Consider the following 115,343-nt stretch of genomic DNA (forward strand, 5'->3'; position numbering starts at 1 on the left):
TATTTGCCAATTAATAAGTCAATTTGGACTTCAAGTTATGTGGTGATGAGCACGGGATGGGGCCTAGTTTGTTTAGGCGTGTTGACATACATTGTCGATATTAAAAAATTCAAATATTGGACAGCGCCATTTGTTATATTTGGTGCCAACGCCATTGCATTTTATATGTTCTCAGCGATAGTCGCGCGGTTACTTATAATGATTCCTGTTGCAGACACGACATTGCACGGTTGGCTTTTTCAAAAACTATTCCAACCCTTATTTGGGAATTATCTCGGTTCGTTGATGTTTGCTATTGCATTTTGCCTTGGCAGTTTTTTAGTTATGAAATGGCTCTACCAAAAGAAGATATTTTTTAAGGTTTAAGCAAATAGTAAGCATAAAATAGGCCTCAATTGAAATGAGGCCTATTTAGTAAATATTCTATATCTATTGGCATTACGCTATTGAACACCCAAAGGAGTTATGGCGTCGCTAAATCATCATTAATCCCAACACAACATAACCGATAATCGATAGTGCACCACCAAATAGAGCATATGGGAGTTGTGTTTTAACGTGCTCTAATAAGTCACAACCAGACGCCACAGAGCTCACAGCGGTTGTATCTGAAATAGGGGAGCAGTGATCGCCAAATATGCCGCCACCTAAAATAGCCGCTAGAATTAGTGGTGCAGGAAGACCGATTTCGATTACAAGTGGCATTCCAATGGGGATTAATATTGCGAACGTTCCCCAGGATGTACCCGTCGAAAATGACATTAAACCGCCAGCAATAAATAACATGGCTGGGACTAGAAATAGCGGTAAGTTATCTGCGACCAAATTAGCAATAAAAGCACCCGTACCTAATTCTTTAAGGCTAGCGCCAAGTGCCAGTGAAAATAATACAATTGTCACTAAAGGAAGAAGGTCTGACATGCCTCGGAAGCCTAATGCAGTAGCCTCTTTATGATTAAACTTTTTAGAGCCAATTAACATAAAATACGCTGTTAAGCAGGCAAGAGATGTCGCATATAATACAGACTTAGAACCCGAACCGTCGGTAAAATTACCATTTCCTGTTAAAAACATAAAACCGACCATAGACACTGACATAACGGCTAACGGTATTAACATAAAGGCTGGATGACTAGAGTGACTGGTTATTTCCGACTCTTGTTCGTTTAAGCTTGTATTTTGTTCCGCGACTTTCATCGGCCCGTGGGTCTTATCGGCAATGATGGTATAGAGCACGATAAGCAAAGTGATAATTGGGTATAAATTAAAAGGGATTGTCTGCAATAAAATGCTCACCGTCGATTGTTCTAATTCATAAGCTCCCATTAGTCCTAATATGTAGGCTCCCCAGCCGTTAAGTAAAATGAGGATACATATTGGTGCTGAGGTGCTATCGATAATATAAGCCAAGCGCGCTCGGCTCATTTTGAACTTATCAAACAGACCACGGGAGATAATACCTGCCATTAAAACACTTAAATTTGATTCGATGAAAATTGCCACACCGGTGAAAAAGGCTAGGAAACGAGCACGTCGAGGCGTACCGCTTAAACCTTTCTTAATCAAATAGTTGACCGTTGCCGTTACACCGCCAGATTTACGCATAAATATGAGTAAGGCGCCGACTAACATCGAAAATATTAAGATCCTGGTATTTCCCGGAGAACTAAAAACCGCCACAATACGGTCGATACCGGCCAATAAAAAATGACTAATTGCGGGGTCGTCTTGTTGTTTAAACATGAGCAGCAATTCTGAGCTAAACATCGCCAATAGCAACGCTAGAACAACTTCTTTTTGCCACAATACAACTATTATGGCGATAATTGGGGGAAGAACGGTTAACCACTCAGACACAAAAACTCCTCATTCGGACACTTAGCAATTGTCTTTTTACTATTGCAGTAATGTTAACTGGTTCAAATAAAAAAGATAGTTAGATTCGTTAGACATCTGGAACAAAAGCGATAAAGCGTATTGTGAGCGACAACGTGCGGTGAATTTACCGAAAAGCGCTAAACATCCGCTAAAAGATGCAATCACGCGCGAATAAACTAACTAAGGAGTTTTTAAAGCTCTTTGTGTCAAAGTTTTATTGGTTCACGAGTGCGAGTTGATTGGCAAAGACTTGATCTCGGCCACCGTGCTTAGCACCATAAAGAGCGTCATCGGCAAGCTGAATGAGATCTTCAAGTCTTACGGCTTTGACATTTTTACCATTAATATGAGAATCATGAGTACCAGCAACGCCGATGCTTGCGGTGACATATAAAGTCTCGCCACCATAATAAATGGCGCTAGAACTCACTGCGACTCGAAGTTTTTCTGCCAGTAGAATACCTTCTTTTTGATTTGTATCAGGCAGCAATAATATAAACTCTTCCCCCCCCCAACGAGCCAAAATATCGCCACGGCGGGCTGTTCTATCTAGAACTTTCGCTATGTGACTCAAAACCAAATCTCCAGTTGCATGTCCGTACTTGTCATTTAGCGACTTAAATTTATCAATGTCGAGCAATACAGCTGTGACGTCTTTTTTCTCGTGCCGCAATCGCTGCCAAAGTGGTGCAATAGCCTCTCTGAATCCTCGACGATTGTTTAGTGAGGTTAGTTCGTCAGTACGAGCATTTTCTTCGGCGATAATTTTATCTCGCTGTGCCGTCCTAAATCGTTCAGCAAGTAAAATGGCCAATAATATACCCTCTAACGCCATACCGACTTCAATCGCTTTAAAAGTAAAGTCGTTGTAAGGCAAGATGCCAGCGACAGCAGAAGTGCTGATCCCAATGCATGAGGCAGCCGTTACAGATGCGAAGAAAAACAAGTTTGCCGAAGCTATGTTATTTTTTACTGCTTTGAAGCCCATAATAATAAATAAAAAGGCAAATGATGAATTAAGTGCAAATGCCAGTATCATCGAAATTTGGAGATTATTAAACAACGCCCCAATTAACATTCCAATAGGTATACTGCTTGCTACCCAAACCACAAATTTATTTAGTTTTGGCGCATACATTTTGGTTTTTAACGTTGTCCTCGCAAAGTGCAACCCAAATACACTGTAAGTAATCATCAAGGAGATATCCATCCAGTCTTGATATAACGGACCCAAATTAGGTGTGAATATGGTATGCAGTTGTCCTGTATAGGACAAGCTGTTAAAGACAAATCCAGTTAGATACAGTGCATATAACCCAAATTCATTTTGCCTAATTTTGATAAATAAAATGAAATTATATGCAGCGAGAGCAAACATCAATCCATAAATTAGACCATATTCATATGCCGTACTAATGTCACGTTGAATCGCTTGTTGAACCTCATCAAGCCTGATTGGAATAACCATAGGGCCTTTAGATTCAACTCTGATAAAAATCTCAGAATAACCAACTTCAAATCCAGTCTCAAACGCAAATACTCGATATTGCATCGGTCTTTCTTCATAAGGAATGCCGTCGCCCCCACTAACCGCACTTAAGGTTTTGCTGTTGTGGACAATATACGTGTCAACGTAGTCCAACCAAGGTGTTTCGATAGCCAGGCGGTAATTTAAATCTAAATGAGCGGGGCGATATATCCTTGTTTTCAACCATACTGTTGGTACCCCTAGACCAAAGGTGAGGGAGCTCCCAGTACTTTTTTTTACATTGCCTTGGGTAAAACGCAATTTCGCTTGTTCAAGGGTTAATCGTTGCCCGTCTATTTCTTGGAAATAGCTGACATATTTGCCAATGGCGCCTGAATTAAAACGGTCGAGGTGAATTGTTTCTTCGGAAGTTGCTGAAAAACTAATGAGAATTAAAAGTAGCACTAGGATAGCATTCGATATTTGTTGAAAAACAAACATAATGTTTACTGCCTCGAATGTCGGTACTAATTTAAATGGGTGTGTAAATTTTAGAATAAAAAACTGTAATATGCAGTAATAAATCAACATTTAACCTTACTTCATAACACTTCGACGGGGTTACAAAGTCTATTCTGTTTAATGTTTGAGGCTTTATAATGTTAAGTTTTTGATTATGTGTATTATTTCTCGTGCATTTTTAAGGCGTCAATTATCTTGTTGGCGTTGGCAATGTACTTTTCATTCTGCGCATTTTTATAACATACCATAGCTTCATCCGCTTCGTAGATAGGCTGCTCTTTATCGTAGTAAGGAAGGTGTCTTTCCCCTATTTTGTGCTGCGCTGCAATAAGGTCAGGAAGGTATGCCACGATTGCATCAACACGTTCTCTTTTAAGCATTTTCAGCACAAGTTCGTCTGTGTTAAGTTCAACGTAATTTGCAAAAATTCGGTTCCGAATATTACCAAAACCTAGGCCGCGCTTTAACGCAATATTTTTGTCGGCTAAAGATTGGTTTAGTAACGCTTTATTTTTAACAAATATGTACGCATATATAGTCTTCAGTGGCTTACTCTGGATGAACCTTTCCTTATTACGCATCTGGGCGGTACTGGCTGGAAAAATACAATCTACAAGTTTACGCTCAAACATTCGGTCTGCCCGAGCCATAGGTACAAAATCCAATGTTGAATCTTCTAGTTGTCGGATAAAGTTCATATAGTCGTTTGATAATTTTGAATTTACGTCAATAGCGCCGGGAATAATTCCAATGGTAACTTTTGTGACTGCATAGGATTTGAAAGACAGCAAAACCGCGCACATCAATGTGCACACGAGGAAAATTAAGTCCGTTTTGTTTAGCCGCGTCATTATTACCACTCTTGAAGCTCTGAATTCTTATTCAAGCAAATTGGGGATTAATATGCCAATTTAAAAAACTATAACTTATTAAATATTTGTTTGTCGCTATATTTTAGCTCTGTAAAATAAATTTATCTATGTAGATAATTTGTAACCTAAATTTCAATTGTTTGCTAAAATTTTCAATTATAAGTGCATTAAGGTGTTAAGAAAGCGTTAAAAATCAGTTAGTCTTAATTACTTAAAAAGGTAATGTTATGGTCAAACCAAGTTCAATGCATTATTAATGCTTTGCTTCTTTAAGTAACATTAATAGAATTGCTCAAAGGTAATAACCATTTACAAAAGGATTGTATGTCAAGTTCTTCCACAGCGTCTTTTGACCGAGTTGTTGCATTAGTTTCGGTTGTTATTTTAGCCGTTTTAATGTGGTTTTCTGCGTCTTTATATTTTGAAAATGATATTAAAAGGAAGTTAGTAAGAGAAGCCCAATCGGGCATTGAAAAGTTAGACATCATTATTTCAGAAGTCGCCGATACTCTGCATCAGTTAAACAACATACCCGAACAAAATTGCAGCAAAGATTTACTAATTCAAATGCGTCGAGAGTTGTTTAAATCTAACTTTATAAATGACATTGGATTTATACGCAATGGCAAGTTGGTTTGCACAACAGGCTTAGGCGTCTTAGACAACCCGATAGATGCCGCTGATTCTGACTATGTGAGTTTAAACGGTTTTGAAGTTTCAGTTAACCATAATATTGCGCTATTTGATAACCTATATTTAGCCAGTATCGCCCGCTTAAAATCTTATAACGCAGTTATTAGAGATGAGTCTTTAAATGGCTTAGTGGACAACCAATTTCATTGGCAGTTGGTATATCAAGATAATGGAAAAAACATTCACATTGTCGGTGAAAAAGGCATATTTCAGCCTGATAATTTGTCCACCTATTCTAATTTTGGTTGCAGTAAAAAAGCACCTTATTGTATAGGCTTGTTAAGTGACAAAGGTCAGCTATATAAACATTATCATCAAAGTCTTAATTTAACCTACCTACTTATTATTTGCTTATCGTTAATTTTTTACGTGTTAATTAGAAAACAATTACGTAAATATCGCTCAATAAAATCAAGAATTAGGCGTGGATTTGGCAATGATGCATTTTATTGCCTTTACCAACCAATAGTTGAATTACGCTCAGGCAAGATTGTTGGGTGTGAAGTTTTGGCTCGATATAAAGATATTCAGGGGCATGTGTATCCTGATGAATTTATACCGCTAATTAACAAATTGGAGCTTACCTGGTCATTTACTGAAAAAGTTATTTTAGAAACGCTTAGAGATGTAGAGTTGATTGCCCCAGAATTGAAAGGGTTTAAATTTAACATCAACTTTTTTGCTAAAGATATATCTAGTTCACAAGTGTTGGAAATCCTTAAATTACCCGAATTGTTAGAGTCAAAGGTGCAGCTCGTTATTGAGATCACAGAAGATGAAAAATTGTCGACTCGAAGCAGTGCTAAAGCGCTTAAAAAACTTTCTGATAAAGGCTTTTTAATTGCCGTAGATGACTTTGGTACTGGCTATTCAAACCTTAAGCAATTACGAGACATTAGCTGCGATACACTGAAAATAGACCGCAGTTTTATCAGTGAAATGGAAGATGGTTCAATCCGTTCAACATTAATACCTCATATTGTGGATATTGCAAAACAGCTGAACTTAAAAATCGTCGCCGAGGGCGTTGAAAATGAAATGCAACGTTCAGCATTACTAGATGAAGGTGTGGAGTTTGCCCAGGGCTGGTTATTTGGTAAAGCGATGCCAATGGCAGAGTTGTTGGCATTAATAAAAAAGCAAGAGCAAGAGCAAGCTTAGGTTGTAGCCTTAATTAGAATATTCGGATGACGCTTAGACATAAAAAAACCAGATATAAGTTTTTATATCTGGTTTTTATTTACGGTCTGAATACAAGACAATGTATGTTATCAGTCGTTTTTATGAACGTGAACATCCATTTGTGGGTAAGGGATGCCGATTTCAGCTTCATCTAGAGCGATTTTAATTTGTTCAGTAAGATCGAATTTTACTGTCCAAAAATCAGCTGTATTTGTCCAAGGCCTAACAACGAAGTTAACAGAAGAATCTGCAAGTTCAGCGACAGCAATTGTTGGAGCTGGGTCAGCTAATACTTTCTCATGACTTGTTACGATATCAGTTAGAAGCTTTTTAGTAACTTTAAGATCAGCGTCATAGCTTACGCCAATTACCATATCTACACGACGGGTAGCTTCACGTGAATAGTTAACAATTGCGCCGCCTGTGATTGTAGAGTTAGGGACGATAACAACTTTGTTGTCACCGGTTTTAAATATAGTTGAAAATATTTCAATTTTTACAATGCTACCAGCTACGCCAGCCGCTTCGACAAAGTCACCCGCTTTAAATGGTTTTAAAATGATGATAAGAACACCAGATGCGAAGTTTGACAACGAGTCTTTTAGCGCTAAACCAATGGCTAAACCAGCCGCACCTAAGATAGCGATAAAGGACGTTGTTTGTACACCAATTTGCGACAGCGCCATTAGCACAACCGCCACTAAGACGAGTGCATAAACCAAGCTACCTAAAAAGCCACTTACAGCTTTATCTACATTCTTTTTCTTTAACGCTTTTTCTAGCAAACCACTAATTGCACGAGCAATCATTTTACCAACGATAAAAATCGCTATGGCATAAGCTAGCTGAATACCAGATTCAACTATTTGATCTGAGTTATTTGAAAACCAATTAACTACTTGTTCCATGAAACTTCCTCTTAAAAATTAAACTTAATAATATGATTTGAATATGACAACGCTATGGCATTGATCCATAGGTCGTAAACTTTAGTACGGCTTCCGCTACTTTATTCGTATTTATCGCGTTTTCAAAGACGTGGGTATTAAATTGACTGTTTTTCGTCAATTTTGCACTCTCCTTTAGATTTACATCGCGAATTGTCGAAGTATTGTCGGTAATTACTGGCTTGTCACTTTTTATTTGTGTGCCTAGTATTTTTTGTTGCTCAGGTTTATTTGATCTTGATTTTCTAACTAAACCTCGTGTTTTCCTCGCAACCTGTGAAAACGAGCCGTTAATGAGGTAATAAGTCCCATCAAATTGCGTAGTTGGCAGCTTGTCGTCTGGGTAGTCGAGTGTGCCGAACGCTTGAATCGATTCACTGCCATAGGGGGCTGTCACGTCAAACTGACCGATATCAACCCAACGGTTAATTTGTTCAACTCCGAGGTAGTGAATGAATTTCTGATTATCGCTACTGTCATTTAAATCCACTAAATATGATTGTGACTTTTGACTATTCTGACTGTGACCTACGAGATAAAAATAGCCAGGATGCGAAAGCTTTACCAGTAACTTAACGGTTTGGCCTTTTTCAAATAGCAAATCTCGGGAACCTTTATTTGTTTTAATCTGGATCTTGAAGTCATTGCCAATTATATGTTCTTTAATGAGTTGTTGGTCAAACTCTAATGATTTAGGTAGGTAATCTAAATTGGCAATTGCGCCTAATGTCAATTGCTGGCTATTGGCATGGACAATTTGTTTGTTTTTTTCTTTAACTAGGGCAATTAAGTTGTTTTGAATGTTGATGTGCTTTTCATTATACGAATAGTTTCCTGTTAGCTCGTAAAAAGCATAGTCTCGGTCAGAAATAACATCTAGATGCGAAATTATTTTTGCCCTGAGTGTTCTAGAAAATGGCGTAACTTCTAACGATTCAATTGGGGTGAATGGTTTCACAAATATACGACGGTATTGTTTTAACGGAGTTGCAATCGCAATAGCGAGTTCGTCAATATTGGAAGGTCTACTTTGAATATTAGCCAAAGCGCTATTAATTTGTGGCTCACTCACAATAGGGCTGTCAATGGGGGTATTTGGAGCGAGTAGTTCATAAACGACAACGATTGTTTTGAGCTGTTCATGCAGCAATAACAGCTGCTGTAATTGTGCAAACTTGTCGTTACCTAATGACTTTTTAGTCAGTTCCCAGAGTTCATCAATTTGACGAATCAGCCGAGTTATTTTGGCCGCATATAGTTCAGCCTGTGCTTCGCCAAGCTCTACGGTGCAGTGATGTTCGTTATTAACCTGTAAACAATCGTTTTGAGTCCCCATAATCTGCAGTTGCGACGACAATTTGCTGGTTAGTCGATAGTAATTTGCTGTTTGAGTGCCTCGCTCAACGTGCGTTTTAGTTTCAACGTAGACGTACAGATTTTGCTGTAAATCAGATAAAGCGAGCTGTTTTGCCTGCGCCAAAGATTTGTCGACCCCGAGCCCCATATAAGACATTGCCATTAATGATTGACAAAAAAACGACAATAACAGGGTCGCTAATATAGAAATGTTTTTTGACATTTAAATGCCCTCATTAAATTTTGTTGCTTTTTATCAACCGTTTATACCATCGACTTGCGTTTGTAAATCGACCTAAGCTCGTTCGATGTTAGCGTATTAGTGTAAACACTGTATTGCAAACTTTAGGCCTAATTTACATCGGCATAAAGATTGCTTTTGTACTTAATTAATAATTTGTACTTAATTAATAATTTGTACTTAATTAATAATTTGTACTTAATTAATAAATTGATTGGTCATAAAACCAATAGGCTCATTTCGATAGTCGACAAACTTTAAAATTAAGTTGGCTGGTACAGTAATAAGTGATGGAGATTGCGTGGGAAATAAAATGATTAACCAGTTAGCTATCTTTATTTTTGCTTGTTTGTTGATGCAAACGGATTGTCTTGCTGGATCAAAAATAGAAAAAATCGCGTTGGTGATTGGCAATGCGAATTACGACGACTCTGATTTGAAATTAGACAATCCGATAAATGACAGTGTGGCAATGAGTCGCAAGCTTACCGATCTTGGTTTCCAAACTCATCTAATCCACAACACGAATAAAGGGGCGTTTGAATCAAAGTTTGCAGAGTTTATCGCTGATATTAATGTTTTGAAGGCGAAAAACGACAACGTTGTAGTAACTGTGTTTTATGCGGGTCATGGTGTTCAGCTAAACAGAGTGAATTATTTAGTGCCCGTTGATACGCAATTGATGCAAAAAGAAGAATTGAATAACCGTGATATCGAACAGCAATTTATCTCAATGCAATGGGTGACCGAACAGCTTGAACAACAAAATAACTTATTGAATATTGTGATCTTAGATGCCTGCCGGGATTTACCCTTCACCTCACTAAATAGCAAAGTGGGCGGTTGGACTGAAATTGTGAAACCGAACTTTTTTGTGGCTTTTGGAACCGGTCCTGGGGAGCAATCTCTTGACGGAAAACGAAATGAAAATAGCGTTTATGTATCTGCTATTTTGTCCCATATCGACTCCCCGGGCATAAATTTATCACAGTTGTTTCAACGGGTTAGGCTGGACGTAATGGAGGAAACTGAGGGGTTTCAAGTGCCTCAAGAATCAAATCGGTCGGTTTATGATTTTAGCTTCAGTCAAACCCAATCTAGCAGTAGCCAGCTTTACATTGCCTTTTTAATTGCCATTGTCGGTGTTTTGGCGTTGGGGCTATTGCTCTTATGTAAACTAAAGGTATTTTCTGAATTTAATCCTTTGCAAACATCTAAATATAGATTGGCCAGTGTCGCTGTATTTACCTTGGTGGTTGGTGGTTTTACATTAACTCAATTTATCGATTCATCAGGAACAATTGAGCAGTATTTCAAAAAGTTAGCGGTGTCACTTAATACCAAAAGTGATGGGGAAAATGGGGCTATAAATGGATCTGAAATTGACGCAGGAACTTTTGATAAAAAAAGAGCAAACAAAACCACTGAGCAGATGAGCGCTGCACAAACGCCTGCTGAATATACTGTTATTGAATCAAATGAAATGGCAATCAATGCAGACCGAGGGTTGAAAAGAGTTGCACCAAAAAGCGTCGCATTCGGTAATAAACCTAGCGTGTTAGATGAATTTGAAGCTAACAGGACAGAACAAACCAACAAACAAATTGTAGAATCAATGTTAAGGGCAATGGTTCGGTTTGAAGGCGGTTCATTAGAACTCGGGTCTAATCAATTTGGCAAAGAATCAAAGCCTGTCATTGTCACCTCAGTTGAGGCTTTTTCGATAATGTCCCATGAAGTAACAAATGAAATGTATCTACTTTGTGTAGACAGTGAGTCATGTGTCTTAGACTCAGTGAAACGTTCGTCACTTGATGCTCTGCGTCCTGTCGAGTCAGTCAGTTATGAACAAATAACAAAACAATTTATACCTTGGCTTAATGGCCTATCTGATATCAAATTTCGATTACCTACAGAATTAGAGTGGGAATATGCTGCCAAGTTTGGTGTGGATGACCCATTTAATGAAAAATTACTTTTAGGTGAAATAGAAGCCAATTGTGCCGATTGTTTTGGTAAAAGCTTCGGACGTAGAACCGCGCCGGTTATGAGTTATTCATCTTCAATATCAGGGGTATTTGACTTACTTGGAAATGTCAGTGAGTGGACAGCAAGTTGCTGGACCCCGAATTACCAGCAGCAATATTATGGCGACCCCTGGCCGAACATCAACAATTGCTCAAATGTCGTGATCAGGGGGGGCGCTTGGCACCAAAAAATGAAAAACATCTCTAGTACGGGCCGTGAGAAAATGGCCAAGAGCAGAAAAAGCGGCACCATTGGTTTTCGCTTGGCATTGTCGTTTTAGTTCTCTTTAACATTGCGTTTCAAAGTCTAAAGTTGAAGGTATTTAGCTAATAAAAAATAGTCGGATTGGTTTTTGTCTCGTTACCTGCCAAAATAGTGACATACGTTTAATCGATATAACTGTATAGAGCGATTGAAATTAATGCTTAAATTTGTGTTGCAGATAATGTCAGCTTTTACTTTGTTAATTGTTAGTTCAGTTGCTTATAGTCAAAACTCGCCTTCTGTTGACGATGATAAAGTGGTCGTTGTTGGCTCTATTGACGCCTTAGAAATTGAGCAGATGCCAGCAAAGTTTGCTGACTTTTCCGCCATGATTAGCTATATCGATTCACAGCAGGACGAAAGGCCAAAGCGTGTATTGCAGTCAATAATCCGGTTTTTGAAGGAGAGTTCGTCACTTTCCCCAGAACAAAAAAAGGTGCTACTGACACATAAAGCCCAGCTTCAAAAACATTTAGCTATGCCTCACAAAGCCATAGCAACTATGGTTGAAATACATCAATTAGAGCCCAACTTAGACAATACCGAAAAACAACAATATGCAAGTGAACTCGCTGAATTATATCAACAGGTAGGGAATTATTATCACGCCATTGAATATACTCAGGCGGCTTTTAACTTTGCGATCTCAAATCAAAATGTGCGTGATGCGGTTATGTTCGGTCAGAGGTTAGCCAGCTATTTTTTATTCTTAAATGACCTAGACCAGGCACAATCTTGGGTCGCCAAGGCAGAAAACTTGGCTGTTAAACAGGGAAATAACATAACTAAGATTGTCTTCTATTTAGAAAAGGCTCGTTGGCATAAAGAAAACCGAGAGTACTTTTTAGCAGAAGTCGCCGCCAAAAGTGCAATAAACATTGCATCTCACTTATCTCTGCCAAATATTGCACGCGAAGCGTCTCTTTTGTTAGTTGATGTCTTATTAATCGAGCGTAAATTTTCAACTGTTGAGCCATTGTTACAATCATTATTTGACCAAGCGCATGCCATTCGTGACCGAGCAGCACAATTTGAGGTAGTGATAGCAATTGTCGAATTACAGCTTAAACAGAAGAAAATTGAAGAAGCACAGCACTTTTGGACAATGGCGAAACAATTACAACGATTTGCCTATTCAATGCCAAATGCACAAAAGCTAAATAATCAATTGATAGGGCAACGAGTTCAGATATTAATGGCGCAGGAAAAATGGCAGCAGGCGCAAAGTGAAATTGTCCAAATACCATATCAAAATAATGTTCAATGGTATGCCCGTTACATGTCCATATTATTCAATGTTAACGACAACATAGACATTACCGCAGAGCTTGCGGCGTACGTAGAGTTATCAATAGAACAAGCGAGTCAGGCAAAACTACAAAAAATAGCATACGAATCAAAATTGTTAGCGGTAAGCAAAGAAAATTTACAACAGCAGTTGGCGTTAACCCAAGTTAACGCCGACAATACCCTTGACAAACTTCGTCGTTTAATCGATGCGAAGTCAAATTTAGTCACCGCCTTGTTTGTCATCCTTATCGTTTGTTTAATAACGATTTATATTAGGCATTTTAAGCCTACAAACTTACTCATTGCCGATAGTTTAACTGGCCTGCCCACCATTAATGGGTTGCCTGATATTACTGAACCATTACTTTTGCAACAAACGCCATTTTCGTTTTTGTTATTCGACCTAGATAATTTTGCGCAGCTCAATGAAAGCCAAGGGTTATCAGGTGGAGATCAAGTTTTACAACAAATGGTCGCGGCTTTAACCTTATTACTGCCGCCAAATTGTATTTTAGGGCGATTACAAGGTGATACTTTTTATGTTGTCGCCACCGATTTTGACCGTCAACAAGCAAAAATATTGGCCGACCGAATTAGATTGCAGTTGCATAAATGTGACGCTTCCATACAATCAAATAAGTTGGGATTAACAGCGTGTGTCGTTGTAGCTGAATCTTGTGAGTTTTCAGATATTAGTCAAATGATAACGGCGACCAAAACACACTTGAAACAAATCCAAGCAACGGCGGTTGATAAGACTGTCGTTTTTGAAAGTAACTGTTAGAATTCTATTCAACTGACTTGCGCTAAACTCGGATATCGCCGAATTATAATAATAAAAGGGTAATACGAATGACCGAAGTGACGACCACCATAAGCAGTGATGGTGTTGAACAACTGCCACTTAGACGCTTTACTGAAGATGCATATTTAAATTATTCCATGTACGTCATCATGGATCGTGCATTACCTCATATTGGTGACGGCTTAAAGCCTGTTCAACGACGCATTATTTATGCAATGAGCGAATTGGGACTGTCGGCTACCGCAAAATATAAAAAGTCTGCTCGTACCGTTGGCGACGTTTTAGGTAAATACCACCCTCACGGCGACAGTGCGTGTTATGAAGCGATGGTATTAATGGCGCAGCCGTTTTCTTACCGTTACCCTTTGGTTGATGGCCAAGGGAACTGGGGTGCTGCAGATGATCCTAAGTCATTTGCTGCAATGCGTTATACCGAAGCTAGGCTTTCACGAGTTAGCGAACTTCTATTATCCGAATTAGGTCAAGGAACCGTTGAATGGCAACCCAATTTTGACGGCACTATGGATGAGCCAAAAACACTTCCTGCACGTCTACCTCACATTCTACTGAATGGTATTACAGGCATTGCGGTTGGTATGGCGACTGATATTCCACCTCACAATATTCGTGAAGTGACCAATGCATGTATTCACTTACTCAAAGACCCTAAAGCCGAGCTATCTGACTTAATGGGTTATGTACTGGGCCCAGATTACCCGACAGAAGCTGAAATTATTACACCATCTTCTGACATTGCGAAAATTTACGAGACGGGCAAGGGCAGCATTAAAATGCGCGCGACGTACGTTGAAGAAAGCGGTGACATTGTTATTAACGCGTTACCGCATCAAGTTTCTGGTGGCAAGGTGTTGGAGCAAATTGCAGCTCAAATGCAGGCGAAAAAGCTACCGATGATCACCGATCTTCGTGATGAATCAGATCATGAAAACCCAACTCGGATCATCATTGTTCCGCGTTCAAATCGCGTTGAAATTGAACCTGTAATGCAGCACTTATTTGCTTCAACAGATCTAGAAAAGAACTATCGCGTTAACTTAAACATGTTAGGACTCGATGGTTTACCTAAAGTTAAAGGTCTTAAACAGATATTAACTGAATGGTTAGAATATCGTCGCGAAACGATTACCCGAAGATTGCAATATCGACTCGATAAAATTTTAGCAAGACTCCACATCTTAGAAGGTTTGTTAACAGCCTTTTTGAATATTGATGAAGTCATCGAGATTATCCGTGGGAACGATAAACCAAAGCCGGTATTAATGGAACGTTTTGCTATCTCGTCGACTCAGGCAGAAGCCATTTTAGAATTAAAATTACGCCAATTAGCCAAATTGGAAGAAATGAAAATTCGTGGTGAGCAGGACGAACTAGCAAAAGAACGTGACACCCTTGAAGCTCTATTAGGCTCTCGCGTTAAGTTAAGTAACCTCATTAAAAAAGAACTTGCTGCAGATGCTGAAAAATATGGTGACGACCGCCGTTCACCAATTGTTGTGCGCAGTGAATCAAAAGCAATATCAGCCAAAGACTTAGTGCCAAGTGAGTCGATTACGGTGGTGGTTTCAGACAAAGGTTGGGCACGTTGTGCTAAAGGGCATGGCATTGATGTTGAAGGGTTAAGTTATAAATCTGGTGATGGATTTAAAGATGCGGCCCAAGGTAAGAGTAATCAGCAAGTCGTGTTTATCGACAGTTCTGGACGCAGTTTCTCGACAGAGGCGCATACCTTACCGTCGGCGAGAAGTCAGGGGGAACCCCTAAGTGGTCGATTTAGTATTGTCGCGGGTGAAGTGATTGAACATGTCATTATGGCCAAAATGGACAAACAATATTTAATCGCATCCGATGCAGGTTACGGGTTCGTTTGTACGTTTGAAGATATGGTGACGCGACAAAAAGCCGGTAAAGCACTTGTTAAATTACCAACAGGGGCAAAATTAAACGCACCTCAACCGGTTTATGATATAGAAACGGATTCGTGTTTAGCGATTTCCAATGAAGGCCGTATGTTGGTTTTCCCTTTAAAAGATTTACCAATACTAAGCAAAGGTAAAGGCAATAAGATCATCAATATTCCTTCGGCACGTTCTGCGAGTCGCGAAGAATATGTTCGTCAACTCGTTGTCGTACCGCAGGGTAGTGCCGTTGTGTTACATGCGGGTAAGCGTAAATTAACATTGAGTGAACGTGATATTGAACATTATCGCGGTGATCGTGGACGCAGAGGAAGTAAACTTCCACGTGGTTTGCAACGAGTCGACAAAATTGAAGTCGAGGAAATTGTGGTGACAGACGTTGAACAAATCGAATCTGATGGCAACGCTGCTATTTAATTTGGCTTTATAGATAGGCATTAGCGCAATATTTAGCTAACGAGTGTACGCTGAGTTTGTTACAATGCCGTCCTATTTTTTATTGGAGCAATCTACGTGTTGAAATTAGTTCGCCTACTCATGTTGGCGGTATTTTTTGTGTTGTCTACCCTATACCTTTTATTGTTTATGGTAGTTAGACCATTTAAGCCAAATAACGTATGGCATGTAGCTCATACCTATGGTTTATTTTTGCCTTTTTTAGGGGTGAAAACCGAGATCCGTGGTGAGCACAATATTCCAGATACACCTGTTGTTTATGTTGGCAATCACCAAAATACGTATGACATTTTTACAGTTGCAAACGCCGTGCAACCAAATACCGTTAGTATTGGTAAAAAGAGCCTTAAGTGGATGCCATTTTTTGGTCAAGTTTATTGGTTGTCAGGCAATATCTTAATTGACCGCAAAAACAAAAATAAAGCCCACGGCACAATTAGCCAGGCGGCGAAAAAAATTAAAGAACAAAACATTTCTGTTTGGCTATTTGCTGAGGGCACTCGTTCGCGAGGTCGTGGTTTATTAAAGCTTAAAGCAGGTGCGTTCCGAACGGCCCATATGGCTGGCGTTCCTGTTGTTCCAGTCGCAATTAGTAATACACATGAATTGATTGATTTGAATCGTTGGAATAATGGCAAAGTTATCATCGAATATTTACCGCCAGTGGCAATTGAACAAGATGATAAAACCTATATTCGCGAACAAGCTGACCACGTACACAATTTAATGGCGGCAAAACTCGAAGAATTAAATACGGAGTTAACGCCAACCAATGCAACTTCTGAAAGAAAGGAAGCATAAGTAATGGAACAAATCGATTGGCAACAATTTACCAATGACATCGTAGAGCAACTACTAGAAGATGGCTCTAATGAAGAAGCTATGTATGTAATAGAGCACCATTTTGTTGCTGACGATGCGACAAAAGCCGATGAAGCTATGCAGCAAGGTTTCCTCAATGGTTGGGACTTATCTGAACTAGAAGTCGCTGAGACTGAAGATGGCGAGCAAGTCTTTTGCTTTGACGTTGAAACTGAATGTCCACTAGATGAAGTTATCATCTTCGAAGAAGTTGAAATCATGGTGGCATTTGCAGAGAAGTCTGGATTGGAATATGACGGATGGGGCACTCACTTCGAGGAATAACCCGTTTGTAAATGAGATAAAAAAGCTACCGATTGGTAGCCTTTTGGGTTTCTAAACTCGACATTAAATTAACTCAACCGCAATTTAACTTACTTTAGCAATTAGAGACAGGTTAGCCTTGTTGTCCAATGACCCGCTTATTCGAGTGAGCACTAACGCAACTAATACTACTACTGCGCCTACCCAAGTTGTATTAATTAAATTAGACTCCGCTACAATAAGTCCGCCACCCCATGCACCTAAAGCAATACCAACATTAAAGGCGGCTATATTGAGACCGGACGCAACATCGACAGCATCAGGTGTGTGCTTTTGGGCCAAAGAAACAACGTAAACTTGCAAACCAGGGACATTGCCAAAAGCAAATGCTCCCCACACTAAAATTGTAAGTATGGCGGCTATAGGGTGGACCGCAGTAAAACTAAAAGTAAATAATATGATCGCTAGACCGCTAAATATAACCGTTAAGGCTTTAATAGGGCCCATTTTATCAGCCATTTTTCCGCCCCAAATATTACCAATGGCGACTGAAACTCCATAAACCAACATCACTAACCCGATAACATTGCTATTCAGTCCTGTAATGTTGTTTAAGATCGGAGCCAAATAAGTAAATGCGACAAATGTCCCGCCATAGCCAATCGCAGTAATGGCATACACCAATAATAATCTTGGATGTGTCAGTACCTTTAATTGCTCTGAAATTTTCGCCGGTTTTGCTTGTTTGAGGTTGTTAGGAATTAACATTGCACTGCCACACATTGCGATTAGCCCTAATGCAGAAACGGCTAAAAAAGTTGCTTCCCAACCAAAATGCTGGCCAATATACGTACCGAGCGGCACACCTGTAACTAAGGCCACTGTTAAACCTGTAAACATAATTGCAATAGCGCTCGCGGCTTTTTCTTTGGGCACCAATCCAGTAGCAATTGTCGACCCAATGGAAAAGAAAACACCGTGGGCAAGTCCTGTAAGAATTCGGGCTACAATAAGTATTTCTAAACTCGGTGCTTGCCATGCAACAAGGTTCCCTATGATAAACAAGCCCATTACTGTGAGAAGAAGGTGTTTTCTATTCCACTTACCCGTCAGTGCGGTAAGTACAGGCGCACCAATGGCAACACCAAGTGCATACAAACTAACCAGTAATCCGGCAGAAGGTATCGTTACATTAAGATCTTGAGCCATAGTAGGTAACAAACCTACGATAACAAATTCTGTGGTGCCTATCGCAAAGGCACTTAGTGCCAAGGCTAGTATTGCTAAGGGCATAATCATCTCCAAATAGTTAAAAGTGTGTAGGTGAGTGCATATCCAAATTAATTGGCTTGTCACTTTGTCGACGCTATTATTAAGCGTTATACTGTTGTGATAAATGTGGTTATTGGCAAATTACTTTTGTTGTTAATGGTGTTAATTGGGGTTGGCTTTGGATTTAAAAACGCGTTCTGATGATTTAGAAGTATTGCTCTGTGTCGTAGATTCAGGTGGTTTTTCTGCGGCAGCAGATGTGCTCGACATACAGGTTGCTCGGGTTTCGAGGGCGGTGAGTAAAATAGAGAAGCAGCTAGGCGTGAGTATTCTCACCCGAACGACCAGGCGAATTGAATTAACAGAAGAAGGCCGTAAGTTTGTAAATACCATTAGGGCCGCATTGCTGTCGATTCAAACTGCAGAAAATGAAATTATTAGTCGTGGCGAACTGCCGGCGGGTAAACTACGTATTAATGCCGCTAGCCCATTTATATTTCATCAATTAATCCCACTAATACACCCTTTCAAATTGGCTTATCCTGATATTGAATTAGAGCTAAGGTCAAACGAAGCATTTATCGACCTTATTGAAAAGAGAACTGATGTTGCAATACGTATCGGTAAACTTGAAGATTCCACATTACACGCTAAAGCATTAGGTAATAGTCCGCTTTATATTGTCGCATCGCCAGAATACATAGCAAAAAGAGGCTTGGCCAAACACCCTAAAGATTTATATCAACATGACATTATTGGTTTTTCCGATATTAAGTCTCTCAATAAGTGGCCTTTGAAGGGAGGAGAGGCAATTGCGCCCACCGTTACAGCAAGTAATGGTGAAACAATACGGCAGCTTGCTTTAACAGGTAATGGCATCGCCTGCTTATCTGGTTTCATGGTTCATGGTGATATAGCGTCTGGGGCACTGATCTCGTTATTAGCGCCATACCGAATACAGAATACGGAAAGAGAACAGATAAATGCTGTATTTTATAAATCATCTGCTGTGGCTAGGCGAATAACTGCTTTTTTAGACTTTATCAAACCCAAACTAACACTAAAATAATGTGATCAAAATTTCAGATTTTCTGTTATTCGCATCTTTCTATGACGGTTAGGTTTTCTGCGGCAATTTCGTCGGGTTCGTCAAAGTACGTTGTCACATGATTAAATACTTGTTCTGTATCGAACTTAGCCCTAGAAGGTTGCTCAATTCGTCTTTGTGCAATTTGTTTTAAACATAACTCATTGCTGGCTTTCAAATAAATAAGCTCATACTTTGCATTCGCCTCCACACATAAACTAACGAACCACTTTCGCTGATTAATTGTATTTGCAGGGAAGTCCATAACCACATTTGCACCGGTCTTTAGGATGTTTTGCACATGTGTTTTTAATAACGGTTTTAATAAACCAGAAAACCGAATGTAATCTTCAAACGTGGTGATTTGATCTGGATAAAGTGACGCCAGCCATTTATCTTCAGAGATTAGGATCCCATTACGTTCATTGTTGATGTTAACTGCAGCTGTCGATTTTCCCGCCCCCATTTTTCCGCAAAATAGTATTAATGTTCCATTTCTTGCCATTGGCTTTCCTAAATTGGGCTATCGTTTGATCGAGTTAATATTTAACTATTATTGCCTATGATTATGGATCTGTGAATTATTTCCTAATTGCAATCACTAACAGGAAATACATTATTGAATCGTTCGGTTCAGATACAAGCGTTAAATCGTTGGGAATTGGCTTTATCTATGAGTAGAGGGAAGAAGGAGCTTTGCCTCCGTGCTGGCGTATTCGGGGGAAATGATGAGTGACTTAAAATAGGGTACTGCGAGCTTGTCCCTCAATACTAATTTTCGTTAAAAACGTTTTCTTATTGGCAAAATAGTAAAGCAAGGACAAACATACACTGCAAAATAATATACAGGGGCGCAGGATGCTGTCCTAGCTTTGCAATTTTAGGATGACATGATTAGTTTAGGACTGTACTTGTCAGTCCATAGCTTAACCAGTAACCAACGGAGTAAGCGACGATTAGGTAGCCAAACATCGACAAATAACTGATGAAATTTAGCTCTTTTACTTTACTCATTGCGATAATGCCAGCTGCAGAACCAATGACTAACATCGAACCCCCGACGCCAGTAGCGTAAGTTAGCGCTAACCAGTTTGCTACGTCCATTTCTATGTCTGCTTTTAACAACGCGGCAGTCAATGGTACGTTATCTAGAATTGCAGATAGCATGCCTAGAATATAGTTTGCGACGCTGTAATCCATAGCCGTATATATTTTTGTTAATTGGTTTAACACGCCAACTTCTTTCAAAATGCCAACGATTAGTAAGACACCTAGGAAAAATAGCAGGGTATCAAATTCAATTTCACGAATGTAATTTAAGACGTTTTTATTTGTTTTTCTAACTAAATACTGCGCGATTAAAAACATGCAACTTAAGCCAAACAAAAACGTCAGGACCGGTGGAATTTGATAAAGCGCATTTAAAAACAAAGTGGAGAAGATAGTGACGAGAAACACCGACGCGATGATTTTGTCATTTCGTTCAATGGGTAATGTTTCCTGCTCAAAGGTCAGCTCGCCACGCATATTTCGTGCAAGTAACAATGCGAGAACTAATACCGCAGTAAAAGATGGAATAATTAACAGCAATAAGTTCGCAATGCTCACTTTGCCTTCTAGGAAAATCATCAGTGTGGTTACATCACCGGTGATGAGTGAAACCCCACCGCTGTTTACTGCGAAAATTATTAATGTTGCATATTTTAATCGTTGACGGGCTGGGATATCGAGAGACGCGATAACAGCAACAGAGACTAAGGTTGCGGTCACGTTGTCGGCAAATGAACTGAACAGAAACGAGAAGCCGCCAATTAATAGCATAAACTTACGTTCGCTCATTTTTTTCGGAAGCAACCGCTGAACGAGATTCGATATAAATCCTTTGCTGTTTAAGTAAGCGACAAATGTCATTGCAGCCATTAGGAACAGCCAAAGCGTTGCAATTTCTAAAATATTTTCGTTTAACTCATTAGTTATCTGCGCTGAGGTAGAACCATGAAGTGGCACAAGGTATGCCAATAACCAACTTAACGTACCAATGAACAAAGTCGACTTTGCTTTATTGACGTGGATGACTTCTTCGAAAATTACCAGTAATAGGGCAATAATCGCCAAGGTACAAATTATTATGGTCATGGGGGCTCTAGGCAGTTAGGTCAAATTTGAAACACATTTTAAAGTATTAACTCTATTATGGAACTGTTTTTATATAATTAAAATTTATTAACCTATACATTTTTAACAAAATTGAACTTAAAACGGCTAGCTAAAACGCCAATCACTGAAATTTGTCACGGCAATTAAAATAATTCGTTTTAATTATTAACGATTTCCCTCTATAACTAACATATAACGTGTTAAACCAAATTGGATTTTATAATGGTAAACCTAAAACAATTAGGGTTAGTGAGTACAATATTTTTTATGGCTTTGTCTTTTTCAATCAAGGCAGAGGAATTGAGTAAAACGGCGACAATCGTTTTTGATCAAGTTGAAGTTGCTTTAAAGCAACTAAAAGCAAATGACGGTTTAAACTCAACCGAATTAAAGGGATTAGTAAATACAGTTGTTTTGCCACATATTGATCACAAGTATTTTACCTTTAAGGTTTTGGGCAAACATTTAGAAAAGTTAACACCTGAGCAACGAGCTGAATTTGTAGAGTTGCTCACGATAGATTTAGTGAGTAACTACGCAGAGTCGTTAAAAAGGTACAACAACGAAAAAATAACGGTTGTTTCCTCGACCTTAGCACCGTCAGGTAAATTAGCTTCTGTTGCAATGAAGTTTACCGGTCAGGATAAGCCAATCAATGCGACCACCAAATGGCGCATGTCGGATAAAGACAGTGAATGGTATATCTACGATTTTGTCGTTGAAGGTGTGAGTCTATTGCAAACCAAACAAAAAGAATTAGGTAGTCAATTATCTAGCACAGGTATTTTGGGTACAATTGATAAGTTAAAGTCAAAAACAGCCAAGGGATAACATTGGAAAATTTATTAACAAGCCAATTTTTTATTAGTGTTTTATTCGTCGTTTTTGCGTGGCTTGGCAAAAACGGCGTCACTCGTTTTATCAAAAAAAAATCATCTAAACCGGTTGCAGACAAACGTTACTTAATAAACAACACAAAAAACGTAATTAACGCGATTTTATTTATTTCGTTGTTTGCCTTATGGAGTGCTGAGTTACAGCGTTTTGCGTTAAGTATTGCGGCGTTTATCGTCGCTATCGTATTAGCAACAAAAGAAATCATTCAATGCGTTGTTGGATTTATTTATATTTCCAGTACGAATCCATTTCGAGTTGGGGATTGGATCCAAACCAAAGATTTTACCGGCGAAGTAACCGCTACCGATTGGGCAAAAGTGACTTTATTAGAGCTTGACCCAAAAGATCATAGCTATACAGGCCGCAGTGTATTTGTTCCTAATAGCCAATTGATCATGTTGCCGATTATTAACCTTAACTATATGCGACGTTATGTTAATCACTCGTTTTCGATTGTACGAGAAGATACCAACTTTAACCCCTTTATTATAAGGGACCTGATGATTGAGAAGGCCAATCAATATTGTGCCGATTTTAGTGACGTGGCCGAGCGATATAATACTTTGATAGAAACTCGCTTAGATATAAAAATATCTGGGCCGCAACCTGCGTTTATTGTGAGTACAACAGATATAGGCAAAATCAAGATAACAATGAGTTTATTTTGCCCAACAAAGCAGTCTAAAAAGATTGAACAACGATTAGTTGAAGACCTTTTGACGTTATGGTCAATTGAACAAAAGAAACATAAACAGTTAGAAGATACGTCAAAAAACGAAGTGTTGGACGCGTAGATGGAAAACCATTCACTTGCAATAGATTTGGAGCCGCTCATCGCGGCGTTGGCAATTGAGCCTATTGAATTGCCTGATGTCTGCCAAACGTTAAATTCATTTCAGTGGGCTGGTGTATTTGAAGGGTTAACAAATGACCAGCGGATAAAATTGTGGGTGTTTATCCCTGTAGAATTGCAAAGTACAGTGCTCGCTGTTATGCGCGAGGATGCAAGAAATCAGTTTATTGCAGTGTTGCCGCAACAGGTAATTGCAGAGGCTATTAGCTCGGCAACCAACGCAGAAGTAATGGGCATACTAGATGTATTGCCTAAACGTACAGCGGCCAAACTGGTTAACAAACTTGACCCCGTAATGCAGAGTGTTCTCGAAACGTCACTGAGCTATTCTTCAAATCAAGTTGGTCGGTATGCCAACGCAAATGTATATACAGTAAATGAAAAAGCGTCTGTTAAAGACCTTATTAATGAAATTAAGTCGAGTGACATAACAAATGATGGGGGCAGTTATTTTGTTGTAGATGATAGTTTGATGTACGTTGGCGAAGTCAAAATTAGTGATATTTTAAACTCCAGTCAAAAAACCGATGTAAAAGAACTGGTCATTCCAAATGAAAAAGTGATTTTAGATCAAGCCAGTTTATTGGAAGCATCAGACTTAGTTCGTGGGTCAAACAAAGCTGCATTGCCAATCGTGACTAAAACCGGTGTATTTTTAGGTCAGTTTTCAATCCATGACGCACTGGATGTTTTTCAAGCGCATTATGAAGAACAACTCGCGCATATGGGGAAGGTGAGTGACGAAGACCTCTTTGCACCGGTTGCAGTGTCTGCAAGACGCAGAGCGGTATGGTTAGGGATAAACCTTGTCACGGCATTTCTAGCATCGTTTGTGATCGGCATTTTCGATGCGGTACTCATTGAAGTTGTGGCACTTGCAGTGCTTATGCCTATTGTGGCAAGTATGGGCGGGATTACGGGTAGTCAAACATTAACATTAACTATTCGAGGGCTAGCCACCGGGCAATTAGGTAAAGGTAATTTTAAAGTATTGCGGAGCAAAGAGTTAAAAGTTGCGGCGATAAATGGGGTTTTGTGGGCTATGTTGGTCACTGTTGTCACTATGTATTGGTTCGACAATCCAGGCTTATCTTCAATTCTCGCACTTGCAATGGTGGTCAATATGACAATTGCGTCTTTTGCCGGAATAATGATCCCAATGATATTAGACAAATTGGGGATTGACCCAGCACTCGCGGGCTCGGTGATATTAACTACAGTAACAGACGTAACGGGATTTTTTGTATTTTTGGGCAGTGCAACATTGCTATTTATTCATTAAATCGCAGGGATTCAACATCCTAAATGACATAGAAAAAGTACGGTTGAATTCATCCTTTTGTTGGTGTTTTTAGGATGAAAATGGAGAGTTAATGCTGTTATTAACTCCCCTATAGAGGCAAGTCTCAGATAGAAAGCAGTTGGGGAAACCGCCTCTTAACTCGCCAAACAACGTATTGTTTTATTTACTTTCGTCGTCTGCAACTTTAGCAAAAGACAAGGCTTGTTCTATCGACGCAAACCCCGTGTATTCATAATATTCTAATTCACTGTTAAGACATTCTAACAAAGATTGTTTATCGATCTCTTCGCTAGTCTGCATGCTTACACAGTAATCATAAGTTTCTTGAACAAATTCTTTATCTGCTGGCTGTGTAACCACGTCACCATCAGCAAACGCCAAAGTGCTAAACATAAAGCTATTTATTAATGCGAACCCAACTAATAGTTTTTTCACGTCTTTTTCTCCTATGGAAAAACTAACGTTAAATTAGTCCCAATTTTGAAAATTGAAAAACGATTAATTTTTGTGGTATCAACAAAAAATATTATTCGACGTTTGAGGCCATTTCTAGAATTGCAGGACGTTGAGGCGATGACTGATCGATAACCTCTACAACTTGCTCAACAATGTCGACATTACGATTATGTTTTTGATAGACGGCGTAGATAGAGCGCTTCATGGCGTGTTTACCTTTTACTCGGTGCAATTCACCACTTTCGATAAAAGGCTCAGCTAGAGCATTAGGAAGGTAGGCGCTGCCACCTTGGGCTAATAAAAAGTCTAACGCGATGCGGCCCGTGGATGTTTTGAGTTTTGGTACAAAATTACGGCCATATTTAGCTTCATGTTCTGACGCAAATTGCGCTCCCCAGTCAACAAAGATATAGCCTTTAGACATGGCTTGTTCGGCACTGACATTAGGTTCACTTGAAACGAGGGACAAATTAATTTGAGCAATTTGTTCACTGCATACTTCGTTAGTCAAGAAGGGGTCAAACATCAGAGCTAAATCTAAGGTGTTATCAATAATAGACGCATGTAATTGACGAATGCCCAACATTTCAGTTTTAAACGCCAATTCATCAAATGCGTTAGCAGCGACGGTCAAATAATTTTGAAAATACGCATCCCACACATTTGGAGTTGCCGCGATAGAAAACGGCATAAGCTTAGCGTCAATTAGCGAAATTTCGGATTTAACTTGCTGCAATGCACGCACCATAGTGGTGGCATAAGGTAATAGTCGCTCGCCGGCGGGGGTCAACGTAATGTTGTTTTTAAGGCGAACAAATAGTGGTGCGTTAACAAACTCTTCGAGCTGTTTTATCCTCGCACTTACCGCAGCTTGGGTAATGTAAAGGTTGTCAGCCGCGCGACCAAAGTGGCGCGTATTGGCAACCTCTAAAAATGTTTTAAATACTTTCACGTCCATGCCAGTAGGATAACTAATCTACTGGGTTAAACAATAGTTTTCTCAATAAGTCAGGGTTTTTGGCCATTAAATATTCGTGGTATTAGATAGATTGTTTTAAATCGCTATCTAATACCACTCATATCCAGACCAGTTAAACGTGTACGCCGCGAATAAGATAATCAATAATGGTGTTTTCTTTGCTTACTTTTAATTCAAAAAGCGGTGCTGATTTTTGTAACATACCACGGGCGATCATCTCAGAAATGACGGGTAAATCGAGTAGACCTGTTTTACCTACCAATAGATCTTCAATAGGTTCTCCATTTTCAGCCATCGTTACAATGTCGATAAATCCACGTAAGTAAAGGTGGTCTTTGGTAAAGCCACCACCACGATAAACTCGAGTGGTTATTGTGAAGGCTTGTTCTTGGCCTAAGTCGTAGTCATTAACTAACGTTTGATAAGTTTTTAGAAAGTTATTTTGTTCTAACATCAAGTGTACGGCGATAACCCGCAGTGCCAATGACTTAAGGCGGTTCAAGGTTAGGTTGCCCGAGCAATATTCGCTGAATATGGCTAATCCTTCCTGAGTATGGGTATTTCCGACAAGACCGAGGGAAAACACTTTAAGCGGTTGAGCACGGGCACTCAACGTCGTAAACATATGAATGCCCAATTCATGGTGCGCAAAAGCACGCAATTCAACGTCGCTGAAGGTCGCGCTTTTATTAATCAACAATTGTTTTTTTGAATTGTTAACCATAGCTTTTGCGACGATTTTGGTCGACGTTTCGATTTTACATTCCATCGCCCAATCTGCCGCCTGCTGCTTAAAGTATGCAACCGCACCATCAGCATCAATACGGGTTGGATTAAGCTCAGACTGGATGTCAGGGGCGTGTAAAAGGAATTTAGCGTTAGCGATATCACGGTGACTTGGCTGACCATAATATTTAAGCGAGTTGTAAAGAAACTCGTCTGTACCTATGGTAGTTAACATGTCGATTTTAGTTGCCAAGTTATCCACCACGTGGCGGTACAATTGCTGAATGCCAGCGTCGTCAATGTCTTCAATTGGTAATTTGTACAATTGTTCACGGAACAAGTACGGACTGATATTCAGTTGTTTGTATTGAAACTCAGGTGTTACGGTTGCTTTGCGACCAAAGAATTTTTTCTTCTCTGCTGCGATGTTCACCGGATTGATGAAGTTCAAGGTTTCGATGTCTTTACACAGAGCGTAGAGCTTTTTGTCGATCTTGATGACTTCTGGGGTAATCGTCGACGACAATACATCGGCTTTAGAAAAAGATTTTTTCTTGCCATAACGACGCATAAAAAAGGCGGTGGTTTCACCAATCGATTCTTTGAATCCAGCTTTGAGCTCTTCTAAAACAAGCGGGTATAGCTCACCTGATACTTCATCCATAAAGACTTTTTTCGCTTCAACAGGTATGACTAAGGTGTTGTCAAAATGCGAATTAATATGGGTGATCAAATAACCTCGTCCCTGGAAGACTTCGTTGCAAGCCGCACGAGTTTCGAGGTTAGGTAATTCGATTTTATTGAGTTCTTTTTCAAAACGCTCAATGACATTGCCCCAGCGTTCAACGTCGATTTGGGCCGTACCAATATTAAATGTTGGTGTATCGGCTTCAATCCGTTGGTAGTTATACGAATGCACGTCAAACACAATCGCGTTGCGGTAAAGCGATTCAATAACTTCAACAAGCGCTTCTAGAATATCGTAAAATGCCTGATGTTTTTCGTGACTCTTTGCTCGTTGACTGGTCGTTAACGGCTTTTCCCAAACTTGTTTATTCCACGCCGTTTTGAAATAAGTAGACAGGGTTTTTGGGCGGTTTAAGTCGTATTCAAAACGCGAATCATTACCGGTAAGTACTATTGGAAACGACGAAACTAAGTCGACGGTATACGGGTCTTCTTCGTACAAACGTTCCGTTTGGCTCAATAAAAACGACTTAGTCAGTTCTTTCCTGAGCTGGTGGCCATTGTGAATTGCAGTACAGATAATTGGCGAATATTCTTCAATTTTAATTGTGAAAGCGCCGTTATCTACGTCAGCATGAAAACATTTCTGTTTTTTAATGAGTGCAATGCACTCTTGTTTAGAAAGCGTTTGCATCTTCAATTACCTGTCTGAATTGAGACTTTCTTGAAACCACTAATTCTTTGGCGTGTACAACACTTTCTACAAAGTCGATCACTTGGGTTTGTAAACGAGTACGATTTAGTTTGTTAATTCTTACGATGCCGCCCGGGCTTAATACATTGACTTCAATTAGTTTTCCGCCAATAACGTCGATGCCGGTAAAATACAAACCGTCGCGCACCAATTTAGGACCGATGTATTTGCAAAGGCGTTTTTCTTGAGCAGTCAATTTATGTTTAACTACAGTGCCACCAGCGTGCACGTTTGAACGGACGTCATCCAACGCAGGAACGCGTTTCATCGCGCCAATTGGCTCGCCATTGAGCATTAATATGCGAACATCACCTTGCTCAGCACCGGGCACATAATCTTGTAAAATAACGTAGTTGCTGCCTTTGCCGTGTTCATCGCCGCCGATGTAAAAGTCCAATAAAGAACGGAAGCTTTGTCGTGCGCTTTTTTCTAATACGATAACCCCACGACCACCAAAACCGTCAAGGGGCTTTAGTATCATTCGGTCACTTTCAGATTCGTCAAAAATACGTTCTAAATAATCACGGTTTTTAGACACGTGAGTCGCTGGAATAAACTCGCTCGCCGTGTCTTGGAATGAGGCGGTATAAATTTTGTTGTTAGCAATTCGCAATCCATCAAGGTCATTCATAATAAAGGTATCGCCTTTAACTGAATCGAGGAAGTTCAGTGCTAATGCATCTAGCGGGGGGTTCGCGCGCATGATAATAGAATCAAATCCAGCTAAGGGCAGGGGCGTACGCTTAAATTTAGCTGATTTGTAAAATGTGACGATGTTTTCAGGACACTTTTGAGCTTTGGTAAATACATCGCAAAATGCACTTGCAACACTGTCGCGAATCGTTAAATTATGAATTGTCGAAATCGCCACCGTGTGACCACGTTTTACACATTCGTGGATTAATCGCAGTGTTGTATCTGTTTCAGGGTCCACGCGATCCCACGGGTACATAATAAAGCAAATTTTCATGGTATTTCTGACTCATATATAAACGGGTAAATTTTTGCGGAGGCTACCGACTTATGGTGGTAATTACCCACAAAATATTTTTATGTTATCAATAGAAATCTTTAATGATTAAATGGATATTTCTTCGGCGGGATTTTTAGGGCCTATAAATTGTGGGGTTTAGAGGTCGAGCCCTTGTGTACTGTAAATTACATCGCTTTTGTTTATCGAGATAATAAAAATTATTTGTTTTTCAAATAGGCTAGTGATCTCTATGTTATTGAAAGCAAAATAACAGAGAGTTAATCCATGATAAATATCGAGCTACGTACCGGCGCTAAGCTATTTTTTGATGATTTACATTTTCCTCGCGGTTTCAATCGAAGTGGCGAATTTACAATAAATGAATCGAAACTTCTAACCGATTATGGCGATACCATGAAGCGGTTAGCAGAAGGCACGTTAGATCCAATTAATGAAGAAGAAAAACGCTTCATTCGATGTGCAAATGGAGAGCAAGAAGCAACAACGGTTATTGAAAAAATCTGGCGTAGATACAAGCAGATCATCGTACCAAAAGTCGTAGTGACATTACATGGTCGCGGTATTCCAAATTTTGATATGGACTCATCTGAATACAGCATGGAACTGTAGTTTTAGATTTTTTGGTAAATGGGGATAATATTTCATTGTCTGTCTATTGGGCATTTAGCCAATAATTCGATGTGAAATAAACGCCCCATTTATTGCGTTATGGGACTGTTCAACGCCCGCCGTGCGCCCACCGAGTTATAATGTTTTGGTTGGCTAAATTTAGACTAAAATCTACTGACTTTACTGTTGTTCGATGGCATCAAAAAATAGCAAGCTTTTGGCGACATGTTCGTGCCAATATTGCCATTGGTGGCCACCATCAAATACTTGGTAACTGTGCAGTACACCAAGTTCATCAAACTGTTGACTTAATGTGTTGTTGCTTGCAAAAAGTGCATCGTCTTTACCACAGTCAAATCTAATTGGCGGTAGTGTCGCTAAATTTTGTTTACTCCAATACAAAATATTGTCTTCATCCGGTAACGCACATTGATAGTCCGCAATGGGGTTGTCAATAAAGGTCTGTAAGTCAGTTAAGTTGGTTACTGAACTGTGGGCAGAAATGCCGGCGAACCGACTCGCAAATTTTGCACCTAATCTAAGTGCGCCATAACCTCCCATCGACAACCCTGTGATGTATATATTACTTTGTGATGATGCCGCTGGAATATGAGTTTGTACAGCGGTGAGTACATCGTCCATTATCCACTGTTCATAATTGCCATGCTCTTGTAAAGGCAGGTATGCTGAACCTTGCCAAAGCCCTCCGTCTGACGGCATTACTAAGATAAATTCATTAAGGCCTTGTTGTCGCAATTTGTCATATACTTGATGCACACCACCTAAATTCATCCATACCCAATTAGAACCGTAAACACCATGCAGCAAAATGACAATAGGTAAATTGTTTTGGCTCGTTGGCTGGCAATAAACATTAACGTCCTGCCGGGCATTTAAATGACTGCTATGAAATGTGAGCATAGTCAGGTTGTCGGCCGTGTATTTGGGTTCAGATATTTCAATTTGCGATATTGTCATGATGTTTTGTCGCTCTTTTTATCGATGAATTGAGGTTATGTCTCGGTATCTATGCATCCATTATTGGTCTTCTGCGATGACAAAAACACCTTTAGCAACACGACCATTTAATAGATCATCAAAACCTGACTCTGCTTGTTCGAGTGTATATGTTTTGGTGACAAGCTCTTCTAACTTCATGGCACCTTGTTCGTATAACGCTAAAATCTTGCCAAAGTCACGTTTAGGATTACACATTCCATAAAGTGGATTGATGTAAATTTTATCCCACTCAAATAACTCACAATCAAAATCTATTCGCTGTTCAATACCGCTAACCTGGACTGCGGTGCCGGCATTTTTGATTAATGCTAATGGTGCTGACCCAAGTGCGGGGATCGCTGTGCATTCAAAGGCGTAATCGGCACCGATGCCGTTGGTTAACTCTCGTACGGCTTGTCGAACGTCAATAAAATCAATGTCTTGATGATGTGCAACAATACCATGCGTCGCGCCAAATTCTTTTGCTTGTTCGATACGTTGTTGATTAATGTCGATAGCAATTATGGTTGTTGCACCAGATTGTTTGGCTGCCTGAATGCAGTTCAACCCAACCCCGCCAGCACCGATGACACAGACACTAGAGCCTACCTCTACTTTCGCGGCATTGACCACTGAACCCCAGCCTGTCATAACCCCACAACCTATAATTGACGCCGCTGGAAACGAAATGCCATTGACTTGACTATTAGCATTTCCATTGGGTGTCATAGCAGTCTGACTGGTATTCACCTTTACCACAGCGGCTGCTTGGACAACGGTATATTCACACATGGTGCCTAAATGAAACGAGCGCTCAATAGGTTGACTTGCTAACGTTGTCGACGCTAAAGCGGCATGGCCAGATAAACCGCAACCGCAAACAGGTGAATTAACCTCGCAAATATGTAAATTACCTGCTTGGCACTGGTGACAGTCACCGCATGGGATCGCCCAATTAAGGATCACTTTATCACCAATGGCCAACCCCACAACATCGTCACCGACGGACTCAATAACACCGGCACCTTCATGACCAACAATAAATGTTTTGTCCCAATTCTGGATTGAATCCCAATCGGTATGGCAAATACCAGAAGCGTATAGTTTTACACGCACCTCACCGCTTTGGGGTAAACCTACTTCAACAGTTTGGAGCGAGTATTTACCACGCCCATCTGAAACAATTGCTTTGGCTTGTTTGATCATGTGTCACCAGAGATAAATTAACTTAGGCTTATTTGACCATCAAAACCAGAGATAAACTGTCATCATTTTTATCTAAAATATAAAATATATGTCCAGTTTTAGTTTAGTAGTAGACGAGAATGGTTTTAAATATCATTATTGTGATGTTGTGAAATGTTGGGTCGTAAAAAATTACGATGTTCAATTTCTGTAAACCCACTTAACTTTTGCGAGAACGTAATGAAACGAGCCTACTGTGAACCGTTTTGCATAGAAAAAGGGTATGCGTTCGAGATCCATAACGTGGCCTATGATATACATCAGCCTTATTCGTGTTTTATGCATTTTCATGAAGTGCACGAATTCATTATATTTGACCAAGTCGACGGAAATTATTTTTATAATCAAGGACAATCAAAATTAGAAAGTAATGATGTCGTTTTTACTCCCGCAATGGAAACGCACGATTTTGAACTTAACGATGGTGCTAAGTCTTGGCACATTATTCAACTTTTGCCTGAGTTTTTTCACCAAGATGACATTGCCCACTATGCGTCCTTCTTTAATCAAGGCATGCATCTACGGATTGATGACGTTAATCAACAGGAACTAAAACAAATAGTTGCTTGGCTGTTGGCGTCTTATCAAGTTGATCCGCAAAGCGCAAAAAGCAAAACCCTATTAAAACTATTGATCATTTGGATTGCAGAACATGCAACGGCAGTAACGGCCCCCAATATTCTGCCTATTACCGCAACTGTAGGTTATGAAAGATTATTGCCCGTCATCAATCGATTTAGACATGACTCCGCTGTGCGCTTTAGTCTTGTCGACGCGGCAAAGATGTGTCATCTGTCACCATCTTATTTTTCTCGATTATTTAAAAAGATTTTCCGTTTTAGCTTTTCGGAATATGTGCTGCGGCATAAACTTTATTCTGCAGCTCGGATATTAAGTATGGCTGACGTATCAATAACTGAGTTGAGCTACGACTTGGACTTTTCCAGCCCGTCGCATTTTATTGCACAATTTAAACGGCAGTTTTCGATGACCCCACTTCAATATCAAAAGTCGGTTATCAAACGCAGCAATATGTAACGAATTCTGCTTACACAGGTGTGAGTTTCATCGGATAACTGCCATTTGCACGCCATTGGCCCACATAAATATTACCTTCATCATCGACACACAGTCCGTGGCAGTGAGTAAATACGCTCCAATCCGTTACTAATGGTTGGAGTTTACCGTCAATATAACTCGGCGGCTCTCCGCCTAAGGTTGCAATCACTTGGTTGTCAGTGTCAAAAATACAAATAAAACCGGAACCATCGACATTTGAGCCGTCGATATGCGACCAGCAAACGGCGGAATACATCAAAGAACCGACGATAACCGGCGCATGGATCCAAGCCCCTGGTGTGGCAATCGTTGCGAGGTATTCACCAGCTAAAGTAAATTGTTTTAAACATTGTTCTGCACGGGAACTGACAATAAGCTTTGGATTAGCTTTGTCGCGATTATCCAGTTCAATACCGTGGGCATTAATGAGATTATGGTCGGGATCTTGATTGTCATGTCCGCCCCATTTTTCTTGGTACTGCCCTTTGCTGTTGTAACGAAGTACATAGTCAGAACCATATCCGTCGGTGATATAGATGTCGCCATTGGCCGCGATTGCTACGTCTGTTGGCCGAAAGGGCATGTCAGGCTGATAAGCGCCAACAGTTTGTGGGTGTCCTATTGTGTAAATCAATTTGCCATCGATTGTTAATTTTGCCACAAAGCCACTTTGAGCGATGACTTTATTGGTTGGCGAGTCCCATTCATCTGTTGAAACACCATCCCAATTACGATTTAAGATCCAACCGCTGTCTACCAAATAAATGTAATCTTGGCCCTGTTCTGAGAGAATTTTGATGCCATGAGCGCCGGGGTATTCACGCCCCCAGACATCAATTAAATTTCCCTCTTTATCGTAAACAACAATGTTATTATCCGGGTGGTCAGTGACCATAAAAATTCGGCCAAGGCTGTCTATTGCAAATGCGTGGCAGTTTTCTACAGCGATTTGTTGTTCGTCAAGTTTGCCCCAGTGAGTATCTATGCTGTATTGATATTTGTCAGTTCCGATAATTTTACCGTGGCAATTGTTGCTCGACTTTGGTATTGCTATTTTTTGCTTCAACATATGTTTTTTTTGATTAGAGAATGATTATTAATATTAGTAACAAATAAATCTAGGGTTGACCATACTTGTTTAAATGTTTATTGTTAACAAAATGATTATTAAAACGGCAGTATTATGGATAAATTTGTAAAGGCCGCGTTTATCTACGCGTCAATTGTAACTATTGGTGGTTTTGTCTTTGGGTTAGACGCTGCGGTTATCTCGGGCACGCTTCGCTATGTTGCGGCAGAGTTTATGTTAGATGATATGCAATTGGGGAATGTAGTAAGTGCGCCTGCGTTAGGTGTTTTACTGGCATTAGTGATCACAGGTGCAGTATGTGAGTCCATTGGCCGTAAAAAAACGCTTATTCTGATTGCCATGTTATATGTTGTATCGGCTATCGCATCTGCGCTCGCACCAAGTTATGAAGCCTTAGTCGCTGCGCGTTTTCTTGGCGGGTTAGCCTTTACTTCTTTGTCTCTCGCCTCTATGTATATAGGTGAAATTGCCCCTGCAAAACAACGTGGCAAACTGGTATCGATGAATCAAATTATGATTGTAGTTGGTTTGACGTTTGCTTATTTTTCTAATTATTGGTTGCTTGGCGCAACTGAAGCAGGCGCAAATTGGATCGTAGAATTTGGCGTTGCTGATAACCTCTGGCGTTGGATGTTAGGTATGGAAATCGTACCGGCCTTAGTTTGGTGTTTATTACTGTTTATTATTCCTGAAAGTCCTCGTTGGTTAGTGTCGAAAGGTAAGTTAGAAGAAGCCAAACAAGCCCTAAGTAAATTAATGCCGGCGGAACAAATTGAAGACGAAATCCAATCGATCGAAGCAAGCTTCAACAATAGCGAAGTACAAGAAGGCGGAATTAAGCAAAAATTTAAGGCGTTATTAGACCCTCGTGTGCGACTCGCTATGATTGTCGGATTAGTGTTTGCCATTGTTCAACCATCCACAGGTGTAAATCCAATATTGTTTTATGCGCCAATGGTATTTGAACAGACTGGCATTGGCACAAATGCAGCGTTTGCACAAACAATTATCATTGGTTTGGTTTCATTTGTATTTACTGCACTGGCCATAGTATTAGTTGATAAAGTCGGGCGTCGACCGCTGGTAAATGGTGGGCTTATTGCTTCTATATTATGTCTATTACTATGTGTAATCGCTTTTAATCAAGCTTCTTACACGCTTGACCAACAGGATGTCTCTAAGCTTGCTGCAGCGCACTCAGAGCTTAATGAAGGTGCTATGCAGTCGCTAGTAGGACAAACATTTAGTGATGACAAGAGTTTTAAAGCTGGTGTTGCTGAAGTGATTGGACTAGATAATGTTCGGGCACTGGAGAGTCAGTTTATTCAAGCGGCAGTGACGATAAATAGCATGTTGGTTTTAGTTGGTATCGTAGGCTTTATCGCCGCGTTTCATATCTCTATTGGACCAATTATGTGGGTGGTCTTTTCGGAGATTGTGCCGACCTCAGTTCGTGGCGTTGCTATCCCAATGTTTGCTTTAGTTTGCAGCACGATAAGTTATTTTATGCAGAAATTTTTCCCTTGGTTACTTAATGCCTTTGGTGCTGCGGATGTGTTTTTATCGTATATGTTGTCAGGCATCGTTGGTCTTGTTTTACTGTATCGCTATTTACCTGAGACAAAAAATAAATCGATTGAGGAAGTTGAAAAACTGGTGGCGGAATACAAGTCGTAGCCTCTGGTCCAATATTAAATTTGTTATTGGGCGGTTAAGTATACTTAACCGCCTTTTTTTGTTCTTAAATAAAGTGTGATGTTGTCGATAAAGGCCGAGACTTGCCTATAATACAAAAGCGGCAACTCTGTTATAAAAAACTGTTTTCAACCATCTAAATCAGCCACCCTATTAAAATTCCCCTTTTGAAAGCTAAGGTGATATCAAGCTCAGCCTTAGATTTACGAGCTAGCACAATGTAAGCGGTTACTTGATTGCGTCGCAGAAGTGTCCCGTTATAGTGACGAGTGGCCGCCTTTTACCCATTTTGTAACATTCCCTGAAATTGACAGTCAACCATAGTTGATTTATACCTAACTCTGACGAGCCCAAATCAGGATCGTAAATATTTCCTTGGGGAGAATAGTGAAGTTACCAATAATTGCATTTTTACTGTCGATTTTTTGTTTTAGTATTAACTTGAAAGCGGAGCGTTATACTTTAGGCATCGCTGTTAGCCCTCATATCCTCGAAGTTTTTAATCAATGGACGTTAAAACAAGATTGTTGGAATGTTGACGAGTTTAAATCTAAACATTCATCACGTGGTGCCATCGAACTCGTTATTATCTGTAAAGCTCTGCATTTAGGCGGGCTAGACGTCAGATTGGATTTTTATCCTTCTCCCAATTATACCCGTAGCTTAGTGCTGGCAAACCAACGTAAAGTTCATATTCCAGGGGAAACGATTTGGAAAAATGAAATAGACGAATCTATTTTTTATGTTTCTAAACCTGTAATTGACGTTGGTGAAATGAAAAAGGGCATCTTTACACTGGGCAACCATCCAATGTTAGATGTTGTTAAAACTAAACAAGATTTACAAAAATACGTTGGCATTTCACCAAATAAGTGGACCCATGACTGGCAAGTTATATCAAAGTTAACGCCGCAATTGTTAAATGCGCCGTCTTCTACAGCTGTGCATAAAATGATTGCTAAAGGGCGCGCAGACTTTACGCTAGGTGAATTTAATAGCGATATGAAAATTGGATTGGAGAATGTTGTTCTAGTGCCAATTCCAAATATGTATGTTTCGTTAGCACAATCTCGTCACTTTATTATTCGTAAGGACGTTCGCAATAGTAAGTTGATATTTTTGGCGCTGGAAAAAGGTTTATCGATCCTAAAAGAGAACAAGTTTATTAGTAAAGCTTATACGGCTTCTGGTTTCACGCCCGCTGAAATCGCCAATTGGCAGGATATAAGTGCCGATTTGGAGTAACTATTTTGCTTCGTTAACCATCAAGCTCTTGTCTTGCTATTCTTAAAAGAAGGATGACCTTTTCGTTTAAGATCATCTAACTTTCTGTTTTTGACTATAGAAATTGTACAGCCGTACTATGATCCCCTAAAGTCGTTTTATCGACGACAAGTCCATTTTTAATGGTTTTAGTTGCGACGACATAGTCTTTTGCATTGTTCACTGCATCCACAGCGAGGAGTTGTGAACCGTTAAAATACCAAAGTGAAAATTTATCTGTATGTTCTTTACGAACGACAACATCCGTAAATCCCTCCGATAAACCTACCATCTGTAATTTAATATCAAATTGATCTGACCAAAACCAAGGTATTGTATTGTATGGCACAGGTTGACCACAAATAGCCTGCGCGACACATTTGGCTTGATCAACTGCATTTTGAACGGATTCAAGTCTAATGAAGCGGCCGTAATGAGGGTTGAAGTGATTGCTACAATCACCAATCGCATAAATGTTTTTGGTCGCGGTAGCGCCAAACTCGTTTACTTTCAGACCATTGTCTATTTCGATATTCGCCATTTTTGCTAGTTCTGTATTGACCCTGACACCCACTCCGACAATGATAATATCAGCTTCGTAAACGGTATCATCATCACAATGGAGTTGATTGATATTGCCTTTAAGAGACAAACCCTCTACATTTTTATTACATAGGATATTAACGTCATTTTGCTCGTGCAAATTGGTAAAATAAGACGACATGGTTGGTGTTGTTACACGAGCTAGTATCCGCTCCTCTCGTTCGAGAACCGTAACATCTGCACCGAGTTTTTTTAGTGAAGCCGCGGTTTCTAAACCAATGTACCCACCACCAATAATAACGACTTTGGGAGCCGCTTTTTGACGCATGGCTTGTTTGATATTATTCACATCTAAAGCGGTGCGCAGTGGAAATAGGTTTACCGCCTGTTGTGAACCAGGGATTGGCGGAATAATAGGACTAGCGCCGGTCGCCAATACCAATTGGCTATAATACATGACCTCTGTTGTTCCATTAGAAGCCGAGTCAAAGGTAATGGTTTGTTTGCCTGCATCTAAGTGAGTTACACGACAACCTAAGTGCAATGATATCGTCGATTTTTCATAGCTCTCTGGTGACTTAAGGGCATTTCTTTCAATGGGGTCATCCGAGATCAAGTAGGCTTTTGATAGCGGTGGGCGATGGTAAGGTAACGTCGGGTCAGCATCTATTAACGCAATCGCACCAACATAACCTGCTTTACGTAATGAAAACGCCAAATTAACTCCAGCGTGACTTGCGCCAACGATAACGCAGGTCGATTGTTCAGGTTGATTTGTCATAAGTGTGACCTTTTAAAAACAATTTTTGATAAATGTCTATTTTAAGAATGGACTTAAAATAATGACTAACGTTTATATAATTTGATTAACCAACGACTTTTAACGTGATCCCGTCAATGTCGTCAGATATGTCAATTTGGCAACATAAGCGGCTATATTCATTCACGTTGTCATCTAGTTCGAGCATGTCAGATTCTATTTCGCTTGCTGTTCCGGTCTTAGCCATGTCTTGTGCTGCAACATGAACGTGACAAGTTGCACATGAACAAACGCCGCCGCAATCGCCATCGATGCCTGGAATATTGTTGTCGACTGCCAGTTCCATAATGCTGCCACTTGTTGCTTCAACTGTAATTGATTGTTCGTCTTGTGTTACAAATGTAATTTTAGCCATGGTGGTTTCCTCTATTTATCTAAATTAGCGCTGTTTAAATTGTACGGTTAAATGATCAAAACCCACTTTTCGTTTAAATTCACCCAATGTTTCAATGTTGTCTTTGCTATCGACGATTGCTATTGAATCGAGCTTATTGATCATCACACTGAGTAAGGTCTGTAATATTTGACGCGCATGTGTCGCGCCTAAACAATTGTGAGTACCAAAACCAAATGCTACGTGAGGATTCAGCTTTCGGTCCAATACCACGTCATTTGGATTTTCAAATACGCGCTCGTCACGATTAGCAGATGCCCAACACAACGAAATACGGGTATCCGCCTTAACGGCATGTTCGCAAATTGAGGCGTCTTCAGTCGCAACTCGTCCCATTTGAGTTAATGGCGAAAAGTACCGTATTAACTCTTCTACGGATTTGTTGATAATACTTGGTTCATCTCGCAAACGATGCAAGTCTTCAGGGTGCTCAGCAAAGTAGCCTATGGTATTGGTCACCATATTTATCACTGTGTCTCGGCCACCTGCGAAGGTCAAGATCATAACGCCTTTGATTTGTTCCTTTGTCATAGGTTTACCCATAACTTTTGACTGCAATAACAAAGAGTATAAGTCGTTTCCTGGAGACTGCTCAGCCCGCTCGATTTGTGCTTCTATATAATCGTAAAGTATTGCAGCTTTGTCGCCATCTAGGGCTGTGGTATCACTTCTAAAAACGTGTGTACCCCAGTTGATCCAAGTTTCAGAGTCTGACATTGGTGTGTTAAGTAACAAGGTTAACGCTCGAGATTGAAGAACAAGCGCGAGTTGCGACACCACTTCGGTTTCAGGCTGTTGTAATACATCGTTAAAAACACCTTCGATAATCGCAGTTAATTGCTCTTGGTAGTCTGCTTCCAATGGTCGTTTAAACCAAGGTTCGATTAAATCCCGGTAAGTTTTATGCTCAGGTGGATCAACTTCAAAAGGGATCTGTCGTGTCTCACGAATGTTCACTTCAGAGGGGATGACGATTCGACCAGGTTTAGCGCCAGACTGGTACGTTTTCCAGTTATGAGCGCATTTACGAACGTCTTTTAATCCCAATACCATAGTTACAGGATCGTTTTGGTCATCCATAAATCCCAATCCAGTTTCAACTCTTGCGGTGGCAAACGGGTCAGATTGTTCACTTTTTTTCATCGAGATACCTTTTGATTATGACGCCTAGTTTGAGCCTAACTCGAGATAATATTGTCTCGGTTAATTCGACCATGTAGCGGTATGTTTATGCTGTAATCTTAATCAAGAAATTGACATTAAAATACAAAGGCTAGAGAATAAAATGTTAAATATATGACCTATTTTTTAGTTGATGTGACAATATTTTATTTAAAAAGACAAAATAATGTTTTTTAGGAATTAGTATTGAGCAGACTAGCTTTGTTTAAAACAAAGCACCAAATGGGAATGTTATTAAGGGGTTCTCTAAGAAAGTAGGGGTCTACTAAATGACGCCTATGAAACTCCCTGGCGTCATTGTTAACCTACATTGTACTAGGAGGTTTTCATCAAGACGGTTTTAGACGCTGAAATGATAACTGGAATAGACTTAGACGTTGGAGTAAAACTGCCATCACCAAAGCTGTCTATTGGTACAAGTGGGTTAGTTTCAGGATAATAGGCTGCTACATTGCCCAGTGGAATGTCATAAAATATCAATTTAAAACCGTCCACCATGCGTGTTTGATTATCGTGCCAAATTGAAGTGAGAGATACCCACGTCCCTTCTTCTAGTTTTAATCGCGAGGCGTCTTTTTTGTTTATAAAGACAACATTCCTTTCGCCAAATACGCCTCGATAGCGGTCATCCATGCCGTATATCGTCGTATTGTATTGGTCGTGAGAACGAAGCGATTGTAAAGTAAATATTGGTGCTTTTTGTTTTTCGATTATTGCAACGACCGCTGCTGGGTAGAGGCTAGTAGGCAATTGGGACGCAGTGAAGTTGGCTTTGCCACTATGAGTCTGCCAATGATAATTAGCCGCTGAGTTAACAAGGTGAAAGCCACCTGGCGTTGCTATTTGTTGGTTAAAGTTATCAAATCCTGGAATCGTTTTTTCAATTAGGTTTCGGATCTGTCCGTAATCCTCCGCCAGCGTTGACCAGTCGACAATATTGTCACCTAATGTTGCGTTTGCAATGGCAGCGACGATTGCGGTTTCTGACTTTAAGTTTGGCCCAACTGGAGTGTTAGCGCCTTTGGACGCATGAACCATACTAAAGGTATCTTCTACCGTTATCGCTTGCTCGCCACTACTTTGTTTATCTATTTCTGTGCGGCCTAAACAGGGCAGAATAATCGCGTCGTTGCCAACACAAAGGTGACTTCGGTTCAGTTTGGTACTAATTTGTACATTGAGCTCAGCTTGTTGTATGGCATCAATAGTAAAGTGCGTATCAGGTGCAGCGGCGGCTAAGTTGCCACCCAAGCAGATAAGGACTTTGCTTTGTTGTGTAGACAAAGCGGTTAACGCTTGGTTGACGTTATGGCCGGGTCGCTTGCTGGTCGAGATACCAAATTCGGCGTCAAGGGCTTGTAAAAATGGCATTGAAGGGTTTTCATTTATCCCCATCGTTCGGTTACCTTGCACATTACTGTGTCCACGCACAGGGCATAGTCCTGCGCCCGGTAGGCCAATTTGCCCAAATAATAAGTGTAAGTTGGTTATCTCTTTAATCGTATCAACAGAGTGTTTATGTTGTGTAATACCCATCGCCCAGGTGGTAATGACACGCTTTCCACTTGCAAACAAATCAGCAGCCTGCTCAATATCTTTCTGGTTTAAGCCTGATTGTTGAGTGATTAATTCCCACGGCGTAGCAGAAACGGCCGTTAGGTAAGCTTCTAATCCATTTGTATGCTGTGCAATAAACTCATCGTTTAATTTTGTATTTATATCGAGGAGATGTTTGACCATGCCACGGACGACAGCAAAATCGCCGCCCAATTTGGGTGTGAAATAACGATGGCTTATGGTCGTTGCCGCTGGAGTAAGTAATTCAATAGGATCTTGAGGGCTGGCAAATTTCTCTAAGGCAACTTCTCTTAGATTATTAAATGAAACAATTTTACATCCCCCTCTTGAGGCTTTGCGCAACGAATTCATCATTCTAGGGTGATTAGTGCCGGGGTTCTGGCCAAAAACAAAGATAACGTCTGCGTGGTCAAAGTCGTCTATCGTGACGGTTCCTTTGCCAACGCCTATAGTGTCTTTTAGAGCAACACCACTAGCTTCATGGCACATATTAGAGCAGTCAGGAAAATTATTGGTGCCTAAAACCCGGCCAAATAATTGATACAAATAGGACGCTTCATTACTTGCTCGTCCCGAAGTATAAAACTCCACTTGGTCTGGCTCTACGTTTCGTATTTTGGTACCGATTATTGAAATTGCCTGTTCCCAGGAAATAGGTTCGTAATGATCGGTGTTTGCATTGTATGACATAGGGTCAGTTAACCGACCTTGATATTCTAACCAGTGGTCACTTTGCTTTTTGAGTTGGCTTACCGAGTACTCACGAAAAAATTCAGGACCTACTTTTTTGTCTGTAGCCTCCCAAGTTACCGCTTTTGCTCCATTTTCACAAAACTGAAAACGGTCATTTGTATTGTCGCCCCACGCACAACCTGGGCAATCAAAACCATCGCTTTGATTTACTTTCAGCAAATTTTTGATATTGTCTTTTGCGCGTTGGCTGCGCATCACTTGTTTGAACGTGGAGGCGACTGATGCGAAACCACCGGCTTTATTAGATTTAACTGTCATAAATTACTCGATACCATAATAGATAGGCTGATCTTTTTTCGGGATCTGGACTAACAAAAGGTTATGTTCTGCAGCTAGATTAACCGCAAACTGGCTTGGTGAGGCAAGGCTAATTAACGTAGGTACGCCGGCCAAAATTGATTTCTGCACTAATTCGACACTGCATCTACTTGTCATTAAAATTGCGCCTTGGCGTCTATCAATACCATTTTTTAAAAGGTAACCAATTAACTTATCAAGCGCATTGTGTCGGCCGATATCTTCACGGCAGGCGACTATCTGACCGTCAGTGTTGAGCCAAAATGCCGCGTGCAAAGCGCCACTATTTTTAGCTAGGGTTTGCCAAGTCGACAGCTTGCGCCGAATGACGCTAAGAGTGGTTTTCAGATTAGGCGATATCGCTGACATCGCAGGCAACGTTGGCAGTGTAGGGAATGCTTGGGTTAACGTTTCAGTACCGCAGAGCCCACAACCCGTGGTGCCTTTTAGTTGCCTTTGTCGTTGTTGCAAGTTAACTAAACATCGGTTAGCAATGGTTACGTTAACGATATAGGCATTGTCCTGCTGGCTGATATTGATATCATGAATATCGCGATTGTGGCTAATAACTAAGTTGGACAACAGAAAGCCGATGACAAATTCTTCTAAGTCATGAGGGCTTGCCAACATGACAGCATAGCTCACCTGATTTATTTCGATAGCAACAGGATGTTCTTCCACTAAATGAGTCGAAAGGGCTTTTAATGGAGTTGCAGAAGTCGGCATAAGGCTTGGGCTAACCTTGTATTAAAATATAAGAATGGCAAATATGTTAATAATTAAACCATATCGCGGATCAAAATGCTGTTACTTGTTGGTTGTAAAATAACAAATATATGATGGATCCGAGAAAGGTTATAAGCCGTATTCTCGCATAAGAAGGATCGCAAAGGCACTTTTTACGACACCGGTGTCTTCTTCTGTAAATTCGACGCCCAGTTGAACTTTTTCTCTTTGTCGAGCATTTTTAACGACACCGCTGATGGAAAAATCCATATCTAAGTCGTCGTTAGCAACAAATTCAACATTGACCTCTTGTCCAGTTAACTCTTCTGACGTTGGGTTCTCTAATACTTCTTCACTAAGTAAGTATTCACACTTTAATCCTGTCATTGAAAAGTCAGAAATTAAAGCAAGATATTGTCGGTCTAACTTTGGATAAGTAATGTTAGCCATTAACTCTACGGAAATCCTAGGGGCGGTTCTCAGTCGCTGACCTTTCACAATTTTAGGGTATTCAACAAGTAAAAGGGGTTCTCGAAGTTTACTGATCCCTAATGAAGATACCTGAAAATTAAGAGCGGTAAGGTATTCTTGAGCTACTACGGTTTGAATTGATAACTGGACTCCGGCTTTCAAGTCGTGGCTGTCATTGGCAGCACTAGTGATATTTTGAAATTTTAGAATTAAATATTCATTTTCAATCAGGCCAACGTAAATCATTTTAAATTTTAGTCGGTTATGCACTTTGTCATATAGGCTGATGTTGACAATAGTACCTGGTTGTAATTCTTTAATTAGATTCAACGTTTACTCCACCAATGAGTTAAATATGACGTTATCACTTGCAATAGGGAAACCAATATTAGTTGTTACTATTCGTTAAAATTATGCGTAATAAAATAATTTGTAAAAAGTCCCAAATAACTCTTTTTAACGAATATTCAATAGTATGGCGGATATTCAGTATGTGACAAAGAACTAATTTTTTAAAGTGGTTAAAGGGAAGATTATTAAAAATAAAACGCCAAGCAATAAAAAACCCGCTAGTGCGGGTTTTCTAAATGTGTTGTAAATTGACTTATTACTCGTCTAAGAAGGTTCTTAACGGTTCTGAACGAGAAGGATGCCTTAATTTACGTAATGCTTTTGCTTCAATCTGACGTATACGTTCACGTGTTACATCAAACTGTTTACCAACTTCTTCCAAAGTGTGATCCGTATTCATGTCGATACCAAAGCGCATACGCAATACTTTAGCTTCACGGGCGGTTAGGCCAGACAATACATCACGGGTTGCATCTTGCAAACCTTCAGAAGTAGTTGTTTCCACTGGTGAAGATATTGTTGTATCTTCGATAAAGTCACCTAAATGTGAATCTTCATCGTCACCAATAGGTGTTTCCATTGAAATAGGCTCTTTTGCGATTTTAAGCACTTTTCTGATCTTGTCTTCAGGCATTAACATGCGCTCAGCAAGTTCTTCTGGTGTAGGCTCGCGACCCATTTCCTGTAACATTTGACGTGAAATACGATTAAGCTTGTTGATCGTTTCAATCATATGTACTGGAATACGAATTGTTCTTGCTTGGTCAGCAATTGAACGCGTAATCGCTTGACGTATCCACCATGTTGCATAAGTAGAGAACTTATAACCACGACGATATTCAAACTTATCTACCGCTTTCATCAAACCGATATTACCTTCTTGGATCAGATCCAAGAATTGTAAACCACGGTTTGTGTATTTTTTAGCGATGGAGATAACCAAACGTAAGTTGGCTTCGACCATTTCTTTTTTCGCACGACGCGCTTTAGCTTCACCAATGGCCATACGGCGGTTGATGTCTTTAATCGCTTCTACATTTAGTCGTGTTTCTTTTTCAATTTCTTTTAACTTTTGGATGCTACGACGAATTTCAATGTCGACTTCTTTAAGTCGATTTGCAACGTCATCGCCGCCCGATTGCAATAACTCTAACCAAGACGTTTTAGTTTCGTTGCCTGGGAAGATCTTAATGAAATCTTTTTTAGGTAATTTAGCGTAACCACAAGTGTGTTTCATGATTAGACGTTCTTGAACGCGAACACGGTCCATCATGTCACGCATATTTCGAACTAATTTATCAAATTGCTTTGGAATCAGTTTGAATAAGCGGAAATGTTCACCAAGAGCCGCAATCTTTTCTTGAGTTTTTGGGTGAGAACGACCAAGTTCATTGATAGAGACTGTTGACTCATCATACAAACGGCGTAACTCTTCAAAATGCTCACGAGCTTCTTCAGGATCTGGGCCTGTATCAACTTCTTCTTCGTCTTCATCATCGTCATCTGAATCGCCGTCTTCATCGGCTAAATCAGTTTCAGACAATTCTGATCCAACATGAGTTGCAGCAGGTGCTACATCTTCTTCGTTTGGATCTAGGAAACCATTAATGATGTCGCTTAAACGAATTTCTTCTGCTTCATATTGGTCCCACTGATCCAACAAGTAGCTGATAGCTTGCGGGTATTCCGCAACTGAAGATTGAACGGTATAAATACCTTCTTCAATTCGTTTTGCTATGACGATTTCGCCTTCGCGAGTCAGTAATTCAACCGTACCCATTTCACGCATATACATGCGAACAGGGTCGGTAGTACGACCTATTTCTTTTTCAACAGTAGCAAGTGCTGCAGCTGCCGCTTCAACGACTTCATCATCGCTGGTTTGTTCTTGCATCAACAATTCATCGGCATCAGGTGGTGTTTCACATACCTTGATACCCATGTCGTTGATCATCTGAATGATGTCTTCGACTTGATCAGCGTCGATCATATCCTGCGGAAGGTGATCGTTCACTTCTGCAAAGGTTAAGTAACCTTGCTCGCGACCTTTAATAATAAGAAGTTTTAGTTGAGACTGAGGAGTTTGCTCCATACAGATTATCTTCCACCTACTAGTTGAACATGAAATACTTGGGAAAGTGCTTATTTATTCACCGTAAAGTGATTTAAAAAGCGAACTACATATTATAACAGCTGTTTTAATTTCTGGCTATGTATTAATCGAATTGAAACAAATCAATGGCAATTAAATCTATTTTGTGAAATATCAATCTACGATGAAGGGGGTTAAGGGTTCTTAGAAGGAGTAATACAGTGCCAAAATCAAACTTCCGTTCGGTATTGTTTTAGGATTTTAAGGCGCTCATTAATGCCACATACTCAATCTGTTCTTGCTTATCGAGTTGACCAGTTTTCCCTTTAATTAATAAGGCCTCAAGGCGTTTCTCCAGATAACTATCTTGCAATGACTTAAATGTCTCGGCAAATTCTTGAATCAAGTTCTCATCGTCAATTTGGTGCTCCCAAGAGAATAAACGGGCCAAAAATGAGTATTCTTTTTGTGAACGAAAACGCTCTAACAAAACCGATTGTTTAATTTCAGGTTCGTCCAAAATTAACTTTTGAATAGCGATGAAGGTGGCAAAACCTGGCATTTCTGCATTAGCTAATGCTGGAATAAATGGGACTTCTTTAGCTAGATTAGGATGTTGTAATAGCAAACCAATGGCCCGGCGCATCGGCGTTATTTGAAACTCAGTCTGTTGACGTTTAACTTCAGCGATAGGTGAGCGATTTGCCAATTTAATTTTATCGGCGTCGCGGCCGATTAAACGAGCTAACTTTGCTAATAATGCTTCTTTATAATAATCACTAGGAACAACTTCTATTAGTGGTTTGGCTTGCGAGAGAAGGGCAGATTTTCCTGCGTCACTGGTAATGTCCAGAGCGTTTACAAAGTGCTCAAAGAAATAGTCGAGCAAAGGTTTTGCTTCACCGAGTCTAACTTCAAAGGCTTCTTTGCCTTCCTTTTGCACCATAGTATCTGGATCTTCACCGTCAGGTAAAAATGTAAACCGTAAATCGACACCGTCTTTTAAATGGGGCATGGCGTTTTCTAACGCTCGCCAAGCGGCATCACGTCCAGCTCTGTCGCCGTCATAACAACAGATTACCTGACGCGTACTGCGGAACAAGAGCTGCATATGCTCAGGTGTTGTCGCTGTACCAAGTGCTGCCACAGCGTACGATATTCCCTGTTGAGCCAAAGATACAACGTCCATATAACCTTCGACAATAAGAACTCGTTCGAGGTTTTGATTGGCCTGTTTGGCTTGATAAAACCCATACAGTTCGTTGCCTTTATGAAATATACGTGTCTCAGGTGAATTTAAATATTTTGGGGTTCCGTCATCAATAACGCGTCCGCCAAAGCCCACCACTCGCCCACGTTTATCACGAATTGGGAACATCACTCTTTTACGGAAAAAGTCGTATGTTCTGCCTGAATCGTTCTGGTTTAAAACTTTTAGATCGAGAAGTTGTTGTTGCTGCGCTTTTGTTTTACCAATCGACTTTAAAATACTGTCCCAACTATCAGGCGCATAACCAATGCCGTAGCGTTGGCAGATTTCGCCAGATAAATTACGATTCTTTAAATAATCAATAACCGCTTTTGAATTCTGATCATGTTTGAGATTGTGTTGGAAAAACTTTGCGGCGAGTTCCATTAACTCGTAGTCCGATTGTTTTTGTTCTCTACTTACTGTTGGATATTTTTTCTGTTTTCCGGTCCCGTTATCTTCGCGGGGGACGTCAATACTGTGCAGTCGAGCTAGTTCTTCAATGGCCTCGACAAACTCAAGTTGTTCGTATTCCATTAAAAAACTGATGGCATTGCCATGAGCACCGCAACCAAAACAATGATAAAACTGTTTTTCAGGGCTTACCGAAAATGACGGTGATTTTTCATTATGAAATGGGCAACAGGCTTGGTAGTTTTTGCCGGCTTTTTTAAGCGGAACTTTAGCATCAATTAAATCAATAATATCGGTGCGAGCAACAACGTCATCAATAAAGCCTTTCGGAATACGACCAGTCAATCACTTGCCCCTTTGAGTAGTAAAAATAATTTAATTGGATGGTGATTATTGCAAATTAACAGTGGATTTAAAATGATCTATACGGCAAATAAAACAAAACCGCAAAATTTGCATTTTGCGGTTTATGTTGCTGAAGTGTTGCAGGTCAAAAATTAACTGTTTAATTTCGACCGTACTAAACCACTTACCTTGCCCATATCGGCACGGCCAGTGATTTTTGGCTTCAATTCGGCCATTACTTTTCCCATGTCCTGCATGCCAGATGCCCCAGTGGCTTCGATGGCGGCAGAGAGCAAGGTTAGAACTTCTTCCTCGGTAAGCGCTTGAGGTAAGAAATCTTCTATAATGGCGATTTCAGCTGCTTCAATATCAGCTAGCTCGGGACGGTCAGCGGCTTCATACTGCGCTTTAGAATCTTTTCGCTGTTTTACCATCTTAGTTAAGATGGCAATAACATCTTCGTCACCAAGCTCAATTCTTTCATCTACTTCTCGTTGCTTAACCGCTGCCAAGGCCATGCGAATTGTGCCTAAACGGATTTTATCCTTAGCACGCATAGCATCTTTTTGGGCGTCTTTAAGCTGGTCAATAAGACTCATAGGTACTTCCTGACTCGAGAGTTAGTAGATTAATAAAGTTTGATGCGACGTGCGTTTTCGCGAGAAACTTTTTTCAAGTGGCGCTTAACAGCAGCAGCTTTCTTACGCTTACGAGCCCAAGTTGGCTTTTCGAAGTGTTCACGACGACGTACTTCTGAAAGGATCCCTGCTTTTTCACATGAACGTTTAAAACGACGTAGTGCAACGTCAAACGGTTCGTTCTCTTTAACTTTAATTACTGGCATTTAAAAATCGACCTCAGTATTCTGTATTTTATGGTTAAACTTTAACCAAGACTAATAAAAATGGTGCGGCATTTTAAATCCAAGCCCCGTCTTTTGTAAAGTACTTTTTTTAAATTTAAACAGGTTTTCAGGGATTATTTAACAAGACGTAATGTCTAAGAGGTTATTACTGAAATAAACTGCTCGGGGATTCAATTGAATCTCTTTGTTTCGAGGGGTAGAATGCGCGCCTTTCGCTAAGAGTAACATAGTTGCTACGGGGCGAAAACAGTCTAATTTGCACGATGGTTGGAATCGTTAGTCAAACCAGCCGGTAAACCCTGTGTATATTGATATTATCGTTATGTAAAACAAGCGAGTTTAAGGTGAATTTAACATGTTAATTTTAGGTATAGAATCTTCCTGTGACGAAACAGGCATTGCGTTATACGACACCGAAAAAGGGCTTGTTGGACATAAACTTTATAGTCAAATTGCGGTTCATGCCGATTATGGCGGTGTTGTCCCTGAACTTGCCTCGAGAGATCATGTGCGTAAAACAATACCTCTTATCAGTGAATTGTTGTCGGAATGTGATCTGACAAAACAGGATATAGAAGGAATCGCGTTTACGGCTGGGCCTGGACTTGTTGGGGCTTTAATGGTTGGAGCCTGTATTGGCCGCTCAATGGCTTATGGCTTAGGGATCCCAGCGGTAGAGGTTCATCATATGGAAGGGCATTTACTTGCGCCGATGTTGGAAGATGAGCGCCCGGAGTTTCCATTTATCGCGTTATTAGTTTCCGGCGGCCACACGCAACTTGTAGAAGTGCAAGGTATTGGCCAATACAAAATTTTAGGTGAGTCTATTGACGACGCAGCGGGTGAAGCGTTTGATAAAACCGCAAAACTACTTGGGTTAGATTATCCTGGTGGACCTATGTTGGCAAAATTAGCCGAACACGGAACTCCGGGGGTATTTAAGTTTCCTCGACCAATGACAGACCGCCCAGGATTAGACTTTAGCTTCAGTGGCTTAAAAACAGCAGCGGCAGTTGCGATTCGTGGTGCAGGGATTCATTTGTCTGGAAGTAAATCAGACGCAACTGAATTACCAGAGAATATTGACCAACTTAAAGCTGATATCGCCCATGCGTTTCAGCAAGCTGTCGTTGATACTATTGCAATTAAGTGCCGACGTGCGGTAGAGCAAACTGGAATTAAAACTTTAGTTATCGCCGGTGGTGTCAGCGCAAATACAGAACTAAGAGAGAAACTAGCTCAATTGATGGCCAAGCAGCGCGGTAATGTGTTTTATCCTAGACACGAGTTCTGTACCGACAATGGTGCGATGATCGCATTTGCGGGCGCTCAACGTATTTTGAGTCAAGGGGATCAAAACTTAAAAGTAAAAGCGAAACCACGCTGGTCAATTGAAGAATTACCTAAACTTTAATGTAAGTTTACAATAACTTTATACTCTTAAATTCGACTTAGGTTCGCTGCCATTGGCTAGGCGAATGATATTAGGGATATGTCGAGCAATAATAAGTAACGCTAACATGGTTACTGCGATTGTATATTTAGGCGAGGTTAGGTAAGTCACCAGTGGTGAAATCCCGACAGATACTATAGCGGATAAAGATGAATATCCGGTTAAACGGAATACGATCATCCAAGTTCCTAATAGAGTAAACGCAAGAGTCGAACCGACGGGCAGTAAGCAACCTAACGCGGTTGCGACCGCTTTGCCGCCTTGAAACCGGAAGAAAATCGGAAACATATGTCCGAGGCAGCAGGCCAATGCAATTGCGCCAATTTCTAAAGTCGAAAATCCTAGGTAATAACTCCCCCAGCTAGGGATTATTCCTTTTAGAACATCGAACAATAAAACCTGGATAGCCGCGGTTTTACCCGCAATACGGTAGACATTTGTTGCGCCAGGGTTAAAAGATCCTTTAGAGCGAGGGTCAGGTAATCGCCACAATTTACAGTAGATGATCGCTGAATTGACTGAACCTAGTAGATAGGTTGCAATTAATGTAAGAAAAAATTCAGCGGACATGAGTTCCTCATTGTTGGTATTTCAGCTATTATTCGCGCTTTCAATTTTCGCGTCGCGTAAACTAAGAGCGAAACGTTAATTTGGTAAGCAGATATTTATCATTGAGAGAGACGAATTACTATACAAATTTGTATTTCGTTATGGTATCCGACCTCTTGGCGATTCACAAATACAGCTCAGTTATACTATGTTGAATTGAATTATATAGGACCAAAAATTACATGGCGCAAGATATTGTTTTTATTGAAGCTCTCAAAGTTGATACTGTTATTGGTGTTTACGAATGGGAAAAAACGATCCAACAGACATTGCAATTTGACGTTGAAATGTACACTGATATTAGTCAAGCGGCACAAATAGATGACCTATCTAAAACAGTTGACTACGCCATTGTTGCAGAAGATATAGTGAAACTTGTTAAACAAAATCAAGCGGAGCTTATTGAAACCGTTGCTGAAAAGGTCGCAAGCCACATTTTAACGTCGTTTCCTGTTGAACGTTGTCGAATTAAATTACGTAAATTGGGTGCTGTAGCAAGTACGGCATCTGTTGGTGTGTTTATTGAGCGCACAAAATAAAAGTTAACGCATTAAGGGAAATCTAATGGGGATCATAGAAGTCATTGTTTTGGCGATACTGCAGGGGTTAACCGAATTTTTGCCAATTTCGAGTTCAGCGCATTTAATTTTGCCGTCGCAGATTTTAGGTTGGCAAGATCAAGGTTTGGCATTTGATGTTGCTGTTCACGCGGGTAGTTTGCTCGCCGTTGTTTTATATTTTCGGGAAGAAGTCGGCCGCATGGCGGTGAGTTGGGTTCAGTCATTTAGTGGCAAACAGGATAAAGACAGTAAATTGTCGTGGTTGATTATCCTAGGGACTATACCTGCCGGACTAGCAGGCTTTATTTTTAAAGACTTCATTGAAGAAAACTTAAGAAATACAACCGTTATTGCGGCGACAACAATTGTCTTTGGTCTCTTGCTATGGTGGGCTGACAGACAAGCAAGCCAACTTAAAGACGAATATCAAGTATCGGTAAAAAATGTTGTCATTATTGGTTTAGCCCAAGTACTAGCATTAATTCCGGGGACGTCGCGCAGCGGCATTACTATTACTGCTGGGTTAATGGTGGGGCTAACTCGAAAAGCGGCCGCGCGATTTTCTTTTCTATTATCTATCCCGCTAATTGCCGCGGCCGGTGGTTATCAAGCAATAAAATTGAGTCAAGAAATTGTACCGGTTGATTGGGCCGCAATTGGTTGGGGCACCTTGCTGTCTTTTATCAGTGCCTATGCGTGTATTCACTACTTCCTAATCTTAGTAGAAAAGGTCGGTATGTTACCGTTTGTAATCTATCGATTAATCTTAGGTTTAGTATTGATCTTCTTTTTCATCTAGTTAGTAGCCGCTAAAACAGGTTGAATTGATGTAATAATGGGGCTTAAGGCCCCATTATTTGTTTAAGGCGCGTAATGAGGTGACTATCTTTGTTTAGCCAAATAAACCACTGGTTGATTATTGTACAATCAATGTGTTGTTAAATTTACTGTCATTATTTAATTACGCTTTTCCTGTCACATATGCCCTAGAATCTAGACTTTTTGTTATTATTTTTTTACTTTTGGGCGAGAAACGTCTTATGTACTCCAAAAGGAAGAATAATAAATGAATAAAATGTCGAAGCTAACTGCAGCTTTGTTTGTTTCCAGTTTGGCCATAGCAGGCTGTGCGAGTGATTTAATGAAAGAAAAACAAATCAAGCTTGTTTATCCAGTTACCCAAAAAGGTGATGTGGTTGAAAATTATTTTGGTATTGACGTAGCAGATCCATATCGTTGGTTAGAAGATGACATGAGTAGCGAAACCGCAGCGTGGGTTGTAGCTCAAAATGAAGTGACAAACAGTTACTTAAGTCACATACCTTACCGCGAAAAAATTGAAAAACGCCTTACTGATTTAATGGACTACGAAAAAGTAGGCATGCCATTTATTGAAGGTGATTACACTTATTTTTACAAAAATGACGGATTGCAAAATCAATCGGTTTTATATCGTCAAAAAGGCAATGCCGAGCCGGAAGTGTTTTTAGATCCCAATACCTTTAGTGAAAATGGGACAGTTTCTCTTGCTAGCATAGAGTTCACTAAAGACGGTTCAAAAGCGGTTTACCTTATCTCTGAAGGTGGCAGTGACTGGCGTAAAGCGATAGTTATCGATACTGAAACTAAACAACAGTTAGAGCCTGAGCTCATTGACATTAAATTCAGCGGCATTTCGTGGTTTGGCGACAAAGGTTTTTACTATTCAAGCTATGACAAGCCAAAAGGCAGTGAACTGTCGGCAAAAACAGATCAACATAAAGTTTATTTCCATAAGTTAGGAACCCCGCAGAAACAGGATCAATTGGTTTTCGGTGGAACTCCAGAAGAAAAACATCGATATGTTTTTGGTGGCGTCAGCGATGATCTTAACTATTTGATCATTCAAGCAGCGGTATCCACATCGGGCAATAAAATCTTTATCAAAAAAATGGGTGTTAAAAACGCACCACTCGTTGCGATTGTTGATAACACAGACTCAGATACTAACTTTTTAGAAAGTAAGGGTGACGATATATATTTGGTCACCAACCTTAACGCACCTAATAAACGAGTTGTAAAAGTTAATGTCGATAATCCAGCTCCGGCAAATTGGGTTGATGTTATTCCTGAAACTGATCATGTACTCAGCGTGTCTACTGGTGGCGGTTATATATTTGCTTCCTATATTAAAGATGCCGTCTCTATGATCCAACAGTACGATTTTAGCGGTAAGAAGATCAGAGATATCGCGCTACCAGAAGTTGGCAGTGCAAATGGGTTTTATGGCAAAGATGATCAAACCGAACTTTATTATTCATTCAGCAACTACAAAACACCGACAACCATATTTAAATTAAATGTTGATACAGGTAAGTCGATTGTTCATGCGAAATCTAAAGTGAATTTTGACAGCGACAAATTTGAATCTAAACAAGTTTTTTATAAGTCGAAAGACGGAACAAAGGTTCCGATGATTATTACTTATAAAAAAGGCTTAGCGTTAAACGGCGATAATCCAACTATTTTGTATGGTTACGGTGGTTTTAACGTAAGTTTATTACCAAGCTTTAGTTCAACACGCGCCGCATGGATGGAGCTTGGCGGTGTTTATGCCGTTGCTAATTTACGTGGTGGTGGCGAGTACGGTAAAAAATGGCATAACGCAGGTACTAAATTAAATAAGCAAAATGTGTTTGACGACTTTATCGCAGCGGCGGAATATTTGTCTGCTGAGAAATATACCTCTGCAGAAAAGCTTGCTGTGATGGGGGGATCTAATGGTGGTTTGTTAGTGGGTGCTGTTATGACACAACGTCCAGACATCATGAAAGTCGCTTTACCAGCCGTCGGAGTTTTGGATATGTTGCGTTACCATACGTTTACTGCTGGGGCTGGTTGGGCATATGACTACGGCACAGCGGAAGATAATAAAGAAATGTTTGAGTATTTACTAGGCTACTCGCCAGTCCATAATGTTAAACCTGGGCTGGATTATCCTGCAACTTTAGTAACTACAGGCGATCATGATGACCGCGTAGTCCCAGCTCATTCGTTTAAGTTTGCTGCTCATTTACAGGCAAAACACACGGGCACTAATCCGACATTGATCCGCATAGAAACAGATGCGGGCCATGGCGCGGGTACGCCAACGAGTAAAATCATTGAGCAATACGCTGACATATTTGGCTTTACGTTATATAACATGGGCATAAAATCCATTTAACAGGTTTGCCAAACTGCAAGTGCATCAGAAGCATGCGCTTGCAATACGTTTAGGTATAAAACCGATTATTATGTCGAGCCATTAAAAAGCCCAAACTGCGAAATTAGCGGTTTGGGCTTTTTTGTTTTTTTATCATCACACCATTTTTTATGACAATATGTGAGTTTAAGTCTGTTCGCTTACCGTTTTTTTATAGGCGTTTATAGTCGCTACACGGCGTTCGGTTAGACGAGTTCTAATTTCGGGGCCTTGGTATCCCTCAGCTATGACATCTTGAACATTGACTTCACCCCCGAGCACTAAACATTCAGCGAGGTAATCCGCTTGCGGATAGTCACGTTCTTCAAAACCTGTTCGTCCGCGCATATCGGCAGTACAAGCAAGTAAGAACTGCGAAAATCGTTCGGGTTTACGCCACGCGTCCATTTTATCAAACAGCTTCACTATGGTGTCTGCTCTTAACTCATAAGCTCTGTGAGTATGGGTGTGATATTCACACATAAGTAAGGCTAACTCTTTGTATTCGTTAGGTACTTTTAATCGAGTGCAAAATGCTTTTAACGGTGTTAATCCAGTTTTTTCATGACCACGATGATGAGGCCACATCGACTCAGGCGTCAGACCTTTACCAAAGTCATGAACAAGGGCAGCAAAACGCGTTACCGGGCTTTTAGATAGCTTAGCGGACTGATCCACGACCAACATCGTATGAATACCAGTGTCAATTTCGGGGTGCCATTTTTCAGGATTAGGTACTCCCCAAAGTGCGGCTATCTCAGGCATTAACAGCGCAAGCGCACCACAATCCCTTAGGACATTAAAAAACACTGACGGCGATTGTTCATTAAGAGCTGAGGACATTTCCTGCCAAATACGTTCAGGAATTAAGGCGTCAAGCTCGCCAGTTTCAACCATAGTTTTCATTAATAACTGAGTTTCTGACGCTACGGTAAAACCTAAATGGTGGTAGCGGGCTGCAAACTTAGCGACTCGTAAAACTCGCAGTGGATCTTCGACAAATGCTGGAGATACATGGCGTAGGATCTTGTCTTTAACATCTTGTTGACCGTTAAATGGGTCGATAATTGTGCCATCTTCAGCTTTTGCCATGGCATTTACCGTCAAGTCGCGTCGCTCTAAGTCTTGTTCGACACTAATATCTGGGGAAAAGTCACAAACAAATCCGGTATAACCTGAGCCTGATTTTTTTTCAGTACGTGCAAGTGCATACTCATCTTGGGTTTTGGGGTGCAAAAAGACGGGAAAGGATTTACCAACTTGGTTAAATCCATTCGCCTCCATTTCAGCTATAGTCGCACCTGTAACTAGGTAGTCTTTATCTTTTATCGGGTACTTTAGAAGTTGGTCTCTTACAGCACCACCGACGAGGTAAGTTTTCAAATTGACACCTTATAACAAATAGGTATTCGCCTTAGTATATTCTGTTATGATTGACCTGTCTTAATCATTGTGATCAAAATTCTATTTTCAACACGACAATCAATAATTAACCAGATTAACATTTATTATGTATTTACAACATTTTCACCTGTCGGCAGAACCATTTAATATCGCGCCAAATCCAAGCATGTTATTTCCAAGCGATCGTCATCAGGAAGCTATAGGCTATTTGCAGCATGGACTCGCAGGTAATGGCGGATTTGTTATGTTGACTGGAGAGGTTGGCACCGGAAAAACCATGGTCAGTCGAGCGGTTTTAGGGCAGTTAACAAACGATGTTAATGTCGCTTACATATTAAATCCAACGTTAAATAAATTACAATTATTACAAACGGTATGTGAAGCGTTTGAATTAACGATTAAGCATCAGGTCGACCACAAAGTATTATCGGATTTACTGCAGGACTTTTTGCTAAACCAATATAACAATGGAAAACGTTGCGTTTTGGTTATCGATGAGGCCCAGCATTTGTCTGTAGATGCATTGGAATTGTTACGGTTATTCACCAATATCGAAACCAATGAACGCAAGTTGTTACAGATCATTTTAATCGGGCAACCTGAGTTACAGGAAAAGCTAAACAAACGGGAACTGCGACAACTCGCACAACGCATTACCGCGCGTTATCATTTGTTACCGTTAACTGAATTTGAAACTTTTTTGTATATTAACCATCGAATAGCAACAGTTGGTGGCAATCGCCCTTTATTTGAAAAGCGGGCGATGAAACAAATATTTAAATTATCCGGTGGCACACCGAGAAAAATTAATTTATTGGCAGATAGAGCCTTGATGGGAGCATTTGCGCTGAATCAATCTCAAGTCAATTCTAAGATGGTAAAGCAAGCGGCGAACGAAGTGTTTGGTCAATACCAAAGCAACGATCCTAGTTCGAGCTTATTGACTAAAAATGTAACCACAGCATTATTTATTTCTACACTTGTACTTGCAGTCATCAGTACTGTGTTATTTGTGGGTAGGGCATAATAATATGAGTTTTTTATACAAAGCGTTGCTAAAAGATAGCGCTAAAAAAAATCAAAATGAACAGGTTAATTTAACCGGAAACCCGGCGCAGGCTTCAATGTTTGCCCAGCCACAAACGACCTCAATACCGGCGGCGATATGGGCTTTAATTGGCGGCCTGTTATTAATTATTGGCTTACTCGGTGGTTATCTGCTGGGACAGACGCCAACCAATATTGTTCATTCACAACAGGTGACAAATGAGGTTCGAGATACCGGAACCGCGAATGATAGTGTAACTAATAAAATTGCGAGTACAGATAGCTTAACAGCACAAAATGAGAACCAATCGGAAGTTGCATCGCAAGCTCCCACTGAGGTTACGGCTCAAACTCCAAGTGCGGATGTGAGTGTGACAGCTAATTCGGTTGATGTGGCAAACACGGCACAACCTGTTGTGCAGGAAGAGCCGATAAAACAAATAGAAATAGGCAAAAATGAACAAGGCCAGTTGGTTACGTCGGTTACCGACGCAGTAAATCAGGCCACAAACGCGCCGACTGAGCGACGACAAGATGCGCTGACAACGGCAAATGATAACGACTTGCCTATTGCCGAAGTATCGGAAGACCTTAGATCGCAGTTTGCCATGGCGGTGGAAGCAACGGAAGAATTACCACTTAACTCTTATTCAGAGGTTAATATCTCTACCGGCTCAAGTCTAATGAGTATTCACGAATTAAGTGACGCAGAAAAAGCGGGGATACCACCACTTTATTACGGTATGCATATTTTTGCGACTGATCCAAATGAGAGATGGGTTAAGATCAACAACCAAATTCTCAAAGAAGGTGACGACCTAATGCCGGGATTACGTTTATTGGAAATTCGTCAGGATTTAGTCGTTTGGGAAACTCATTTCATCCGCTTTATGCAAGAGGCATTAGATGACTTTGCTGGATGATTTAGGTTAGGGTATGTAACGGTTGAGTATTTCGTTTTTTGTTCATTTAAATGAAATACTCTCTGGGTGTTTTAAATACAATACTGACAAATTTGAGCAAATAGTTTTTATCTAAATCAAAGGTAGTTTTCAGCAAATATACCTATTTTATTTCCGTAAAATAGACCAGAAATGACTTCAGATGGATTGTTCGAAAGGTCAAGATTCTTTGCTTCAACATGATGCCCCATTTTATCGTTATAAATTACTTTAACATTTGGGTGAACACTTGAAATTCCACGGTCTAAAACCAAGCCAACTTTACCACTGCTTAATTTGACCAAAGTGCCCGGTGGGTAAACGCCGATACACTTAATAAATCGTTGTAACAACTCAAAGTCGAATTGCTTTTCGAGTTGTAACATTCGTCTAAATGCCTGCAATACACCATAAGGTTTACCGTTGTCACCAACCCGCGTCATGCGGTCAAATTCATCAATAATACAAAATAGGCGAACACCATCATTAAGATCGGTAAGTTTCTGACCGGTAGGGTAGCCAGAACCGTCTAAACGTTCATGGTGTTGTTCAATTATTTCGATGGTTTCTTGAGTTAAGCTACCAACAAATTCAGCGATATTAATGCCATTTTGAACGTGTTCAGGTTTAACAAATTCATCTTTCATCCGTTGCTGTTCGGTCAGGTCATGCATGTTCGGTTGTTGGATGGATTGTGACATCTGTAACTTGCCTATGTCATGTAACAAGGCACCAACTACCCAGTTTTGTGCAACGTCTGCAGGCCACTCTAAACTGCGTAAAGTGGCAGAAAAATAAGCCGCGCAGCGGAGTGCATGGCCAAGTTGAAAATCTTTGTAGTACGTTACCCGCACTAAGCTTAAAACCGCGGCAGAATTGCGGTAGCTAGATGAAATAAATTCCATCGCGGCAAAGTGCAATAATGTCGCATCAATTAAATCATTATGCCTAATTAACTCAAAGGCCTTACTCAATTCCTTTGTTAATCGGTTTACGGCTTTTTTTGCCGCGTCTAATTCTTGGTTAAAGGGGACATGGCCTAAATTGTCTTTAATGGATAGAGCGTCATCATTTTTGCTTTTAAGATGTTTCTCTTCGTTTATAACTACGGAAACAATACCCTTAGCAATAAGTTCATTAATTGCAATTTGCGTCCTAACCCAACCGGAAGCAGACACTCGCATATGCCCAAGTTGTTGAGAAATATCTACAACAAATTGACCAGGTTTGAGCTGGGTTACCGGGATTCGCTTTAAATTGGGCATTTAGTTCTTTCTTCCGTTAGGGTAGCAAAACTTGTTTGAAAAACTTTATCATATCGATGTTAAAATCGTCAGGTTTAACGCTACGTTCTATCTCATCATTTATATTCGAAGCGGACAAATTAACGACTCGAGGTTCTATATGGCTCTTGTTCGTTAAACTATAAAAAACGTTTACTTCTGGGCACAATGGATTAATAAAATTAGATTTAATTACAACGCCAAGTTTATTGCTTTTTAGTTTAACTAATGTGCCAATAGGATGGATCCCCATGCAACTAATAAATTCAGTGACTAGTTCTTCATCAAAAGAGTCACCACTTTCAGCTCTTAATATTTTGAATGCCGTTATTGGATTTCGCGCCTTTTGATAACAACGATCCGCAGTAATCGCGTCGTAGGTATCAACAATCGTTATCATTCTTGCATAGGAGCTCAGCTCATCTGCAATTTTAAAGTTTGGATAACCCGTACCGTCAAGTTTTTCGTGATGATCTCGAACAACTTCCAAGCTAATGGGGTCAAGTTCTCCCGACCGTTTCAGTACTTCATAACCTAACGTGACATGACTGCGCATGATGTCCATTTCTTCATCAGTTAGACGACTAGGTTTATTTAGAACAGAGTCTGGGATACCGATCTTACCTAAATCGTGCAGTAAAGCCCCGGTTGCCAACGCATGAATTACGTCTCGGTCTAATCCAAGGTGACGGGCAAAAATGGTCATTACAATTGAGACATTGACTGAATGTTCGATAAGGTAACTATCTTTCTCACGCATTCTTGTCATACACGCAAGCGCATCTTGATTTCGAAATACAGAGTCGATAAATCCGTCAGCGACTTCTTTCATGGCGACGGTATCAATCGGCTTGCCAGCCTTCATATTGTCAAAAGCTTGCAACTGAATGTTCTTTGCAGTGCTATATAGTGTTGCGGCACGGCCTAGCTCTTGTGTAAAACCAGCGGTTGGGGTTTTATCGACTCTTTTAAGATTATTGTCAGGTACGACAGGTTCTAATTCTGGAAGAGGTTCGCGTTGTTTTGGTTGCAACGTTTTGGCTAAATCGACAATAACTCGTTCTACTTTTTTGTCCTTGAGCATGTCAATTGCACGCTGAGTTCGAACATAACCCTGAGACTTAATTTTTACTTTACCCGCTTGTTGTGTAACTTCGACCACAAACATGCCGAGTTTTAGATTTGAAATTGAAATTTCTTTCTTCATATGAATATTTTTTATTTTTATTTTTATATTTTTGTTAATTATCTTTAAATTAGCAGAACATTTGCGAAAACCCCATGCAAATAATCAAATTATAGGTGATTTGCAACATATAACCGAGCTTGGCAATTTACCTTGACCAATAAAGTCCCTATAATGCGAGCCTATTTTTATACAAACGGGTATTTTTAAGACGTGTCTAAACCTATTCAAGCCATTCGCGGTATGAACGATTGTTTACCAAATGAAACAGCACAGTGGCAGCAAGTTGAAGAAGTTATCAGGAAAACAGTAGCCAGCTATGGATACTCAGAAATTCGTTTTCCAATTGTTGAGTTTACCGACTTATTTAAACGGTCTGTCGGCGAAGTAACAGACATCGTTGAAAAAGAAATGTATACCTTTGAAGACCGCAATGGTGACTCTTTGAGTTTGCGTCCGGAAGGCACAGCAGTATGTGTTCGGGCGGCAAATCAAGGCGCATTATTATACAACCAGCAACAACGTTTATGGTATCAAGGTCCAATGTTCCGTCACGAGCGTCCACAAAAAGGTCGCTATCGTCAATTCCACCAATTTGGTGTTGAAGCGTACGGGTTTGAAGGTCCAGACATGGATGCTGAAGTTATTATGCTTTCAGCTCGCTTATGGCAAGCATTTGGTATTACTGAGCATTTACGCTTAGAGATAAACTCACTTGGTTCTAATGAAGCGCGAGCAGACTATATTCGTGCGTTAGTAGAGTATTTAGAGCAACATAAAGACAAGTTAGATGAAGACAGTTTACGCCGACTCGGAACTAATCCGATGCGTATCCTCGACAGCAAAAATCCGGATGTACAGGCGGTTTTAGAAGCTGCACCTGTGCTGTCTGAATACTTAGATGAAGAATCAAAAACCATGTTCGTCGAGTTGCAACAACGACTTGACGCTGTGGGAATTAAATACGTCATTAATGAAAAATTAGTGCGCGGCTTAGATTATTACAATCGTACCGTGTTTGAATGGGTCACTGAGAGCTTAGGTTCACAAGGTACCGTTTTAGCGGGTGGTCGATACGATGGCTTAGTTGAGCAACTTGGTGGTAAAGCAACCCCAGGTGTTGGCTTTGCCATGGGAATTGAAAGGTTTGTATTATTATTGCAAACTCTTGACGTTTTAAAGGAACCAACTTCAACAGCTGATGTCTATATGGTCGCAGCTGGCGCAGGAACCGATATGAAATCGGTTGAACTTGCAGAAGTGTTGCGAACTGAAGTTGACGGTATTCGTGTTGTTAGCCATTGCGGCGGCGGAAACTTTAAGAAACAAATGAAACGGGCCGACAAAGTTGGTGCCAGTCTTGCCATTATTTTAGGTGAAGACGAACTGAATAATAAGCAGGTTACGGTGAAAAACCTACGTCAACATGGCGAGCAAGAAACCGTAGCTTGGGAACAATTAGCAGCACGTGTAAGTGCGATTCTTGAATTAGATTGAGAGCGAGCTCACGTAGCCGCTGTAGTACAAAATAAGAGGTTGTAATGGAAATTTACTCTACAGAAGAACAACAAGTCGAAGCAATTAAGAAGTATTGGCACGACAATGGTACTCAAATTATCGTAGGTGCACTTTTAGGTTTAGGTGGCTTTTTTGCTTGGAATCAATATGTAGATTCTAAAATAGAAGCGCAAGAAGCAGCATCAGCGGCTTATGACCAATTTATTGAAAAGTCGGATTCAGCGGACGCAAATTTATCTAGCGAACTACAACAGTTTGTTGATGCTCATGGTGAATCGGGTTATGCCATCTTTGTTAATTTAGTGGCTGCGAGAAAATCAGTTGAAGATAACAAATTTGAACAAGCGTTGTCTGAATTGTCAGCAGCAGCAAAGTTAACAACTGATCAAACGTTGAGCGGTCTAATCGCGACTCGTATTGCCCGTGTAAACATTGAGCTTAAGCAATATGATGCAGCGTTAACGACACTGAATGCAATTAAAGACGAAGGTTATAAATCTCGTGTTGCAGAATTGAAAGGCGATGTTTATCTTGCACAAGGCAACGCCGACAAAGCGCGTGTAGAATATCAAGCAGCTGCAGATGCAGGTGGTTTGACAGGTAACACGTTGTTAAAAATGAAATTGGATGATCTTGCACTTTCTTCTGAAGTTAAGGGCTAGTACGCACTTATGGCAATATTATCAAACAGCCTATTGAGGCATTACAATCCACTTAAAATCGTTGCAACGGCTGTTTGTGTTGCTTCGTTATTAGTTGGTTGTGAAAGCACTGAAGAAAACGAAGAGCTTCGTATAGCCGAACTTAAACCGTTTAACATTACACGTCATGTGGAAGTTGAATGGCGCGAACATCCGGGAGATGGGGTTGAAAATTACTTTAGTAATTTACGTCCAGCGGTAACGGAAGATCGTATTTTCACGGCGAGCCGTGATGGCGAAGTGATTGCATTGTCTGCTAAAGATGGTGACGAAATTTGGCGCACAGACACACGGAAAAAACCACCTACATGGTGGACTAAAATTCGTATGAAATCTGTACCAAGTGCGAAGTTAAGTGGCGGTATCACTGCGGCTTATAACAATCTCTATATTGGTACTGAGAACGGTGATGTAATTGCCTTAAGCCAAGAAACTGGCGAAGTGCTTTGGCAGACCCGAGTGACTGGTGAAGTTATTGCAGCACCAGGCTGGGGAGAGGGTTGGATAACCGTTTCTACGACATCGGGACATGTGTCTGCTTTACATCCTGACTCTGGTGAAATTCGTTGGGAAGCTGAAACTGACACTCCGGCACTGACCTTGCGTGGTACTTCTACACCTTCGGTTACCGGTGGTGGTGTTTTAGTTGGTACTGCAACTGGTAAATTAAAAGTCTTTATTTTAGATGGTGGCATTCCTGCGTGGGAAGCCGTTATTGGCAAGTCAAAAGGCACGACAGAGCTTGAGAAGCTAATTGATGCGGACAGTCAGCCAATCGTTGCTAATCAAGTGGCCTATGCAGTTGCATACAATGGCAACCTTGCTGCTGTAGATGTTTTGTCTGGGCGTATTTTGTGGCAACGTGAATATTCGTCTTATCGTAATTTAACATATGACAATGACATGTTGTATTTGACTGAAGCGAAGGGAAATATCGTTGCAGTAGATGCAAAAAACGGTATTGAAAAATGGACTCAATCTGAATTTTATAATCGCCGTTTAACTCAACCTGTAGTCTACAAAGACACATTAGTTGTGGGCGACTATGAAGGCTACTTTCACTTTGTCGATAAAAAGACGGGTGAGTTAGTCTCTAGATTTAAGTTAGACGACATCGATTATTCAGCTGTACGTTGGTTTATTAGCTGGTTTACGTCGGAAGACCGAACAGCTTATACAGCACCAGTGGTACGCGGTGATTTATTATATATCCAAACTCGAGATGGCGAAGTTACAGCATTACGACTACCGTAATAGTAAGCCATTGATATTTGGGCTTTGCTGTTCAATTTGAACTGCAGAGCCTTTTTTGTTTTTAGAATTATCAGTTTTGGCATTGTGCCAAACAAATTTGAGGTAAACCCATGCTTCCTGTGGTGGCACTAGTTGGACGACCAAACGTCGGAAAATCAACCCTATTTAACCGTCTGACAAAAACACGCGATGCGCTTGTCGCAGATTTTCCTGGCTTAACTCGTGATAGACGTTACGGCCAAGCTGCGCATATGGAAAGCAACTTTATTGTAGTTGATACCGGTGGTATAGACGGCACAGAAGAAGGGATTGACGTCGAAATGGCTGAGCAGTCGCTGATTGCGATTGAAGAAGCTGACGTTGTGTTATTTATGGTTGACGCTCGAGCTGGATTAACCGCTGCAGATCAAGCAATTGCTGAGCATTTACGTAAGAAAAATAAACCTACTTTTATCGCTGCCAACAAAATTGATGGCATCGACGGCGATTCGTATAGCGCTGAATTTTACGGATTAGCAATGGGTGATGTATATCAAATCGCCGCCGCCCATGGACGCGGTATTTCGCAATTGTTAGATCTTGCATTAATGCCAATTGTCGAACGCCTTGCAAACGAATTTGAAGAGCAAATGGGCCTTATCGATGCGTCGGCTGTTGAGTCTGGTGATTATGAGTTTGCTGAACCTGAGTATGACGAAAATGGCGAAATCATTGATACTAATGATGAAGACGCTATCCCGTTTGAAGACCTCCCTATTAAATTTGCAATTATTGGTCGCCCGAATGTAGGTAAGTCAACGCTGACTAACCGTATGTTAGGTGAAGAACGTGTTGTTGTTTATGATATGCCTGGCACGACTCGTGATTCAGTTTATATACCAATGGCCCGAAATGACCAAGATTACGTGATAATTGATACCGCAGGGGTTCGTCGACGTGGACGTATTACTCAATCTGTTGAAAAATTCTCTGTGGTCAAAACGCTGCAAGCAATTGAAGATGCAAACGTTGTATTGTTGCTATTAGATGCCCGTGAAGGTATTTCAGATCAAGATCTCAGTTTATTAGGCTTTGCGTTAAATGCGGGTCGTTCAATTGTTATTGCCGTGAATAAGTGGGATGGCTTAGATAAAAGTGACAAAGAAGAAGTTAAACGCGAACTTGATCGCCGCTTAGGATTCATCGACTTTGCACGACTTCACTTTATCTCTGCATTGCATGGTACTGGGGTTGGTCATTTGTATGAATCAATTGATGAAGCGTATAAAAGTGCGACTAAACGTATTTCGACATCAATGGTGACTCGCATCATGAAAATGGCGCAGGATGACCATCAGCCACCAATGATCCGTGGCCGTCGTATTAAGCTTAAATATGCCCATGCCGGTGGTTATAATCCACCGCGGATCGTTATCCACGGCAACCAAGTAAAAGACTTGCCTGACAGCTACAAACGCTATCTTATGAATTATTATCGTAAAGCCCTAGATGTAATGGGGACACCGATAAAAATTGAGTTTAGAGAAGGTGAAAACCCGTTTGAAGATAAAAAACCGAAAGCAAAAACTTTGTCGCAACAGAGACAAGCGGGCGGATTTATTAAACGTCACAGCAGAAGAACTTAATTTTGACGTGATTTGGTTTGGATCCGCTACGTAAAGTGGTTGGATCCAAATCATTGAAGTGCTATTCTCAAGGCACTTTGGTACATGTGAGAGTACATTTCATTTAGAAATGTGAGTTATGAAACAGTTATTAGAAACGTTCCCGAATCCCCATAAATACATTTTGGCTGCAGTCGCATCTATTTTAGCGATTGTTCTTTTATTGCCCTCTGAATCTGCTGTTGCGTCTAAACCTGCTCATGCAGTTGTTGCGAATTATGCTTCACTCGCCGTTGGTAAAGAATATCCTTTGCCGCTAGAGCTGAAAAATATCAGCACTGAAGTTGAATTTGAGACTTATCAAAAACACGTTGAAATTCGTAATGGTGATTCATTAGCGACTATTTTTAAACGTGAAAAACTTCCCCAGAAAACCATGTTGGCAATTGTCCGTTCAGGTGACGTTGCGAATAACTTTACCAAATTAGTGGTTGGTAAAGAGCTCACCTTTGAATTTGATCAAGATGATCAATTTATTGCCCTATATTATCCTCTCGACGCAATACGTACCCTGTCGTCTAAACTGACCGATGAGGGTGGTTTTGTTGCGACGATAGAAGATAAAGAAATTGTTACGACGGAGCGTTATTTTGAAGGCCATATCGCTTCTAACTTTTGGAATGCTGGAACTGCCGCAGGCTTGACAGATAACCTCATTATGAATCTTGCTAATGTATTTGCTTGGGATGTGGATTTTGCGTTAGATATACGCGAAGGTGATAAATTTTATACCCTAGTTGAAGAGATATATGTAGACGGTGAATTTGCCGGTTTTGGCGATATTCTCGCAGCAGAATTTGTGAATCAAGACGATACATTCACTGCGGTTCGATATACCGATGGTCGTTATTATACGCCAGACGGTGATAGTATGCGTAAAGCTTTTTTACGTGCGCCTGTCAGCTTTAAATATATTAGTTCTAACTTTACCAATCGTCGCTACCACCCAGTGCAAAAGCGTTATAAAGCACACCGTGGCGTTGATTATGCCGCAAGTACAGGGACACCTGTTGTTGCCGCTGGTGACGGTAAAGTTATCCGTTCAGGCTATGACAAATTTAATGGTCATCATGTTTTTGTTGAACATGGCGGCGGTATAACCACTAAGTACATTCACTTCTCTAAGCGAAAAGTGAAGACCGGCCAACGAGTTAAGCAAGGCCAGTTGATTGGACTAGTCGGTAGCACCGGATTGGCCGCTGGTCCGCATTTACATTACGAATTTTTAGTTAACGGTACTCACCGTAATCCTAGAACTGTGTCATTACCAAAAGCAAATCCAATTGCAGGTAAAGAAAAACCGTTATTTTTAAGCTTTGCATCTGAACGTCTTGGTCGTTTAAACCACAGTAAAAATTTGCTGCTGGCAATGCGCTAATATAGACGGCCAAATGATTGCGCCTGAGTATTACATTGGTTTAATGTCCGGCACCAGTTTAGATGGTGTCGATGGCGCTTTGGTAGCGATTAGCGCTCATGATTCAAATTCAGTTGATGTTAAACTACTTCAAAGTATTGAAATACCGATCCCATCAGAACTGACCAATACATTATCTTTGTTGTGCCACGCCGACGAATTTAATCTAACAAGGTTATTTAAAACTGAAGTACAGTTAGCACACTTATTTGCAGATGCCGTAATCCAGCTACTTGCAGAAAGTGAATTGAACGCATCTGATATAAAAGCGATAGGCTGCCACGGCATAACCATTAGGCATTTTCCGAATTCTCCAACGTATTTTTCAAAGCAAATTGGTGACGGCAGTAAGTTGGCCGCGTTGACTAAAATAGACGTCGTGAATGATTTTCGAATGGCGGATGTCGCTGTTGGTGGTCAAGGTGCACCATTAGTTCCCCCTTTTCATCGTGCGGTATTTAACAATCTTGAGCAAACCGCCGTGGTTAATTTGGGCGGGATTGCCAATATCACACTAACCGATGCTACCGGTCGTTTAATCGGTTTTGATACTGGTCCGGCTAATACATTATTAGACAAGTGGTGTTTTCAGCATACCGGTAGCCGTTATGATAAAAATGGTGAATGGGCGGCAACGGGGAAGGTAAATAGGCAACTTTTAGCGTTGTGTTTATCCGATCCATATTTTCTAAAATTACCCCCAAAAAGTACAGGCAAAGAGCACTTCAATTTGCCCTGGCTAGAACGATTAATCTCAATTGTTGAAGAGGAAAATGCGCCATTATTGCCGCAGGATGTGCAGGCAACTTTGCTCGCCTTGACGATTCAGGCAATCAAAATCAGCTTAGAACCAAAATTTAATATTAAACAATTGATCGTCTGTGGCGGTGGTGTGCATAATACTCATCTTATGGCTGAGTTAGTGAATAATCTTCCTAATACGTTGGTAACATCAAGTTTAGAATTTGGTGTATGCCCTGACTCTTTAGAAGCCATGGCGTTCGCTTGGTTGGCGTATTGCCGAGTAAACAATATTGAAAGTAACTCACCAAGCGTCACCGGCGCGGCTAATGCCAAAGTATTGGGTGCCTGGTACCAAAAATAATAATAATGGGTAGAACTAAGTTTGAAGTATAATATTTCTGCATTTTTTAAAGCGGTTGCGTTTCCAAGTCTGATCTTTTGTAGCGTAATTTTTGCAGTTGCAATGCAATGGGTTGACTTGTCAGCTTGGCAGGGGATCATATTACAAACACCTTTTTTATTGTTTGTAGCCACAATCATTTTGGCCCTGCGTTTCAATCAAACTCGCATTATCTATATCGTCCTATTTTTAATGATCGGCTGGGCAACAATAGCCAAAATTGACGACTTTCAAAACCTTCGTTTACATTCAAGTTTGTTTTTTATTAGTCAATTGGCCGTTATTTGTTTGTTTAGTTTTGATCAGAATAAAGCTGTCTGGGGTCGTCATGGTCTAGGTCGGTTACTATTGTTATTTATCGTTTTCCTAATCAATTATCGTTTTAACCAATCGATTACACTTAATCAAATTTTAGAATTTAAATTTGTCACCTTGTCATCAACCGCAAATCTTTCTGAAACATTTCAAGTTGATATGTTGGTAGTGACTATTGGCTTAATCGTGTTGTTTGCGCGCCAATTAGTAAAACCAAACCAAATGAATGCGAATTTGTGGGCAATAGCATTTGGTTTAACGATAATGCATTTTGGTAAGTTTGATAGTCAAATTCAGATGATCTGCTACATACTATTTGGTGTGCTTTTGATCCACGCCGTGTTATCGGATTCTTACCAGATGGCATTTTCGGATGAGTTGACCGGTTTGGCTGCACGTCGAGCATTATTGCAGTCGTCAATTTCATTGGGTAAAAAATATACATTGGCAATGTTAGATGTAGACCATTTTAAGAAGTTTAATGACACTTATGGGCACGATGTTGGCGACCAAGTATTGCGACTCGTGGCGAGTAAACTCGATGAAGTTAAAGGCGGTGGCAAGGCTTATCGCTATGGTGGCGAAGAATTTACCATCGTATTCCCAAACAAATCGGTCAACTATGCAATTCCATTTTTAGAACAGGTTCGTGAGAATATCGCAAATTATCAAATGGCTATCCGCAATGATGACCGTCCTGAAGAACCTCAAGACGGTAAAAGTAAGCGTAAGAAAAACGCCGGTGGTACAAAATTTGTAAATGTCACAATTAGTATTGGCGTAGCCGAACGTGAAGGTGAGCTGAAAGATTTTGACCAGGTTTTAAAGCAATCTGACGAAGCCCTTTACCGAGCCAAACAGGCAGGGCGTAATTGCTTAGCTGAATAGCTTTCATCGTTATGCGCGGATCTATTGTTTTTGAGGTTAAGGCTTAAAATCGACAAATCGTTGAAAAGGTTAACTATGGATAATCAGAAAGTTGCACTTATCACCGGTGGTGGTCGAGGTATTGGCGCGGCGACCGCAAAGTTGTTTGCTCAACACGGCTATGCAGTTTGCATTAATTACAAATCAAATAGTAAAGCCGCCACGAGTCTTGCCAAAGAAATTACTGCTGAGGGCGGATACTGCATAACAGTTCAAGCCGATGTAGCTAACGAAGCTGATGTATTACGACTGTTTTCCACCATCGACGATAAGTTTGGTCCGCTAAGTGTCTTAGTTAATAATGCTGCAGTTTTACAAACTCAAAGTCGATTAGTTGATATGAGCGCTGAACGAATTAATACAGTTCTTGTTAATAATGTGACAAGTGCATTTTTATGTTGTCGAGAAGCGATAAAACGTATGTCGACCGCTAATGGCGGTGCAGGCGGCGCGATAGTCAATGTATCTTCTGGGGCTGCACGCAGTGGCTCTCCAAATGAATATATTGATTACGCCGCATCTAAAGGAGCCATTGATACTTTAACCAAAGGATTGTCATTAGAAGTTGCGGATGAGGGCATTCGAGTTAATTGTGTCCGGCCTGGACTTATCTATACGGACATGCACACCGATGGCGGTGAACCAACAAGAGTCGATAGGTTAAAAACTAAAATACCACTTAAACGAGGTGGGTTGCCAATTGAAGTCGCCGAGGCGATCTACTGGTTAGCTTCTGACAGTTCATCGTTTTCAACAGGGACCTTTGTTGATGTCACCGGAGGTATGTAAAGCTATTTGAAGTAATTCAAATAGCTTATTGAGCATTACGGTTCAAGTCTATAAATAGACTCAAAATCGAGTCTAAAAGCTAATATAAAAGCTAATCAAAATTAACATAGGCGCTATCAACACCGGTGTAAAATAAGGCGAATACAATCGTTAATCAGCCGGAATATGACGCCAATGTTTGGCTAAATACATTTCATGGCTCAAACTGTTTGCCGCCGTTGCTTTAAGATTTTTTTCTATTCCGTCTAATGTTCTTGTCAAATCAAACTGAGTTTTTCCAGCCATAATCGGGGCAACAGCCTGTGGTAAAATACCTTGCCCTGTTAATACCGCTAGCCAGTTATCTTGCTTAAACAGTTCTTTGTCGTGGGCAACTAAATGCCCATGTTGCTTAAATAAGTCAATTTTACGTTGTAATGACGCTGGAATATCCATTTCTTGGCAACGTTGCCAGTATGGGCTGTCATTACGTTCTGTGGCTTTGTAATGCAAAATAATAAAGTCTCGCAGATGTTCATATTCTTTTTGCGTTTCTTGGTTAAATTCATCCTGCAATAAAGGTGAACATGAATTGTCTGGAAACAATCTAACAAGTCGCATAATAGCGCTTTGTATTAAATGCAGGCTGGTAGATTCAAGTGGCTCTAAAAATCCAGCTGAAAGCCCAATAGCGATACAGTTATGTTGCCAACTTTTTGTTCTTCGACCGGTTTTAAATTTGATAACATTTGGCTCAGTTAAGAGTGGGCCATCAATTGCTGAGGTCAGTGTGGTTAATGCTTCGTCATCACTCATGTAATCGCTGCTGTAGACATTTCCATTACCCATGCGAGTCTGTAGTGGAATTCGCCATTGCCAGCCTGCATGGTGAGCTATAGAGCGTGTATAGGGCGATATACTTGTCATATGAGCCGATTGAACTGCAATTGCACGGTCATTAAATAAATGTTCTCCCCAATCTTCAAATTCAACACCCAATGTATCACCAAGTAATATGGCGCGTTGGCCGCTGCAGTCGACAAAAAAATCGCCATCAACTTGTTGCTCAGTCGCCAAAGTAACCGATTCAATATGTTGGTTAACAGAGTTGCTGACGACATTAACCACTTTGCCTTCAATGCGATTAACCCCGAGTTTTTCTGCGAATGCTCTAAGAAACTTCGCGTATAGACCTGCGTCAAAATGATAAGCATAGTCAAAGTTATAACTTAATGATTTAGGGTCAGTGCTCGGTAACATAAATTTGTTGTTGCTTGCTAACTGCCACGCCATTGAAAACTCTTGCAGCTCACGTTTGTCACCATTGAGTTTTGCCTGCAGCCAGAAGTAAGGGAACGGCATGTAGTCAAAGTCAGTAGCAAATGAACCAAACGGATGCATATATTTGTGGTTTTGTGTCCGCCAGTTTTCAAACTCAATCGCTAATTTTATGCTGCCGTTACAAAATTTAATAAACTCGGATTCATTTATTCCTAAAAGAGCGTTAAATCGTTTGATTGGTGGAATGGTGGCTTCGCCAACACCGATAGTGCCAATTTCTTCAGATTCAATTAATGTGATGTTGACCGAGCTGTTCAGTTGTTTAGCTAACATCGCGGCTGTCATCCATCCCGCTGATCCACCGCCAACAATTACGACATTTTTTATAAGACTGTTCATAGTGTTTGTTTTTCGACTTTACCTGACAGAAGTAGATTAATTAACATAACGTAAATATCGTGTCCCGAAAATAAAAACTGCCGCAGAAGCGGCAGTTTATTAAGGACTTTTTTTCTATTGTAGATTAAAACTTAGCGTTTAGACCTACGTAGAATTGACGACCGAAGTACTGCAACGTACCTGTAGCCGCTTGGCTACCAAAGTAAGAACGGTTCGGTTCGTCAGTTAAGTTATTAACTGAGAAAATACCTTGTAGTTCTTCTGTGAACTGCCATGACGCCTGGTAGTCGACAATAAGTTCTTCTGCGAAGAAGGCTTGTTGTTCATCACCGATAGCAATTTGGTTACCAACGTACTCTTCACGATAGCGCGCATTAATTCGGGTTGCGAATTTGTCGTCGTAATCGTAAAACAAGGCTGCTGTCCATACTCTTGGCGATAGGAATGGATATGGCGATTTAACATCGTCTTGTCCAGATACTGCCGCAAATTCAGATTCAACTTCAGATTCTGTGTAAGAGTAACTTGCACTGATACCTAAGCCTTCAAATGCACCTGGTAAGAAACTGAATGTTTGCGTATATGCAACTTCAATCCCGCGGAAATAACCGCCCTTACCGTTGTTTAGAAGAACATGGTAGTCACCAGAAGGCACAGGTGTTTGCGATTCATCATTTGGATCTACAGCTGGCGGTGTAATGCCATTTGCTTCAAAGTCGTAATCACGTAACGTCGTTTTCTCTGGGAAGTTTTCGATGTCTTTGTAATAAAGTGCAACTACGATTGCGCCTTCAGTTTCCGAGAAATAATGCTCATAAGACAAATCATATTGATTTGCATAAAACGGTCGAACTTCTGGAGACGTATCACGATTTAAATCGGCTTCTTTTGCAACACCTTTTTCTTTGTCTTCACCAAACGACCATGCACCACTTACTGCCATGTTGTTCATGTCAGGACGTGACATTACACGTGCCGCTGCAAAACGAAGTTGGTCGTTTTCCGTCAATTGAACATTTAAGTTCATTGATGGTAAAACGTCGGTGTAATCGATACCTAGAGTCGTGTGAAGATAAGTTGTTCTTGTCTCACCAAAGTCATCAGTAATAGGGTCGCCACCGCCAGCGACAACAGGATCTTCAACACCAGTCGCTGATTGTTCCGTATGAATTATACGAGCACCAATGTTACCTGTTAGCGGGAAGCCACCTATTTCAGTATCTAAGTTTGCTTGAAGATAAAACGATAAAGTTTCTTCTTCAACAAGGCTTTCTTGCCAGATTGTCCAATCGTAGGCCCAATCTTGACGAGCGGTCGTATCTTCACCTTGGCTTTTTAACCAGACATTTTCAATGTAAGTATTATCTACGCCAATAAACGCTGGGAAGTTAGAAAACTCACCTTCAAGTTGCACAATTTCATAATCGCCATCTTGTAGCTGATAAGGCATACACGTTTCTTCAGGTTGTTGATTTTCATCGTAACCTAAAACGTATTGACCATTACGCAACAATTGACCGTAATTGGCAATGTCACAGTAGTTGTATGCTTGACGACGGTTGCTATAACTTCTGTCAGCATAGCGAACACCTGTTTCAATACCCGATAAATAATCATTATCAAGCGTATATTTAAAGTCTAAACGTACAGAGTTTGCTTCGTTTTTCTCTAAATGAGGGTACTTCTCAAGTGAACCAACCATCATGCGCGACGGATCGGTTAACGCACCTTGAACATCGTCATTAAACGAAATATCAGGTAATTCTAAGCCATTGTAATCGACATTAACAACAATGTTGTCAGTAACAACAGGCATTGCAGCAGATGCATCTTCAGAAACCCATAAACGCATAACTTCGTCACGGTAGTCAGACTCACCGCTTGAATGGGCAATATCTAATGTCATTTCTAAGTCATCGGAGATTAAATAGTTAACATTAAAACCAAAAGACTTAACTTCACTGTTTGTCGTGTTGTCATCCGCTTGAGTTTGGAATGTTAATGTATTTGCATAACGTGGGTACGGAGGGTTGTTATCCGGATTATTATCTACATCTCTATAATAAGAACCACCAACTAGGTATTCATTATTGTCACCCGCAAATACTGGGTTCTGGAAGTAAATTGAATTACCATCTGCAATTGAACCAATACCATTTACACGGTAACCGCGGTCTATACCTTGTGAATCAAACTTAGAATAGAAGAAGTCACCTTTGATGGTAAGTTCATCAGTAGGTTGATAGGTCAGTGAACCCATAACACCTTGGCGAAGTTCTTCACCACCGCGAGCCATTAATTCAAAACCCTGTGGAATGATGTAATAACCTGATTCCATCACTTCGTTGCCATTTTCATCAAGTACGACGTTGCCGTCGGTATCGATGACAGGTTGTGACAAACCACCATCTTCTAAGCCATTAATTGGTAACTTAGCGAGTCGAGGTTGATAATTTACAAACTGTGTAGATATCTTTGGTTGTTGCAAACGCGCATAACCCAAAGAAACACCAACCGTTTCATCTAGGAACTTACCTTGATACGAGAAACTGATACGGTTACCTAGCGGATCTGCATCTGGATGTTCATCAGCAGAATCGTTGTAACTAAGTTTGGTTTGGATTGCGAAAGTATGGTCTTCGTCATTTTCCAAAGCATTTGCCGTTTTAAGTTCAATAGAACCGGCAACACCACCTTCAACAAGTGACGCTTTTTGTGATTTGTATACTTGTACTTGGTTTATGAGTTCTGATGGGTATTGGTCAAATTGAACAGAACGACCACCTTCATCAGTAACGACTTCACGGCCATTTAAGGTAGAAAATACAAATCCACCTGACATACCGCGTATATTTAGTTCACTAGATTGACCACCAGAACGAACGGCAGTAACACCAGGTAATCGTGAAATCGCGTCGGCGATTGATACGTCTGGTAATGCACCCATGTCATCTGCGGACACTGCTTCTACAACAGTATCTGAATAACGTTTGGTATTTAGTGATTCTATAAGACTGCGACGGAAACCACGTACTTCGATGACTTCTACGTCTTCTTCAGCTGCTTTTGGTTCGTCATCTTCAGCTGCGTACGTAGGCAAAGTTGCAAACGAGACACCGCCTAACATTAACGCAAGTGAAAGCGCGCTGGGCTTAAACTTTTTCATGTGTATTCCTCAAACAAGTTGTTGTTATTTTTGTTGAAGAGTGTGACTGCGTTTATTTCGGACTAAACTTTTCACATTTAAATAGCGTTTATACACTTTTTGATTATTTTTTCTGGCAACGTCGCTAAACATAATCAACAAATTAGTAATTAACAAGCTTGTTTGGCACGCATACGTATTCATGGGTATGCAAGTCCGTTCTATATATACAAAGGCCTAAGCGTCTATTATCTTTCATGGTGTTGAGTGTTTTGTAATCAGCGATTTCGGACAGGTAAAATAAATGTAATCTACCACTAGGCAACAACCAGTAGTAGAGCAGTATCGACAGGGTTACGTTTTACCAAAAACCTTAGAAGCCAATGCTTCTGGGGATAACATTTTAATAGCACCTAATGACTAAACACTAGTTAATGGAGTTATTTCCTATGAATTTTAAGTTAAAACCTTTGGCAGTTGCATTAATTGCAACGACAACAGTCTTAAGTGGCTGTAGTACAGAGGATGAAAAAATTGAAAAAAATGTTCTGACAACACCCGGGCAGGTAAATGCTGTCACTGGTGTAATTGAAACTGCAGCGTCTGGTTTGGTATGCCAATTACCAGATATCGTGCAATCAATAGATTCAGATTTTTATCCACTAACTCAAGATGAAAAAGACAGTTTACGTGCAATCGTCGATCCGGCAGGTACATGGTCAGATGCGGAAATTACTGCTTGGAATAGCAATGATTTGTCCGCAACTGGAACTGCGTATACTTACGATTACGGCGCTGCTGATCTTTACGCTGCTTTTGCGACTGCGGCTACCGGTCACACTAATCAATTTGGTTTGACTGAAGAAGAAGTTGCACGTCAGGTAATTGCAAAAGCGGAAGCTAAAGCGTTTAAAGTCGGTCAAAAACAAGATGTCATTTTTGGCGATAACTTTGATACTTGGTTTGACGACTGGTTTGCACAAATTCCTTATTCTGACTATTTAGGTGCTTCACAGCGTCTTGATAGAGCTAAGCGTGGCTTAGAACTTTCAATCAATAGTGCATTAGATAATCAAGAATTGTGTTACACACCGCCGACGGAATGTCCAAACTACAAAATTTTGGATGAATCAGGAACATACGACTGTATTACACCTGAAGCAAACCCTATTGCTGATGCACCTGCACCTATTGATATGGCAGGGACGGGGCAAGCAGTAGTTTATTTCCGTAAAAATGGTGAGCAGGATTCAGCTAACTATGAAGGCATAACTATCCATACCTGGAACAACAGTAACTGTACTGCGTACGCTGAAGATGGCGACAATGCAAGTGTTACGAGCTGGGGCCAAGGTAAATCGCCAGCAGGCATTGATCCTAATTACGGTATGTTTTGGGTTTTAGATCTAGTTGATGGGCACGACAATTGCGGTAACTTTATTGTCTACCACAAAAGCAGTGGTGATAAATTCATTACTCAAAACGATGCAATGATCCCATTAGGTAATAGCGGCGACGTTGTATTCCACGACATAGACAAGCGGGTCTTCTTCCAAGAAGGTTTCCCAGCGAACTTTATCGACGGCGTTTTCTTAGCTAACCAACATCCGTTTTTTGGTGCCTCAGCTGGCAGTAAATCATGTGGTTGGGGAACAGCACTTGATGCATCAGGTGAAGCGTGTTTAGGCCAAGAAATCTTAGATTGCCCTGCAGGTTCATACCCGGTCGGTGTTGGCCAAACAGATATCGCGTCTAAATGTATAGAAGAGTTTGACCCAACGGAAACCACTGTTTACCTACGTGGCGGCTTTAATGGTTGGGGTGACCCACTGGAAACTGCGCAATTTACGCACAAAGGTGACGGCCACTATGCTTATCATTTAACGTATACCGATCACCCAGAAGGTTCATCACTAAGTCATGTTGCAGGTAAGCAGATAGAAGTGATGATTGAAGCTGGCGAAACGCTAACTTTACCTGACGGTGAAATGTTGGCTGTTAATTCTATCCCTGCGGGTTCGGTATTAATGCTTGCTGATGGCACGTCAGTTACATTAGGTGACGGCACACATATGTTGAGTCTACCTGATGGTGTTGATGCACCGACGTCTGATACGCAGACTTATGCTTTAACAGAAGGTTCTAAGCTGACATTGGCGGCTAATGCTAACTTCGATGATTTTGCCTGTGTCACTCAATGTGAAACAAGCTACTTCTTCAAAGTTGCAGATGCAAATTGGTCAGAACCTACCACTTACGGTGGCGTAAAAGGTGGAGATACCCCAAGTGTTGGTGGAACAATCGCTTTAACCGCTGGTGAAGGTGTTGGTCAAGATATGTCGATTTCTTTGGAATCTGATTCATTCTACCTGTTTGAGTTTGATGCTGCTAAATCGTCAGAGGCAACTTTGACTATTAATAAAACACCAGTAGCTGCGTTTCCAATGTTAACAATTGATGCTAATGACCCAATTGAGCTTGCTTATACGAGTAATGGTCAATATGCCGCATCAAAAGTTGCATTAACCGCAGGAACTTATTCATTGGTTTTAGCCGACGCTGACAATGGCTTTGCTGTTGGTGGTAAGACAGGCGATGCTGATGTCACTATAGGTGAAGCTCTGACATTAGAAAATGATGGTAGCGCATTATCCTTAGTGGTGGCATCTGACGGTGAATTTGACGTTGTTTTAGACCTTTCAGATGTTGCTAATCCTACGTTGCTAGTACAACCAGGCGTGCCGTATGGAACTGAAAAAGTATACATTCGCGGAACGATGACAGGTTGGGGTGACCCTGCACCAGATGAAGACGAAGCTAAATATAACGAAGATACTCGTGAATATTCATTGGTTTATGGTCTTGAAGCTGGTGGCACACATGCATTTAAGTTTGCAAGTAAAGCATGGGGTGGCGCACTAGATTTAGGTCCTGGCGCATATGACTATTCTACAGCGGATGGCGCATTAGCAATCGGCGAGAATGGTAACTTTACTGTGTCACCGACTGAGTCTACAGCGTATGAGTTCTCAATTTCATTCGACGGTAAGACAAAAGGTGAGTTGAAAGTTGTTGAAGCGCCAATCTACATTCGTGGCGGTATTTACGGCTCAGGTGACTGGGGTGCAGACGAAACAATGCGTTTGAACTTCGAACCATCTGATGCAGGTAATGACGCAGAAGCGGGCCATGTTTACTCAAGTGTTGTTACTACAACTGGAACAGGCTTTTTTAAAATAGCCGACGAAGGTTGGGGTGGGTCATTTGGATTCAACTACGGTGCAAGTGCAGAGCAAGAAGCTGCAGGCACTAACGTAATTGAACTAGGTGTGCCATTTGATACAACGCATGGAAACGATTCTAAAAACATCAGTTTCCAACAACCTGCGGGTCAATATAGATTCTCGTTTGATGATGTAACTAAGCAGTTAACAGTTACAACAGTAGAATAAGTTTTGTAATGACTACAAAAACATAAAGAAAACCGGCTCCGGCCGGTTTTTTATTGCCTAATTTTTATTAACACAATGGATAGATTTAGATGACAAAGTGATTTTTATTGTTGCGCTTATTCGCCCCTATATCCTGTTCGGATGACAAACCAAAATATTTCAACTTTGGTTATCAGACTTGTTTGTATTAATCCGAGAATATTTGCCGGACTGTTGTTCTAGCTTATTTTTCAATGGACATATTTGTATACAGAATTCTAATAACCCAAAATTACGATTGTTTTTAAGGTTTAGCTTTAACTAATAATGATGCTATAACAAACACTTAGATACTAATTGAGTGAAAATAGCGCAACTAGTAACTAAGCGTTTTTTACTAAAAACTAAAAACTAAAAACTAAAAACTAAAAACTAAAAACTAAAAACTAAAAACTAAAAACTAAAAACTAAAAAAATAAAAAGGAAAAATAGATGAAATTGGTCTACCAAATAGGAATATGGCTCGTCGTTGTCGCAGGTATGTCTGGTGCTCACGCTGAGAATTTAAACTTGAGTATCGTTGGCAAAGGTGAAGTTCTTATTAGTAGCCAAGAGGATTCTTGCACCGATGACTGTGTCCTTAATTACCCTAAAAACGCACTAATTACTCTGGAACATAATGCCAGTGAAAATTGGGAGTTTAGTCACTGGGACGACAATTTATGCATTCAAGATGAAATTGGTTATTTTAGCGGCACTGAAAATTTATTCCCAGTCACAGAACAGTCGTTGGGTGCCAAAAGTATAATAATCAATGATTTTAATAATGACGGTCAAAATGATGTCGTTACTAATTGGCTATTTAGCAAAAAGGTTGAAATCTTATACAACAACGGCAATGGCTTTGATACGCCTGTTTTGATCGGCAATCAATTTAACTATAACTCAGCATTAACCGCTGTTGATTGGGACAATGATGGCAGCCTTGATATTGTTGTAACTGACTTTGGTGCTAAGACAATCACAATATTTGGTAATAAGGGCCTCGATGGTTTCGAGAAAATTGAAACCTTGGTATTCGAAGACATTTCGCCTTATGCAGTTGTAGTGCACGACATCAATAGTGACGGTGAATATGATCTACTAATTTCAAGTTTTGAAGCTGATTATTCGAGTGACCTTGGAAGATTAGAAGCTACGATTACTGATGCGCAATTAAGATGGTATATCAACCAAGATGACACTTTTGTTGCTGACAAGTTGATTTCTGAAGGTGAAGGAATAATTACATTAGATTCGGGTGACGTTGATGGCGACGGCGATTTGGATATTGCTGCAGCGTCTATTACAACCTACTCTAGTTTCATTTTTAAGAATAATGGCGACACATATGAAACGCAACTTGCAAGAAAGGGGTATGGTACTTATGGCGTTGCGCTTGGTTATGTTAATAGCGACAGTAAACTGGATTTGATCACAACTGACTACTGGAAAGGGGCGTTAATTTTAAACATTCAAATGGAAGACGGAACCTTTAGTGCAGATCAAAAAATTGGTGAACATTTCGATGGTGTGACTGCAACCGCAATTGGAGATTTAGACGGTGATGGGCTAAACGATATTGCAACGTCGGTTTTTAACGAGCAAGATTTTCGATGGTATAAAAACGAAGTGTTTGATATTTGTCATTTTTATCTAGCTCAAGATTATGACGTTACGGCGACCTTTACCTCAGATACGGAAACTGAAACTGAAACCGAAACCGAAACCGAGGAAGATGACCAACCCGAAAAAGACTCAAAAAGTGGTGGGGTATTTTCTATTTACTTCTTAGTTGGATTGTTAGTTTCTCGAATTTATCTTAAACGATAACTCGGCCTAGCATGTATACACTGGTTTAGACCAAGTAAAGAGCCATTTGTTTTTAAGTTCCTAGAATTTAATTATGAATGGCTAATCATTCACAGCTGCCAAAGCCCAACATTCTATTGTTCGGCAGTTCAAAGCTTTATCTGTGGCAGGGAAAGAACTTAATTTTAGCCAGTATCATTATTCGTTTTAACAATATTTGACGAGCTTTTATACCAACCCTCTATAACACGTTGTTTTCAGTTAACGTTTTATTCACAAAACTTTCAATTCACAAAGCTTTCAATTCACAAAGCTTTCAATTCACAAAGCTTTCAATTCACAAAGCTTTCAATTCAAAATATAAGATTGATTAATTGGGTCGATAGTATTCTTTTTTGATCACAAATATTAATTTGTCTGCAAATACACCGAAGCCTACTGCTATAGGTATAAGGGCAACTGTTACCTTATTAGACAATGCAAAATCCACTTCTTTTATTCCAACCATGTAAAACTTGGATAAATTCAACTAATTGCAAAAAAATACCTATGTTCGGGTTGACAGATGCTGGTCATTTTCTTATTGTGTAATTAATTCAATACACACTGTAATTTTAAGTTTACACACTGAGTTAAGTATAAAGGTGTTTGTCTTTGTTTGTCCCAAATTGGTGCATAGATGATGGCTAGGTTTTTTGCGTTTGGTGGATAGAGAGGAAAACAACATGCAACGAGATATTTTAAACAACGTAAATGTAACGTCTGAGCGCGTACTAGTAATGCCAAGCGTAATGAAGACTGCATTACCCCTGTCGCCGGCAAACGCAGAGTTTATTTCAAATTCACGTCTTACTATTTCAAATATCATTCATAAAAAAGATCCGCGTACCTTAGTGATCATGGGACCTTGCTCAATCCATGATATTGCAGCTGCAAAAGAATACGCGCTAAAACTTAAAGCATTACAAGAGACTTGTCTTGATACTCAATTTATTGTGATGCGTGTTTATTTTGAGAAACCACGCACAACAGTAGGTTGGAAAGGACTTATTAACGATCCGCACTTAGATGGAACATTCGACATTGAAACAGGCTTAAATAAAGCTCGTGAACTAATGTTGTGGTTGACTGACCAAGAGATCCCAGTTGCGACAGAAGCACTTGATCCTATTTCACCACAATATTTGTCTGACCTAGTATCTTGGTCTGCTATTGGTGCGCGTACAACTGAATCGCAAACACACAGAGAAATGGCGAGTGGTTTGTCTATGCCTGTTGGCTTTAAAAACGGTACAGACGGCAACGTAAATATCGCACTTAACGCAATTGGTGCAGCTGGCAGCGGTCATAACTTCCTTGGAATTAATGAACAGGGCCAAGTGACAATTATGCAAACGGTTGGTAATCCTGATGCACATTTGATTCTGCGTGGTGGTAAACAACCTAATTATCAACAAGAGCACGTTAAATCTGCGGCTGATTCATTGACCAAATCTGGTTACAATCCTGCAATTATAGTTGATTGTTCTCACGCAAATTCTTATAAAGACTTTAACCGCCAAGGTGAAGTAGCAAGAGATGTGTTAGGCCAAATTGAACAAGGCGATGATTCAATTGTTGGGATCATGATTGAAAGCCATATCAACGCGGGTAACCAAAAACTGGATGCGGACTTATCTAAATTGAAATATGGCGTGTCTATCACCGACGGTTGTATTGACTGGCAAACGACGGAAGAGTTAGTGCTAGAATACCACCAGAGATTACTTGCGGTTGTAGCTAAAAAAGAAACGACACACGCCTAGGAGGCGCCTAGTGGCAATAGAAAATTTAAGAGAACAAATAGACCAACTCGATATTCAATTGGTTGAACTCTTAGCGAAACGGCAGCAGGTTACTGCTGCCGTTGGCGTATATAAAAGAGAAGTGGGGAAGCCAATTTACGACCCAGTTCGTGAAGCCGAACTTATTTCGGAACGTCGAGATTTAGCTACTTCACTAAATGTTTCGCCCGATTTAGTCGAAGATCTTTTACGCCGAATTATGCGTGAGAGCTATCAAACTCAACATCATGCATACCGATGTGTTAACCCTGGCGCCAAAATTGTAATCGTCGGTGGCGCTGGCGTGTTAGGCCGCAGATTTGTCGAAATGTTTGAGCGCAGTGAATATCAGGTTTCAGTGATCGAACAACAAGATTGGGCCAATGCCGCTGAAATTGTCGAGGGCGCAAGCGCCGTTATTGTTGCAGTACCAATTAAATTAACACCTATGGTTATCAAGCAACTACCACCATTACCTCAAGACTGTATATTGGCCGATTTAACTTCATTAAAAGCAGAGCCTTTGGCTGCAATGTTAAACGCCCATGCGGGACCCGTTGTTGGTTTGCACCCAATGTTTGGCCCTGACGTACCTAACTTTGTAAAACAAGTTGTCGTTGTGTGTGAAGGACGTGAGTCAGATAAATACGACTGGTTGTTACGTCAAATTTCAATTTGGGGTGTTGTACTGCAACACGATGACGCAGCTGAACATGATAAAAGCATGCAGCTTATTCAAGCTATGCGCCACTTCACAACTTATGTGTATGGACGCTTTTTATCTGAACAAGGTGCCGACCTCAATAAGTTATTAAGATTAAGTTCACCAATATATCGACTTGAATTGGCGATGACGGGAAGGTTGTTTGCGCAAAACGCTGAGCTCTATGCTGATATCATTTATGGTGCCAGTTCAGCCATTGAACTAGCCGATACCTTTAGCCGTGAACTCGATCAGGCTGTTGATGACTTGAAACGTGACGATAAAGAAGCGTTTAAACAACGTTTTGGTGAGGTTGCAAATTGGTTTGGTGAAAAGTCAAAAGAGTTCTTACAGGATAGCCGTGCTATGTTACAAACGGCTCAAGATTCTCGTGATTTATCATAAAGTAGGGTAAATAATAGGCAATCTATTGATTTTATTATTTTGTCTCAATTTACTTTGCTTTTTTATCATAAAACAAGTTGTGAAATCATTGATTTAGATTAACATTAAAAACAGACACAGCTTATGTGATTTACCGTTAATCACCTCATGTGCAATTAAAGGAAACTATATGTCTACTGAGAATGCCTTATTAACAATTTTGGTTGAAAAGATACAAAGCGATTCTTTGGTTTTACCAACGCTACCTGAAATCGCTATTAAAATACGCGAAGCCGCGGATGACCCTGATGTAAATTTGTTAGCGATGGCAGATGTTATTGCTTTTGATCCAGCACTTTCTGCGCGTATGGTTAAAGTTGCTAACAGTGCTTTTATGGGACGTTCAGTTAAGGTTGAAACACTTAACCAAGCTGTTACTCGTATTGGTCTGCGTCAAATAAAAAATATAGCTACAGCAATTGCAATGGAACAACTGTTTGTTTCAAGAAATGAATTGGTTAAAGATTACATGACCAAAACATGGCAAAAAACAGTAAATGTTGCATGCGTATCAATGGCCGTTATGCAATGCTGGTTAAAAGAGAACAAGCACTCTTCGATCAATATTGACACATTAACTTTGGTTGCACTTGTCCACACGATTGGCGTATTACCAATTTTAACAGAAGCAGAACGTCACGAAGAAGTGTTCGCTAACCCTAGTTTCTTAGAAGCGGCAATTAAACGTATGGCTGGTAAACTTGGGGGCGCAATTATGCGCTCTTGGGAATTTACTGGTGAGTTTATTGAAGTTGCTGAAAACTGGAATGACCTAACGTATCAAACTGAGAAAGTAAGTTACTTAGATTTTGTTCGTGTTGGCGCTATCTATAACAAGATTTTAGGTAAAAATGCTGATACCAACGAAATGTTAAAACCTTATGTTGAAAAAGGCGTTATTCCAGACCTGAAGTTTTTCAATAGCGAAGAATTCACTAAAAACTTAAGTGATGTTAAATCTGTATTTTCTTAAGTAAATGATTGTCGTATAAAAGCGATAACCAAAAAAACCGACGTCATGTCGGTTTTTTATTTTTTAACGCTGCAACACTGCATTACTTCATGTACTACAACTTGTCATGGACGTATAGGTGTCACGAGTTAATCGTTCTCAACTGTTTGGGTTTTACTTGCCAGCAAGGCTTCTAGTTGGTCGACAGGGACAGGTTTACCAAAGTAAAATCCCTGGAGTTCATCAACCTTATTTTCACTCAGAAACGATTGTTGCTCAGGAGTTTCAATACCCTCTGCAATGACCTTCATATTTAGGCTATTGGCCATAGCAATAATGGCTAAGGTAATTTCTTGGTTGTTCTGTCCATCGTGAATACCACTAACAAAAGAACGGTCGATCTTAATTCGGTCCATCGGGAAGTGTTTGAGATAGCTTAATGAAGAGTAGCCCGTACCAAAGTCATCAATTGATAAACTAATACCTATTTTTTTGAGCTGGTTTAAGGTGGTGACAGCGGCATTAATATCGTCAACAACACAACTTTCAGTTAACTCTAATTCCAAAAATTCTGGAGCTAATCCCGAAGATGAAAGTGCGGCCTCAACTTCTTCAATAAGGCGTGAATGAGCAAACTGAATGGAAGACAAGTTGACTGCAATTCTAAATGTTGGATTGCCGTTATTTTGGATTTTTTTCGCCCGTTTACATGCTTTACATAATATCCAGTTACCGATGTCGATAATAAGCCCTGTGCTCTCCGCAATTGGAATAAATACGTCTGGACTAATCATGCCAAGCTCTGGGTGATGCCAGCGTGCTAGAGCTTCTGCGCCAACAATTTTGCTTGTGCTCGCATCAACTTGTGGTTGATAGAAAATATCAATTTCCCCCTCGTCTAGCGCTTTGGCCAAATCGGATTCAAGTTTTGCCCGTTCTTTTAATTTAAGCTTAATATCATGGGAATAAACACACATATTAGATTCATTTTTTTCCAATGCTCTGTGCAAGGCTGATTCTGTCGCATCAAGTAATGACAGCCTATGGGTGGCATCTGATGGAAAACTTGCGACGCCAATACAAACCGGCAGTTTAAACAGTTGATCACGGATCAGAAACGGTTTTGAAAAGGCAGTTAATATCGAATTACCTATATCTTCGATTTCGTTTTTGTTGCCAGTAACTGGGATGCAAATTGAAAATTCAGCACCGTGGTAGCGTGCCATTGCTACGGCATTAGGAAATAGTGTTTGGAGTTGCTCTTTGGCGGTAAGTAACAGCTCATCACCGGCTTCAGTTCCAAGTAAATCATTGATCCCTTTAAATTTACCAAACTTAATTGTAAACAAATGGAACGCCGGTTCATCTACTGACTTTGTTAATTTTTTAAGTTTATTATTGAGTCCGAGTTCATTAGCGAGCGAGGTGACTCGGTCATGGACTAAATTGTGATTTAAGGTCGAAACTTCACTAAATAGTTGATCGGATTTGACTAAAATAAACAGAGCATAAATGAGGCATTGCGATGCAATTAATACGATGGGAGAAAACCAATAAGCTATTAAGTTATATAACAAAATCGTGGCAAGAGTGTCGATAACGATAAATGCCATCAATACTGGCAACATTCGATTAAGCTTAACTTTAAAAAAGACAAAAAATACTAAGAGGGCGTTAATCCCATAAATTATGTTTAACAGCAATTTTGGTAATGGTATTACTTCGGTTTTATTTAGAATGTCATTAACAAGGTGCGCGTTAATAAATACCCCAGGCGTGGTGCCATGAGATGGCGAAGTGGGCGTAATAAAGCGATCACCCATCGCCGAAGCCGTCATCCCAATTAGAATCACTTTATCATTCAGCTTAGTTAGATCAACGGTGCCATTTAACACGTCAACATAAGAGTAACTATCAATTCCACCTTTGACTTGTTGATATGAAAGAAGTCTTGGGTTTTTCCTAACCCAACCATTTCCAAGCACCACATCTGAGTCAATTGCTTTTACGGTTTCGTCATGTAAAGAGGCTAGTGCTAATCCAAAACTTGGCCATTTTGTTTCTTTATAGCCCGCATTTAAAAATACTTTTCTTATGGTACCGTCGCTGTCTAATTCAAAATGGACATGGCCTAAAATCGCTGCATTTTTAGCTAAAAGGGGCGTTGGCAATAATTCATATTCTGCGGTAGCAAATGGAGTTGAGCCCGAAGGTGCTACAGCAAGAACCACATTGTTTGATTTTTTTAGCTGCGCTGAAAACAACTCATCGTCTTGCGGATAACGACTGGCCCCTGAAAAAATCACGTCAAAACCAATAGCTTTGGTATTGCTCGACGCCAAGATACTTAATAAATCAGCGTGGGTATCACGACCCCATGGCCATTGTCCTATTTGGTTGATACTTTTATCGTCGATGGTAATAACTGCGACGTGATTGTTATTTTGTTTTATCTGAGTATTTAATACTAGATCATAAATAAGTTGTTCTACCGTTGTTTTTGCGGGGCTAAATAACAGTACTAACCCAAGTCCCAAAATGATCAAATGAAGTTGATAATCACGCCATTGCGTATGTCGAATTGGTGGAGAATCGATCAATTAGTAAGCTCCAGGTTGGCAATGTCGCATTTTGCAAATTGCTTAGTGACATTAACTAAACAGGTTCCAGACCAGTCACCTTCGTATCCGCCTTTAGTTTGTATTAAGCGGCCCCGGACATAGAATTTAGTTGTTGATTGGGGTTTAAAAACATACTCGTCTTCAGTGGTTATTACCTTGTTAAATTGTTTAAAATCACTTTCAGAGCTAGTTTGAATTTCAAGGCCGAGTCCTTTTTTCAGTGCTTTCCAGCGCCCCGTAACTTGCTCATCTTTAACCGAAATAAACAAGTTTGGCGACAATAATACCGGGCGAATGTTCAACTCGGCAGCCATAGAGAAGGGGCCACGTTTTAGAATGTTATTCGCGGAGCTTGTTGCGACTCGCCAATAATAGTTGCCTACGTTTAAATCATCAGAAATAGCCAGCTTGTTCTCAGATGTACTTTTATCCAAGATGATATTGTTAAAATGTCGATCTGATGCAATTTGAACTCGGTAGCTATTTGAGTTATTTGAAGTCCAATCCAATCGAGAGCCAGAGAAACGATAAACCGAAATATTTTGCAACTGCCCTGGAGGAATTGGTGTTGTATTTACTATGGTTGATTTTTGAATATTAAAGCCAATTAAGCCACTTTTAGACACTGGCGCGACTCGAACAAAATATTTACCTTCGTCTAGCGTTGGTAAAACATAACTTGTTGTGGTCACATTATTAGCATAGACAACATTAGAAAAAAGCACATCAGTTGCTATTGAAAATTGGTAGTGACTCGCTTCGTTAACGGCATGCCAACTTACTTCAACGTTTTGTTTAACTGTTTCGGGGGCTAATGCCATCGATGTCGGCGCGGCTAAAAGCGATTCAGGCTCTGACATATTGCCTGTTCCAGCGACGACGACACCAAACCCTTTAGGGATGTCGACATCTTTGCTACCTGACGCTACCGCAACTTTCCCTTCTAATACTTCAATAGAAGAAAGAGTAATGTCATTTTTGGTAACCGATGACGTTCTAAATACAGTACCTCTCACAGAGGTAATCGCTGAAGCGGTAGTAATGTCGAGGCGCGATCCTGCTCCTTTCGCTTTTTCGGCTCTAATTTCCAGTTTTCCGTCTTTGAGTCGAACACTAGTGTCAACCATTCCGGTTTCACCATAATGTTGGAGCTGGTCAAAACCAACCGTAGCCGGACCATAAATGGTCATTTCCGTATTGTCGGCAAACCGAATTGTTGCTGTAGAATGCGCGAGGACTTCTAACTCGTCACCAAGGGTAAAGACATCGCGTGCCTTAGCTGGTGAAGTTTGTGACTTTTGGACTTTTAAGGCTTTACCGTTTAATGAGATTAATTCCACATCTGCGGCAAAAATTTTGACCCATTCAAGAGGGATCCTAATGCGCGTACCAGGGGCTAGTTTTTTAGGATAAAGCACATTATTAATTGATTGAACTTGTTTGAAATAAGACGGGCTTTTAAGATATTTTTTACTTATGTCCCACAGATTATCGCCGTTGGTAACATAGTAAACCCACTCTTTCGCGAAGGCATTTGAGTGAAATAGTATAGTCAATAATATAAAAATCCGAATTCGTAACATACACACTTCTTAGCTTATTTGCTTATACAACTCGGGCCTCTAACATCGTCCCAATCCTAGACTAGATAAATTATTTGATTAACTCAAGTTAATCGTTCCTTAATTAGGCTGATTTTACCATTACAATTAATGGGGTGTAAGTCAAATTTAACATTCAATGTATTTTTATATTTAATTAGGTAAATCTTGATGTAAATGAGTAATTTAATTTTGTCGTCCAAATAGGCCATTGTGGGTTATGAGATGGTTTTTGTTGAAAACCGCCAGTGAATTGGGTAAACATAATCACATTAAGTAAATGTATTTAAAGTTGAAAATACAAAATCTAATTTTTGGTAACTCATTAGAAATAGTGAATTAATAGGGCATAACATTGAAAATTGACATCAATGCAGATATTTCGCTGTTGTCTTTGACTTTAGACGACGCACAAACCATTTCTATTTTGGTTAATCAGAACCGTGATGATCTAGAGCGTTTTTTCCCCTGGGCTAAAAACTTGCACACTAGAGAAGAAGCCGAAGCATATATTTCAGATCGTATATTTGACGAGGTAAATAAAGGGAAGTGGTTTGTTATTAAATTCAGAGGTGTTAAGTCCGGTATATTTGGTATCAAATCTATTGATAAAGTTAATTTAACAGCTGAATTGGGTTATTGGCTGTGTGCCGAAGCTCGTGGTCGTGGTGTAACCAATATCATCATTAAAAGCTTAAGTGGTTTTTTAGCTCGTTCACATTTAATTGAAACCATTGTATTTCGTTGTTTAGAAAAAAATAGCGCGGGCATCCGAGTGATTGAAAAAGCTGGGGGCGAATTGGTTGACGCAATTGAAAACGATATGGATATCGAGGACAAGATGCAAAAGATTAATATTTACCATTTAAAAATTGCCGAGTAAGTTTGGAACTACATTAACGTGACAATTAACGTGACAAGAAATGAATTGGCCGACTACTGGGATAACATTTTTGATAACCAAGATCGTCATAAGTTAGAGTGGTTTGTACCTGATGTTAGCCAAACCATTGAGTTTTTAGGAAATGCCTTACCGGCAGAAGGTAGCCTAGTTTTTATTGCCGGAGCAGGGACGTCAAAACTAGTTGAATACCTCCATCATCGCAATTTCCAAATGGTTTTGAATGATATTAGTAAGACCGCACTTAAAGAAACTAAAAGTAGGGTAGGTGGCAGTAATCTCCACGTTTACTTAAACAGCGATATCTCAAAACCATTTTTTAGTCATAAAAATCACCTCGAAATACCCAACTCTGTCGAATTGTGGATTGACCGGGCAACATTGCACTTTTTGATTAATCAAAAGCAAATTGACCAATACTTTGTCAATTTAAGGCAGGTACTAAAGGTTGGTGGTTATGTGATGTTAGCTCAGTTTGTCATTGGCGGAGTTTCACAATGTACTGGCTTGCCAATTAAACAATGGACGATAGATGATTTTCAGCTAAATCTTGGTAGCGAATTTCGACTTCATGCGTCTCGGTATCATGATTTTATAGCGCCTAACGGTGAAACTAAACCTTACGTTTATGCACTATTTAAAAGGGTATAATCGCAAACCAAAATTAGGAATACCGATCGTAAGTCGATATTATGAGTACAATTACTTTGGACTATACAAGCAAAACAAGTGCGTCTTAGGAAAATATGACTGAACCAATTGTTAGCATTACAGGATTAGAATTTAACTTTGACGACAAGTCTAAAACTCGATTATGCGTGCCAAAGATGAGCATTGAAGCAGCCCAAACGGTATTTTTACAGGGCGATTCGGGATCAGGAAAATCGACATTATTGCATCTGATCTGCGGTTTATGGCGAGCTCAAAAAGGTTCCTTACGTGTTCTCGGACAAGAGTTAACCACGATGTCGGGAAGTGAGCGGGACTTATTCCGCGCTCAGAATATTGGTGTCATTTTTCAAAAGCTCAATCTGATCCCTTATTTAAGCGCGGTTGAAAATATTCAACTTGCCTGTCAATTTGCCAAGCAATCAATAAGTGTCAGTGATATTCATACACTTTTAGAAAAATTGAATTTACCGCGTTCAGTTTTTCAATTATCGGCAAACCAATTAAGTCTTGGTCAACAACAGCGCATAGCTATAGCGCGGGCGTTGGCAAATAAGCCTAAACTGATCATCGCAGATGAACCTACCTCAGCGTTAGACCAAGATAACGCCGACGACTTTATAAAATTGCTGTTTGATGTTGCAGGGCAAACCAATACCGGCATATTGTTTGTTAGTCATGATACTCGGTGGGCTACTCAGTTTGACGAACATCTCCATATGCGCGAACTTGCCGTTTTAGAGAGGCAATTAGCATGTTAACTACTTTAGCCTATAAGAGCTTAAAAAGCCGAAAATTGACGGCCATTATGACCGTAATTGCGGTGGCGATCAGCATTTATGTCTTTGTCTCTGTGGCGCTTCTTAAGCAACAAACACGGGTAAATTTTACCCGAGCAGTGTCAGGTGTTGATTTAATTGTAGGCCCTAAAACCGGGTCGTTAAACTTATTATTGGCAAGTATTTACCGAATTGGCAATGTTAATTCGAGCATGAATTATAACACTCAAGAGTGGTTAGAGCGTCAAAGTCAAGTGGACTGGGTATTACCAATAGCGATGGGCGATTCCCATCGAGGGTTTCGAGTTATTGCTACGAGCGAAGAATATTTTACTAAGTTTAAATACGGGCATAAACAATCTCTTTCTTTTGCCAAAGGAAAATCTTGGCAACGTGCATCTGAAGTTGTGATTGGTTCAGACATTGCCAAAAAGCTAGGTTATACATTGGCAGATGACATCGTATTGTCCCACGGCGTTGGGGTCACTAGCTTTATGCACCACGATGGTTATCCGTTTAAGGTTGTTGGCATATTAGCTAAGACAGGGACGGCAATCGACCAAACGTTACATGTCAGTTTTGATGGATTGGCGTTTGCTCATGGTGAACAATCTCATGGTACTCAACCAAAAATATCTGAATCCGCGATTAAGAGTCAAAGTCTAGAACATGAAACTCACTTACAAACTCAACATCAGCACGACGATCATGCCAATGAAAAAGGCGATCATAATAACAGGAACGGATCAGGCGAAGTTGCCAATCAAATTGGTCACTCAAGTTATCAATCTTCTGCTTTTTTAGTCGGGGTTAAAGCCAAATATGCAACTTTGATGCTGCAACAAAAGATCAATAAATATGCGGGCGAACCTATTATGGCGATAATTCCTGGGGTCGCGTTAACCGAGCTATGGCAACTCATAGGGCAATTGGAAACACTACTATCTGTGATTGCTTCCCTTGTTTTATTGGCTGCGCTATTTGGGTTAGCCACTATGTTGCTAGCAACGATGAAAGAACGAAAGCAAGAGTTGGCGATTTTTAGAAGCTTAGGCGCAAGCCCCAAACACATATTTGCGTTAGTACAACTCGAAGTCATGATACTTACGTTCTTGGCCTTGGTTATTGCAACAGTGTTATTTGCAGTCAGTTTGGGTCTTAGTGGCGATTGGTTGGCTCAACGATACGGACTTTATTTACAGTTCTCCGACGTTTTATATGACCTTGGCCAAACCAGCCTTATCGTTTTTATAAGTGCTTTTGTTGTTGGCTGTATACCATCGTATTTTGCATTTCGAGAATCAAAGTCGGTGTCTATTTCCTGATAGCATTGGCTGTACCTCACATTTAGTTTATTTATTCAGCACTGAATGCTGATGACATAATTTGGCATTTCGCGCCATCCGTTTAATCTACACTCAAGCGGATTTTAGTTGTGTTCTTAAGGGATAATCATGGTGCGAGCTTGTGTTTCTGCCTAAAACTTCACTTTGAAGAATGCAAATCGTTAAACACTTCCATTCCCGATATTCCATGTCAGATTAATCTTCCTAATATTGACAATTTGGTCAGAAAATTACCGAATAATTTACATATTTGTCGATGACATACTCTGATTTTGATCAAATCTTCTGCTGATTGAAAACCTCACTTTAGTGTTGTTTGTAAATTTTTATTTGATTTTAGGTAACCGCTTACCTTTAAAATATACAATTAAAACAATTATTTGTAATTTAATGTCGATCTTTGTTTAAAATAATGGTGGTAAACGTTTACCTTGATTGTTATAAATACGCCATACATCGATGGGAAGTTGCTTTTTTTGAACCTGAAAATTTAAAAACGAGCAAATAAAAAGCGTCACTTGCGTAAGACAAAAATTAAATCAGAATAAGAATTAACAATGGGGAAATATCATGAACAATTTGTTCAAATCCACTTTGGTCGCACTTGCTGTTACGCAAGGGATCAGTGCTCACACAGTATTTGCAGCGGAGAAAGCAGAGTCAACCGGTAATGACATAGAAATCATTGAAATTAAAGGGTTTAGCGGATCACTCGGGAAAGCGTTAAGAGAAAAGCGTTATTCAGAAACCGTGGTCGAAATCATTTCCGCCGATGACTTAGGCGTTTTGCCAGATGTTAGTATTACTGACTCTCTTGTTAGATTACCGGGCATTGCAGCCTCTCGAGATCGTGGAAACGCGAGTCGAATCTCCATTCGCGGAATGGGGCCACGATTAAACATAGCAACGATGAATAACCGTGAAATAGTGTCGTCTGAACCAAGTCGCGACGTACGATTTGAGCAATTTCCTGCTGAATTAATTGATTCAGTTGAAGTATATAAAAGCCCAATGGCTAATCTAGCAGAAGGTGGAATTTCAGGCTTAGTTAACATGAACTTCGTTAGCCCGTTGTCTAAAGATAAACGTACCGTTGCGATTAGCGGCAACGTAATGAAAAACAGCCTAGGTGACGACTTACCAGGGGAAAATGGAACAGGGGTTAAAGGGAATATCAGTTATGTAGACCAATGGACAGAAACATTTGGTGTTGCAATTGGATTAACGTATCAAGATCAACCATCAATGGAACGCGGTGTAGAGTCATGGAATTACAATAATGGCGGTAACCGTGGCGACATTAATGGCAACGGTATTTCAGAACATGCGCCCTGGGGCGTAATGGCTAAGAGTAAACGCGGTAGTAATGAACGTACTGGGGGATTATTAATTGCAGAATGGCGTCCTTCGGACAGCCTTACCATTAAAGGCGATATGTTCTACTCAAAATTTGATATTGAAGAACGTGATGACCAAATGGGACCGGGTGATTTAGGCAACTGGTGGGATTCTTCTGCACCGGAGGGAGGTTGGGCCGCCGATGCATATCGCAATGGTTCGTATAAAATAATTCCACATGCTGACGGCACAGAACAGTTAGTCGCGGGGAGTCAATGGGGCGGAATCGATGTATCTGTTCCTACTTGGTTCCAACAAAACGAAATGCTAAGCACAGGTTTGAAGGTCACCCATATTGGCGATATTTGGACAATAAAAGCCGACATTGGTTACTCTGAAGCGAGCATCAATTCAGTTTGGGTCGATATTGATCCTGTATATGTAGGTGACGCTTATGAACTTGGATTTAACGTTGAAGATACCAATGCAGCAGAGATATTGGTGCTAAATGGAGACATTAGTAACCCGGACAGTTATGCGCTCGGCGCGGTAGCGGATGTATGGTCAGAAACATCACCAGGTGTGTGGGAAATTACCAGTCAAGAATTTACCCCCGCGGCAATGAATGGCGAAGGTGACAAAGAGCTCACCGATGAAATGCACAACATCAATTTAGACTTTGTGCGCGATGTTGAGTGGGGCATAGTTGAAACGTTTAGCTTTGGTGGCCGTTTCACCGACAGAACAAAAATCAATGATCAAATCCATGACTGGGAACGTCTAGCGAAACAAGACCATGGACTAACCGATTTCGGCACAAGTTATGATATTGGAGGCGGTTTTAATGTTCCTGCAATTTATACCTTTGCTGACTGGACAAACGTTGCAAATGTTGCATTTGGGGGTTATACCAACCCTGGCGATAGAAGCAACAAAGATCAATTGGCCTCCTGGGAATTGAATGAGACGAACACGGCTGCTTATGTGATGGTGACAATGTCTGGCGAGTTAGGTGATATTCCCTTCTCAGGAAATGTTGGATTACGTTACGCCAAAACAGAAGTTACATCTACCGGGCATGAACAAACCAACTGGGGTGACATCAACCCGATTTCAGTTGACCACGATTATTCTGAATTTTTACCATCGTTAAATATGTTGTTTAACATTACGGACGACTCTCAAATTCGCTTTGGTATGGCTCGCACAATGGCGCGTCCACCATTGTTAGAAATGAGAACCGGTTTTTCCTTAGACAATACGTCATTACCACCTACCGCCAATGGCGGGAATCCAACATTAGACCCGTATATTGCAAATCAAGTTGACCTAGGTTACGAATATTTTTGGGGGGACAATTCCGCCGCAACCATTAACTTTTTCATAAAAGATTTAGAGTCGCATATTGGTTTGTCAGAAGGTACTGTGAATTTAGATGGTGAGACTTACCAGTATACGGGAACCGTCAATGGTGATGGAGGGACTATCAAGGGAATCGAAGTGTTATATCAACAAAAACTTGATATGTTACCAGCACCATTTAACGGCTTAGGTATATTCGCCAACTACTCATATACAGACAGTGAAGTCATGGAATTTAAACCGACTAATAACCCTTATAATTTAGGCGGTTTGTCTAAAAACATAGCGAGTGTAACGTTATGGTATGAAAAAGATAATTTTGACGCACGTATTTCATATAACTATCGAAGTGAATTTACCGGCATTAACAGTTGGTTGCCATCGCAAGTTAATTTAAATGCGGCTGAAACGACCATTGATGCAAGTATTGGATATCAAGTTTTAGATAATCTGAAACTGACATTACAAGCTCAAAATTTAACAAATGAAGCGTCGGAAAACTACTGGGACAACGACTACTCAAAACCTGCAAATAACGTAGAGTGGGGGCGTCGTATTCTATTTGGATTCCAACTTACACTTTAGCTGAAAACACGGGCGCGGAAATGCCGCGCCTTTAATTAAACCAACATTTATATTATTAACAGACGCATAGGCGAGTAGACTGATTGCAGCGTTACAAGTATTTACAGAATTTTAGCCTGAAGGGGTATTTCGTGTTTAAATCACTTATTGGTAAGTTTTTTACTTTCTTAATTATTTTTCAATTGTCGCTTTTTGCGGCCCAGCTCCACGCTGCATCAGCTAAAGACGTTAGCCTAAATCAAGGGTGGAGTTTTAAACGGATCAGTGGCAATGAGGTCGACAAAACGGCTATCAAAGTTAATTTGCCCCATACACCAAAAGTTGAACCTTTGATTGTAAACGACCAATGGCAGGGCACGTCAGAGTATATTAAAGTCATTCAGTTTGATCCAGAATGGCAGGACAAGGCGCTTTACATTCGTTTTGAAGCGGCGATGAATCATGCAGAAGTTTGGCTAAATGGAACAAAATTAGGTGAGCATCTAGGTGGTTATTTGCCATTTACTTTTGACGTAACCAATTTACTTAATAGCCAATCGGCTAACACATTAAAAGTGGTACTACATAATGTTGATAATCCGATAATTGGCCCTAAACCGCTAAAAATATTAGATTTTAATACTTACGGTGGCTTGTATCGAGATGTGAACTTATTAGTCCGTAATAAGGTCCACATTACCGATCCTATTTTGGCGAATACGCCAGCGAGTGGCGGTATTTTTGTTACTTTTCCTGAAGTATCTAAATCTCGTTCTATTGTGTCTGTTAAAACCCATCTAACAAATAAGTTGGAGTCAAATCAAGACGTTTCTGTTACACAAAGTTTGTATTACAAACACAAGCTCATTACGTCCAATACCCAACAACATATTTTATTGGCGGCTAATAAAAATCGTCAAATTGAACAGCAGCTCGACGTTACCTCTGCACTGCTGTGGAGCCCGAAGACCCCTCATCTATATGAGCTACAAACTGATGTGTTTGTCGCTGACCGATTAATTGAATCTAAGACGACTCGAGTTGGGATCCGTAAGTTTGAATTTGACGCCCAGCACCAACTCTTGATTAATGGTGAAAAAACATTTTTGCGAGGGGTTAACCGTCACCAAGAATACCCCTATGTCGGGTACGCGACATCGAAACAAGCAGACTATCGCGATGCAGTGAAAATTAAGTCTGCCGGTTTTGATTACGTTCGCTTGTCTCATTATCCACATTCACCAGCATTCATGGATGCTGCGGATGAACTGGGATTAGTGTTGGTCAATGCGGTTTTAGGCTGGCAATATTATTTAGAATCACCAGAATTTAAAACCCAAATTATCAATACATGTGCCGACTTAATCAGACGAGATCGAAATCACGCCAGTGTACTTGCTTGGGAGTGTTCATTAAACGAATCTGCTATGCCTAAGTCATTTGTAAAAGACTTACATGACACTGTTCATCAAGAATACCCAGGTGCCTTTTCAGCTGGGTGGCAACATGGTTATGACCTATATCTTCAAGCTCGCCAACATAGACTACGCCACTATGAGACACCGACTCAACCATACAATGTTTCGGAGTATGGTGATTGGGAATACTACGCTCAAAATGCAGGCTTAAACCAAGATGCATGGGGTAATTTGAAAAAAGAAGAGCGCACTTCACGACAATTATTAAGTGCCGGTGAAAGTCGTTTATTGCAACAGGCTCGCAATCTACAAGAAGCTCATAATGACAACTTAGCGAATACCCCTGCGTTCTCTGACGGGTATTGGGTGATGTTCGACTACAACCGAGGGTACACAGATGACTTAGAAGCCTCGGGCATCATGAGTATCTTTAGAGTGCCTAAATACAGTTACTATTTTTATCAAAGTCAACGTGACCCAGACTATTTTGTTAAAGACCAAGGATTTGCCGAATACGATGCGGGACCTATGGTATTTATTGCCAGTGAATGGCGTAAGTCATCATCACCGAAAGTTCGGGTTTTCAGTAATACAGATACAGTTGAATTATGGCTAAATGGAAAATTGCTCGCGACGAAAAAGCCGACTAAAAATAAATATTCAACACATCTTCCGCATCCACCATTTGAATTCAATTTGGATCAATTTAAAGCAGGTACGTTAATCGCAAAAGGATTCATTAATGGTAAGGAAGTTACACGTCACCGTGTAAGCACCCCTGGAAAAGCGACAGGGGTCGAATTAACGTTAGACATTAGCGGACAGGAAATGGCTAAAAATGGTCAGGATTTAGTATTTGTTTACGCACAGTTGATTGATGACTCCGGTAACCCTGTGCCGTTAAACAATCAAGAAGTGACGTTCAATACTGTCGGTGATATTGAAATCGTTGGTCAAGAAACGTCGTTAACTGAACAAGGTGTTGCAACTATCTTATTACGTATAGGTAATAGTTTAAAAGGCGCAGCAGTTGAAGTAAGTGCTGACAAACTGGGTATTGAGTCTGCGATATTTCGTCTCGCCCATTTGGCTGAACAAGAATAATAAACACAGTTAAATCAATTCTATTTTAGTAACACATTGACTTTGGTAGTGGCGATTTGCGACTACCGATATACATTTTTAGGTGGAAAAATGACACTCAACCCAATAGATTTGGCGATATTTGTCGTCTATGTGCTCGGTTTAATCGCCGTTGCATTTTACGTGTCCCGCGAGAAAGCGGGCCACGACAAAAACACAGATGACTATTTTTTAGCAGGCCACAGTTTACCTTGGTGGGCTATTGGTGCCTCCCTCATTGCGGCCAATATATCAGCAGAACAAATAATCGGTATGTCTGGTTCGGGCTATGTATTAGGTTTAGCTATTGCATCCTACGAATGGATGGCAGCCATCACTTTGATCATTGTTGGCAAATACTTTTTACCGATATTTTTGAAACGTAAAATCTACACTATGCCGCAGTTTTTAGAACAGCGATTTGATAGTCGGGTAAAAACCACAATGGCAATATTTTGGTTAGCGGTTTATGTCTTTGTCAATCTAACGGCCGTCCTGTGGTTAGGTGCTCTAGCAATTAACACCCTAACGGGACTGGATTTAACATATTGCATGATTTTGTTAGCGGCACTTTCACTGACTTATTCGCTATATGGTGGCTTAAAAGCGGTTGCCTTTACGGACATCATTCAAGTTGTTCTGCTCATCGCTGGTGGGTTGTTTTTGTCGTATATGTCGTTGAATTTAATTGGCGACGGACAGGGGATTATTGCAGGATTTGACCGTTTATCGAGCGAGTTGCCAGAAAAATTCGACATGATATTAACGCCGGATAGCCCTCATTACGTCAACCTACCTGGATTGAGTGTGTTGGTTGGTGGAATGTGGATCATGAACTTATCTTATTGGGGATTTAATCAATATATTATCCAACGAACATTAGCGGCGAAAGACTTAGCCGAGGCACAAAAGGGAATTGCTTTTGCCGCATTTTTAAAGTTGTTAATGCCGGTAATCGTGGTTTTACCAGGCATCGCCGCCGTACTAATTTTACCTGACTTAGCAAAACCCGACCAAGCTTATCCAGAGTTGATGAACTTGATGCCAGTCGGTTTAAAAGGACTTATATTTGCTGCGCTTGTTGCGGCCATATTGTCGAGTTTAGCGTCGATGACCAACAGTGTTGCAACTATTTTTACCATGGACTTATATAAGCCACGTCGTCCTGACTGCACTCAAGGTCATTACGTTAAAGTCGGCAGAATTGTTAGCTTAGTCGCGCTTATTGTTGCGTTAGTCACTGCACAACCTTTACTCGGTAAATTTGACCAAGCATTCCAATATATTCAAGAATTTACCGGCTTCTTTACCCCAGGAATTGTTGTGCTGTTTTTACTCGGTATGTTTTGGAAAAAAACGACTGCTAATGCTGCGCTTGCCGCAACGATAGGTTCCGCCGCTATTTCATTGGCATTTAAAATGATAATGCCGGAGGTGCCGTTTATGGACCGAGTGGGCTTAGTGTTTATTAGTTGTATGGCATTAGCTATTTTAGTGACTTTGGTGGAAAAACCAGAAGAACACAAAAATGCAGTTGATCTAAATGATGTCGACTTTAAAACACAATCAAATTTCAATATTTCGGCGCTTTTAGTCACGCTCATTTTAATCGCTCTTTATACGACATGGTGGTAACAAGAGCCGTCAAACTAATTGTCGTTCGCGGGGATTAAGCGGTGAGTAAGACAACACGATACAGCAAAATATTCAAATAAAGAGCTTAATAAATGGCATGGCTTCGATGTCGAAATGACTCGCATTACTAGGCATTAAAATAGGCCGTGTTAGTAGTTAAGTATAAGTACTTAAACGGTTTTTCATTGAGACTGAATATAGGAATAAACAGCAGATTATTCTATTATGGGTCTATTTAAATTTATCAAATGATTAGTCGATTTATGACTAATCAACTGACCAATCAATTGACCAGTTTGATCCTCTGGAATTGATGCAAAGTTAGAATACAAGGTAGAGCACAGGATATGGCTACAATAAAAGACGTTGCTAAAATTGCGGGCGTTTCAACAGCAACCGTTTCTAGAGTTATCCACGACGGTGGGCAGGTCGGGGATGCGTGTCGTGCGCGAGTTAAAAAAGTAATAAAAGAACTTAATTATCGACCAAACGTTAATGCCAGTGCATTGGCGGGTAAAACCACAAATACCATAGGTGTGGTAACGCCTAAGTTATCGATGACCTTTTTTGGCACCTTGGCCAGTGGCGTCGAAAAAGCTGCACGCGAAAATAATTGTAAATTATTAATGAGTAATTCCCTTTATGAAACACAGTCTGAGTTAGATGCCATTGAGTCTCTTAGAGAGCACAACTGTGATGCCATAATTTTACACTCCGAATACTCTGATGAAAAAACCTTAATTAAGCTGGCTAAACAAATCCCAGGATTGGTGATTCTAAATCGCTATATTCCACAAATTGCTAATCGTTGCGTTTGGTTAGATAACGTATCAGGTGCTCAGGAAGCCACCGAATATTTGGTGGAGAAAGGGCATCAAGAATTTGCTGTGGTGACCAGTATTTACCAAAATCGCGATCCCGGCAGTCGAATTGAAGGAATTACACGTACTCTTAAAGAACATGATTTGATGTTATCCCCGGACAATATTGAAGAGTCCACAGCAAACATAGAAGGCGGCGAACAAGCAGTCAAAACGTTATTACAAAATGACCGAAAGTTTACCGCACTTCTGGCGTACAACGACCTAATGGCGATTGGGGCAATTCACGCATTATTCGATGCAGGATTGCGGGTGCCTGAAGATGTTTCAGTTATCGGTTTTGATGATTTAATTGTGGCACGTTCTTGTCGTCCCAAACTAACGACAATGCACTACCCAATTGAAGAAATGGCCGACTACGCGGCAAATTTGGCGTTAAAACTGAGCGATCCAAAACACAAAGCGACAAATCAAACCCATTTGTTTGTTGCCAACATTGTAGAGCGAGATTCAGTCGCGGCAGTGTCAGAACAAACTCCAGAATAAATAACCGACCCTTTGTCGCCCACAGATTAGTAGAGCGACAAATCAGACAGCAGAACTGAGTTATCCCGATGTTGGAATTCAGTTAAATTAGGTGAATATTGTGATTAACACACGTGAACGATTTCAATTACGGTTGCTTAAGGGCAGCCTTATGTTTTTTATTATGGCGTTGAGTTTTGGGTGTGAAAATTCTCAAAACCATCAGACGTTAGAGCCATCCCCTACTGAAAATAAAGATTCGGCGGTTGCGCCACGAACGACGGACAACTATATACTCGGGGCCGATATTTCAAGCTTAAAGGAACTTGAGGACAACGGAGTTACTTTTATCGACACTGACGGCATCGAAAAAAGCTTGTTGGATTTACTGAAGTCACATGGCTTTAATTATATCCGCTTGCGCACCTTTGTTAACCCAACAACAGATTACGGGTATGCGTCAGACGATGGACAGTGGTGCAGTGGAAAATCAAAAGCATACAACGATAAAAACCATATTGTCGCGTTAGCACAACGCGTAAAAACATCAGGGATGAAATTACTTCTCGATTTCCATTACAGCGATACTTGGGCAGATCCCAACAAACAAGTTATTCCGCAGGAGTGGCGACATCTAACGACGATAAACGAGCTGTCTGCGGTAGTTGAAGAGTACACTTTTGATGTTTTAAACGCCTTAAAACAACTTGGCGCTACACCAGATATGGTTCAGGTTGGCAACGAAATTACCCACGGAATGATGGTCCATATTCCGACAGAGAAGACCGACTGTTATGGCAACAACTCAATTATTAGTCCAAATGTAAATGGCAGCACAGCGAATTGGGATAATTTAGCTAGCTTGTTAAAAGCAGGGATTAAGGCCGTTGACGATGTTGACCCTAACATTGAGGTTATGTTGCATGTAGAAAACACCGGTGACCCTGAAGGGGTGTTGAGTTGGGTACAAAACGCCACTTCTCGCGATGTACGATTTGATGTGCTTGGTCTATCCGCTTATGAAAAATGGCAAGGACCTTCGGTTAAATGGAAGTCGACATTTGATAAGTTTGCAACAGCATTACCTGATCTGCAATTTTCAATTGTTGAATACAACCCTGAGATAAAATTGTTAAACGACATTATGTACCAACTGCCAAACTCAAAGGGGGCGGGGACGTTTTTTTGGGAACCAGCTTTGTCGGGGGAATGGGGCGAGTCGATGTTTACAATTAACGGCAATGTGTACACGGCCAAACCCGAACGATTTAAAATTTACGATCAGATCACAGCTGAATATGGCCTGTAATTAGCAGCGAAAACTTTGGAATTAATGATTTTGGAATTTAGTTTGAAATGGCGTTGCTGGGGTAACAGCTCAACAACGCCAATGTTGAATACAGACCTACAATGTTTTCCTTAATGTTAAAGATAGATCAATAGGTATCTGTTTATCACTGATTAATGACTTATGATTTAGGCTCTATGGTTGCCAGTTTAAAATAGCGTCGTCTTCGACTTTTTCTAGTGGACGATAAACCAAAGAATTCTCTTTAAACGGTTTTGCACTATTTGCACAATACGCAGGTATCAGTGTCCAGCGCGGATCGGCCGAGCGATTTTGATTAGACTTATGCAATAAATTGCAGTGAAAAAACAGCGTGTCTCCAGGCTCTAGCTCCACTTTAATTAGCTCGTGGTGTTTTAATGCTTCATCAACAAATACCATATCAGCGCCTTTTTGGTCACCTGTTTTTAGATGATTGATTCGGCCAATATGATGCGAGCCTTTAAGTACTTCTAAACAACCGTTTTCCACTGTCGCTTTGTTTATTGCAATCATGCAACTGACAAGGCGCGGGTATAAATGATAATTGTCATTAGCCCAGTAACCATAGTCTTGGTGCCACTCCCACGCGCCTCCGACATAGGGTTCTTTCATCATGATTTTTGAAGTAGTGTGAAATACAGGTTCGCCTAATATTTTCTCCACAGAGTCGACCAAGCGGCGGCCTCTTGAAAACATGCTGTAAAAATCATCGCCAAGTTCTTGCCATAAACTCACTTTACTTACTGTGCCCGAGGCGTCTTTTTTGTCCCAGGCGTTGGCATATAAATTTTTGTCATTAAATGCGGTGTCCTGCAAACGGGCAATTTCTTCTTTATTGTAAAAACCACGAGCGATGACATAGCCATCACGGTGAAAATCGGTGACTTGTTGGTCGGTTAAAATCAACTGTGCAGATGTTAATGACATAATATGATCCTAGTAAAGTTTAATTGTTAACAATACTGCCTTGGGTTTTCGATAAGTGCAAGTGTTATTTATATACAAAGTTGTTATTTTTATATGAATATTTATGTTGGGCATTAGGATTTAATGGTATGGTGCGACTTTATGTTGTGAGAAAATACTGGGCATCAAATTAAAGGGTTAAATTTTATATTGGCTTTTAATATAAATTTCATCAGCTTAAGTTTATGCATTGAAGAGTAGACAAGGTAATTCCGTGATAGAAAAAAATGAAAACAAATATGCAGTGCCTGCATTAGATAAGGCGCTTGATGTGCTTGAATTTTTGGCCTCGCAAATTACGCCCAAGTCACAAACTGAGATTGCCCATCAGCTGGGGCGAAGTGCCAACGAAATCTATCGAGTTTTAATTGGCTTAGAACATCGTGGATATTTAACGCGTGATGAGTCATCTGGCAAGTATTCCGTGTCGCTAAAACTTTATAATTTGTCGCGATCCATTTCACCAATAGACGAAATACGCCAGGTTGCTCTGCCTCATATGGAAGACCTAGCCGTTGATATTGGTATGTCCTGCCATTTAAGTGTCCTATATCAAAGTCAGGTTATGGTTCTCGTCCATGCTCGGAGTCATTCGCCTGTCTCGTTGAATATTAGCGAGGGTGCTTTGTTTCATCCGGTTAAAAGCATTTCAGGGCAGGTATTATTGGCGAATAGCAATGAACAAGTGAAGGCCATGATTTTACAAAGAGACAATGACTTTGTTAATTCTTCGTCTAATGAAAAGGCAGAATTTGAAACTAAATTAGCGACTTTCAGCAAGCAAAAGCATTTTGTTGGTAATAGTACGATTACTCCGGGAGTATTTGAATTGGCCACTCTAATCGGCGAAGCTGAAGGGAAAATAATTGCGTCGTTAGCGGTTTCTTCACTCGAGCCTTTAGATTGTCATGCTGCGGATTTTCAAAGTTTAAAAGCAAAACTAATGACGACAGCCGCAGCAATCACAAAACAACTAATGGGTTAATGGCAATTTGCTGAAGACTGCTCTAAGGTAGCCAGCATAAGTGCGCATAAACTAAAATAATAAAAAAGAACTTTAAATTATGTCAACGATTGAACGACTTAATAATGACCCATTTCTACAGGAAGCAAATATAACCCAGTTGCTTGAGATGTTTGACTTATTGCCAAATACCTTGTTTTGGGTAAAGAATTTTGAAGGCCAAGTTAAATACGGTAATTTGCGTTTTATCGAACACGTGGGAGCAAAGTCACTCGCTCAAATAATAGATAAGACAGACTATGATTTTGCGCCTAGGCATCTGGCGAAACAATTTGTCACTGATGATAAAAAAATTGTTCTTGGTGACGTGGTGACAAATAGATTAGAACTGAATATGGATGTAAGAGGCAATATTGCTTGGTATTCCACCTCCAAGCGTCCTTTGTATAATAAGCAACACGTTATCATTGGTTCATATGGTATTACTCGAATATTGCACGATAAGGTTGAGCCCTATCCTGAGTTACACTCAATACGTAAGCCTTTAGAATTTATTAAAGAAAATTTCGCGCGGGACATTTGTATACAAGAGTTAGCAGATACTGCACATATATCTATTAGTGCGTTGGAACGTCGTTTTAAAAAGTTTTTACAGAAAACCCCAAAACAATTTATCACCCAGATCCGACTCGAATATGCCCGCAAACAGTTAATAGAAACTGTAACGCCTATCGCCGACGTTGGGTTTAATTCAGGTTTTAGCGATCATAGCTATTTCAGTAAACAATATAAATTGCTCTTCGATGAATTACCGTCGGTAACTCGCAAGCATAGAGATGCAAACGAAATTTAACCACAAACGCTCTGTGCGTTTATTTTAATTGCGAATTTTATTATCTCTATGTTGTTTTTAGACCTACCTATTGAAATGTTTATTGTTTGCGCGTTGACTGTCTTTATTATTAAATCAACACAGATTTTGACAGGGTAGATAATGAAAAATATGCGTTTATTGGTTAAGCCGTTAGTAACTCGTTTATTAAAGGGTAATTTATTAAGTTTACTCGCTTTAGTTACGGTTGTTTTTGGCGTAGTTGCCTGCTCAGAAAAAACGACTCAATTAGAGACAACGAAGACCAAAGTGGTTGAAAACCATCTTCACGACAATACGCCACCTAAAGTAAGTAAATGGACCAAAAGTCCTACTGTTTTGGTTTTTTCTAAAACCAATGAGTGGCGTCATAACGAGGGTATCGCTGCTGCGGATCTGCATTTTGTCAGGCTTGCTCAAAAGTTTAACTACGGTATTTTCACAACGACAAATGGCGCTATATTTAACGACCTAGACTTAAAAAAGTTCGACGTTGTTGTTTTTAACAATGCGACAGGCGATGTTTTGTCAAAAGAACAAGAGCAATCATTTGAACGTTGGTTAACTAATGGGGGCGCATGGATTGGTTTGCATGGTTCGGGTGACCACTCCCAGAAAGATTGGCAGTGGTATCAATCGACGTTAATTGGCCCTAAATTTATTGGTCACCCAAACAACCCTCATTTACAGGAAGCTAAAGTCGTTAATTTGGCAGCCGAACACCCAGTAATGAAAGGTATTCCGGCCTCATGGATGGCTTTTGATGAATGGTATTCATTCGACGGTGTTCCACAAAGTTATGGTTTGACGCCACTTGCGGGCGTAGATGAGTCTACGTATGTTGCGGTTCTCAATATTGATGAATTTCCAGCCAAAGGTGACCTGCGGATGGGGAGTAAACCAGAACAGCATCCTATTATTTGGAGCAAGTGTATAGGTAAGGGCAGAGCGGTTTATTCGGCACTTGGCCATCACGATCGAGTCTATGATGACAAGATTTACAGCCAACTATTAGACAACGCATTTACTTGGGTTACCCAAATTAATGGTGCAAACAGCCTTGGATGCGAAAAATAAGTCGAAGATAAATTGCCAAGATTGTTTGTAATTCGAACAATTAGTGCAAAGTTGTTGATAAAGAGCTCTAATGTTGCTATATTTTATTTTAATTCCGGTTTATTTTTTATTTATATTTTTCAGTGACTTATGAAAATTATGACAAAAAAATCAGTCGTTCAACAACCAGACGTTAAATACATAGGTTTTATTATTCGTGTCTTTGGCGTTTGGCAGTTATAATGTAATCGCAAAACATTGCGAAAATTAAGACAATCAAACTAAAGAGAAGAATATGAGTAAAGGTACAGTTAAGTGGTTCAATGCAGATAAAGGTTTCGGATTTATTACACCAGAAGACGGTAGTAAAGATCTTTTTGTTCATCATTCAGAAATCCAAAGTGGTGGCGGTTACGCAACACTAAATGACGGACAAGCGGTTGAATTTGAAGTTGGCCAAGGTCAAAAAGGCCCTTGTGCTAATAAAGTTGTTCCTCTTTAGTCGTAGTACATAAGCAGAGCATAGGCGTCAAATATAAAATAATGATGACGCAATGAATATAAGGAGGCCTAATAGCCTCCTTTTTTATTGTCTTAAATTGTTATTTTAAAAACTGCAGTTTTCAAAACAAACAAGTCAGATAGGCACTTTTTAATCAGCGTTCATTAATTTTGTTATACTGACCTTTAGTTCAAACAAAGGATCAAACGAACTTCACACGACATTCAAAAGATGGTGTCTTTAATTTAATTCTGTATTCATATGTCTAAAACACGCAGGGGTATCTTTACCTACGGGCTGTATATTTTTAGATGGGCGTTAATTTTAGGCTAGCGTTGTGTCCCAGAGGGTGGACGACTATCTTGCATTAAAATATCGAGTTTTTGTTGGGCCTGTATAGGTTTGTCCAAGTCTGTTATTTCAATCATCTCGCATTCATCTCTGATCATTTCAGCAATTAGACTAGGATAATGGCGACAATCTTCCGGTCTATTCTGATAAATACTGCAGGTATACTTTGTTTGAGTTGGCGGTTGCGCTTTTAAGTCGGCATTACTTTCGACTTCAAGGAATGGGCATCGGGTGAGTTTTTGGCCTGAAATGGGATCGAACCAAATATCGTCGTTTTTCACAAATTCAAAAATTTCGGGATTAAATATCTCCCACAAATCGATTTCGTCCTGAGTGGCCGATAACGCACCATCACCGTATTTGATACAACATTTACCACACTGGTTACAATCTTTCATAGTAGGCCATGAAGTTGGGCTATTAAGCGAAGTGTAACACCTCTTACCGGCTCCGTAAGATTATTTAATATGTTGGTGCTTTATTTTAGAAATGGTGGGCGAGGGTTCGTCAGGTGGCTTAGAAGACAAGGGCTCGTCCACACTGCGAGGTAGTGAACGAGTTTTGTTTGTATTAAAAAGTTAATTACTGCGTGGCAGTGCCTTAGTGGTCGTAAATACCATCAACGTTGTGGAAGCCATTCTGCCACCATCATCGGTAAAATTGACACTTATCTCATTGTTTTTTGAGAGTAAATTATATGGTACGGGTACTTCAATTACACCGTAAAAGTTATCTCGACCACTTAGGTTACGCCCATTTTTTTGGTCGTATCCTCTAAAGTCGTTTGGTACTGTAACAGTTGTGCCATTAATGGTTACCACGGGTGATAACGACTTGCCGTGATCTCGAGCAAGCCCAATTCGTAATATCGCTTCGCCTTGTTCACCTAAAACGACATCGTTAATGGTTGACGTAATAGGCGTATTTTTCTCGATTTCAACGGTGACCTTATCTCCGTAATATTTGGCTTCATTATTACATTCTGTTTGAGCGATAACGTCTGACCATGTTGTCTTTATTATCATGGTCGCTTCGCTGCCAAGAACCACACTTTGCGGAAGTTCATTTAATGTAGTGGTTTCTAAAACAGAGGCTACATCGGCAGCATCGGTTGTTTTTAAATGTTTAATTTCAACAGCTGTAACATTGTTTGACGCTAAACCAAATGTGTTTAGATCAATTTCAACATCGTCAAACTCAAGACTATTTAAGATCACATAACTGGTATTGTCGTCAACATAACTATCGACGAGAACGTCTGGGTCGCTTGAGTGAGTGTCTATCCGAGTCCCTTTAACATCTGACCAAAGTTGATAAAACATAACAAGATCGGAATATACCCATTCGTCGCCGGCCCCTGCGCCTTCACGTTCAAACTTTTGAACCATTAATCGCGGACCGTATGGAACTGTTGTTCGTCCCCATTCTGCTTTTACCACATTAAATGGGATGGTTTTAAGGATGAGGTTTGGACGTTCCAAAAATGCCATTAACATGGAATTGATAGCGCGTAATTGCAAGGTATTACGGTGAGGACTCCAACCTTGGTTAAACATGCTGTGAATAGCCGCACCATATTCTGAAACGATAAATGGCTTTACTTCGCCTAGTGTCATTTGAGTATATTGTTCCATCAAATCGAATGTCGCTTCTAAGTTGCTGCCTTTGCGATATTTTTCACGATTTTGATGGGCTGGGAAGTCATATAAATGGATGGAATAAAAATCCATATTGTCGCCTGCAATATCGATAAACTGCTTGTCTCTTTGTTCCCAGCGCGAAAAATTGTCTTTATCAAAATCAGGGAACGCGACGGTGTAGCCACCGATAAGAACATCACTGTTGGTTTTTCTAATTTCATTGGCAACCGTATTATGAAATTTAAAAATGTCGGCTGGTGGTACTAGATCTGAGCCTGAACGCACTGTGGTAAGGTCATATAAAGGTTCGTTCATAACCTCGACAAATTTGGGTTTAATTTGGCCGAAACGCGCATCGTTAGGATTTTGATCAAAATACTTAGCTAGAAACTGCCCCATATAATGACCTGTTGCCGTGCCGAGGGGTTCGTCCGCAGAGTCAGTTTGTGAAAATGCCCAACCTTGTCCAGTCAATGTTCCTTCTGGCCAGTATGGATGTTGTTGCGCACCAATTATCATATCTGTTGCACGGTGTTCATGAGCTCGTATGTTTTTGGACTTTTGTGTTGATGAGTTTGAATAACTCCATTTTGTATCGTTACCAAATGTGCTTGCCTGCGCTTCGTCAACAAAACCCGGACGGGATGCATCTTCTTTTAGGCGGCTTAATTGCCACCCAATCGCGCCGGTATTACGACCTAAATAAACGTCATATCCTTCCAAAAAGTTTGTCATTACATCAGCATCAGCGTTCGGTGCATTGCGGCTATGAACATCGCCGCCATTCCAGTCATTTTCAGTAACGTCAGCATGAATAGTAATGAATTTTTTACGATCAAATGTGTCAATGCCACCTACAACATGCTTTGTATCAAAGTTAATGTCGACTTGTACATTACTGGCTGGTGCGGCTTTTGTTGTAACTTGGAAGGTTGCAGAGACACCGCCAATTGTTAATGTGGCGCTTGACGTTGTTGCAAATAACTCTGAGCTTGTTAATTGAATGTTTACGGATTGACCATTAGAAATTTCACCCGCGGTGGAAGTTAATGCCCCACCACTGATAGCATATTCACCGCCTGTTATAGAAATAGCTGCCGACGCTGTTAATCCGGTGACCGTTACTACACTACTTGATACGGTTGTTGCCGGTTCTGCGGCAACAACCGCTGGGAATACAAATGCATCAGGTGTTGTGTCAACTTGCGCTATCGGGTCAGGGTCTGGTGTCGATTCCGAACTCGAACCGCAACCTGATAATATCGAGCAAGTAAAGATTAATGGCAAAAGACAATGCCATATTTCTTTATTTAAATTATTCATTTTACTGCCTTATTTATACTTCTCTAGGATCTAATTTGCAGATTCAACAATTTGTATAATGTTGATTGTTTACAAAATACAACCGAGTATAAAAAAACCTTAATGAGATAAGGTTTTTTTAGCTAAAAATTATTTTATATTAGCTTTAATCGCTTTTGTTGCCGCGCTGATATCACCGTCTTTCAACGCATCCAAGATAACGCGGTGCTCATTTACGCACTCTTCACCGGTGGTAATACGTTTGTAGTTTAGGCGCATACGCATTACGTATGGATACCAGATGTTAACGAGTTCGTCGCCACCGGCTTTATGTATTAAGTAGTTGTGGAATGAAATATCAATTTTTGTGACTTCAGTGTAATCATTGCGCTCAAAGGCTTCTTGCAATTCATCTAATATGGATTCTAGATCAGCAACGTCATTTGCAGTTAACTTATCTTTCAGTTGCTCAATGGCAAAAACTTCGATTTCTCGACGCAATTTAATCATTAGCTTCTGTAGTTTTGGATCAAGTATGCTATTGACCGAAGCGCCGCAGTTATTTTTAGATATGAGCAAGCCTTCTTTTGTAAGCTGCAATATCACGTCACGAATGGGTCCGCGTGATAATCCAAAACGTTCGGCCAATTCTTTTTCGTTCAATTTAGTATTGGGAGCCAAATCACCTGCGATGATGTCTGAACGAATTTGTTCAGCAATCTGATCTTTCACAGATAAAATTTTTGGCGCTCTTACTCCAGCCATATTAACCCCTTAATTCAAATAGTTCCGACATTGTAGAGTTTTCATCCACAAATAACAATTGTCGCTATTTTATTGTTTACAAAATAATGACGTATATTAACTTTTATCGCCTTATATTAAGGCATTAATTATAATTAGATTAAGTATTTTTTATATAATTAATGCCATTTCTGATATTTACGACGTTATTGTTAACAATAATTACTGGTTGAAGCGCCTTTCGTACATTATTTCGTTAATTTCTGTCGCCGCTTTTACAATCGGTTTGTATGGTGTATCTGCAACATTGATAAAACCAACATTGTAGTTTTCACCATCATAAGCACGACCTGTAATTGGTGAGTCCATATATTGGAACCAGTGAGCACCAATAAAGTTTGGATGGTCGATAACTGAGTGCATATAGTCTTTATACATTACGCCGCGGTCTTCTTGACTTGATGCGTGAATGAGGCCGGGATGGAACAAACCCGAGTCAGATGCGCCATTGTGCCACTCTCCAACAATCGCAGGCATATCTAGCTTTTCTAAGAACTTCCATTTACTCTTAGTAAGACCTTCTTTGTAAACGTTAAAGCTTATAACATCGACATGTTTTGCAGACGCCATGACAGCTTCTTTTGGCATGCCCCAATCAGGGAAGCGAGCACCCATATAAAGGTGATTTGGCATATGTTTGTCTTTGGCTTTACTCACAACAGAGAAATACTGATTTGCATATGCATGAAGCATAATTGAAAAGTCAGCGACTTGATTCGGTTTTGTAATATCGCCTTTAATCCCTTTGTTAAAGCTTTTCCAACTTGCGACGTCTGTTCCCCAGCTGGTATTTAGTTTTTCAATCGTTCCGTATTTTTGCTTCATTAAACGAGTGAATTCTGCTTTGGTTGGCACGTCATTGCCATCGCGCTGTAACGTATGTAAAGCGATACCATACTGTGATGCAAGACTATCAGGACGGCCTAAGCTCATTTCATTATCGATAAACACACCAACACACCAAGGGTTGTTGCGTACTTCTTCCGCCACTTTTGCTAGGGTGATATTGGCGCGTTCTTCAAACAACGGATCGAATACATCCGGCAGTGGCGCCCAAAAGTCGTTGCCGCTAGATACGGTTTTGTAGTTACCTATGATCCAACCGTTCGCAAAATAAGGAACACGATTGTTCTGATAAAACATTGGATCAGTCCAGTTGCCGAATGACGTAAAGCCCCAAGTTTGCATTCTTCGAATAGTCACATCCTGCCAAACTTGCATGAAGTCAGGGTTTATATCTGAATATTTCCGCTCTAAGTTGGCCGAATAGAAACTGAAAGTTTCACCATGTTTAAGGGGACCTGAGTGTGCTGAACGGCGGTAGCCGTAATGTTTGCCGAGAGGTTCGTCGTAACTTGGTAACCAATTAAACATTTGTTTACGTACGTCTGACGCGACTTTGCGTGTTGGAATAGCTTCAGCACCAACGCGGTTTAACTTTTGTGAGTCTTCAGGGGTGAGATCACCTGCTTTTCTTTGGACGATTTTAGATTGGTCGAAGTCATATCCTGTCATTGTCGACGTATTGGAAAGGCGAATAATGTCTAAACCTGTAGCAAAGTATGGGTAACCTTCTGGGTCAACCAGAGACCATTTGTCGCCAATTTTTTGGGTTCTAAAATAACCTGTGGCTGCTTGACGAGGGCCGTTTTTCCAGCCTCCAAATTTCGATCGTGTGGCTGGGTCATAATTATTTCTTAATTCACTCATTTCCTGATCACGAGCGGCTTTTAATTCGTCGATATCATGGATTTTTCCAGCAAATTCAACTTTAGCGTTTTGGCCAAATTGATCGACTATACCCGTCAAGAACTGCTCATCAAATTTAGGGTTTGTTCTTAGGCCGATATTACTGATGGTGATCGTCTTATCAAAAAGGGCACTTTGTACGCTTAGGCTAATTCGTTTGATTTTCGATGTATCTAAGTTCTTTTTACCCCAAAGTGAAATGAATTGAGTTTCATTTGAAGCCCAAGTATCAGGGTTAGAACGTAGACCAGAGGTAAAGTTAAGTTCTACTTTTTCATCACCATCTGGCGTTGCCAGGTCATGACCAGCCATTTTGGCATAATAGGTTTTTGTAGGGCCAATAGGAATGCTGACACTTCGAGTGTAGTTATCTCCGTTGCCATCGGTAATGTCTAAATATATTTGGGTTGAATGCTGACCGCTATTGGCAATGTCGAATGCAAGATTAAAGTCTTTAAAATCGCTCCAGTCCCAACCCTGCTCAGATTCAAATACAATTGATGAATAGCTATGCTTACCAGAATGAAAGTTAACAACGATAGCGCCGTCATCTGATACATAAGCATCAGCGGCATTGAGCTTCACTTCTTTTGGAATTGTCTTGTCTGACTGAATATCGACAAGCTGGGTTAAATACGACGAGTCGGTATTCGTTGATTGGTTTTGTTTATTGCTGCATCCGCTGAGCAGCATCACTGTTGATAGGGCTGCCAGTGTTATTATTCTCATTTTGTTCCCCTGATGGTTATGTTGGAGCTAGGATGAGTATATAGGATAAAATGTAGATTGAAAATTGTTAACAAAATGTTTTTTTGAATTATTTTTAGTCAGCTCTGTGTCCATTATAGCGTGTGTCTAATTTAATTCCCTTAACTTGCTAATAAATAACAGGGTTGTTGTAAATTACTCGGCGTTATAGATAGGCTTTAGATAGTTGACGTCACATCCAATATTGTTTTTTGAGACGTTTTAGTAAGTATTTTTTACTATTTATAAGGTGTGTTTGTGAAAAAATAACATAAAAAAAGCCAACAGATTTGTTGGCTTTTAGTGTATTAGTTATTAGTTATGCTTGATTAAGGCAAAGGACAGTCCATTGCTGTTACTGAGTCGATAGTAATTGCAACGTCAGGCACGTCGGCACGACCGCTTTGAGTTGAGGTATCAACATTAACGATAGTATCAACAACATCCATACCACCAATGACACCACCGAATACAGTATAACCAACGCCATCGCTTGCAGACTCTTGGTTTAACGAATCATTATCAACTACGTTAATGAAAAACTGACTGGTTGCTGAATTTGGCGCTGAAGTACGAGCCATAGCAATTCGGCCTCGATAGTTTTTAAGTCCGTTCATTGATTCAGTTGCAATAGCTGCTCGGGTCGTTTTGGTTTCAAGTTCTGGTGTTAATCCACCACCTTGTATCATAAAGTTAGGAATTACTCGGTGGAAAATTAGACCATCATAAAAACCGTCTGTTACATACTGAATAAAGTTTTCACTTGTTGCCGGTGCATATAACGTATCAATAGCCAATTCAATATTACCTTGGCTTGTTACCATGTTAAAACAAGAATAATCGCCGCGAGTTAAGTCAATGGCAGCAGTATCGTCACTGTCATTAACAGGGTAAGGTAAGATAATAACTTTAGGTTCAATTGGTTCTGAAACCGCAGGGCAGGCTGTCGCTACAACATTACTTATCAAAACATTTTCATCAGGTTTATATCCAACATCGTCTGTTGCGGTAACAGGCACATCTGAAATGGCATCAACAACGTCCATTCCAGCGACGACGCCACCGAATACGGTTAGTCCATGACCATCCGAGGTTTGGCCATAGCCAAATGAAGGATTGTTGTAAATGTTAATTAAAAAACTGGAGGTTGCTGAATCAGGTTGGTCAAAACCACGCGTTGCCACTAAACGACCGCGGTAATTTAATAAACCATTTCTTGCTTCAGACACAACTGGATCTAACGTCGTTTTTGCGACTAAATCTTCACCCATGATGCCGGTTTGGACCAATGAGTTGGACAAAACATTATGGAAGATCACGCCATTATAAAACTGACTGTCTACATATTGTTTAAAATTTGCGGCGTGCAATGGGGCATATGTTTCATCCAAAGCTACGGTAAAATCACCTTTAGTCGTCGTTACGTCATAACAAGCATAACCGCCACGAGACAAATCGAGTGTGGCTGAGGTATCGGTGGTCGAAAGAATATCTGGTTCTGAATTGTCATCGTCATCTGACGAACAGGCAAATAAAGATAACGACATACAAAGTAGAAGGGTACTGCGTAGGTTAAACATGACGGGTTCTCAACTAATTCAAAGGAAAATTTTTCAATTTTAATGCGCGACTTTTTGAAGCGATTCA

General features: G+C 40.3%; 86 protein-coding genes (1 of these 86 only partly in view). 47 read left to right on the top strand and 39 right to left on the bottom strand.

The window, feature by feature from the left end; translation table 11 throughout:
- A protein-coding gene (locus tag KO525_RS18910) for an acyltransferase family protein (RefSeq protein ID WP_215965397.1) crosses the window boundary here: on the top strand, positions 1 to 366 show its end. Its footprint begins 837 nt before the window's first position; 366 of the gene's 1,203 nt are visible here — the last part of the coding sequence; its start codon lies off the left edge, out of view; it ends in the stop codon at positions 364 to 366.
- Positions 367 to 474: 108 nt separating this feature from the next.
- Here KO525_RS18910 and KO525_RS18915 read toward each other — a convergent pair whose 3' ends face one another.
- The 3 genes from KO525_RS18915 to KO525_RS18925 form a co-directional block, all read right to left on the bottom strand.
- Entirely contained in the window at positions 475 to 1,857 is a 1,383-nt protein-coding gene (locus tag KO525_RS18915; protein WP_368668237.1) for a Na+/H+ antiporter NhaC family protein, read from the bottom strand.
- A 235-nt stretch (positions 1,858 to 2,092) separates the two neighbouring features.
- The gene (locus KO525_RS18920; protein WP_215965398.1) at positions 2,093 to 3,847 is read right to left on the bottom strand and encodes a diguanylate cyclase; all 1,755 of its coding nucleotides are present in this window, start codon (positions 3,845 to 3,847) and stop codon (positions 2,093 to 2,095) included.
- Between the two features lie 182 nt (positions 3,848 to 4,029).
- A complete protein-coding gene (locus KO525_RS18925) occupies positions 4,030 to 4,719 on the bottom strand; it encodes a transporter substrate-binding domain-containing protein (RefSeq protein WP_215965399.1) in 690 nt (229 codons plus the stop codon).
- A 345-nt stretch (positions 4,720 to 5,064) separates the two neighbouring features.
- Here KO525_RS18925 and KO525_RS18930 point away from each other — a divergent pair, with 345 nt between their 5' ends.
- Entirely contained in the window at positions 5,065 to 6,594 is a 1,530-nt protein-coding gene (locus tag KO525_RS18930) for an EAL domain-containing protein (protein ID WP_215965400.1), read from the top strand.
- 110 nt (positions 6,595 to 6,704) lie between these two features.
- Here KO525_RS18930 and KO525_RS18935 read toward each other — a convergent pair whose 3' ends face one another.
- Together KO525_RS18935 and KO525_RS18940 are read right to left on the bottom strand one after the other, a co-directional pair.
- Positions 6,705 to 7,523, bottom strand: a complete 819-nt coding sequence (locus tag KO525_RS18935; RefSeq protein ID WP_215965401.1) for a mechanosensitive ion channel family protein — start codon at positions 7,521 to 7,523, stop codon at positions 6,705 to 6,707.
- Positions 7,524 to 7,575: 52 nt separating this feature from the next.
- A complete protein-coding gene (locus KO525_RS18940) occupies positions 7,576 to 9,141 on the bottom strand; it encodes a hypothetical protein (RefSeq protein WP_215965402.1) in 1,566 nt (521 codons plus the stop codon).
- 331 nt (positions 9,142 to 9,472) lie between these two features.
- Here KO525_RS18940 and KO525_RS18945 point away from each other — a divergent pair, with 331 nt between their 5' ends.
- From KO525_RS18945 to rraB, 5 genes are all read left to right on the top strand, one after another.
- The gene (locus KO525_RS18945) at positions 9,473 to 11,467 is read left to right on the top strand and encodes an SUMF1/EgtB/PvdO family nonheme iron enzyme (protein WP_215965403.1); all 1,995 of its coding nucleotides are present in this window, start codon (positions 9,473 to 9,475) and stop codon (positions 11,465 to 11,467) included.
- A 165-nt stretch (positions 11,468 to 11,632) separates the two neighbouring features.
- Entirely contained in the window at positions 11,633 to 13,525 is a 1,893-nt protein-coding gene (locus tag KO525_RS18950) for a GGDEF domain-containing protein (protein WP_215965404.1), read from the top strand.
- A gap of 68 nt (positions 13,526 to 13,593) precedes the next feature.
- Entirely contained in the window at positions 13,594 to 15,900 is a 2,307-nt protein-coding gene (gene parC, locus KO525_RS18955) for a DNA topoisomerase IV subunit A (RefSeq protein ID WP_215965405.1), read from the top strand.
- 96 nt (positions 15,901 to 15,996) lie between these two features.
- Complete coding sequence (locus KO525_RS18960) at positions 15,997 to 16,740, top strand: 1-acylglycerol-3-phosphate O-acyltransferase (protein ID WP_215965406.1); 744 nt, start codon at positions 15,997 to 15,999, stop codon at positions 16,738 to 16,740.
- 3 nt (positions 16,741 to 16,743) lie between these two features.
- Positions 16,744 to 17,085 (top strand): ribonuclease E inhibitor RraB, encoded by a 342-nt coding sequence (gene rraB / locus KO525_RS18965; RefSeq protein WP_215965407.1) that lies wholly within the window; start codon positions 16,744 to 16,746, stop codon positions 17,083 to 17,085.
- 84 nt (positions 17,086 to 17,169) lie between these two features.
- Here rraB and KO525_RS18970 read toward each other — a convergent pair whose 3' ends face one another.
- Positions 17,170 to 18,357, bottom strand: coding sequence for an MFS transporter (locus KO525_RS18970; RefSeq protein WP_215965408.1), 1,188 nt, complete (start codon positions 18,355 to 18,357; stop codon positions 17,170 to 17,172).
- A gap of 151 nt (positions 18,358 to 18,508) precedes the next feature.
- On the opposite strand from KO525_RS18970, the gene KO525_RS18975 reads away from it, so the two are divergent.
- Positions 18,509 to 19,405 carry a LysR family transcriptional regulator gene (locus KO525_RS18975; protein WP_215965409.1) on the top strand — a complete coding sequence of 299 codons (897 nt, stop codon included), beginning with the start codon at positions 18,509 to 18,511 and terminating at the stop codon, positions 19,403 to 19,405.
- Positions 19,406 to 19,430: 25 nt separating this feature from the next.
- On the opposite strand, the gene KO525_RS18980 is transcribed toward KO525_RS18975, so the two are convergent.
- Together KO525_RS18980 and nhaD are read right to left on the bottom strand one after the other, a co-directional pair.
- A complete protein-coding gene (locus KO525_RS18980; protein WP_215965410.1) occupies positions 19,431 to 19,928 on the bottom strand; it encodes an ATP-binding protein in 498 nt (165 codons plus the stop codon).
- 389 nt (positions 19,929 to 20,317) lie between these two features.
- The gene (gene nhaD, locus KO525_RS18985; protein WP_215965411.1) at positions 20,318 to 21,559 is read right to left on the bottom strand and encodes a sodium:proton antiporter NhaD; all 1,242 of its coding nucleotides are present in this window, start codon (positions 21,557 to 21,559) and stop codon (positions 20,318 to 20,320) included.
- Between the two features lie 243 nt (positions 21,560 to 21,802).
- Here nhaD and KO525_RS18990 point away from each other — a divergent pair, with 243 nt between their 5' ends.
- Genes KO525_RS18990 through KO525_RS19000 form a run of 3 tightly spaced genes read left to right on the top strand, consistent with a single transcriptional unit; the run spans position 21,803 to position 24,612 of the window.
- On the top strand, positions 21,803 to 22,411 hold the full coding sequence (locus tag KO525_RS18990; protein WP_215965412.1) for a phospholipid-binding protein MlaC: 609 nt from the start codon (positions 21,803 to 21,805) through the stop codon (positions 22,409 to 22,411).
- Positions 22,412 to 22,413: 2 nt separating this feature from the next.
- Positions 22,414 to 23,271: a mechanosensitive ion channel family protein gene (locus KO525_RS18995; RefSeq protein ID WP_215965413.1), complete on the top strand. Its 858-nt coding sequence runs from the start codon at positions 22,414 to 22,416 to the stop codon at positions 23,269 to 23,271.
- Positions 23,272 to 24,612: a magnesium transporter gene (locus KO525_RS19000; RefSeq protein WP_252736547.1), complete on the top strand. Its 1,341-nt coding sequence runs from the start codon at positions 23,272 to 23,274 to the stop codon at positions 24,610 to 24,612. It abuts the gene before it with no gap.
- Positions 24,613 to 24,792: 180 nt separating this feature from the next.
- Here KO525_RS19000 and KO525_RS19005 read toward each other — a convergent pair whose 3' ends face one another.
- From KO525_RS19005 to KO525_RS19020, 4 genes are all read right to left on the bottom strand, one after another.
- Positions 24,793 to 25,068: a hypothetical protein gene (locus tag KO525_RS19005; RefSeq protein ID WP_215965414.1), complete on the bottom strand. Its 276-nt coding sequence runs from the start codon at positions 25,066 to 25,068 to the stop codon at positions 24,793 to 24,795.
- Between the two features lie 91 nt (positions 25,069 to 25,159).
- Entirely contained in the window at positions 25,160 to 26,041 is an 882-nt protein-coding gene (locus KO525_RS19010; protein WP_215965415.1) for a LysR family transcriptional regulator, read from the bottom strand.
- A 139-nt stretch (positions 26,042 to 26,180) separates the two neighbouring features.
- On the bottom strand, positions 26,181 to 28,175 hold the full coding sequence (locus KO525_RS19015) for a flavohemoglobin expression-modulating QEGLA motif protein (protein ID WP_215965416.1): 1,995 nt from the start codon (positions 28,173 to 28,175) through the stop codon (positions 26,181 to 26,183).
- On the bottom strand, positions 28,159 to 29,205 hold the full coding sequence (locus KO525_RS19020) for a glutathione synthase (RefSeq protein ID WP_215965417.1): 1,047 nt from the start codon (positions 29,203 to 29,205) through the stop codon (positions 28,159 to 28,161). The genes KO525_RS19015 and KO525_RS19020 overlap by 17 nt, the downstream gene beginning before the upstream one ends.
- 288 nt (positions 29,206 to 29,493) lie before the next feature.
- Between KO525_RS19020 and maoP the strand changes: the two genes are divergently transcribed.
- Positions 29,494 to 29,838 (top strand): DUF413 domain-containing protein, encoded by a 345-nt coding sequence (gene maoP, locus KO525_RS19025; RefSeq protein ID WP_215965418.1) that lies wholly within the window; start codon positions 29,494 to 29,496, stop codon positions 29,836 to 29,838.
- A gap of 180 nt (positions 29,839 to 30,018) precedes the next feature.
- On the opposite strand, the gene KO525_RS19030 is transcribed toward maoP, so the two are convergent.
- Positions 30,019 to 30,816, bottom strand: a complete 798-nt coding sequence (locus KO525_RS19030) for an alpha/beta hydrolase family protein (RefSeq protein ID WP_215965419.1) — start codon at positions 30,814 to 30,816, stop codon at positions 30,019 to 30,021.
- Between the two features lie 60 nt (positions 30,817 to 30,876).
- A complete protein-coding gene (locus tag KO525_RS19035; protein WP_215965420.1) occupies positions 30,877 to 32,043 on the bottom strand; it encodes an alcohol dehydrogenase catalytic domain-containing protein in 1,167 nt (388 codons plus the stop codon).
- Positions 32,044 to 32,262: 219 nt separating this feature from the next.
- On the opposite strand from KO525_RS19035, the gene KO525_RS19040 reads away from it, so the two are divergent.
- Entirely contained in the window at positions 32,263 to 33,120 is an 858-nt protein-coding gene (locus KO525_RS19040; RefSeq protein ID WP_215965421.1) for an AraC family transcriptional regulator, read from the top strand.
- Positions 33,121 to 33,130: 10 nt separating this feature from the next.
- Here KO525_RS19040 and KO525_RS19045 read toward each other — a convergent pair whose 3' ends face one another.
- Complete coding sequence (locus tag KO525_RS19045) at positions 33,131 to 34,210, bottom strand: 6-bladed beta-propeller (protein ID WP_215965422.1); 1,080 nt, start codon at positions 34,208 to 34,210, stop codon at positions 33,131 to 33,133.
- A gap of 114 nt (positions 34,211 to 34,324) precedes the next feature.
- Between KO525_RS19045 and KO525_RS19050 the strand changes: the two genes are divergently transcribed.
- Both KO525_RS19050 and KO525_RS19055 read left to right on the top strand, forming a co-directional pair.
- Complete coding sequence (locus KO525_RS19050; protein ID WP_215965423.1) at positions 34,325 to 35,908, top strand: sugar porter family MFS transporter; 1,584 nt, start codon at positions 34,325 to 34,327, stop codon at positions 35,906 to 35,908.
- Positions 35,909 to 36,313: 405 nt separating this feature from the next.
- The gene (locus KO525_RS19055) at positions 36,314 to 37,171 is read left to right on the top strand and encodes a hypothetical protein (protein ID WP_215965424.1); all 858 of its coding nucleotides are present in this window, start codon (positions 36,314 to 36,316) and stop codon (positions 37,169 to 37,171) included.
- A 94-nt stretch (positions 37,172 to 37,265) separates the two neighbouring features.
- Here KO525_RS19055 and KO525_RS19060 read toward each other — a convergent pair whose 3' ends face one another.
- The 10 genes from KO525_RS19060 to rpsU all read right to left on the bottom strand — a co-directional run bounded on the left by KO525_RS19060 (position 37,266) and on the right by rpsU (position 49,248).
- Entirely contained in the window at positions 37,266 to 38,513 is a 1,248-nt protein-coding gene (locus tag KO525_RS19060; RefSeq protein WP_215965425.1) for an NAD(P)/FAD-dependent oxidoreductase, read from the bottom strand.
- Positions 38,514 to 38,598: 85 nt separating this feature from the next.
- The gene (locus KO525_RS19065) at positions 38,599 to 38,907 is read right to left on the bottom strand and encodes a 2Fe-2S iron-sulfur cluster-binding protein (protein ID WP_215965426.1); all 309 of its coding nucleotides are present in this window, start codon (positions 38,905 to 38,907) and stop codon (positions 38,599 to 38,601) included.
- A gap of 24 nt (positions 38,908 to 38,931) precedes the next feature.
- Positions 38,932 to 40,089 (bottom strand): cytochrome P450, encoded by a 1,158-nt coding sequence (locus tag KO525_RS19070; RefSeq protein WP_215965427.1) that lies wholly within the window; start codon positions 40,087 to 40,089, stop codon positions 38,932 to 38,934.
- A gap of 354 nt (positions 40,090 to 40,443) precedes the next feature.
- Positions 40,444 to 42,717: an FdhF/YdeP family oxidoreductase gene (locus KO525_RS19075; RefSeq protein WP_215965428.1), complete on the bottom strand. Its 2,274-nt coding sequence runs from the start codon at positions 42,715 to 42,717 to the stop codon at positions 40,444 to 40,446.
- Between the two features lie 3 nt (positions 42,718 to 42,720).
- Entirely contained in the window at positions 42,721 to 43,482 is a 762-nt protein-coding gene (fdhD, locus tag KO525_RS19080; protein ID WP_215965429.1) for a formate dehydrogenase accessory sulfurtransferase FdhD, read from the bottom strand.
- A 129-nt stretch (positions 43,483 to 43,611) separates the two neighbouring features.
- Positions 43,612 to 44,283 carry a PilZ domain-containing protein gene (locus KO525_RS19085; protein ID WP_215965430.1) on the bottom strand — a complete coding sequence of 224 codons (672 nt, stop codon included), beginning with the start codon at positions 44,281 to 44,283 and terminating at the stop codon, positions 43,612 to 43,614.
- 277 nt (positions 44,284 to 44,560) lie between these two features.
- Positions 44,561 to 46,396: an RNA polymerase sigma factor RpoD gene (gene rpoD / locus KO525_RS19090; RefSeq protein WP_215965431.1), complete on the bottom strand. Its 1,836-nt coding sequence runs from the start codon at positions 46,394 to 46,396 to the stop codon at positions 44,561 to 44,563.
- A 253-nt stretch (positions 46,397 to 46,649) separates the two neighbouring features.
- Entirely contained in the window at positions 46,650 to 48,404 is a 1,755-nt protein-coding gene (gene dnaG, locus KO525_RS19095; protein WP_215965432.1) for a DNA primase, read from the bottom strand.
- A 152-nt stretch (positions 48,405 to 48,556) separates the two neighbouring features.
- A complete protein-coding gene (locus tag KO525_RS19100; protein ID WP_215965433.1) occupies positions 48,557 to 49,003 on the bottom strand; it encodes a GatB/YqeY domain-containing protein in 447 nt (148 codons plus the stop codon).
- Positions 49,004 to 49,032: 29 nt separating this feature from the next.
- Positions 49,033 to 49,248: a 30S ribosomal protein S21 gene (gene rpsU, locus KO525_RS19105; protein ID WP_105053374.1), complete on the bottom strand. Its 216-nt coding sequence runs from the start codon at positions 49,246 to 49,248 to the stop codon at positions 49,033 to 49,035.
- A gap of 376 nt (positions 49,249 to 49,624) precedes the next feature.
- Between rpsU and tsaD the strand changes: the two genes are divergently transcribed.
- Complete coding sequence (gene tsaD / locus KO525_RS19110) at positions 49,625 to 50,683, top strand: tRNA (adenosine(37)-N6)-threonylcarbamoyltransferase complex transferase subunit TsaD (protein WP_215965434.1); 1,059 nt, start codon at positions 49,625 to 49,627, stop codon at positions 50,681 to 50,683.
- An 18-nt stretch (positions 50,684 to 50,701) separates the two neighbouring features.
- On the opposite strand, the gene plsY is transcribed toward tsaD, so the two are convergent.
- On the bottom strand, positions 50,702 to 51,292 hold the full coding sequence (gene plsY / locus KO525_RS19115; RefSeq protein ID WP_215965435.1) for a glycerol-3-phosphate 1-O-acyltransferase PlsY: 591 nt from the start codon (positions 51,290 to 51,292) through the stop codon (positions 50,702 to 50,704).
- Between the two features lie 221 nt (positions 51,293 to 51,513).
- Between plsY and folB the strand changes: the two genes are divergently transcribed.
- The 3 genes from folB (at position 51,514) to KO525_RS19130 (ending at position 55,096) form a co-directional block, all read left to right on the top strand.
- The gene (gene folB, locus KO525_RS19120; protein ID WP_215965436.1) at positions 51,514 to 51,870 is read left to right on the top strand and encodes a dihydroneopterin aldolase; all 357 of its coding nucleotides are present in this window, start codon (positions 51,514 to 51,516) and stop codon (positions 51,868 to 51,870) included.
- 25 nt (positions 51,871 to 51,895) lie between these two features.
- Entirely contained in the window at positions 51,896 to 52,690 is a 795-nt protein-coding gene (locus tag KO525_RS19125) for an undecaprenyl-diphosphate phosphatase (protein WP_215965437.1), read from the top strand.
- Positions 52,691 to 53,032: 342 nt separating this feature from the next.
- A complete protein-coding gene (locus tag KO525_RS19130; protein WP_252736554.1) occupies positions 53,033 to 55,096 on the top strand; it encodes a prolyl oligopeptidase family protein in 2,064 nt (687 codons plus the stop codon).
- A 165-nt stretch (positions 55,097 to 55,261) separates the two neighbouring features.
- On the opposite strand, the gene KO525_RS19135 is transcribed toward KO525_RS19130, so the two are convergent.
- Positions 55,262 to 56,497, bottom strand: a complete 1,236-nt coding sequence (locus KO525_RS19135) for a multifunctional CCA addition/repair protein (RefSeq protein ID WP_215965438.1) — start codon at positions 56,495 to 56,497, stop codon at positions 55,262 to 55,264.
- Between the two features lie 127 nt (positions 56,498 to 56,624).
- On the opposite strand from KO525_RS19135, the gene KO525_RS19140 reads away from it, so the two are divergent.
- A complete protein-coding gene (locus KO525_RS19140) occupies positions 56,625 to 57,545 on the top strand; it encodes an ExeA family protein (RefSeq protein ID WP_215965439.1) in 921 nt (306 codons plus the stop codon).
- Between the two features lie 4 nt (positions 57,546 to 57,549).
- Positions 57,550 to 58,488 (top strand): general secretion pathway protein GspB, encoded by a 939-nt coding sequence (locus KO525_RS19145; protein ID WP_215965440.1) that lies wholly within the window; start codon positions 57,550 to 57,552, stop codon positions 58,486 to 58,488.
- A gap of 116 nt (positions 58,489 to 58,604) precedes the next feature.
- Here the strand turns inward: KO525_RS19145 and KO525_RS19150 are convergent, their stop codons facing one another.
- Both KO525_RS19150 and KO525_RS19155 read right to left on the bottom strand, forming a co-directional pair.
- Positions 58,605 to 59,771 (bottom strand): HD-GYP domain-containing protein, encoded by a 1,167-nt coding sequence (locus KO525_RS19150; RefSeq protein ID WP_215965441.1) that lies wholly within the window; start codon positions 59,769 to 59,771, stop codon positions 58,605 to 58,607.
- 16 nt (positions 59,772 to 59,787) lie between these two features.
- Positions 59,788 to 60,996, bottom strand: coding sequence for an HD-GYP domain-containing protein (locus KO525_RS19155; RefSeq protein WP_215965442.1), 1,209 nt, complete (start codon positions 60,994 to 60,996; stop codon positions 59,788 to 59,790).
- 192 nt (positions 60,997 to 61,188) lie between these two features.
- Between KO525_RS19155 and hisS the strand changes: the two genes are divergently transcribed.
- The 8 genes from hisS (at position 61,189) to KO525_RS19195 (ending at position 70,704) form a co-directional block, all read left to right on the top strand.
- On the top strand, positions 61,189 to 62,472 hold the full coding sequence (gene hisS, locus KO525_RS19160; protein WP_215965443.1) for a histidine--tRNA ligase: 1,284 nt from the start codon (positions 61,189 to 61,191) through the stop codon (positions 62,470 to 62,472).
- A 44-nt stretch (positions 62,473 to 62,516) separates the two neighbouring features.
- The gene (locus KO525_RS19165; protein ID WP_215965444.1) at positions 62,517 to 63,155 is read left to right on the top strand and encodes a tetratricopeptide repeat protein; all 639 of its coding nucleotides are present in this window, start codon (positions 62,517 to 62,519) and stop codon (positions 63,153 to 63,155) included.
- Between the two features lie 9 nt (positions 63,156 to 63,164).
- A complete protein-coding gene (gene bamB / locus KO525_RS19170) occupies positions 63,165 to 64,448 on the top strand; it encodes an outer membrane protein assembly factor BamB (RefSeq protein ID WP_215965445.1) in 1,284 nt (427 codons plus the stop codon).
- 110 nt (positions 64,449 to 64,558) lie between these two features.
- Positions 64,559 to 66,073 carry a ribosome biogenesis GTPase Der gene (gene der / locus KO525_RS19175; RefSeq protein ID WP_215965446.1) on the top strand — a complete coding sequence of 505 codons (1,515 nt, stop codon included), beginning with the start codon at positions 64,559 to 64,561 and terminating at the stop codon, positions 66,071 to 66,073.
- A 118-nt stretch (positions 66,074 to 66,191) separates the two neighbouring features.
- On the top strand, positions 66,192 to 67,490 hold the full coding sequence (locus KO525_RS19180; RefSeq protein WP_215965447.1) for a peptidoglycan DD-metalloendopeptidase family protein: 1,299 nt from the start codon (positions 66,192 to 66,194) through the stop codon (positions 67,488 to 67,490).
- 13 nt (positions 67,491 to 67,503) lie between these two features.
- Complete coding sequence (locus KO525_RS19185) at positions 67,504 to 68,634, top strand: anhydro-N-acetylmuramic acid kinase (protein WP_215965448.1); 1,131 nt, start codon at positions 67,504 to 67,506, stop codon at positions 68,632 to 68,634.
- A 21-nt stretch (positions 68,635 to 68,655) separates the two neighbouring features.
- Positions 68,656 to 69,876, top strand: coding sequence for a GGDEF domain-containing protein (locus KO525_RS19190; RefSeq protein ID WP_252736545.1), 1,221 nt, complete (start codon positions 68,656 to 68,658; stop codon positions 69,874 to 69,876).
- A gap of 75 nt (positions 69,877 to 69,951) precedes the next feature.
- Positions 69,952 to 70,704: an SDR family oxidoreductase gene (locus tag KO525_RS19195; RefSeq protein ID WP_215965449.1), complete on the top strand. Its 753-nt coding sequence runs from the start codon at positions 69,952 to 69,954 to the stop codon at positions 70,702 to 70,704.
- A 150-nt stretch (positions 70,705 to 70,854) separates the two neighbouring features.
- Here the strand turns inward: KO525_RS19195 and KO525_RS19200 are convergent, their stop codons facing one another.
- Both KO525_RS19200 and KO525_RS19205 read right to left on the bottom strand, forming a co-directional pair.
- Positions 70,855 to 72,363, bottom strand: coding sequence for a tryptophan halogenase family protein (locus tag KO525_RS19200; protein ID WP_215965450.1), 1,509 nt, complete (start codon positions 72,361 to 72,363; stop codon positions 70,855 to 70,857).
- Positions 72,364 to 72,487: 124 nt separating this feature from the next.
- Positions 72,488 to 75,529 carry a TonB-dependent receptor gene (locus KO525_RS19205; protein WP_215965451.1) on the bottom strand — a complete coding sequence of 1,014 codons (3,042 nt, stop codon included), beginning with the start codon at positions 75,527 to 75,529 and terminating at the stop codon, positions 72,488 to 72,490.
- A gap of 428 nt (positions 75,530 to 75,957) precedes the next feature.
- On the opposite strand from KO525_RS19205, the gene KO525_RS19210 reads away from it, so the two are divergent.
- The 5 genes from KO525_RS19210 to KO525_RS19230 all read left to right on the top strand — a co-directional run bounded on the left by KO525_RS19210 (position 75,958) and on the right by KO525_RS19230 (position 84,733).
- Entirely contained in the window at positions 75,958 to 78,960 is a 3,003-nt protein-coding gene (locus KO525_RS19210) for a pullulanase-associated domain-containing protein (RefSeq protein WP_215965452.1), read from the top strand.
- A 471-nt stretch (positions 78,961 to 79,431) separates the two neighbouring features.
- Positions 79,432 to 80,811 carry a VCBS repeat-containing protein gene (locus KO525_RS19215; protein WP_215965453.1) on the top strand — a complete coding sequence of 460 codons (1,380 nt, stop codon included), beginning with the start codon at positions 79,432 to 79,434 and terminating at the stop codon, positions 80,809 to 80,811.
- A gap of 704 nt (positions 80,812 to 81,515) precedes the next feature.
- Positions 81,516 to 82,595: a 3-deoxy-7-phosphoheptulonate synthase gene (locus KO525_RS19220; protein ID WP_215965454.1), complete on the top strand. Its 1,080-nt coding sequence runs from the start codon at positions 81,516 to 81,518 to the stop codon at positions 82,593 to 82,595.
- Positions 82,596 to 82,605: 10 nt separating this feature from the next.
- On the top strand, positions 82,606 to 83,721 hold the full coding sequence (tyrA, locus tag KO525_RS19225) for a bifunctional chorismate mutase/prephenate dehydrogenase (protein ID WP_215965455.1): 1,116 nt from the start codon (positions 82,606 to 82,608) through the stop codon (positions 83,719 to 83,721).
- Positions 83,722 to 83,890: 169 nt separating this feature from the next.
- Entirely contained in the window at positions 83,891 to 84,733 is an 843-nt protein-coding gene (locus KO525_RS19230) for an HDOD domain-containing protein (RefSeq protein WP_215965456.1), read from the top strand.
- A 128-nt stretch (positions 84,734 to 84,861) separates the two neighbouring features.
- Here KO525_RS19230 and KO525_RS19235 read toward each other — a convergent pair whose 3' ends face one another.
- Both KO525_RS19235 and KO525_RS19240 read right to left on the bottom strand, forming a co-directional pair.
- Positions 84,862 to 87,312 carry an EAL domain-containing protein gene (locus KO525_RS19235; RefSeq protein ID WP_215965457.1) on the bottom strand — a complete coding sequence of 817 codons (2,451 nt, stop codon included), beginning with the start codon at positions 87,310 to 87,312 and terminating at the stop codon, positions 84,862 to 84,864.
- Positions 87,309 to 88,889 carry a FecR domain-containing protein gene (locus KO525_RS19240; RefSeq protein WP_215965458.1) on the bottom strand — a complete coding sequence of 527 codons (1,581 nt, stop codon included), beginning with the start codon at positions 88,887 to 88,889 and terminating at the stop codon, positions 87,309 to 87,311. The genes KO525_RS19235 and KO525_RS19240 overlap by 4 nt, the downstream gene beginning before the upstream one ends.
- Positions 88,890 to 89,289: 400 nt before the next feature.
- On the opposite strand from KO525_RS19240, the gene KO525_RS19245 reads away from it, so the two are divergent.
- The 9 genes from KO525_RS19245 to KO525_RS19285 all read left to right on the top strand — a co-directional run bounded on the left by KO525_RS19245 (position 89,290) and on the right by KO525_RS19285 (position 102,723).
- Entirely contained in the window at positions 89,290 to 89,817 is a 528-nt protein-coding gene (locus KO525_RS19245) for a GNAT family N-acetyltransferase (RefSeq protein ID WP_215965459.1), read from the top strand.
- Between the two features lie 18 nt (positions 89,818 to 89,835).
- The gene (locus KO525_RS19250; protein ID WP_215965460.1) at positions 89,836 to 90,486 is read left to right on the top strand and encodes a methyltransferase domain-containing protein; all 651 of its coding nucleotides are present in this window, start codon (positions 89,836 to 89,838) and stop codon (positions 90,484 to 90,486) included.
- Between the two features lie 95 nt (positions 90,487 to 90,581).
- Entirely contained in the window at positions 90,582 to 91,265 is a 684-nt protein-coding gene (locus KO525_RS19255) for an ABC transporter ATP-binding protein (RefSeq protein ID WP_215965461.1), read from the top strand.
- Complete coding sequence (locus KO525_RS19260) at positions 91,259 to 92,608, top strand: ABC transporter permease (RefSeq protein ID WP_215965462.1); 1,350 nt, start codon at positions 91,259 to 91,261, stop codon at positions 92,606 to 92,608. Before KO525_RS19255 ends, KO525_RS19260 begins: the two co-directional genes overlap by 7 nt.
- Positions 92,609 to 93,199: 591 nt before the next feature.
- Positions 93,200 to 95,914: a TonB-dependent receptor gene (locus tag KO525_RS19265; RefSeq protein ID WP_215965463.1), complete on the top strand. Its 2,715-nt coding sequence runs from the start codon at positions 93,200 to 93,202 to the stop codon at positions 95,912 to 95,914.
- Positions 95,915 to 96,045: 131 nt separating this feature from the next.
- Positions 96,046 to 98,415, top strand: coding sequence for a glycoside hydrolase family 2 TIM barrel-domain containing protein (locus tag KO525_RS19270; protein WP_368668241.1), 2,370 nt, complete (start codon positions 96,046 to 96,048; stop codon positions 98,413 to 98,415).
- A gap of 90 nt (positions 98,416 to 98,505) precedes the next feature.
- Entirely contained in the window at positions 98,506 to 100,068 is a 1,563-nt protein-coding gene (locus KO525_RS19275; RefSeq protein ID WP_215965464.1) for a sodium/sugar symporter, read from the top strand.
- 347 nt (positions 100,069 to 100,415) lie between these two features.
- A complete protein-coding gene (locus KO525_RS19280) occupies positions 100,416 to 101,435 on the top strand; it encodes a LacI family DNA-binding transcriptional regulator (protein ID WP_215965465.1) in 1,020 nt (339 codons plus the stop codon).
- A 100-nt stretch (positions 101,436 to 101,535) separates the two neighbouring features.
- The gene (locus KO525_RS19285; protein ID WP_215965466.1) at positions 101,536 to 102,723 is read left to right on the top strand and encodes a glycosyl hydrolase 53 family protein; all 1,188 of its coding nucleotides are present in this window, start codon (positions 101,536 to 101,538) and stop codon (positions 102,721 to 102,723) included.
- A gap of 174 nt (positions 102,724 to 102,897) precedes the next feature.
- Here KO525_RS19285 and KO525_RS19290 read toward each other — a convergent pair whose 3' ends face one another.
- Positions 102,898 to 103,671 carry a phytanoyl-CoA dioxygenase family protein gene (locus tag KO525_RS19290; RefSeq protein ID WP_215965467.1) on the bottom strand — a complete coding sequence of 258 codons (774 nt, stop codon included), beginning with the start codon at positions 103,669 to 103,671 and terminating at the stop codon, positions 102,898 to 102,900.
- Between the two features lie 253 nt (positions 103,672 to 103,924).
- On the opposite strand from KO525_RS19290, the gene KO525_RS19295 reads away from it, so the two are divergent.
- The 4 genes from KO525_RS19295 (at position 103,925) to KO525_RS19310 (ending at position 107,103) form a co-directional block, all read left to right on the top strand.
- Complete coding sequence (locus tag KO525_RS19295) at positions 103,925 to 104,695, top strand: IclR family transcriptional regulator (protein WP_215965468.1); 771 nt, start codon at positions 103,925 to 103,927, stop codon at positions 104,693 to 104,695.
- A gap of 79 nt (positions 104,696 to 104,774) precedes the next feature.
- The gene (locus tag KO525_RS19300; RefSeq protein WP_215965469.1) at positions 104,775 to 105,527 is read left to right on the top strand and encodes a helix-turn-helix domain-containing protein; all 753 of its coding nucleotides are present in this window, start codon (positions 104,775 to 104,777) and stop codon (positions 105,525 to 105,527) included.
- 141 nt (positions 105,528 to 105,668) lie between these two features.
- Positions 105,669 to 106,622 carry a ThuA domain-containing protein gene (locus KO525_RS19305; RefSeq protein WP_215965470.1) on the top strand — a complete coding sequence of 318 codons (954 nt, stop codon included), beginning with the start codon at positions 105,669 to 105,671 and terminating at the stop codon, positions 106,620 to 106,622.
- A gap of 274 nt (positions 106,623 to 106,896) precedes the next feature.
- A complete protein-coding gene (locus KO525_RS19310) occupies positions 106,897 to 107,103 on the top strand; it encodes a cold-shock protein (protein ID WP_215965471.1) in 207 nt (68 codons plus the stop codon).
- Between the two features lie 329 nt (positions 107,104 to 107,432).
- Here the strand turns inward: KO525_RS19310 and KO525_RS19315 are convergent, their stop codons facing one another.
- The 5 genes from KO525_RS19315 to KO525_RS19335 all read right to left on the bottom strand — a co-directional run bounded on the left by KO525_RS19315 (position 107,433) and on the right by KO525_RS19335 (position 115,276).
- Entirely contained in the window at positions 107,433 to 107,852 is a 420-nt protein-coding gene (locus KO525_RS19315; protein ID WP_215965472.1) for a YkgJ family cysteine cluster protein, read from the bottom strand.
- Between the two features lie 180 nt (positions 107,853 to 108,032).
- Positions 108,033 to 110,417, bottom strand: a complete 2,385-nt coding sequence (locus KO525_RS19320; RefSeq protein WP_215965473.1) for a hypothetical protein — start codon at positions 110,415 to 110,417, stop codon at positions 108,033 to 108,035.
- A gap of 129 nt (positions 110,418 to 110,546) precedes the next feature.
- Positions 110,547 to 111,161, bottom strand: coding sequence for a GntR family transcriptional regulator (locus KO525_RS19325; protein ID WP_215965474.1), 615 nt, complete (start codon positions 111,159 to 111,161; stop codon positions 110,547 to 110,549).
- A 201-nt stretch (positions 111,162 to 111,362) separates the two neighbouring features.
- Positions 111,363 to 113,678, bottom strand: coding sequence for a beta-galactosidase (locus tag KO525_RS19330; RefSeq protein ID WP_215965475.1), 2,316 nt, complete (start codon positions 113,676 to 113,678; stop codon positions 111,363 to 111,365).
- Positions 113,679 to 114,025: 347 nt separating this feature from the next.
- Complete coding sequence (locus tag KO525_RS19335; RefSeq protein ID WP_215965476.1) at positions 114,026 to 115,276, bottom strand: peptidylprolyl isomerase; 1,251 nt, start codon at positions 115,274 to 115,276, stop codon at positions 114,026 to 114,028.
- Positions 115,277 to 115,343 lie beyond the last annotated feature (67 nt).

This window comes from Psychrosphaera sp. B3R10 (genome assembly GCF_018861025.1).
GTDB lineage: Bacteria > Pseudomonadota > Gammaproteobacteria > Enterobacterales > Alteromonadaceae > Psychrosphaera > Psychrosphaera algicola.

Excerpts from the sequence above, each read along its gene's own strand:
- KO525_RS18925 (WP_215965399.1), bottom strand. The coding sequence starts at position 4,719 with ATGACGCGGCTAAACAAAACGGACTTAATTTTCCTCGTGTGCACATTG.
- nhaD (WP_215965411.1), bottom strand. The coding sequence starts at position 21,559 with ATGACCATAATAATTTGTACCTTGGCGATTATTGCCCTATTACTGGTA.
- KO525_RS19030 (WP_215965419.1), bottom strand. The coding sequence starts at position 30,816 with ATGACAATATCGCAAATTGAAATATCTGAACCCAAATACACGGCCGAC.
- KO525_RS19075 (WP_215965428.1), bottom strand. The coding sequence starts at position 42,717 with ATGACAGTTAAATCTAATAAAGCCGGTGGTTTCGCATCAGTCGCCTCC.
- tsaD (WP_215965434.1), top strand. The coding sequence starts at position 49,625 with ATGTTAATTTTAGGTATAGAATCTTCCTGTGACGAAACAGGCATTGCG.
- der (WP_215965446.1), top strand. The coding sequence starts at position 64,559 with ATGCTTCCTGTGGTGGCACTAGTTGGACGACCAAACGTCGGAAAATCA.
- KO525_RS18935 (WP_215965401.1), bottom strand. The coding sequence starts at position 7,523 with ATGGAACAAGTAGTTAATTGGTTTTCAAATAACTCAGATCAAATAGTT.
- KO525_RS19155 (WP_215965442.1), bottom strand. The coding sequence starts at position 60,996 with ATGAAGAAAGAAATTTCAATTTCAAATCTAAAACTCGGCATGTTTGTG.
- KO525_RS19035 (WP_215965420.1), bottom strand. The coding sequence starts at position 32,043 with ATGATCAAACAAGCCAAAGCAATTGTTTCAGATGGGCGTGGTAAATAC.
- KO525_RS19140 (WP_215965439.1), top strand. The coding sequence starts at position 56,625 with ATGTATTTACAACATTTTCACCTGTCGGCAGAACCATTTAATATCGCG.
- KO525_RS19040 (WP_215965421.1), top strand. The coding sequence starts at position 32,263 with ATGAAACGAGCCTACTGTGAACCGTTTTGCATAGAAAAAGGGTATGCG.
- KO525_RS19020 (WP_215965417.1), bottom strand. The coding sequence starts at position 29,205 with ATGAAAATTTGCTTTATTATGTACCCGTGGGATCGCGTGGACCCTGAA.
- KO525_RS18930 (WP_215965400.1), top strand. The coding sequence starts at position 5,065 with ATGTCAAGTTCTTCCACAGCGTCTTTTGACCGAGTTGTTGCATTAGTT.
- KO525_RS19000 (WP_252736547.1), top strand. The coding sequence starts at position 23,272 with ATGGAAAACCATTCACTTGCAATAGATTTGGAGCCGCTCATCGCGGCG.
- KO525_RS18980 (WP_215965410.1), bottom strand. The coding sequence starts at position 19,928 with ATGGCAAGAAATGGAACATTAATACTATTTTGCGGAAAAATGGGGGCG.
- KO525_RS19330 (WP_215965475.1), bottom strand. The coding sequence starts at position 113,678 with ATGAGAATAATAACACTGGCAGCCCTATCAACAGTGATGCTGCTCAGC.
- KO525_RS19315 (WP_215965472.1), bottom strand. The coding sequence starts at position 107,852 with ATGAAAGATTGTAACCAGTGTGGTAAATGTTGTATCAAATACGGTGAT.
- KO525_RS19325 (WP_215965474.1), bottom strand. The coding sequence starts at position 111,161 with ATGGCTGGAGTAAGAGCGCCAAAAATTTTATCTGTGAAAGATCAGATT.
- KO525_RS18940 (WP_215965402.1), bottom strand. The coding sequence starts at position 9,141 with ATGTCAAAAAACATTTCTATATTAGCGACCCTGTTATTGTCGTTTTTT.
- KO525_RS19195 (WP_215965449.1), top strand. The coding sequence starts at position 69,952 with ATGGATAATCAGAAAGTTGCACTTATCACCGGTGGTGGTCGAGGTATT.
- KO525_RS19125 (WP_215965437.1), top strand. The coding sequence starts at position 51,896 with ATGGGGATCATAGAAGTCATTGTTTTGGCGATACTGCAGGGGTTAACC.
- KO525_RS19305 (WP_215965470.1), top strand. The coding sequence starts at position 105,669 with ATGAAAAATATGCGTTTATTGGTTAAGCCGTTAGTAACTCGTTTATTA.
- KO525_RS19015 (WP_215965416.1), bottom strand. The coding sequence starts at position 28,175 with ATGCAAACGCTTTCTAAACAAGAGTGCATTGCACTCATTAAAAAACAG.
- KO525_RS19260 (WP_215965462.1), top strand. The coding sequence starts at position 91,259 with ATGTTAACTACTTTAGCCTATAAGAGCTTAAAAAGCCGAAAATTGACG.
- KO525_RS18945 (WP_215965403.1), top strand. The coding sequence starts at position 9,473 with ATGATTAACCAGTTAGCTATCTTTATTTTTGCTTGTTTGTTGATGCAA.
- KO525_RS19335 (WP_215965476.1), bottom strand. The coding sequence starts at position 115,276 with ATGTTTAACCTACGCAGTACCCTTCTACTTTGTATGTCGTTATCTTTA.
- KO525_RS19300 (WP_215965469.1), top strand. The coding sequence starts at position 104,775 with ATGTCAACGATTGAACGACTTAATAATGACCCATTTCTACAGGAAGCA.
- KO525_RS19165 (WP_215965444.1), top strand. The coding sequence starts at position 62,517 with ATGGAAATTTACTCTACAGAAGAACAACAAGTCGAAGCAATTAAGAAG.
- folB (WP_215965436.1), top strand. The coding sequence starts at position 51,514 with ATGGCGCAAGATATTGTTTTTATTGAAGCTCTCAAAGTTGATACTGTT.
- parC (WP_215965405.1), top strand. The coding sequence starts at position 13,594 with ATGACCGAAGTGACGACCACCATAAGCAGTGATGGTGTTGAACAACTG.
- KO525_RS19200 (WP_215965450.1), bottom strand. The coding sequence starts at position 72,363 with ATGAACAGTCTTATAAAAAATGTCGTAATTGTTGGCGGTGGATCAGCG.
- KO525_RS19065 (WP_215965426.1), bottom strand. The coding sequence starts at position 38,907 with ATGGCTAAAATTACATTTGTAACACAAGACGAACAATCAATTACAGTT.
- KO525_RS19130 (WP_252736554.1), top strand. The coding sequence starts at position 53,033 with ATGAAAGAAAAACAAATCAAGCTTGTTTATCCAGTTACCCAAAAAGGT.
- KO525_RS19255 (WP_215965461.1), top strand. The coding sequence starts at position 90,582 with ATGACTGAACCAATTGTTAGCATTACAGGATTAGAATTTAACTTTGAC.
- KO525_RS19310 (WP_215965471.1), top strand. The coding sequence starts at position 106,897 with ATGAGTAAAGGTACAGTTAAGTGGTTCAATGCAGATAAAGGTTTCGGA.
- KO525_RS19210 (WP_215965452.1), top strand. The coding sequence starts at position 75,958 with ATGAATTTTAAGTTAAAACCTTTGGCAGTTGCATTAATTGCAACGACA.
- KO525_RS19205 (WP_215965451.1), bottom strand. The coding sequence starts at position 75,529 with ATGAAAAAGTTTAAGCCCAGCGCGCTTTCACTTGCGTTAATGTTAGGC.
- KO525_RS19050 (WP_215965423.1), top strand. The coding sequence starts at position 34,325 with ATGGATAAATTTGTAAAGGCCGCGTTTATCTACGCGTCAATTGTAACT.
- KO525_RS19180 (WP_215965447.1), top strand. The coding sequence starts at position 66,192 with ATGAAACAGTTATTAGAAACGTTCCCGAATCCCCATAAATACATTTTG.
- fdhD (WP_215965429.1), bottom strand. The coding sequence starts at position 43,482 with ATGCCGACTTCTGCAACTCCATTAAAAGCCCTTTCGACTCATTTAGTG.
- KO525_RS18950 (WP_215965404.1), top strand. The coding sequence starts at position 11,633 with ATGTCAGCTTTTACTTTGTTAATTGTTAGTTCAGTTGCTTATAGTCAA.
- KO525_RS19280 (WP_215965465.1), top strand. The coding sequence starts at position 100,416 with ATGGCTACAATAAAAGACGTTGCTAAAATTGCGGGCGTTTCAACAGCA.
- bamB (WP_215965445.1), top strand. The coding sequence starts at position 63,165 with ATGGCAATATTATCAAACAGCCTATTGAGGCATTACAATCCACTTAAA.
- rpoD (WP_215965431.1), bottom strand. The coding sequence starts at position 46,396 with ATGGAGCAAACTCCTCAGTCTCAACTAAAACTTCTTATTATTAAAGGT.
- rpsU (WP_105053374.1), bottom strand. The coding sequence starts at position 49,248 with ATGCCAGTAATTAAAGTTAAAGAGAACGAACCGTTTGACGTTGCACTA.
- KO525_RS19070 (WP_215965427.1), bottom strand. The coding sequence starts at position 40,089 with ATGAAAAAAAGTGAACAATCTGACCCGTTTGCCACCGCAAGAGTTGAA.
- KO525_RS19215 (WP_215965453.1), top strand. The coding sequence starts at position 79,432 with ATGAAATTGGTCTACCAAATAGGAATATGGCTCGTCGTTGTCGCAGGT.
- KO525_RS19100 (WP_215965433.1), bottom strand. The coding sequence starts at position 49,003 with ATGAGTCTTATTGACCAGCTTAAAGACGCCCAAAAAGATGCTATGCGT.
- KO525_RS18990 (WP_215965412.1), top strand. The coding sequence starts at position 21,803 with ATGGTAAACCTAAAACAATTAGGGTTAGTGAGTACAATATTTTTTATG.
- KO525_RS19230 (WP_215965456.1), top strand. The coding sequence starts at position 83,891 with ATGTCTACTGAGAATGCCTTATTAACAATTTTGGTTGAAAAGATACAA.
- KO525_RS19290 (WP_215965467.1), bottom strand. The coding sequence starts at position 103,671 with ATGTCATTAACATCTGCACAGTTGATTTTAACCGACCAACAAGTCACC.
- KO525_RS19185 (WP_215965448.1), top strand. The coding sequence starts at position 67,504 with ATGATTGCGCCTGAGTATTACATTGGTTTAATGTCCGGCACCAGTTTA.
- KO525_RS19060 (WP_215965425.1), bottom strand. The coding sequence starts at position 38,513 with ATGACAAATCAACCTGAACAATCGACCTGCGTTATCGTTGGCGCAAGT.
- plsY (WP_215965435.1), bottom strand. The coding sequence starts at position 51,292 with ATGTCCGCTGAATTTTTTCTTACATTAATTGCAACCTATCTACTAGGT.
- KO525_RS19145 (WP_215965440.1), top strand. The coding sequence starts at position 57,550 with ATGAGTTTTTTATACAAAGCGTTGCTAAAAGATAGCGCTAAAAAAAAT.
- KO525_RS19275 (WP_215965464.1), top strand. The coding sequence starts at position 98,506 with ATGACACTCAACCCAATAGATTTGGCGATATTTGTCGTCTATGTGCTC.
- KO525_RS19150 (WP_215965441.1), bottom strand. The coding sequence starts at position 59,771 with ATGCCCAATTTAAAGCGAATCCCGGTAACCCAGCTCAAACCTGGTCAA.
- KO525_RS19220 (WP_215965454.1), top strand. The coding sequence starts at position 81,516 with ATGCAACGAGATATTTTAAACAACGTAAATGTAACGTCTGAGCGCGTA.
- KO525_RS18970 (WP_215965408.1), bottom strand. The coding sequence starts at position 18,357 with ATGCCCTTAGCAATACTAGCCTTGGCACTAAGTGCCTTTGCGATAGGC.
- maoP (WP_215965418.1), top strand. The coding sequence starts at position 29,494 with ATGATAAATATCGAGCTACGTACCGGCGCTAAGCTATTTTTTGATGAT.
- KO525_RS19265 (WP_215965463.1), top strand. The coding sequence starts at position 93,200 with ATGAACAATTTGTTCAAATCCACTTTGGTCGCACTTGCTGTTACGCAA.
- rraB (WP_215965407.1), top strand. The coding sequence starts at position 16,744 with ATGGAACAAATCGATTGGCAACAATTTACCAATGACATCGTAGAGCAA.
- KO525_RS19320 (WP_215965473.1), bottom strand. The coding sequence starts at position 110,417 with ATGAATAATTTAAATAAAGAAATATGGCATTGTCTTTTGCCATTAATC.
- KO525_RS18920 (WP_215965398.1), bottom strand. The coding sequence starts at position 3,847 with ATGTTTGTTTTTCAACAAATATCGAATGCTATCCTAGTGCTACTTTTA.
- KO525_RS19045 (WP_215965422.1), bottom strand. The coding sequence starts at position 34,210 with ATGTTGAAGCAAAAAATAGCAATACCAAAGTCGAGCAACAATTGCCAC.